Here is a 114,676-nt window from a genome sequence, read left to right on the forward strand (position 1 = left end):
ACAGGTTTGATTGTTTAGACAACGAAATCTACTAACCGATGGAACGCCGTGTGCGGTGAAAGTCGCATGCACGGTGTGAAGTGGGGGAAAAGCCTGAGATGATATCAGGGGCTTACCTATCACTATAAAACAGCGACTTTCTCGTTATGCTCTCGCAGGCGCAGGGCGACCGGCAGATTTTGGCGAAGCAGTTAGGGATCAGCCCCACCCAGTTATCCTTTGTCACCAACAGCAACAGCGGCGAAGGGCTCTTATTCTTCGGAAATGTGATTATCCCATTCTCTGACAGGTTCCCGCAGAATACCGAGATTTACCGTCTCCTGACCACCCGCCCCGAGGATTTGAAAGATGAAGGGGCGGGCGTATGACCGGGACACTTCGGGCCAAGTTGGCCCGAAGCCCATTCCAGCGGTACAGGAAATATCAAAGGATCAGGCCGTCAACTTTATCCATCAGTACCATTATTCAAAGGTCATGCCGCGGCTGAATCGGTTTTACTTAGGCTTTTTCATTAATGGGCGGTTAGCCGGTGTGGTGGTATTGGGATGGGGTACGCAGCCCTTGCAGACAATCCGCAAGCTGTTCCCCTGCCATGTACTGCGGACAACGGACTATATCGAAATCGGGAAGATGTGTTTCCTGCCGGACTTCAACGACACCCAATGCTTCGGAAGTATCGTTATTTCCCAGATGGTGAAATGGCTGAAAGCCAACACACGCTATCTGTATCTTTACACATTGGCGGACGGTATCATGGGAAAATGCGGCTATGTGTATCAGGCCAGCAACTTCCAGTATGTGGGGAGCTTCACAACAAGCGTTTATCGGGACAGTCTGACCGGGGAGAAAATCCACCCGCGAAGCGCCCGGCTCCTGCTGGAAGAAAACGCGGCCTTTGACGGCGTGGCAAAACGCTACTGGCTGACTTTTGGCTACTGCCAGTACAAGGGGATTGAGAAAATCAATGGCCGTATGTTCCGCTACCTGTACCCGCTTACCAAACGTGGGCGGAGGATTTTACAGAGCTACCCGGAGTATCAAGGTCTGGCCTATCCAAAGGATAAAGACCTGTTCTATTCCATGCGGAGCGCCCCCGGCACTTACATTCCAATTCAACAGCCCCGGTTTAACAAAGAGGTATGCCAGTTCAATGTCCAGAGATATTGACTGGTACATTTCATTTTTAGGGAAAGGAGGTTGATTTTATCGCAAAGTTTACAGACCGGACAACCAAAGGCAAGCCGGACACTTCGGGCCAAATTGGCCCGAAGCCCGCCAAGAAGAAACGAACCGCCCATGAACCGGAGAAACCGGGGCCTTCCTCCCGTCTCCACTTTGAGGACGAAGGAGAGACGGGAGCCAAGACAGACCCCCCGGAACCGGGAACTACCTCGGGCCAAGTTGGCCCGAAGTTCTCAAAGAGAGAGAAATTCAGGCAGGACAAAGACCGGGCGCGGCCCTCGGAGCGTTTACGCCGTGAAGGGGAACCGCCGCCCGGAGAAGCTGAAACAGATAGCAGCCCTAAAACAAAGGAGGCCCAAAAGACAGATAAAGCAAAAGCCCGGGCCGAGAAGGCCGGGGATAAACTCGGAGAAGCCCGCGCCAAGCTGGACGCACAGAAACCACAGAAGCCGCCCGGTATCCCCCGGAAACTGGCCCGGGACGCCAGAGCCGGGGCATGGATTTACGCCCATAACAAGATACATGAGGTGGAGCATGAAAATGTGGGCGTGGAAGGAGCCCATAAATCCGAGCTTGTGGCCGAGACAGGTATCCGCAGGGTGTCCCGGTTTGCCAAAAGGCGGTGGCGTACACGACACGCCCGGAGCGTGGTGAAATGGGAGAAAAAAGAAATCAGGGCAAATGCGGACTATGCGTTCCGGCAGATGGCCCAAGAGCACCCGGAGCTTTCCAGCAACCCGCTTTCCCGGTACGCACAGAAGTGGAAACTCAAACGGGAGTATGCCAAGCGGGCGCGGGAGGCGGCGAAGCAGGGCGCAAAGGCGGTGGAGAAAACCGCCGTTACCACGGAAAGACTGGCCCGGCGTGTGGCCCTCTTTGTGAAACGCCACCCGGTTGGCGTCCTGATTATGCTTGCCGTCCTTCTGGTGGTCATGCTGCTGATGGGCGCTTTATCCTCCCTCCCCGGCATGATTGGGGGCGGGGCCATGAACGCTGTTTTAGGTACTTCCTATGGTTCCGAGGACAGTGACCTGTTAGGGGCCGACGAGGACTACACGGCCTTAGAGCGGGCGATGGCGGACAGGATTGCCAATATCGAGAGCACCCACCCCAGCTATGACGAGTACCGCTATCAGGTGGACGAGCTGGGCCACAATCCCTATGAGCTGGCCTCCTACTTAACCGCAAAATTCCAATCCTACACCCGCGCCGAGGTGCAGGAGGAGCTTCAAGCCGTGTTTGACGCACAGTATAAGCTGACCCTGACCGAGACAGTGGAAATCCGTACCTATACAGACGATGACGGGGACGAGCACGAATATGAGTGGTACATTCTCACCGTCACCCTGAAAAACCGCACCCTGCCTATGGTTATCAACGAGCGGCTGACTGCCGACCAAAAGGAGCTCTATTCGGCTACCATGTGGACGAAGGGCAACAAGCCCTATCTGTGGGATAACATCTACACGGGCGGCGATACCGACCCTGGCCCCTCCTATGAGATACCGGGGGAGGCCCTGACCGACCCGGATTTTGCCGCTCTGATTGCCGAGGCGGAAAAGTACCTGGGCTACCCGTATGTGTGGGGCGGAAGCTCCCCGAGCACAAGTTTTGACTGCTCGGGCTTTGTATGCTGGGTATACACCCATTCCGGCGTTTACAACCTGCCCCGTACCACGGCAACCGGGATTTACAACCAATGCGCCATTGTGCCAAAGAGCGAAGCCCGGCCCGGGGATCTGATTTTCTTTACCCGTACCTATGACAGCGCCGGGCCTGTCTCCCACGTCGGCATTTATGTGGGCGACAATATGATGATCCACTGTGGCGACCCCATCAAATACGCCAGTATCAGCACGTCCTACTGGCAGGAACATTTTTACGCCTTCGGGCGGCTCAACTGAAAAAGGAGGTTTTGCATGAGCAGTAAAATTGACAAGGTATGCGCCGAGATTGAGAAGGTCAAGGCGAAAATCAGCGAACAGCAGTCCCGGCTCCGGGAGCTGGAACGCCAGAAAACCGAACTGGAAAACACGGAGATTGTGGAGCTGGTGCGTTCTCTCAACCTGACGCCCGCCGCGCTGGCCGACTTCCTGAAGGAGCAGAAAAAGGCCCCTGCCGCTTCGGGCCAAGTTGGCCCGAAGTCCGGCGAAAGAAAGGAGGAACCGGCTGATGATGAAAACTAAATCCCGTATGACGGCGGCGCTGGCCGCCGTTTTTCTCTGCCTCCCTGTCTTTACACTTCCGGCCTACGCACAGAGCACCGAGCCCACGGAGGAACCGCCCGCACAGGAGGAAACCACCACCGCAAAGCCCTTCACCCCGGAGGGAACCGGCACAGTGGTTGACAACGCCACCGACGAGGACGGAAAAGAGTTTTATACCATTCAGACACCGGACGAGCACATTTTCTTTCTGGTCATTGACAAACAGCGCACAAGCGAAAACGTCTATTTCCTTGACGCTGTGACGGAAAAGGATTTGCTCTCCCTCGCGCAAAGTGAGAAGGAGCCCGAGACGGTGGAGCCGGAACCGGAGCCCACACCTGCGCCGCAGGAGCCCGCCGACGAACCGGAACCCGCCCCGGCCCCAGAGCCCGAAAAGAAAGACAGTCCCATCGGAACAATCCTTCTGGTGCTGGCCGTGGCGGTCATCGGCGGCGGGGCCGGCTGGTACTTCAAGATTTACCGCCCGAAACATCAGGCTCCCGATCTGGACGAGGAAGAAATCGACTTTGAGGAAGAAGGGGACGAGCCGGACGGGGACAGCGACCTTCCGCCGTGGGACGAGGACGAGCTGGAGGAAGGAGACGAACCGGGGAAGGAGGACGTGGAATGAATTTTACCGACAGCCCCTATGAGCGAATGATGAAGCAGGTTCCCCGGCCCTCCCGGCACGACCCGGAGCCCTGCCCCGCCTGCCGGGAACGCGGCGGCGATTGCAGGAAGAAGCGGCGCACCCTGATTGTGGAGCTCCGCAGGACTTCGGGCCAAGTTGGCCCGAAGCGGTGATGTGCCGGGAGCTGACCCGTGACGAGAGGAAAACAATCCGGCGGCTGGTCACGGGCATGTGTGCCAACTATGACAGCGAATACGGCTGTCTCCCGCTGGACTGCCCCTGCTATATGCTCGGCAAGTGGTGGACGGGGAGCTTGTGCCGTTACTTCCGGGCGGCGGTGCTGCCTCTGGCTCCGGTGCTGGAAGCCTCTCTTACGGGGGAGGCGGCGGGGCCGGAAATAAGGCGCTGTGCCGTATGCGGGAGGGCCTTTATCCCCGAGGGGCGGCAAGCCTACTGTTCTGAAGCCTGCAAGGCCGAGGGCAACCGCCGCCGGAGCCGGGAGCGTATGCGGAAAAAACGGGAGAAAAACAGGGAGCGGTGTTACGATTAGGCCCTGTAAAACCCCTGTGTTTCCGGGCTTTCCGCGCCCGGTTTGAGCGGTCTTAATATCAATCTACGTCTTACCCCTGTTTTGTGGGGTAAATCGTAACAAATAGGACTTCGGGCCAAGTTGGCCCGAGGCTGGAAGGAGGAATTATTTGGACGGGTATAAATACTACTCTACACAGCGGCCAGTGGATATATGGACGTTCCCTGAACCGCCCGACAACAAGCCCGTGGAAATTAAAAACTATGACTGTGATTTCCGTATTCCCATACCGGGGGAAGCCTTCCGGGCGTGGGGTGAACTGATTTACGCAAAGCCGTTGACAGATAAGCAGATGGAGGACTACGAACTGAAACCCTCCCGGCAAAATCCAGACCTGAAAAAACGCATGGAGGAACAGACACAGGCCCTCGGAAAATGGGAGGACAGCCGCCATTTCTCCGAGCGCAAACGGCTGACTTGGTTCCACCCGGATTTTGGTTCCTATGTGTTGAAAGACTTTGTGACCCCGGAACAGCTCGCGGAGCGGTTTGAAATTATGCAGGAATTACAGGCGGAGCGCAGAGAAAAACTTTCGATTGCCGCCCAGCTCCGCAAGGGCTCGAAGCAGGCAAAGGATCATCAGGAACCGCCCGTAAAGAAAAGTGGCCCCGCCCATGAGGAAAGATAGGAGGTATTTCATGCAGGAAAAGGATAACCCTTTGAAGTCGGCGGAGCTCTCCGCTGAACAGAATTACAACATGATTGACGGTGTGCTGAACAACACGCCGCCCGCCCCGGTTCCCCCGGAACTGGAAAAGCCGCTGGATAAGGTAAAGGAGCCGCCCCACCACAAGCGGAGCCGGGAGCGGGAGGAACGGTAATGCCCCGCCGCAGGCGGAATATCCCGCTTTATGTGATGGTATCCCCGGAGGAACTGGAACAGCTCCACGCCCGCATGGACGAGGTAGGCGTCCGCAACATGAGCGCCTTTGTCCGCAAGATGGCCTTAAACGGCTATATCCTCCATGTAGACCTTTCGCCCGTCCGGGAACTGGTTTCCCTGCAACGGCGTTGCTCCAACAATCTGAATCAGGTGGCAATCCACGCCAATACCTACGGCGTGTACCCGGACGAGATTGCCGGGCTTCAACAGGACTACGCCGAGCTATGGGGGCGTATGAATGACATACTGAAACAGCTATCCGCCATTGTGGATCTGTGAGCATGGGGAGCGGGGGCCGGGCCTTCGCTCCCCTGCTTTTTCTCTGTCCAGGAGCTTCGGGCCAAGTTGGCCCGAAGTATGCCGGGACAAGATTTGCAAAGTCCCGACAACATTGTTGTCCGGCCCCTGAAATGGTAAAATTATAGTAGGATAAAACAAGAAAGGGGCTGTATATATGAGACTGATATTTAAGAGTTTTGCTTTGCCGTTCCTGCTGGTTCTGTCGCTTCTGGTGGCGGTGCTGATGTTCCTGTTTGATGTGGCCGGGTGGCTTTTGTCTCTGACCTCCGGGGTGCTGGCCCTGATTGCCGTGGGCCTGTTCGTGCTTCAACATCAGCCTGTCGGCGGCGTAGCGTTTCTCGTCCTGGCTTTCCTGCTCTCGCCCTATGGGCTCCCGGCTATCGCGGAATTTATTATCAGCGCATTAGACGGGCTGAACTATTCCCTCCGGCGTTTCATTACAGGCTGACAGGCGGCGGGACTTCGGGCCAAGTTGGCCCGAAGCAGGAACGGCAAAACGGCGGCTCTGCGAGGCCGCCGTTCTTCATGGAATGGAGGTGAGATATGGCAACTACCCGCCATTTTACCCGGCATATCAATGTCGGGGAGACGATAGCGGAGGCAATCAAGGACTGTATTGACTACGGAAAAAATCCCGATAAGACCCGGGGCGGCAAACTTATCTCCGCTTATGAGTGCGACCCAGCCACAGTAGACGCAGAATTTTTGCTTTCCAAGAGCAAGTATAAGGCCATCACGGGCCGGGTGCAGAAGTGGGACGAGGACATTTTATGTTATCAGATACGGCAATCCTTCCTCCCCGGAGAAGTGACCCCGGAAGAAGCAAACCGTATCGGCTACGAGCTCGGCATGAGCTGGACAAAAGGCAACCACGCTTTTATTGTCACAACACATATTGATAAGGCACACGTCCACAACCATATTTACTACAATTCAACGTCTCTTGACTGTACCCGGAAGTTTCGGAATTTCTGGAATAGTTCTTTTGCAATCCGGCGGGTAAGTGACCGGATCTGTCTGGAACACGGGCTTTCGATTGTGAAAAATCCGAAGCCCCGGAGTAAGGGCAAGTTTAAGAATTACGGGGAATGGCTTGGGGATAACAAACCGCCCACCTTTCAGGAGCGGCTGCGGGCGCAGATCGACGCGGCCCTCTTGCAGAAGCCCGCCGATTTTTCCGCGTTTCTTTCACTGATGAAGGCAGCGGGCTACGAGGTCAAACACGGGCGCGGCGGTGCTCTCTCGTTTCGCTGTCCCGGACAGGAACGGTTTACCCGTTGCCGGGCCTCCACACTCGGGGAGGGTTACGGGCCGGAGGAGATACGGGCCGTTATCGAGGGCCGAGCCCCCTTGCCCTCCAGCCGGGCGGCGGAGCCTGTGAAACCGGGCCGCAGGCTCAACCTGATTATTGATATTCAGAACCGGCTTCAAGGAAAAGGCCCTGCCTATAAGCGGTGGGCAAAAGTATTCAACCTAAAGCAGATGGCGGCGGCTCTGGCTTACTTGCAGGACAACGGCCTGACGGAGTATGAGCAGTTGGAGAAAAAGGCCGGGGAGGCCACGGAGCGTTTTCACGTTCTGGCCGGAAAAATCAAAACAGTGGAGGCCGCGCTTGCCGCCAATGCGGAGCTCAAAGGAGCCACGGTAAACTATGCAAAGACCCGCCCAGTGTTTGAGGCGTACAAGGCTTCACGGTACAGTAAAAAATTCCTTGCGGAGCATGAGGCAGATATTGAGATTTACCGGGCGGCCCGGGCTCAAATGAGCGCCATTTTAGAGGGGGCGAAGCTCCCGAAGATAGAGAAACAGAAGGAGGAAGGCCGCAGGCTGGCGGCTGAAAAAAAGGAGCTGTACGCCGAGTACCGGGAGGCCCGGAAAGATATGCGGGAAGTCACAACGGCAAAAGCAAACATTGATTATCTGCTCGGCCTGACTGGGCAGGAGAAAAACAAGGAACAGGAGCGATAGCGAATGAGACGCAACCAATCGAGCGGAGCGCCGGAGCTTCGGGCCAACTTGGCCCGAGGTTCCGCAGGGTTTGGGGCTGGCCCCAACAAGCGGGATTTTTCAGGTTTCGGCGGGAGCCGGAACGTGGAAAATTCGCAAGTGTATAGACACTTGCATCGCTTGCCATTTAGCGTTTCCCAGGGAAACAGCGTCTGCCACAAAGACGTTGACAAGTGGACTACAAAGTGTTATTATGAAAACGGACTACAAGATGTTATTAAAGGAGGGCTAGAGAAAAAATGATTGGACAGGTATCGGATTCTGAATTAGAATTGATGAAAATTATCTGGAACGAGGGCGGCAAGGCCCTGTATGCCCGGATAATGGACGCGTTGGAGGAAACGGGCAACCACTGGCAGAAAAACACGGTGATTACTTTGCTATCCCGTCTGGTAGAAAAGGGGCTACTGAAAACCAATAAGATAGGCCGACGCAACGAATACATGGCTATCGTTACCGAAGCGGACTATCAAGCGGCACAAACAAAAACCTTACTCGATAAACTCTATGAAGGTGACGCAAAAGGGCTTGTATCTACGTTGATACAAAGGGAAATGCTCACCAGCATGGACTACGAAGATTTGAAAAAGTTTTGGGAAGGTGGCGGTGGGATAGATGAACGAGATACTTAAAATTGTTTTGTCGCTCTCCTTTTCCGGGTCGCTGTTAATTCTTGTCCTTCTTCTCTGCAAGCCTCTATTCAGGAACCGGATAAGCAAGCGTTGGCAGTATTATATCTGGCTGGTGATAATAGCTCGTTTGCTCTTGCCATTTGCACCGGAAACAAGCCCCGTCGGAACCCTGTTTCATCAGGTAGACCGTATAATTGTGCAGGCAGACACAGCGCCTACTCCCAGACAAAATATAGCGCCCATCTTGCGAGATAATACAGTGATTAAGAATGAAACTGCTCCGAAAAGTGGGGAAACGGACGTCGCACCGATACCACAAAGATTTTTTTCAGTCGTAATACAAAATCTCTGGCTTGCTTGGCTGGTAATGGCGTTAATTCTGATAATACGGAAAATTACAATCTATCAAGATTTTGTGAAATATATCAGGGCTGGACACGCGGAAGTTTCCGACACGGCGATTTTAGACCGATTGGCTCTGATTGGAGAGAAAGCAGGAATAAAAAGGCCAGTAGAGCTATACACAAACAGCCTCATTTCCTCGCCGTTGTTGCTTGGCTTTTTCCGGCCCTGTATCGTGCTACCCTCCACAGATCTAACGCTCATTGATTTAGATTATACCCTCCTGCACGAACTGACGCATTACAAACGCTGTGATATGTTTTATAAATGGCTGGTACAGTTTGCTATCTGTCTGCACTGGTTCAACCCGCTTGTTTATGTGATGGGGCGGGAAGTGGGCCGGACATGTGAACTTGCCTGTGATGAAACCGTTATCAAGGCGCTCGACCCGCAAGGACGCCGGGCCTATGGCGATACCCTGTTAAATGCGATTGAGGCCGGAGGGAGCTATAAAGATGCACTTGCTTCTGTTACATTAAACGAAAATAGAGAGTTATTAAAAGAAAGGTTAGGAGCTATTATGAAATATAAAAAAAAGTCTAAAGCTACAATAGTTATTACATCTTTGCTAACAATTTTATTGACTATTGGGGCGATTTCTATGGGAGCTTATGCGGCTTCGGAAATATCGTTTGCTGACAATGAATTTAATCATTTTGATAATCCCATTAATACAGAATCCATACCACCTGATAGCATATTACAAGATTTCCAAAGCGAAAGCTATTACCGTGATTTTTATGCACTGATGACCGATGAAAATTATGAAATTAGTGGAACAATATATCAAAATATAAATCCACGGAGTTTAGTTCGTTTTGAAAAGTTATCTGATACCAAACTTACAGTAAGTGGAAACATGAGTCTGGTAGAAGGAGAAATAAAACTGGTTTATAAGGATGAAGCTGGAACATTGGTTACGATTGCGGAGGGAAAAGCAGAAACCGAAGAACCTGTTTCAATTTTTTATGAAATTGAAACATCTGAAAAAGGAGAAATTTACTTTGAAGCAACCTCTGCCATTTGTAAATTTGACTTAAAATTTTCCAATGCAGACGGAACTTCATATTTTCTTACAGAAGTAAATCCCATTGGGCTTACCTATTAATTACGAGAAGAACATAGCATGAAATTTTACAATAAATATCTGTCAACTGAAAATAAACGTAGTATTACTTCGGGCCAAATTGGCTCGAAGTAATAGAATAGACGAAATCCTCACCGCTTCAACGGCGAAAGAAAAAAACCGTCGTTGCGGGGGGTATTTCGTGTTGTCTCTTTAAGGGAGCGGCGGTTTTGAAATGACAATTTCAAGCCGCCGTTTCCTATTGAAAAAATAGTTTAACGGGGGGCGTGATAAAGTCGCGCTCTTTAAGACACGGCGGTACAAGGAGGGGCCGCCGTGTTTATCTATCATCGACATAATATTACAAATATCGGTTTGCTAAAAAAAGCTGCGTTACATGGTGGGATAGCTACGCTCTCTATGTAGTCGAAACCTGTCAATTCTGCGCCTGCCTGGTCGTTTTCCAGTCGGGCGCTTTTCTTTTGCCGCAAACTGGCTTCGGGCCAAATTGGCCCGAGGTTCCAAACAAAGGGGAACTGCCCCGCTGTCGCTCCCCTCCTTCTCCATTTCGGTTCACTCGTCCACCAAAACCGAAATGGAGGTATCACTATGAAGAAAATCAACTTGCGGGATCTGTACCCGTTTTATCATAACGACCTGTTTGTGGAAGTCTCTGACGAAGTGGCGGCGGCTCTGGCCGAGGCCGAGCGCATGGAGCGGAACTATATCCGTCGTGTGTACTGGAACAAGGCGTATTTTTCGCTGGACGCCGGAGACGGTATCGAGCACGAAGCTCTTTTTGTTGCCCTTTCTCCCTGTGAGCTTTACGAGCGCAAGGTTACGGCGCAGGAGCTCCGCGCTGCCCTGAACGCTCTCCCTGATACGCAGGGCCGGAGGGTCTACGCCCATTACATACTCGGAATGAGCAAAAGTGAAATTGCAAGAGCCGAGAGAGTCCATGAGAAAACAGTTCGGACTTCGATTGAGCGCGGGCTCCGCAACATGGAAATTTTTTTGAAAAATCGTATCTAAACCGGCCCGATTTTGCCCGTTTATTCTCATGGCTAATGAGAGGGATAACTACCTCGGGCCAAGTTGGCCCGAGGCTTGAAGCTCCCCCGTGTAGCTTGACAATTTCATAAAAAGATACCCGGATACGAAGGGTGCGTATGCTGAGTGACAGGCCCGCCATGACATCTATTGCCAGAGAATAGAGAGAGCGACAAGGCCCATGCCGCAGGCGGGCCGTGGCTGGTTCCGCCGGATAAAGCAGACAAGCCCCGATACTTGCGTTTAGTCATAGTCCGAGCGTTGAAGCGGCCAAAAGGCCGTGAGCCGTCGCAGGCATTGAGAACGCCTTGCCATAAGAATGGGGAGAGGTGAAATTCCTATGGGGTGGACAAGCCGTCGCCCGTCCGGGTTATCTGTTGAAGCAAACGATCAGGAGCGCCGGGCCGGATATTCTGTCTGATAACAGCCCAAAACTTCCCGGCCCTGCGCTCCACCTATTTTTTGATAGGGAGAATCGAAATGGAAAAAGATTTGACTTTAGATATGATGTTGACCGAACGGTGGAGCAACAACGCCTGTCGTGGTTACGTCATTTGGGCGATGGAAAACTGTGACTTCAAGCCCGAGGATATTAAACGGGTGGTTCGTGAGCTTCACTGGGTTTTCGATATGAAATCCATTGAAGAAGCGGACGAGCACTATTGCCAGAGCCCCTACTAAACTTTTCTTCTCTGCTCTGGCCTCGGGCCAAGTTGGCCCGAGGTCTTATGAGCAGATGGCAAAGGGCGGCGCGTGAGAGCGGGCCGCCTTTTGTCATTTCCTCATAGGACAATCAGGGAATGACATACACATGGAAGAAAGGGGGCGAATATCCATGCAACAACAAATTCATTTAACGGAGCTCGCGGGCGTAGATATAACGGCAGTCAACAAAGAGGACTTAGTTGACGTGTCCGGGCTGGCCTTCGATAACGCGATTCCGAGAGAACAGCGGGCGGCGCAGGTGCTCCAAAAAGTAAAAAATCCGTACTGCTTTCGAGTGGGCGATATGGGCGTAAAACTGGAATTTCTGGATAGCGCCCCGCCCCTTCAAGATTGCTTCACTGACTTCCTACAACGTAAAAAGAGCGGCCTGTAACCAGTGTGCAGGCCGCTTGTGTCGGCCTCTGGACGAGATTTACGAGGGCCCGACAACATTGTTCACCGCGCCTATAAGGAGTATAATATAGGTGTAACGTGATAGGGGAAGGAGGTTCACATGGCACGCAAGAGCCGTACTATCACAGAAGCGATAAAACAAAAATTCAGGGTATGGAGAATTGCAATCTATATCCGGTTATCGAAAGAGGACGCCCGGAGTTTTGACGAGAGCGAAAGCGTTTCAAACCAGCGGGCTATTATTGAAGAACATATCGCCAGCTTTAACGATGGAGACGAATATATCATTGTTGACGAGTATGTAGATGACGGAATTTCAGGCACAACAGATGATGAACGGGAAGATTTTCAAAGAATGTTGTCCGATATTAAAAAGGGCCTCATTAACTGTGTGATTGTCAAAGACCTTGCCCGTTCTTTCCGAAATTACAGCGATCAGGGCTATTATTTAGATGATTGGTTCCCGAGATTTAACGTCCGTTTTATCTCCCTCTATCATCAGCCATTAGACAGCTACAAAGAGCCGCAGAATATGCGAAGTATCGCGGTTCCCATTCAGGGCGTTTTGAATGAAAACCATTGTGCGGAGACTTCCGATAAGGTACGGGAAGTATTTGATATGAAGCGGCGCAACGGAGAACATATTGGTTCTTTTGCCGCTTATGGCTACATAAAAGACCCCAACGATAAAAACGCCTTAGTGGTTGATGAAGAAGCCGCCGAGGTAGTCCGGGAGATTTTCACAAAGTTTCTGGACGGAATGAGTAAAAACGCGATTGTTCATTATCTCAATGAGCACGGCGTACTTTCCCCCGCCGCCTATAAGCGGGAGCGGTTAGGGCTCAAATACCAAAATCCGAGCATTGACCCGGCAAAGCGGCCCTTGTGGGGCGCTGTGACAATCACAGGAATTTTGAAAAACCGTATGTATTGCGGGGATATGGTACAGGGCCGTTATCGTGTGAAAAGCTATAAGATACACGTTCAGGAGGTCGTACCCGAGGACGAATGGTATATAGTGGAGAATACCCATGAAGCCATTATTGACCGTGACACCTTCGACAAGGTATAACGGCTATTGCTCCGGGACACCCGGACGGCCCCACAGAAAAAGCAGATTTATCTGTTCAGCGGTTTTCTTCGGTGTGCTGATTGTGGTAAAGCTATGACCCGAAGCAAGGTAGGCGGGACGGTTTACTATTATTGCCGTACCTACAAAGACCAATCTAAAAGTGCCTGCACGAAACACACGATTAGACATAACCGCTTAGAGGTGGCCGTTCTCTATGCAATTCAGCAACAGGTCTATTTGGCGGTTGATTATACAAAGACCATAGAACGGATAAACCGGGCTCCACTCGTCAAGAGCCAGTCAAAGAAGTTGGCAGACGCTATTGAACAGAAAGAACGGGAACTCGCCAAAATTGCCCGATACAAACAGGCAATCTATCAGGATTGGAAGGACGGGGAGATTACCCATTCCGACTACCGCCACATGAAAGAGGACTACGAGGAACAGGCCGAGGCACTAAACGAAGTCATTGAAAAGCTCCGGGCCGAACAGGCAGAGCTTGAAAATGGTATTGATACCGAAAACCCGTTTTTGAAAGCGTTCAGGCAATACGGCAACATTGAAAAGCTGACAAGAGATGTTCTGATTGAATTGGTTGACCATATTAAGGTATACGAGGGCGGGAACATCAGCATAGTATTTAGGTTCGCTGACGAGCTCCGCAGAATACAAGAATTTATCGAGGTCAACAATCCGAGTGAAGCGGTTTAGAAGAACCGCATTTTAATAGGTGGTACACTTTCCTAATAAAAGTGGCCCGGTGGAGATTCTGGGACCTCATTTGCGCTTCCGGACAAACTTTTCCACGAATCTGGGATGGGATGGGATCATGGTTGCATTGGTAGCCAAGAATAATCCAGTAGCAGCAGCTGTAGTTGCAGTGGTATGGGGAATGATCAAAGCCGGGTCACTGTCCATGGAAAGAATGACCAGTGTAAACCGGATTCTGGTAACTCTGGTACAGGCACTGTTTGTATTGTTTATTACTCTGGATTTCAAATCAATTATGAAGAAAAGACACAATAAGGGAAAGGGGAGAAATAAATGCTGGAATTATTTTTAGGACCTCTTGTTATGGCATCGACTCTTCGCCTTATGACACCCGTGCTGTTTGTAGCTATGGGGGGAGCGTTCGGGCATAAGGCCAATGTATTGAACATTGGCTTGGAGAGCTTTATGGCTTTCAGCGCGTTCTTTGCCATGTATGGCAGCTATCTGTTTGAAAATCCCTGGATGGGCCTGGTGTTCGGGGTGACTTCATCGGCGCTGGCCTCCTGTATTTTTGCGGTTTTTGTGCTTTATTTTAAATCCAATTCTGTGGTAGTTGGAATCTCTCTGAATCTTGCCGGCTGGGGCGCGACTACATTTTTGCTGGACGCGCTGCTGGATACCAGGGGAGTATTTATTGATCCAAGGATCAAAAGCTTTGGGTCCATAAAGATTCCCGTGGTGGAACATATTCCTTATATAGGGGAAGTGGTGAGCGGACAGAATATCCTGATCTGGTTAAGCATTGCCCTGGTGATAGCCGCTTATGTGGCGATATATAAAACTTCCTTCGGACTGCGGCTGAGAGGCGTGGGAATCAAGGCGGTAGCGGCTCAGACGGTAGGAGTCGATTCGGTGAGGTACCAGTGGATCGCTATTTTGTTGGGCGGCATTTTCAGTGGTTTTGGCGGAGCATTTCTGACGATTGGCGGGTCGTCGATGTTTACCGAGAATATTTCGGCAGGAAAAGGCTTTCTTGCCTTGGCGGCCATTATGGTAGGAGATGGAAATCCGGTAAAGACGGCCCTGGCCTGCCTGGTATTTGGCTATACCCAGGCACTGTCCGTTACCCTTCAGAGTATCGGGCTGCCGTCTCAGATCGTGATTTCGATTCCGTATCTGATTACGATCCTGATTCTGTTTGTAAGCGCAGTGGTTTTGGAGAAAAAGAGGAAGTGGAAGAGTATATATTCTTAAAGCAGTATATGGAACGATATGAGAAAAGAGCTGATCGGTCATAAAGTCAGAGGATCGAACAGCTCTTTTTATGTTTGTGTCCTCTTAATACAAATCGGGGTATTAGGAGAAAAACAGCTCGTGCAGGCGTATATGTTCAGTTATGCCAAAGAGACCTAGTTAATTGGCTTAGGGTGGTGGGTGGTATGGTTTTATAGATGCGGTTGTAGCAACGATGCTCACTGCGTCCGCAGAGTGTATCTTGGGGTATGTTTCCAGAAACTGCTCCAGATTGCACTGCCGGTTCCCATCTTTGGAACGATCCATTTGAATCTCCCAGTTGGGTATGCATAGATATTTTCCACCGCGTGTTCGTTGATGATGACATGAAGGCAGCTTTCATGGCCAGTCGCTTCATAGTCAGACGAATCGAATGGAAGCAGGGGGCATACCGTCCCAAATCATGCGGCCGTCGCCGTCTAGGTATATCTGATCCATAGAACCATAAATAGTTATAATTTCATATCTAAATATAAACTGATTATAGTTATATACGAAACGCACCGAATATAGTTATACTTATTGTATAAATAACAGGAGGTGACGCCTATGTTCAGCATAGACAAAACACTGCTCAATCCCAATATGCCGGTTACAATTCGGTTTACTTCGATTCTTTATGAATGGCTTCGTCACAAGGCAGAGAAAGAGGGAATATCCTTTAACCAAATGGTCTTGCTGTGTTGCAAATATGCAATGGATGAAGGGGATCAGGATACGGAACCAAAGAAAACAGGAGATTAGGCAAATGAATATAGATAATCTGGAGATTGGAATCTGTGATGATTCTCCGGAAGATTTGCAACGGATTCAGTCGGAATTGTGCAAGGCAGTAAAGAACCTGGGAGAGAGGGATTTCTCCCTATATTTGTACCCGGACGGGAAGTCTATGTATAAGGATAGCCGAAACCGGAGATTCAGCCTCGTATTTTTGGACTGGGAGATGCCAGAGATAGATGGCTTTGATCTGGCGGGGCAGCTCTATATTGATAATCCGGATTTGAAAATTGTATTTGTATCCAACTATGAAAATATAGTATTTGACGCCTATGAGTATACGCCTCTGTGGTTTGTAAGGAAAAGCTCCCTGGAACGGGATATGATGAAGGCATTGCAGAAATATTTGAATATGACGGCAAAAAGACAGATTCGTTACAGAATGAAGGATGGCTTTGGCCTGCGTGATGTGCGCCTGAATTCAATCATGTATGTGGAGTGCAGCGGACATAGCCTCACGGTTCGGATGAGGAATCAGACTTCCTTTCAGCTGTATGGGACACTAAAATCCCTTGAGGAAGAATGGAGGCATAATGGCTTTGTCAGGATACATAAAAATTATCTGGTCAATGCAAAATGCATTAAGGAAGTTGGAGCCAGGACAGTTAGGCTTTTAGACGGTACAGAGCTGGACTTGGGGAAAAACAGAAGAAAGAAGATAACAGAATCAGTAAATCAGCAGAAAGAAAGGATGCCTTAAGATTACGGAGTATATTATACATGCATTGTCAGCCGTAATTGCGCTGGAGTATATAAATCACACGTTTCGCAGAAAATATAAAGGTTTTAGTTTTTTCTGTGTCTGCCGGGCTTTTAATGTATGTTCTTTCGGTAACATTATGACATGGAAGTAAAACTGGACACGATTTATGGTCTGTTGGAAAAAGAAGGATATGAGGACGCGAAAATGTACGTTAGGAAATTAGGAGCGGAGTGTGACGGCTGCATGGAGCTGCCAAGAGATACTGGAAATAAGGGACTGAATGCAGCTCTTATGAAAGGGGCACAAAGGTGCAGGAAAAAGAACATAAGGTTTCATTATGTGGTTCTGGGACGTCCGGTGGAGATAGATTGTATGGATATGGGGAATTTGGTTGACAATCTTCTGAAAAATGGAATTGAAGCTTGTAAAAGCATGAATGGGAAAGGCCAGGTGGAGATCGTCATAAGGAAAGAGAACGGTATAGTAGAAATCGAGGTGGAAAGTACCATAAAGGAATCTGTTCTCAAAACAAATTCGAAAATGAAAAGCACAAAAAAGGGAAAAGGAAGGTACGGCTTCGGAATGGAACGTATTCGGAAGATTATAGAGCTGTACCATGGGGAATATGCCTGCTGGGAAGCGTTGGAGGATCATACCCTATGGCTTGTGCAGAGCATCTATTTGAACATTCAGAAAAGCCTGGAGGAATCGATTTCCTGAAAGAAATCGTCTGCTTATGGCGAAAGTTGCTTATAGTCAATAAAGACATAAAGCGTACTGAGGATAAAACAGCGGAAACGAAAGAAAATATGACAGGATTGACAGAATGATGGAATCAGGATAGACTTGATGTAATATATTGACAGTACCAGAATGAGAAAAGAGGAATCCTGATGAAAGTAGCTGACATGCATTGCGACACCATATCAGAACTGTACAAAAACCATTTGGAGGGAGGCGGCGCATCCATTCTGGAAAATGATTTGATGCTTGACCTTAAAAAGATGAGGGCCGGAGATTATGGTATTCAGAACTTTGCCCTGTATACCAATCTGGAGCGGGCGGGTGGACGGCCCTTCGAATACTGCATGGAGCTTTTAGACACATTTTATACAGAGATGGAAGCCCATCAGGATGAAATTGGGATTGTAGTCTCCTATGAGGATATAGAGAAAAACTGGAAGGAGGGAAAGATGTCGGCCCTTCTTACTATAGAGGAAGGGGGAGTGTGTCAGGGAAAGCTGGCTTTTCTTAGGAATTTTTACAGACTGGGGGTGCGTATGATGACGCTTACCTGGAATTTCCAAAATGAGCTGGCATTTCCAAACAGAAGGGAGGTTCTGCCAGGAGGTAAGCTTCAAACCGTGGCTGACACGAAGCATGGCCTTACGGAAACTGGAGTCTGCTTTGTGGAGGAGATGGAGCGTCTGGGTATGATAATAGATATCTCTCATCTGAGCGACGCAGGAGTCTGGGATGTGATCCGTTTCACAAGAAAGCCCTTTGTAGCCAGCCATTCCAATGCCAGAGCTCTGGCTCCCCATCCCAGGAATTTGACAGATGGGATGATTCGATGTCTGTCGGAGCGTGGCGGTGTTATGGGAATTAACTATTATGCTCATTTCCTCAGCTATTTTGGGGAGGGAGAGACGGCTGTCAGCAAGGTTTCCTGCATGGTGGAGCACATGAAGCATATCCGCCGGGTAGGAGGTATTCAGTGTATAGGCCTAGGATCGGATTTTGATGGTATTGACGGTGAGCTGGAAATGAAGGATGCCTCCAGGCTTGGTATGCTGGCCGACGCTATGTCTGCTTCTGGCTTTACTGCCTCGGAGATAGAAGCGGTGTTTTATAAAAATGTTCTGAGAGTGTACAGGGAAGTGCTATAGGCAGATATAGATTAAAGGAAACCTCTGATGGGCTAGCTTATTTCTGAATATTACAGATATTTTACATATCCATAGGGCAAATTTTACTTGTATTTGGTATACTGTTTACAAGATTAGGCAAAGGAGCCGGAAAGGGCAGGAAATTACAGGAATGGAACGGATTTATATTATAGAAGATGACGAGAATATCAGAAATCTGTTGAAGATTGCGTTGGAGGGGTTTGGTTATGAAGTCGAAGGATTTGAGACTGCTGAGGAGGGACTTGTCAGGATGAAGGAGGAGGCTCCTGACCTGGCAATTTTCGATTGGATGCTGCCAGGAATGGATGGGATCACGGCCATCCGCCAGATTCGCCAGACAGAAGGGGCGAAGAATCTGCCTATTATGCTTCTGACGGCAAAGGAGAAGGAGCTGGATAAGGTGGTGGGGCTGGATTGCGGGGCAGACGACTATATGGTGAAGCCCTTTGGCGTTTTGGAGCTGTCCGCCCGGATTAGAAGCCTGCTGCGTCGGGCAAAGAGAGAAGAGAATCGGGCTATTTTGTCCTACCAGGACATTTCTGTAAATAAAAAAACAAGAGAAGTTACCAGCAGCGGGAGAAATACAGAGCTTACGTTAAAAGAGTTTGAACTGCTGGTTTATCTTCTGGAGAATCAGTCTCGTGTGGTTACAAGAGATGAGCTTCTAAATCAGATATGGGGGTATGAGTATGACGGAGAGACCCGGACGCTGGATATGCATATCCGTACCCTGCGTCAGAAGCTGGGAGAGGAAGGCGGCTCCTGCATAAAAACTGTGAGAGGCGTAGGATACCGGATGATAAAGGCAGAAGGCTGAGCGTATAATATGCAAATATACGCTTCAGGCCTGAAAAGAAGCGGCAGTAGGAGGAAATGAATATGCGTAAGGCCATAATGGAAAAATTTATTCTGGTACTGCTGGCGGCGCTGTGTTTTAACAGCGTCATTTTTTATCTTGCCAGCAGCACAATGATTCTTAGAACATCCAGAAGGGACATGACCTATACCATAAAGGCTCTGGACAGTATTCTGGAATATGATAAGGACATTCTGTCTCAGATGAATAAGCTGGAGGCATTTACAGCTCAGGATTCCAGCCGGGTGACGCTGATGCAGACAGACGGGACGGTAATTGCGGATTCGGACGCGCCCGTGGAGAAACTGGACAATCATCTGGACAGGGAGGAGATGAGGACTGCCTTGGAGCGAGGGGAGGGATATGCCAGGAGGTATTCCAAGACTCTCCGCAAAACGATGCTCTATGTCGCCTGCCGATCCGAAAAGGCAGATATGGTACTCAGGCTGGCTGTGCCTTATTCTGGAATCAGCCAATATCTGCCCATGCTGCTTCCGTCGGCGCTGATAAGCTTTCTGGTTGCCATGGCCTGCTCCATCGTGGCTTCCCGCCGCTTTGTTTCCTCAGTGACCCGGCCTCTGCGCCATATTTCCAGGCAGATGCTGGCTGCAAAGGAGGATTATACCCAGCTTTGCTTTGAGCAATACCAGTATCCAGAGATCAACGTGATTGCAGAGACGATTATGAATATGTCACGGGAGGTGAAGGAATATCTGGGACAAATAGAGAAGGAGAAGCACATACGCCAGGAATTTTTCAGCAATGCGTCTCATGAACTGAAAACGCCTATTACCTCTATACAGGGTTATGCAGAGCTTTTGGAGGGCGGTATGATTCAGGACGAAGATATGCAGCGGGATTTTGCCAGACGGATTAAGAAGGAAGCAGCCGGTATGACGGGGCTTATTAACGATATTCTGATGATATCCAGGCTGGAGGCTAAGGAAGCCGAGGTGACTATGTCCGATGTGCGTATCAGCGTGCTTTTGGAGGAAATTGCAGCCAGATTAAAGCCTCAGGCTGCCTCAGGTCAGGTGTTTCTTCATATCGACTGCCAGCCGCTGTGCCTGAAAGCTAATGTGCAGCAGATGGATGAGCTTCTCACAAACCTTTTGAGCAATGCCATCAAATATAACCGCCCCGGCGGACAGGTGTGGGTATGTATAAGGGAGCAGGATGGGAATATGGTGATCCGTGTGAAGGATAATGGAATGGGAATCCCTTCCGACAGCCTGGATCGCATTTTCGAACGGTTTTACCGGGTGGATAAGGGCCGCAGCCGCAAGCAGGGCGGCACTGGACTGGGGCTTTCCATTGTAAAGCATATTGTGAATTTCTATCATGGGAATATTACCGTGACTTCAAAGCTGGACAGGGGTACTGAGTTTGTAGTATCCATTCCCATGACAGAGGCATAAAATGGATATTTGGGGATTGTATTAAAAAAATGCCCTTTGCTGCTTTAAAACCACAAAATTTTAAAGCAATAAAATTGACGGAAATATTTTTTGGTGGTATGATAGAAAGCATCCAGAGGAAGGATAGATTTTTATAAAAGAGGAGAGATTATTATGAAAAAGACAGCTAAGGTTATAGCGTTTATGACGGCTGCGGCTATGGTACTGTCTACGGCTGCCTGCGCTTCCGGAACCGGAAAGCCTGCAAGTCAGGCAGCAGATACCACTGCCCTGGAGACAGGTACAACCACAGCGGAGGTTGCTTCCCAGAAGGCAGAGGGAGGGGATGCTCAGGCTGCCGCCGGCGGTTATACATATAAGATTGGTGTGTTGCAGCTGGTACAGCATACGGCTTTGGATGCCGCGAACGAGGGCTTTATTGCCGCCCTTAATGACGCTGGCATCAAGTATGAGGTGGATCAGCAGAATGCTTCCGGCGATCAATCTACCTGTGTAACCGTTGCTTCCAAGTTCGCCAATGATAAGAAGGATTTGATTCTTGCGATTGCAACTCCCGCAGCTCAGGCTGTGGCAGGCGCTGTTTCCGACACTCCCATACTGGTTACTGCTGTTACAGATCCTGCTGAGTCCGGACTGGTGGATACCAATGAGAAGCCAGGCGGCAATGTAACCGGTACTTCTGATTTGACTCCTGTAAAGGAGCAGATTGCTCTGTTACAGAAAATTCTGCCTGATGCAAAGAATATTGGCATTTTGTATTGTTCCGCTGAGTCCAATTCTGAGATTCAGGCTTCTGCAGCAAGGGAGGCTATTGAAGCGGCAGGTATGTCCAGCAAGGATTTTACTGTGTCTAGTTCCAATGAAATTCAGACGGTTGTTCAGGCAATGGCAGGCAAGGTAGATGCTATCTATGCTCCTACGGACAATACCATTGCAGCCGGTATGTCCACGGTTTCTATGGTTGCCAATAAAAATAATCTGCCTGTAATCTGCGGTGAGGCTGGCATGGTAGAGAACGGCGGTCTTGCCACCTATGGTATTGATTATTATCAGCTGGGCTATATGACCGGACAGCAGGCAGTGAAGATTCTCACAGAGGGAGCTTCACCGGCCGATATGCCTATACAGTATCTTCCGGCTGAGAAGTGTAAGCTTACAGTGAATGATGAGACGGCTGCTGCACTGGGAATTGACGTGTCAGGTCTTAAGTAAGCAGAAGGATGGAAGGATATGAAAGAGGTGCTGTCCCGGTGGGGAAGACAGGAAAGCTTCCTGCCGGGGCAGCGCCCCCTTTGACGTTTTAAGGCTGTTTAAGCGGCTGGGCTTGGGGGGTGGAATGCACCAAGGAAAGCTCTTTTCTTCCGGCAGGGACTCTGCTGCTGTGAGGCGCAAGGGTAATATGCCAAAACGGGGCGGATTTATTGTATAAATGGTTTGCTCAAGCTGCGCTGAAAAGAAGCCAGCAGGAAGGCGGTTTGAGCAAGGCATTTACGGGAAGGACAAGCTAAAATCAATGGTTTACGGAGGTTAAATATGGATATTATAAGTTCTCTGCATGGGATGGGGCCTGCCCTTTTGGATGCAACAGGCCAGGGTGTTCTTTGGGGGATAATGGTGCTGGGCGTATATATTACATACAAGCTGCTGGACATTGCAGACTTGACGGTGGACGGAAGCTTTGCCCTGGGAGGCTGCGTCTGTGCCGTTCTTATTTCGAAGGAGGTCAGTCCTGCCGGCGCCCTGCTTCTGGCTGCCCTGGCAGGTATGGCGGCTGGCTTTGTGACGGGCATCCTTCATACTGTATTTGAGATTCCTTCCATTCTGGCGGGAATACTGACCCAAATCTCGCTCTGGTCCATCAATCTTTGGATTATGGGAGACAAGAGCAATGTCTCTCTCTTAAAGGTGAATACGGTTATGAAGCAGCTGTCTTACATGACGGGGCTGACGGAATCCCAAGCCTCTCAGCTTGTAGGCGTTTTTACGGCGTTGGCGGCGGTAGCGCTTCTTTACTGGTTTTTTGGAACGGAAATCGGCTGTGCCCTCAGAGCTACGGGCAATAATGAGGATATGATCCGCGCTCTGGGAGTGAATACCGGCTTGACCAAGCTGCTGGCTTTGGGGCTAAGCAATGCTCTCGTAGGTCTTTCCGGCGCTCTGGTATGCCAGAGCCAGAATTATGCGGATATCCAGATGGGTACGGGAGCGATTGTAATCGGCCTGGCGGCTATTGTGATCGGAGAGGTGCTCTTTGGATGGATGCGAAACTTTGCGTGCAAGCTGGTTGCGGCAGTCGTTGGTTCGGTTATCTATTTTGCCATTCGCGCGGTGGTAATACAGCTGGGTATGAAGCCGAATTATATGAAGCTTCTCTCTGCGGTAATTGTGGCCCTGGCTTTGTGCATACCTGTGGCAGTAAATAAATTAACGGCTTATAAATCATATTCAGAAAGAGGGGAAGAGCAGTGCTGATTCTGAGCAATGTAAAAAAGACCTTTAACAAAGGCACTATCAATGAAAAAAAAGCCTTAAACGGCATCAGTCTGACCTTGAATGAGGGAGATTTCGTTACCATTATCGGCGGAAACGGGGCAGGAAAGTCCACAATGCTGAATATGATTGCGGGGGTTTACCCCATTGATTCGGGCAGGATTGAGATTGACGGGGTCAATATTTCCAGACAGCCGGAGTACAGGCGGGCCAAGTACATCGGGCGTGTGTTTCAGGATCCCATGAAGGGAACGGCAGCAGGGATGGAGATTCAGGAAAATATGGCGCTGGCCTTTAGAAGGGGACGTTTAAGAGGTTTAGGCTGGGGAATCACAGCAAAGGAGAAGGATTATTACCGGGATTTGCTGACCCGGCTGGGGCTGGGGCTGCAGACCCGCATGACCAGCAAGGTAGGGCTTCTCTCCGGCGGACAGAGACAGGCTCTTACCCTTCTTATGGCAACCATCCAGAAGCCCAGGCTGCTGCTTCTGGACGAGCATACGGCAGCCCTGGATCCCCAGACGGCCAGGAAGGTGTTGGACTTAACCAATGAGATGGTGACGGAGCAGAAGCTGACAGCTCTTATGGTTACTCATAATATGAAGGATGCCATTCAAATTGGAAATCGTCTGATTATGATGAATAACGGCCGGATTATCTATGACGTATCGGGAGAGGAAAAGAGAAAGCTTACAGTAGAGGCGCTTTTGAGAAAGTTTGCGCAGGCCAGCGGAGAAGAGCTGGCTAATGACCGTATGATGCTGTCAAAATAGGCTTAACGTAAATTTAATAATTTTTTTACATTTTGTAATATGGTTTTATGGTATACTTTACGCTGTATAGCTATTTGTGTGCAATAATGAGTTGGAGACGATACATAGTATGTTTGATGGTAATAAGCACTATCTGTCTAGGCTTAACAAAGCTAGAAGAAAACGCAATCAGAGATTTGATCCCCGGTATGCGATTTTGCTTTTAGGCGCTTTTTTGCTGGTTGGTATTGTTATAGTAGGCGCTCAGGCATTGAAAAAGCCAGTGTCAGGAAAGGCTGCGGCTTCTCCGGCAGAGGCCCGATCCAACGGGACGGGAGCCGCTTCATTCAAAGGACAGCCAAAGACCCTTTCGCCAGAGGAGGAGGCGGCCCGCAAAGAAGCACAGGAGAAGCAGGCGGTTATAGATTCGTACAGCAATCTGGGGATTGTACAGGTCTCAGGATACTTAAATATCCGCGAAACTCCCAGCATAGATGGAAAGATTACCGGCAAGCTGTCAGGGGACGGAGCCTGTGAGATTCTGAGCACGGAAGGTGATTGGTCTCATATCACCTCAGGCGGTGTGGAGGGATATATCAGCAACCAGTATCTATTGACAGGGGCTGAGGCGAAGCTGAAGGCAGGGGAGCTGGTAAAGAAAAGGGCCATTGTTACTGCAGATAATCTGAATATTCGCCAGGAGCCGGCTTTGGACCCGGGAAATGTTATCGGACAGGCCCTTCTGGGAGAGCGCTATGTGGTGGTAAGTCAGAAGGAGGGCTGGATTCAGATAGAGGAAGGCTGGATTTCCGCTGATTATGCCAATGTGGACTGGGCGCTTAATGAAGGACGTAAGCTGGATAAGAAGGCTATGGCGATCAACCAGTATAACAACCTGGTTATATCTAAGGTAAATAACTATCTGAATGTGCGTGAGGAGCCCAAGCCTGACGGTAAGATTATCGGCAAAATGACAAGTAAGGCAGGAGGTGAGATTCTGGAAACCCTGGACGGCTGGTATAAGATTAAATCAGGTCCGATTATCGGATACATTACATCAGATCCTCAGTATACGGCTACCGGACAGGAGGCCAGGGATATTGCCATGGAGACGGCCTCTCTTCGGGCGGTGATCAACACGGATGTGCTGAATGTACGGACAGAGCCCAGTACGGACGCCAAGGTATGGACCCAGATTGTCAAGGACGAGCGATACCCGGTTCTGGCCCAGCTGGACGGCTGGGTGGAGATTGAGCTGGACAGCATTGATGAAGAGGATGGAAGCACGGCGGATAAGGCTTACATTTCCACCCGTGATAATAACGTGGATGTACGCTATGCTCTTAACGAAGCCATCAAGTTCTCTCCTGCTGAGATCGCGGCCAGCAATGCGGCGTCCCGCCGTTCCAAGATTGTAAACTATGCTCTTCAGTTCGTAGGAAACCCATATGTGTGGGGCGGAACCAGCCTTACAAAAGGAGCGGACTGTTCTGGATTTACGATGAAGGTTATGCAGAACTTCGGCGTATCCCTGCCTCATTATTCAGGCGCTCAGGCCAAGATGGGAAAGGCCGTGAAGTCCTCGGAAATGAGACCTGGCGATCTGATTTTCTACGCAAACAGCAGTGGTACGGTGAATCACGTTGCTTTGTATATCGGCAATGGACAGATTGTACATGCAGCCAGCCGCAAGAGTGGTATCAAGATCTCCGCCTGGAATTACAGGTCGCCTGTGGCTATCAGAAATGTATTAGGCGATTAGATTGAAATTTAAAACCGGTCAGCAGAATTTGCTGGCCGGTTTTTTTAGCGGTAAAAACATGGCCCTAATCCAGCAGGGGCAAGTCCTGCTCTGGGTATTACGGCTCAGTGTAACAAAGGGTATCTGAAGGATTGAAATCACATATAAAGCACTTGTTGCGTATATCGTTTGCAGCCGTTTGTAAGCCCTTGGTTATATTACAAGATGACGGATAAATTGGGTTTTATTTAATATAAAATGTGCATTAGTGAGATAATAGAAAAAGCGATTCTGATTTTTATTCTATATTTTTGAAATTAAAGTTATATTTCATACTATAAAATAGTATAATTATACTAATACCTGTGTTGTGTGGAATCGGGACATGCAGTACATGTAAATTACATTCGTTTTTCGCTGGCTGATACGATTTTTATGGATCAATACCATCAGAGATTGGAGGTGTATAAAAGGCCGGATTGGTTTATACTGCGGCGGATTTGCGATCAGTATCCTGATTCTCGCAATCAACGGGAAGGAAGCAATAAAAAAATCAGAATCGTTTAGGAGAGGATAGAATGTATGAGAAGTATTTGAACAAAAAAAGGTTAATACTGCTTTTGACAGGGGTAATTACAGCTTCAGCCTTTTCTGGCACAGGCAGTATGGCGCAGGTATCGGACGAGGGTGTTTCCTGGCTTTCCGATATGGAGTTAAGCCAGGGAGAAGGCGCACCTCCGCAGGCAGATACGGTTTTACCGGATGATAATCAGTATAAGTACCAGAAGGATGAGCTTGCGGCTTTTTGCCATTTCGGACCCAATACCTTTAATGAGGTGGAGTGGGGAGAGGCCTATGGAGATAAGTCTCCAAATGAAATCTTTCGCTTAAAAGACAGCTTTGATGCAAAAACCTTAGTTCAGACGCTTAAGGAGGCTGGCTTTAAAAAATTGATTGTAACAGCGAAGCACCATGACGGATTTTGTATCTGGGCAAGTGACAGCACAACCTATGATGTTGCGGCTACGGACTATAAAAACGGAAATGGAGATGTGCTAGCGGAAATATCAGCAGCATGTACAGAGGCAAATATGGATATGGGGCTTTACCTTTCGCCCTGGGATATTCATGACAGCAGCTACGGATATAAAGACCAGAACGGCAACGTCCTGGTAAAAACCGTTGAGAGGAATGGAACGAAAGAAAACGTCCCCATTGACGGGCTGAACTGGGAGCAGGTTCGGGAGCGGGACGCAAAGGATTATAATGAATTTTACAACACGCAGCTTACAGAGATTCTTTCCAATGATAAGTATGGTAATAACGGAAAGTTCGTAGAGGTCTGGATGGACGGAGCGAAAGGCTCTGGCAGTAATTACCAGGAATACGATTTCAAGAAATGGTTTGAGACGATTCAGAAGTATGAGGGTAAGGGTGTTGGGGGCCGCACAGCCAACTGCATGCTTTTTGGAGCGGATAGCTACACCACTGTACGCTGGATAGGCAATGAAAAGGGATATGCAGCGAAGAATACCTGGGCGAAATCCACTGCGGATCCCAATGGCAGCGGAAAGAATAACGCTGGAACAATCAATAGTTATAATCAAGATGGATTTACAGTCGGATCTGAAACGGGCAATCAGTGGACCGTTCCGGAAGCGGATGCACGCATCACCTCTGGCTGGTTTTGGGGAAATAATAAAAAAACACCGAAAACCGTTAAGGAGTTAGGAGATATGTATTTTAACTCCGTAGGCAATAATGCCACTCTGCTGCTGAATATCCCGCCAAACGACAAGGGGAAGGTGGAACCTGCAATTTTAGAGCGTGTCACAGAATTTGGGGAGAATGTTAAGAATACATTTAAGACCAATTTGGCAAAGGATGAGGCAGCCAGCATAAAGGCATCCTCTGTAAGAGGGAACGTCAGGCAGTTCAAGCCTGGCAACGTCATTGACGGCAGGGATGACACCTATTGGACTACCCCAGATGGAACAAGGGAGGGAAGCCTTTTGATCGATCTTGGAGCGGAAAAGACATTTGATGTGGTATCTGTCGAAGAAGCGATCCAGTTTGGGCAGAGAATTAATAGCTATAGGGTAGAATACCGAAAGGGGACAAGAGGACCCTGGATGCTTATGGATAGCGGACAAACCATCGGAGCAAAGCGGCTGTGCAGAAGCGATGTCCTTAAGGCCCGGCAGATTAAGATTACAGTAAGCACACCAGAGGGAAAGGTGCCTGTGCTGAGCGAGGTTGGAGTATATAAAGCCACCAGAGAATTTGAGAAAGAGACGGTTGTAACCGCAGGAATGGATTTTATTGATATTACAGACGAATTGGAAACGGATAAAGCTGACGCAATAGGCTTTCAGGTTCAGTCGGGCACATGGACGCAGGAGTATGGGTCTAATTTTGCCGGTGGCACAAGCAAATGGGCCAACCCTTCGGCAAAGCTGACGCTCAAATTCCACGGCTCTAAGGTATATCTTTTAGGCACGCTGGACCCAGGGCATGGAAAGGCAGAAATCCAGATAGACGGCAAAGCCCCGGTCACTGTGAATACGAGGTCTGAAAAACGGAAAACCGGGCAGAGATGGTTTGAGTCAGGAGATTTAGAGGATGGAAATCATACCTTGACTTTGACTGTAAAAGATGGGCCAATCGGCATTGATGGAGCGATGGTGATCAACAATGGAGGAAAAGGAATGATTGGCCTGGAGCAAAGCTCCTATACTATGAATGAAGATGAGACCAGGGATGTAAAAATCATACGTGTAGGCGGTACAACCGGTAAAGTTACGGCAAAACTGGAGCCAAATCCGGGGAATGCTGTTCAGGGATCGTATAATACCGAGCTGATTACAAAGGTGGTTTTAGAGGATGGTGAATCGGAAGCCACAGCACAGGTGCAGACAAAGAGAAATACAGATAAAACCGGGAATGAATGGTTTACAGTTGAGCTTACAGAGCCAAGCGAGGATTTAATACTTGGACTGAACCAAACAGCAAAAATTACCATCAAGGATATGGAGAGCGGAGGAGGAGAATAAGCAGCTAGCGACATTCTCTGAGATACATAAATGTATAATTTGCTTCCCTTGGAACAGACTAACCTTAAAATAAATGAAACGGATTCCATTGTATTTATTATGAGAACCGGGAAAGGGAGGTCTGGATATGGGACAGGGAAAGAATGGAAAGAAGAATAAGTGGCAGACGGATCAGTTGGAAAATCAGGATGACGAGGCAAAGAAGGTAGAGAAGGAAATCCAGGAAAAGGAGGATTCCCAGATGGAGGAATACGGCCAGATGACCCTGGAGGAAAACCAGAAGCAGAGAAAGATTCACCTGATTACCATTATCGGCGAGGTGGAGGGACATGAAAATGCCTCAGGAAGCAGCAAGACCACCAAGTATGACCATGTGTTGCCGAAGCTGGCCCAGATTGAAGATGATGACAGTGTGGATGGACTTTTGGTGCTTCTGAATACTTCGGGAGGAGATGTGGACGCAGGTCTGGCGATTGCAGAGATGATCGCGTCCTTAAGCCTTCCTACGGTATCCCTTGTGCTGGGAGGCAGCCACTCTATCGGTGTGCCTCTGGCTGTGTCTGCCAATTATTCCTTTATAGTGCCTTCTGGAACGATGATGATTCATCCGGTGCGGATGACCGGCATGGTGATTGGAACGGCACAGACCTATGAGTATTTTGAGATGATTCAGGATCGGATTCTTACCTTTGTGGCCTCCCATGCGGATATTGCTTATGATCAGCTAAAAGCCCTGATGCACAACACCAAGATGCTGACCAGAGATTTGGGCACCGTGCTGGTGGGAGAGCAGGCTGTGGAGGCCGGGCTCATTAATCAGGTGGGAGGCATCAAAGAGGCTTTGGGTAAGCTGTATCAAATGATTGATGAGAGAAAGAGAGGAAACGGCCGCTGATAATATGAGCCTGCGCCCTTGAACGGAACAGAGGGAAGATTTTTAGAGCGTTAACATTGCAATTCCTTTCAATTTTTTGTATACTTATTATGATTAGGCGCTGAAGTCGCGAGGGAAGGAGGCGTCTGAAGAGAAAGATTTGAAAGAGAATGACAGGGGGCTATACAGGTGGCTGAAACGAATAAAAGACAGCAAAGCGGAAACAGAAAACCGGGCAGGCCAAAGAGCAGCGCCTTAAAGAAGGGAAGCTCTGCCTCCAAAGGGCGCGGTTTTTCTGGGAAAAAAGGGTATGAAGAACAGAATACAGAGTTTATGAGAGCAGAAGTGGTTATCATCTGCTCTTTTGCTGTTGCTATTTTACTGTTTCTGAGCAACTTTAAATTGTGCGGTATTGTGGGGGACGTCCTTCGGGAACTGCAGCTGGGAATATTTGGAGTGGCAGGGTATGGGGTTCCCATACTGCTTTTTCTGGGAACCTGCTTTCACCTGTCTAATCAGGGAAATGCACATGCGGCAATGAAGCTGGCGGCTGTGGCGCTGGCTTTAATTACTGTTTGTGCTTTAATGCAGCTGCTCTTTGGAACCACTCCGGAAGGGGCTCATTGGATCGAGTATTATAAGCAGTCCAGCACAGGAGGAAGCGGCGGCGGCTGGCTGGGCGGCGTTGTGGCTTCCCTTCTGACGTTGGGCATTGGCAGGGCCGGAGCTTTTGTGCTGCTGGTGGTAGTGTTTATAATCTCTATGGTAATGATTACCGAGCGTTCCTTTGTGAGCGCTGTAAAGCGGGGCGGAGATAGGGCTTACCAGTATGCGAGGGAGGATATGGATCGCAGGAAAGAGCTTCATGCCCAGAAGGCAGAGGAGCGGGCCCGTCTGAGAGAGGAGCAGAGGGTGAGAGGGGTGAATCTGGATGCCACTCGACTGTCACCTGTGGATGAGAACCATTCAGATGTTTATGAGGATGAGGAATTTGACCGGGAATTTGGCGATGATTTGGAGGAGATGGCTCCGGTCAATGAATTCAGGGGTAAATTCGATCCGCCTTTGGATGCCGGCGAAGAGAACGGGCTTCCATATGCAGCTGTTTCTTATGAGGAGGAGTTAGGCTCTCTGGCCCGAACCATTGAGAGGCATAGCCGCAGGAGCGTGTCCGGTTATGGAGAGAAGCCGCCGGTCATTGGCGTGGGAAATGAGGATGGGAAGGAGGCTTCTGAGGAGGAGACAAATCTCATGTACGCCCCAAGGGATGTGCGTACCCTGGAGGAGATGGAGATGACAGAGCCTGCTGCTTCACAGGAGGAATACGAAGAAATTCCCTGGGACAGGGAGGGCGAAGAGATACGGTCGCCTTATGAGGCGGCAGCTTCTGATACCTGTCAGAAGGATAGCTTTTCTGCTGTCGCAGGAGTATCCCAGAGAGTTAGAGATACGCAGGATACCTTAGAGAAGGAAGCAAGGGCTGACAGTGTTTTTGTGCCTGAGGAGTCAAAGCGGGTAGTTACTGCCTCCGGCAAGGTGATAGAGACGGAGACGGAGCTCCTTGAAAAGAAGCTTGAGAAGCGGCGGGAGGAAGCGGTTCAGTCAGATCCCAACTTGGCGGTGGCAGATGAGATTCAGAAAAAGGAGGAGGCTGTCAAAAAAGAATACATATTTCCACCCACCAGTCTTCTTAAGAAGGGAGCCAGAAATGCGGGAGCCTTCTCCGGTGATGAATATAAGGCGACAGCTATTAAGCTTCAGCAGACCCTTCACAACTTTGGGGTAGGCGTTACTGTGACCAATATCAGTTGCGGGCCTGCCGTAACGCGCTACGAGCTTTTGCCGGAGCAGGGGGTTAAGGTCAGCCGGATTGTAGGTTTGACAGATGATATCAAGCTGAGCCTTGCAGCTACGGACATACGAATTGAGGCGCCTATCCCTGGCAAGTCGGCTGTGGGTATCGAGGTGCCCAATAAGGAAAATAATATGGTTTACCTAAGGGAGCTTTTGGAGTCGGATGCTTTTCATAGCCATAAGTCCCGGCTGGCTTTTGCAGTAGGCAAGGATATCGGCGGCCAGGTGGTTGTGGCTGATATTGGGAAAATGCCTCACCTGCTGATTGCAGGGGCTACCGGCTCCGGTAAGTCAGTTTGCATTAACACGCTGATTATGAGTATTATTTTCAAGTCTAGGCCTGAGGATGTGAAGATGATCATGGTAGATCCTAAGGTGGTGGAGCTGAGCGTGTATAACGGCATCCCCCATCTCTTAATTCCGGTTGTGACGGACCCCAAGAAGGCTTCCGGTGCGCTTAACTGGGCCGTAGCTGAGATGGAGGATCGCTATAAAAAGTTTGCCCACTGTAATGTGAGGGATTTGAAGGGCTATAATGAGAGGGTGGAGAAGCTTCCTGATACAGAGGATGAGAATAAGCCTAAGAAGCTGCCTCAAATCGTAATCATCATTGATGAGCTGGCCGATCTTATGATGATTGCTCCGGGAGAGGTGGAGGATTCCATCTGCCGTCTGGCCCAGCTGGCTCGTGCGGCCGGAATCCATCTGGTAATTGCCACCCAGAGGCCGTCGGTCAACGTTATTACAGGTCTGATCAAAGCCAATGTACCTTCTAGAATTGCTTTTGCCGTGTCGTCGGGGGTGGATTCACGCACGATTATTGATATGAACGGCGCGGAGAAGCTTTTGGGCAAGGGGGATATGCTCTTTTATCCGGCAGGCGTTCCAAAGCCCCAGCGGGTTCAGGGCGCGTTTGTATCTGACGAAGAGGTGAGCCGGGTAGTAGACTTCCTTACAGAGCAGGGTATGGTGGCTGAGTACAGCCCTGAGGTGGAAAACCGGGTTTCCTCTCCTGTGTTTGAAACAGGGGGAGGAGCTTCCAACAGAGATGAGTATTTTGCACAGGCCGGCCAGTTTATTATTGATAAGGATAAGGCTTCCATCGGTATGCTCCAGCGAATGTTCAAGATTGGGTTTAACCGTGCGGCTCGGATTATGGATCAGCTGGCGGAGGCTGGTGTGGTAGGGGAAGAAGAGGGAACAAAGCCTAGGAAGGTTCTCATGAGTCCAGAGGAGTTTGAGGAAATGCTGGAGCAGGGGAATTAGCTGCTGTTGATGTTTATTAGAAAATAATTTCAAATATTGAGAGGAGGAGAAGGGTATGAAATCAGATATTGAGATTGCCCAGGAAGCAGTAATGAAGCCGATTCAGGAGGTGGCTGCCGCTTACAATATCGCAGAGGAGGATTTGGAGCTTTACGGAAGATATAAGGCTAAGCTGGCAGACAGCCTTTGGGAGAAGGTGAAGGATAAGCCGGATGGCAAGCTGGTGCTGGTAACGGCCATTAATCCTACTCCTGCAGGGGAGGGAAAGACTACGATAACGGTAGGCTTAGGTCAGGCTTTGGGGAAAATGGGAAGGAATGCCATCATTGCGCTGCGGGAGCCTTCCCTGGGTCCCTGTTTTGGAATCAAGGGAGGAGCGGCAGGGGGAGGCTATGCACAGGCAGTACCTATGGAGGACTTAAACCTGCATTTTACAGGTGATTTTCATGCCATCACATCTGCCAACAATCTACTGGCAGCCTTGTTGGATAATCATATTCAGCAGGGAAATGAGCTGGGAATTGATCCGAGACAGGTGATGTGGAAGCGCTGTGAGGATATGAATGACAGAGCGCTGCGCAATGTGGTGATTGGTCTGGGAGCCAAGGCGGACGGCATGGTCAGAGAAGATCACTTCGTAATTACAGTGGCCTCCGAGATTATGGCCATTCTCTGTCTGGCAGAGAATATGGAGGATTTGAAGGCAAGGCTGGGACAGATTATCGTAGCCTATAGCTTTACAGGCCAGCCTGTGACTGCTGAGGATCTCCATGCAACTGGCGCTATGGCTGCCCTTTTAAAGGATGCGCTAAAGCCCAATCTGATTCAGACACTGGAGCATACGGGTGTGCTGGTTCACGGAGGCCCCTTTGCGAATATAGCCCATGGCTGCAACAGCGTGCGGGCTACCAAGACGGCTTTGAAGCTGTCGGATATTGTGGTAACAGAGGCCGGTTTTGGGGCGGATCTGGGGGCGGAAAAGTTCCTGGATATTAAGTGCCGCAAGGCGGGCTTGAAGCCGGATGCCGTAGTTCTTGTGGCTACCGTGCGGGCTCTTAAGTATAATGGCGGCGTTCCAAGGGATCAGCTGTCCCAGGAGAACCTGGACGGGCTTAAGAGAGGAATTGTGAATTTGGAAAAGCATATTGAGAATATCCAAAAGTATGGTGTGCCTGTGATTGTAACCCTTAATTCCTTCATAACCGATACCCAGGCAGAATATGCTTATATTAAGAAATTCTGCAAGGAATTATGCTGCGAATTTGCCCTTTCTGAGGTTTGGGCCAAGGGAGGGGAGGGAGGAATTGCTCTGGCTGAAAAGGTGCTTCATACTTTAGAGCACAAGCCGGGCGATTTCCATGTGCTGTATCCAGATGAGATGTGCCTGAAGGAGAAGATTTATACCATTGCGTCAGAGATTTATGGCGCAGTGGATGTATCCTACGCACCAGCTGCTTTAAGGGCACTTAAGAATATTGAGGATATGGGATTTGGAAATCTGCCCGTCTGTATGGCTAAAACGCAGTATTCCCTGTCTGATGACCAGACCAGGCTGGGCCGTCCCACAGGCTTTACTATCCATGTAAGGGACGCTTATGTATCAGCAGGGGCAGGGTTTGTAGTGGCTCTTACCGGTTCTATCATGACAATGCCAGGTCTGCCCAAGAAGCCGGCGGCTGAAAACATTGATGTGGATAAGGATGGAAGGATCACAGGACTTTTTTAAAGGAACGGATATGCAGTATCATTGGGGCGGGCTCTGCCTTTCGCGGGGCCAGCCTTTCGCCGGGCCTTTAGTGTGTTGGCAGAGGGGCAGAGTAGGAAATCTGCTCCTCTGCCAGGACATTGGAATCCCATGCCAATGGCCGTCTGCAACAGTATGGATTGAGAGGAAAAGGATTATGGTATTAAAGAATTGGCTGCAGGAGCTGGAGTTTGAACTGGTGCAGGGCAGTCTGGAGGCAGAGGTAAATGAGATTGTCTATGACTCCAGAAAAGCACAGCCAGGAGCTGTATTTGTGTGCATGGGGGGAACCAGAGTGGATTCCCACAAATTTGTGCCGGAGGTGCTAAAGGCTGGAGTCAGGGTGCTTCTTACAGAGCGCAGCGTTGAGGAGGAATTAAAGGCTTCCGGCCTGCCCAAAGAGGAGCTTTTACAGGTGACAGTGCTTCGAACCCCTGACGGGCGCCGGGGGCTGGCCCTTCTTTCAGCGGCCAGATTTGGCTATCCGGCAAAGCGCATGGTGACGATTGGCGTAACAGGCACCAAGGGGAAGACGACTACGACCCATATGATTAAGACGGTTCTGGAGGCGGCAGGAAAAAAGGTAGGTGTCATTGGAACCACAGGTATGATCCTTGGTGACAGGGTGACTCCTACTGTGAACACCACGCCGGAATCCTACCAGCTTCATAAAGCGTTTCTGGAAATGGCTAAGGCAGGCTGTGAGTATATGATTATGGAGGTATCCTCCCAGGGACTTAAGATGCACAGGGTGGATGGGATTGAGTTTGATTATGGCATCTTTACAAACATTTCTCCGGATCACATTGGCCCGGATGAGCATGCGGATTTTGCGGAATATTTATACTATAAGTCACAGCTGTTAAACCACTGTAAAGTGGGGCTGGTGAATCGCAATGACAGTCATTTTCAGGAGATTGTAAAGACAGCCTCCTGTAAGCTTTATACCTACCGTGTGGCAGATAATGGGGGGCAGGAGCAAGCGGCAGGAGCGGGCCGGAAGGAGCAGGCAGCAGAAAGCGCGGCAGATCGGTTAGTGGCGGACTTTGAGGCTTCTAACATTTGCTGTGTGTCTCAGCCTGACTTTGTGGGAACAACCTTTAAGGTTACAGGCGCATATGAGATGGAGGTGCGTCTTGGTATTCCCGGACGGTTCAATGTAGATAATGCTTTGGCGGCTGTAAGCCTTTGCAGCTTTCTAACGCTTCCAAAGCATCTGGTAAGCCATGGGCTGGAGCATATCCGCGTCAATGGACGCATGGAAATTGTCCATACTTCAAAACGCTGCACTGTACTGGTGGATTATGCCCACAATGCGGTGAGTATGGAAAGTCTTTTGGCTACGCTGAGGGAGTATCATCCAAAACGGTTAGTGGTGGTGTTCGGATGTGGAGGCAACCGCTCCAGAGACAGGAGGTATTCTATGGGCGAAATAGGGGGACGTATGGCAGATCTGTCGATTATTACGGCGGATAATTCCAGGTACGAGAGAACAGAGGATATTATGGCTGATATCCGGGGCAGCATTGAAAAAACAGGCGGCGCATTTCTGGAGATACCGGACAGGCGGGAGGCGATTGCCTACAGCATTATACATGCAGAGCAGGGAGATATGATTGCAGTGATCGGAAAAGGACATGAGGATTACCAGGAGATTAACGGAATGCGCTATCATTTCCTGGACCGTGAGGTCATTAAAGCGGTGATAGAGGAACTGGAGGATAAGGAATGAGCTTGACAGATATGACAGCGGGAGAGCTGGCAAGGGCAGCAGGCGGCAGGCTTTTACAGGGGAAGGCAGAGTCGAAGATAAGACATATCAGTCTGGATTCCAGAAAAATGAAGGGAGATGATTTATTCGTACCTATTATTGGTGAAACGGTGGACGCCCACAGGTTTATCTGTCAGGCTTTGGAGCATGGGGCGGCGGCTGTATTTACCAGTGAGCACCACACGCCTGAAGACGTAAAGACCTGTATAATAAGGCAGATGGGAGCAGATAGTTCTTCGGGCTGGAAAGGGAAAGAGGCCGCCTGGATTGAGGTGGAGGATACCAGAAAGGCTCTTCAGGATGTGGGGTTTTTTTGCAGAAAGAAGCGCTCCCTTCCTTTGGTGGGGGTTACAGGAAGCGTTGGCAAGACGACCACTAGGGAGATGATCGCGGCGGCTTTAAGTACAGGCTTTCATGTGTATAAGACCCCGGGCAATTCCAACAGCCAGGTAGGAGTTCCCATTACCATAGCGGAGATTCCGCGGGACGCCCAGATTGGCGTCATTGAGCTGGGGATGAGCCAGCCGGGAGAGATGACCCGGATTGCCCGGATTGCTCAGGTCGATTATGCTGTTATAACCAATATTGGCGTTACGCATATGGAGAACCTGGGCTCCAGGGAGAACATTCTGAAGGAAAAGCTTCACATACAGGACGGGATGAATCCCGATGGAATGTTGATCCTGAATGGAGATGATGAGAGACTGCGCAGTGTGATTCCGGAGGGAGGCAGGAAGGCTCTTTTCTATGGTATGGGAGAGAACTGCCAGTGCCGGGGGCAGGATCTCCATCTGGAACATGGATACCCTGTGTTTACGGCGGTTTTTAAGGAGGAGAGGGCGCAGGTTCGGCTTAAGGTAATGGGGGTACATATGGTTTCCAACGCTCTGGCCGCCCTTGCGGTAGCCGCTGTTAACGGAATTTCTCTAAAACAGGCGGCTGCCGGTTTAGAAAAATTTGAGGGCTTTAAGGGCCGGCAGCAGACCTTTAAATTGGGCGGCGTCACAGTGATTGACGACAGCTATAATGCCAGTCCTGCATCTATGAAGGCCGGGCTTAGGGTGCTCTGGGGTGCATCAGACGCTAACCGTAGAATTGCGGTGCTTGCGGACATGAAGGAGCTGGGAACCGGCGCTTTTGGCTTTCACAGAGAAATAGGAGCCTACATAGCGGCTCACCCGGTAGATGAGGTGCTGCTGTTGGGAGATCTGGCGGCGGAGATAGGCCGTGGGCTTTTGGGGGCCGGTTCAGAAGTGCCTGTTACCCTCTGCAAAGATTTGGAGGAGGTAAAGGGCTGGCTGAATAAGCAGCTTAAGGAGGGGGACTGGGTTTTCTTTAAGGGTTCTAACAGTATGGGGCTGTCTGAGGCGGTGAGCTATGTTAAAAATCAGAGAAGCCAGCAAACAATCTGATACTATCTAAGAAAAAGAACGCATATTTTCTGACGCTGCAATAAAAATTCATATCCTGATCTTATTTGGGGAAGAATCTTTTCTTAGATACCCTTCTTTCGGGAAAGTGGGGAAAGCAGTTTGAATGAGATAAGGAGAAATGTGTGATGCAGAAGAAGGATGATAAGAGGATACGATGGAATACACTGGCCTTAATGGCATTTTCTACAGTATGGGGCTTTGGGAATGTGATCAATGGTTTTTCGGAATACGGAGGGCTTAAGGCGATTGTATCCTGGGCTTTGATTTTTGCCATTTATTTTATTCCCTATGCCCTGATGGTAGGGGAACTGGGCTCTACCTTTAAGAATGCCGGAGGAGGCGTCAGCTCCTGGATTAACGAAACCATCGGTCCCCGGATGGCCTACTATGCAGGCTGGACCTACTGGGTCGTTCATATGCCATATATTTCCCAGAAGCCCAACTCCACCGTGATCGCGGCAAGCTGGGCTTTGTTCCAGGACAAGCGGGCCAGCGATATGAATACCACGGTGATGCAGCTGATTTGCCTGGTGATTTTTCTTTTTGCTATGTATCTGTCCAGCAAGGGAATAGCTGTGCTGAAGCGCCTTTCCACTTTGGCAGGCTCCGCTATGTTCATTATGTCTATGCTGTTTATTGTAATGATGATAGCAGCTCCGGCTCTGACGGAGGGCAGCTTTCAGAGGATCGAGTGGACGAAGGAGACCTTTATCCCTACCTTTGATTCGGGCTTTTTTATGGGCCTGTCCATATTGGTGTTTGCAGTGGGAGGATGTGAGAAAATTTCTCCTTATGTGAATAAAATGAAGAATCCGGCAAAGGAGTTTTCAAAGGGAATGGTGGCGCTGGCCTTTATGGTGGCTGTCACTGCCATTCTTGGAACCATAGCTCTGGGAATGATGTTTGACTCCAATCAGATTCCTGGAGATCTGATGACTAATGGAGCTTACTATGCCTTTCAGAAGCTGGGAGCCTATTATCATCTGGGTAATTTTTTTGTGGTGGTTTATGCTCTGACCAACCTGATTGGACAGTTTTCCGTTATGGCGCTTTCGGTGGACGCGCCTCTGCGTATGCTTTTAGACAGCGCTGATTCCAGATTCATACCGAGGAAAATGTTTGAGAAAAATGAGAATGGAATCTATACCAATGGTCACAAGTTGGTGCTTTTAATTGTTTCTATTCTGATCATTGTTCCAGCCTTTGGAATAAAAAATGTGGATGTGCTGGTGCGGTGGCTGGTGAAGGTAAATTCCGTTTGCATGCCTCTGCGGTATTTGTGGGTGTTTGCGGCCTATATAGCCCTTAAAAAGGCCGGCAAGGTCTTTCAGGCAGAATACCGTTTCGTAAAGGGACGGAGGGCTGGCATGGCCTTTGGAATATGGTGCTTTGGATTTACTGCATTTGCCTGCGTCACAGGTATTTATTCAAACGATCCATTCCAGCTGGCGCTGAATATTGTGACTCCCTTTGTGCTGGTAGGGCTTGGGGTTATTATGCCTTGTCTGGCTGCACGTGAGAGAAAAAAGGGCTGAAAGCGCCTGCGTCTCCCCTTTGCAGGCGTGCAGCCTGTAAAGGGGAGCTGGGCGAAATGGTTAGATGGAGGAGATAACGATGGAAATCAATAAGGATAAATGCCGGAAAACGGCAGAGGAGCTAATTTCGTTTTTAGAGTCCAGTCCCACCAGCTTTCATGCGGTGGAAATGATAGCAGGAGAGCTTAAGGAGGCTGGTTTTGCAGCCTTGTCAGAAGGGGAGAAGTGGCTGCTTAAGGAAGGAGGAAGCTATTATGTAACAAGAAATCAGTCGTCCATCATTGCATTTAAGCTTCCGGAAGGAGCTTTTACTGGCTTTCAGATAATGGCTAGTCACAGCGATTCCCCCTCTTTTAAGATAAAAGAGAATCCGGAAATGGAGTCTGAGGGACATTATATAAAGCTGAATGTGGAGAAATACGGCGGTATGCTGTGCGCTCCTTGGCTCGACAGGCCCTTGTCTGTAGCAGGACGGCTGGTTATCAAAGAGGGAAACCGTCTGGTTTCAAAGCTGGTGAATGTGGATCGGGATCTGCTTCTGATTCCCAATCTGGCGATTCATTTTAACCGGGAAGTAAATGATGGTTACAAATACAATGCTCAGATCGACATGCTGCCTGTGTATGGAGGCGCAGATGCCAGAGATACCTTTATGATGACGGTGGCGGAGGCGGCCGGAGTGGAGGAGGGAGCCGTCCTTGGACATGATCTGTTCCTTTACAGCAGAATGCCGGGAACGATCTGGGGAGCCGGGGAGGAATTTATCTCCTGCGGACGTCTGGATGATCTGCAGTGCGCGTTTGCTTCCCTGAAAGGATTTTTAAAGGGAGGGAGCCATTCCACTGTATCCGTATATGCGGTTTTGGACAATGAAGAGGTGGGGAGCGGCACCAAGCAAGGGGCGGATTCCACCTTTTTAGAGGATACGTTAAAGCGGATTAACCATAGCCTGGGACGGAGCCAGGAGGAATATCTGATGGCCATTGCCTCCAGCTTTATGGTATCGGCTGACAATGCCCATGCTGTTCATCCAAACCTTTCAGGAAAGTCAGATCCCACGAACCGTCCATACATGAACGAAGGAATTGTAATAAAGTATAATGCCAACCAGAAATATACCACAGATGCAGTGTCTGCCGCTATGTTCAAAGAATTATGTCACAGGGCAGGCGTGCCTTACCAGACCTTTGCCAACCGGTCGGATATGCTGGGCGGGTCTACGCTGGGGAATATCTCCAATTCCCATGTTTCACTTAATACAGTGGATATAGGCCTTCCCCAGCTATCCATGCATTCACCTTATGAAACGGCAGGAATTCGTGACACCTGTTATCTGATAAGGGCGGCGGAGGCGTTTTTTTCAACCTGCATGAGGGCGGACGGGACTGGGGAATATGTGATAAAATAGGATGGCACACAAGTGCCTAGTGACTTTCAGCTTTTTATGTGGTATACTATGGTTACTTGGAGAGGGATAAACGTCCCACGAAACAATATGAGAAAGGGGAAGAGGAGCATTTGGCTCTTGCTTAAAACCTTTAACTGTGATATGACAGTTTGGCTAATTTCAACCACATGACTGAAAGGCTCCAGCCAGCAGGGATGGAGCCTTTTAAATGGGTAAGGAGAGGTACATTAATATATGTTTTCCAGAAAACAACTGATAAAGCTGCTGGCGCCTTTGATTGCAGAACAGATTATGACGGTGCTGGTAGGGATGGTGGATGTGATGATGGTGGCGGCGGTAGGGGAAGCTGCCGTGTCGGGCGTGTCCCTGGTAGATTCAATTAGTGTTCTGATCCTACAGATTATGGGAGCCCTGGCAACCGGGGGAGCTGTAATTTCCGCTCAGTATCTGGGCAAATCAGAGCCCAGAAATGCCAGAAAAGCAGCAGGTCAGCTGGTGACGGTAACCTTGCTCCTTTCACTGGTGATAGCCCTGGCCGCCCTTGTAGGAAACCGATGGCTTTTAAGCTTCGTTTTTGGAAGCGTGGAGACAGCTGTAATGGATAACGCGGAAACCTATTTCTGGATTACGGCGCTTTCCTACCCCTTTATTGGCTTGTATAATGCCTGCGCCGCTTTGTTCCGCTCTATGGGCAATTCCAAGGTATCTATGATGACCTCCTTTGTTATGAATGCGGTCAACATTGCGGGAAATGCTATCTGTGTATATGGCCTGAAAATGGGAGTAGCCGGGGTGGCCTGGCCTACCTTTGTCAGCCGCGTGCTGGCAGCCGGCATAATGTTTGTTCTTATCCAGAACCGGCAGAACTCTATCCGCTTAAGCAGCTTTAAGGTTCTGATGCCAGATGGAGCAATGATAAAGAACATTTTGGCCATTGGGATTCCCAATGGCCTGGAAAATGGTATGTTTCAGTTTGGGAAAATTTTTCTCCAAAGTCTGATATCCTCACTGGGCACCGCTGCGATTGCCAGCTATGCAGTGGCCGGAAATCTGGTTACTATCCTGTATCTTCCTGGAACGGCTCTTGGATTGGGGCTTATCACGATTGTGGGCCAATGCGTGGGGGCAGGCAGGATAAAGGAGGCTAAGGATTACGCAAAAGGCCTCACAGCTTTAAATTACGGGATTTTGACTGTTCTCAGCACTGCTATGGCAGCGTTTTCAGCTCAACTGGTAGGCTTCTATCAGCTCTCAGGAGCCGCCGGCCAGCTGGCCAGAGAGCTGATTATAACCCATTGCGCCGCCATGCTCGTGTGGCCTTTGGCTTTTACCGTCCCCCACGCCCTCAGGGCATCCCTGGATGCCAAGTTCACTATGGCTGTGTCTATTTTTTCCATGTGGATCTTTCGTATCGGTTTCGCCTATTTATTTGTGTATGCCTTTAAGCTGGGCGTTCTGGGAGTCTGGTACGGAATGTTTATTGACTGGATATTCAGGGCAGGGGTTTTCCTGTGGAGATTCAGAGGGTTTGAAAAGCGGGCTGCCGCTGTGAACTAGATGGCAGAGGAAGATGATCAGGATGGAATTTTACAGAGCAGGAAAAGAAGATACAGGACAGCTGAGAAGGCTGGCATATGAATCGGAAGCCTATTGGGGCTATGACGCTGCGTTTATGGAGGCTTTTGAGAAACAGTACAATATAACAGAAGATTTTGTGATGACTAACCCTGCGTATGCAGCGGCAGACAGCCAGGGACTGCTTGGCTTCTGGGGGCTTGCTCAAAGAGACAGCAAGTGGTGTCTGGAATATTTTTACGTAAATGCGAACCGGATAAAAACCGGCCTGGGTAAGAGCCTATGGAACCATCTGACCGGCTGGTGCAAAGAGAATCAGATAGGAGAGCTGGAATTTGTTACCAGCCCCCAGGCAGTGGGATTTTATGAGAAGATGGGGGCGGTGGCTGTGGGAGAGAAAAAATCTCCGATTGACGGGCGTCCCATTCCGAATTTAAGATGTTCTATGGCTCCAAAGTATGCCAATATCATCATTGACATCTCCCATGAGAATGTGGACAGAACCTTTCAGTACCGGATTCCAGATGGCTTAAGGGGGAAGCTTCAGGCAGGGCAGCAGGTAATGATTCCCTTTGGCTTTGGCAGCCGTCAGAGAAAAGGCTATGTGGTGGAGCTGACGGATCAGGTGGAATATAATGAATGTAAATTAAAAGAGATAGCCGGAGTTGTGCAGGGAAGCGTTACTGCGCAGTCTCAGCTGATTTCGCTCGCATGGTGGATGAAGGAGCGGTATGGCTCCACTATGAATCAGGCTTTGAAAACAGTACTGCCTGTAAAGCAGAAGATAAAGGAGGCTCCTAAGCGGCAAATCTGCTGCCTCCTGAATCCGGACAAATTACAGCAGGCAGTCAGGGAGGCGGAGAAGAAGCATTACAAAGCAAGGCTGCGGCTGCTTGCCGCTTTGCAGGCTTCTCCCATTATTCCCTATGATGAAGCTATGACCCGATTAAGCCTTACCAGAGCAGCTCTAAGGCCTTTGGAGGAAGCAGGAGCAATTAAAATAAAGGTAGTGGAAAAGTATCGCAATCCCCTTCTGAAAATGCAGAGGCTGTCCAGACAGGATGGCAGCGGTGTATCCGCCTGGGCTCCTGGGCCTGCTTTAAATGAGGCTCAAAGCCATATTGTCCGGTCAATCCTGTCAGACTACGGCCGCAATATATGCAGGACCTATCTGATCCATGGAGTTACAGGAAGCGGTAAAACAGAGGTTTATATGGAGCTGATTTCCTATGTTCTTTCAGTTCGCAGGCAGGTAATCCTTCTGATACCGGAAATATCCCTTACATGGCAGACTGTAATGCGCTTTTATGATCGCTTTGGAGACCGGGTTTCCATTATGAATTCCCGGATGTCCCTAGGAGAGAGATACGATCAGTATGAAAGAGCCAGAACCGGAGATATTGACATTATGATAGGCCCCCGCTCCGCTTTGTTTGCTCCGTTTGCGGATCTGGGGCTGATTATCATAGATGAGGAGCATGAAAATGCTTATAAGAGCGAGCTGTCCCCACGATATGACGCCCGTGAGGTTGCAGCCAGGCGCGCGGCTGTAAGTCATGCCTCCTTGATACTTGGCTCCGCCACCCCCTCCCTGGAATCCTACACAAAGGCTCTTAAGGGAGAGTACGGCCTTTTTACTATGAAAGACCGGGCTAAGGAGGATGCCCGCCTTCCTCAGGTTGAAATTGTTGATTTAAGGGAAGAATTAAAAGCAGGGAACCGTTCCATTTTCAGCCGCCGCCTCCAGGAGCGCATAAGGGAGCGGCTTCAGCGAAAGGAGCAGGTGATGCTCTTTATTAACCGCCGTGGCTTTGCCAATTTTGTATCCTGCCGTTCCTGCGGGGAGGCCTTAAAGTGCCCTCACTGCGATGTGACCCTGACCCTTCACAGGAATGGACGCATGATGTGCCATTACTGCGGCTACACTATAAGGCAGCCAGGCAGCTGCCCCGCCTGCGGTTCTTCCTATATAGCTCCCTTTGGGACGGGAACTCAGAAGATTGAGGCAATGGCGGCAGAGCTGTTCCCAGAAGCCAGACTCCTGCGCATGGATCTGGACACTACTTCAAAAAAGGGCGCCCACCAGGAAATCCTTTCCGCCTTTGCCAGAGGAGAAGCAGATATTCTGATTGGAACTCAGATGATTGTAAAAGGCCATGATTTTCCAAATGTTACGCTGGTAGGGGCGCTGGCTGCGGATTTGTCTCTCTACGCCTCGGATTACCGCAGCGGGGAGCAGACCTTTGAGCTGTTGACCCAGGCGGCGGGAAGGGCTGGAAGGGGGGCGCTGGCAGGAAGCGTCGTGATTCAGACCTATCAGCCGGATCATTACAGCATTGTTACAGCAGCCAGCCAGGACTATGAAGCCTTCTACAGGCAGGAGATGGCTTACCGGAGGCTTTTAGGTTATCCTCCGGCAGCCGCTCTTTTGACGATTCAGATAGCCTGCCCCAGGGAAGCATTTCTGGAGGAAACAGCCCAAAGGCTCCAGAGGCTTATGGCTCAGTGGCAGAAAGAGAGGGAAAGGGAGGGAGCCTTCGATTGCAAAGATCTTCAGCTTATAGGTCCGGTTAATGCCTCCATATACAAAGTTAATGATATTTATAGAAAAATTTTATATATAAAGCATGAAAACTGTGATATACTGATACAGATTAGAAAAGCAGCAGAGGCTTGTCTAAAGGGAGCAGAGGGACGGGAAGGATTGTCTGTACAGTATGATTTAACATGATAAAAGGAGAAAAGAGAAGATGGCGGTTCGGAAGATACGTTTAATGGGTGATGAGGTGTTAAGTAAGAAATGCAAGCCTGTCAGGGAAATGACGCCCCGCACGGCAGAACTGATAAAGGATATGTTTGAAACGATGTATGAGGCCAATGGCTGCGGCCTGGCCGCCTCTCAGGTGGGAGTTTTAAAGCAGATCGTGGTTATTGATGTGGACGACGGCAATCAGTATGTACTGATTAATCCGGAGATTATCGCCAGCGAGGGTTCCCAGACTGGCTATGAGGGGTGCCTCAGCCTGCCGGGTAAGAGCGGTATTGTTACACGCCCTAATTACGTTAAGGTAAGGGCCTTGAACGAAAAAATGGAGCCTTTTGAGTTAGAGGGAGAGGAGCTGTTGGCTAGGGCTATCTGCCATGAATGTGCTCATCTGGAGGGGCAGATGTATGTAGAGCTGGTAGAGGGGGGGCTGGTAGATGCGGGCTCTGAGGAAGAAGATGGAAGAAATCACAGAATAGGAGCGTTGGCATGCGAATAGTTTTCATGGGAACGCCGGACTTTTCTGTTCCGGCATTGGAAGCTCTGGTGAAGGCCGGGCATGAGATAGCGGCGGTTGTAACTCAGCCGGATAAGCCCAAGGGGAGAGGCAAGGAAGTGCAGATGACGCCTGTAAAGCTGCAGGCTCTGGAATACAATATTCCTGTATACCAGCCGGTAAAGGTTCGGGAGGAAGGCTTTGTGCAGCTTTTAAAGGAACTGGCTCCTGAGGTAGTGGTAGTGGTAGCCTTCGGACAGATCCTTCCAAAGGCAGTGCTGGAAATTCCGAAGCTTGGCTGCATTAATATCCATGCGTCTTTGCTTCCAAGGTACCGGGGAGCGGCTCCCATTCAGTGGTGTGTGATTGATGGAGAGAAGGAAACCGGCATCACGACCATGATGATGGACGAGGGACTGGATACAGGGGATATGCTGGAACAGGTGGTTATCCCCATTGAAGAAAAGGAGACAGGAGGCAGTCTGCACCACAAGCTGAGTATAGCAGGAGGGAATTTGATTCTTTCGACGTTGAAAAAGCTGGAGGAAGGAGCCCTGGTTCCTACGCCTCAGAATGAGGAAGGAGCCTGCTATGCGAAAATGCTTACAAAGTCCATGGGGGATATTGACTGGAGCCAAAGCGCAGCGTCCATTGAGCGTCTCATACGGGGCTTAAATCCCTGGCCCAGCGCCTATACCAGGTGGAATGGAAAAACCATCAAGATTTGGGAGGCAGATGTAGTGAAGGATGAGGAAGGAGGAAGCGCCGCGCAGGAGGCCCTAGCCGGTCAGATTGTCTGCTCTGACAGGCAATCTCTGATGGTCAAGACAGGGGAAGGGCTCCTTTCGATTCAGGAGCTTCAGATGGAGGGTAAAAGGCGCATGGATATTGAGGCGTTTCTGAGAGGCTGTCCTGTTTTTCAGGGCGGTATGCTGACCAGAGCGGATCAATAACTTGTAGTTATAAAGAAAGAGAGTGATTGAATGTTCTATCCAATGTTTTATTTTGATCCAACCTATGTGCTGATTCTAATCGGCATCGTTGTTTCCCTTATGGCTTCAGCCAAGCTGAATTCAACCTACCAGCGGTATTCGGCTGTAAGAAGCGTCTGCGGCCTGACAGGAGCGGAGGCGGCCAAGCGCCTTTTAAATACCCAGGGAATTTATGATGTAACCATTCGCAGGGTGGCGGGAAACCTTACGGATCACTATGATCCCAGGACAAAAACGGTGAATTTGTCAGATGCGGTTTATGGCTCTACCTCCCTTGCGGCCATTGGTGTGGCGGCTCATGAGTGCGGCCATGCCATGCAGGATGCAGGAGACTATGCTCCTTTGCGGATGCGCGCGGCTTTGGTGCCTGTAGCAAATATTGGAGCCCAGCTATCCTGGCCTTTAATTATTATCGGCATCCTCTTAGGGGGAAGCCCTCTTATCAGTATCGGAATTATTTTATTCTCTCTAGCTGTGCTGTTTCAGATTGTAACCCTGCCGGTGGAGTACAACGCTTCCCATCGTGCGGTAACGCTTCTGGATTCTACGGGTATCCTGGCAGGCCAGGAAGTAGGGCAGACCCGGAAGGTTCTAAACGCTGCCGCCCTCACCTATGTGGCAGCGGCGGCAGCCTCCATTTTGCAGCTTCTTCGTCTTGTGCTTCTGTTTGGTAATCGAAGAAACGATTAATCCGGGGACGGGAAAACGATGGCAAAGACAAATGACAGAGGATTTGAAAACAGAGAGATTATACTGGATGTGTTGACGGAGGTGCTGGAAAACGGCAGCTTCGTCCATCTGGTTTTAAATCAGGCATTGCAAAAATACCAATATCTGGATAAGCCAAACCGGGCCTTTATCACAAGGGTTACGGAAGGAACTCTGGAATATCTCATACAAATAGACTATATCATAAATTTATATTCCAAAACCAGGATATCTGAAATGAAGCCCCTTATACGGAGTCTTTTGCGGATGAGCGTATATCAGTTGATTTATATGGATCGCGTACCGGATTCCGCGGTCTGCAATGAAGCTGTAAAGCTGGCTGCAAAGCGGCGCTTTCAGGGGCTTAAGGGCTTTGTGAACGGCGTTTTAAGGACTATTTCACGAGAAAAGGCTTCCCTGGTATTTGACACGCCCTCTCTTGCCTATAGTATTCCGCAATGGCTGTATGAAATGTGGGAGAAGCGATACGGCAGCGAGAAAGCGAGAATCATAGCAGCCTCCTTTTTAAAAGACAGTCCCACCTGGGTGCGGTGTAATATGAGCCGGGCAGACAGAGGAGAGATTATAGCTTCTCTGGAACGTCAGGGAGTAAGTGTGGAGGAGTGCCCAGGGCTTCCTATTATGCTGTCAATCAGGGGATACGATTATATAGAAGGGCTGGAGGCTTTTTTAAAGGGATTAATTCAGGTACAGGATGTAACCTCGGCTCTGGTAGGAGAGGCCGTTTCTGTGAAGGAAGGGGACTATATCATCGACGTATGCGCGGCTCCGGGAGGCAAGAGCCTTCATCTGGCGGAGAAGCTGAGGGGAACTGGTATGGTTGAGGCACGAGATTTAACGTATCAGAAGGCTGCACGGATAGAGGAAAACAGACTTCGCTGCGGATATCAAAATATGAAAACTGTGGTTTGGGACGCCCTTTGCCTGGATCAGGACGCTTGTGGAAAGGCGGATGTTGTAATTGCGGATCTGCCCTGCTCTGGTCTTGGAATCATTGGAAAAAAGCCGGATATTAAATATAATATGACCTGGGAGAAACTAAAGGAGCTGGCGGCCTTGCAGCGGGATATGCTTTCCCTGGTCTGGCAGTATGTGAAGCCGGGCGGAATGCTGATATACAGTACGTGCACCATTGATGCTATGGAGAATGAGGAAAACGCATTGTGGCTGAGGGAGCGCTTTCCTCTGGAGCCGGTAGATTTGAGCCAGCGCCTGGGAAGGATTGTGCAGGCGGATTCTTTAAAGGAAGGGTATGTGCAGTTTCTGCCGGGCGTCCATTCCTTTGATGGTTTTTTCATCAGTGCCTTCAGGAGAGTGGGGTAATGGCCGGTTAAGACCTGGAAGGTATCATTAAGAGTGCTGCGGAACATGGTACAGGGCAGCGGGCGAATTGAGAATCAGGAGTTTATATGTTGGATTTAAAGGATTGTCATGGCAGGAAAGATATAAAGTCTATGTCATATGAGGAAGTGACAGAGGAGATGGCAGCCCTGGGAGAGAAATCGTTCAGGGCGAAACAGCTTTATGATTGGATTCATGTAAAGCTGGCGGAGCGCTTTGATGATATGTCCAGCCTGTCAAAGGAGCTGAGACAGAAATTAAAGGAGAACTATAGTCTGACCTGTTTGAAGCTGGCAGAGGAGCGGGTGTCCCGGACAGACGGAACACGGAAATATCTCTTTGGCCTGGAGGATGGGAATATAATAGAAAGTGTGTGGATGCAGTACCATCATGGAAATTCCGTTTGTATTTCCTCTCAGGTAGGCTGCCGTATGGGCTGCCGTTTCTGCGCTTCCACCCTGGACGGACTGGAGAGGAATCTGCGGCCTTCTGAGATGCTGGATCAGATATACCGGATTCAGGCCATGACCGGTGAGCGTATTTCCAATGTGGTGGTTATGGGGGCCGGGGAGCCTATGGATAACTATGATAATGTGGTACGCTTTCTGCGGCTCATCTCCCATAAGGGAGGGCTGAATATCAGCCAGAGAAATCTGACAGTGTCCACCTGCGGCATTGTGCCGGGGATCCGAAGATTTGCGGAGGAAGGGCTTCAGGCAACCCTGGCTCTGTCGCTTCACGCTCCCAATGATGAGGTGAGAAGGACTCTGATGCCGGTAGCCAACAGCTACAGGCTGAAAGAAGTTCTTGAGGCCTGCCGTTATTATTTTGAAAAAACAGGACGGAGATTGACCTTTGAGTACAGCCTGGTTCAGGGAGTCAATGATAATCTGGAGGAGGCAAGGGCTTTGGCAGAGCTTATCAAGGATCAGCACGGTCATGTAAATCTGATACCTGTAAATCCTGTAAAGGAGCGTCCTTACATTCAGTCAAGCCAGAAGACCATCTCCCGTTTCAAAAATCTTCTTGAAAAAAACGGAATAAATGTTACTATTAGAAGGGAAATGGGCCGGGACATAGGCGGAGCCTGCGGCCAGCTTAGAAAGAGCTATATGGAAGGAGAGGGGGAAACATGGAAGCGTATGCATTGACCGATACGGGAAGAGTCAGATCCATGAATCAGGATTATATCTATTCCTCACCGGAGATGGTGGGCTCCCTGCCTAATCTGTTTATGGTGGCAGACGGAATGGGCGGACATAAGGCCGGAGACTTCGCTTCACGCTTTGCGGTGGAGAATTTGGTTATACATATTACCAAAATGCGCCAAAAGCCAGTGATAACCCAGCTTAAGTCAGGAATTCAGGCTGTGAATCAGGCATTATATCAGGAATCTCTGTCCCAGGATGCGTTAAAGGGTATGGGCTGTACGCTGGTGGCAGCCGTTGTGGAGAGCAGAAGCCTTTATGTGGCAAATGTAGGAGACAGCCGCCTCTATCTGATACACGGAGATTCCATCCGTCAGGTGACCCGGGATCATTCCTATGTAGAGGAAATGGTAGCTATGGGTCAGATGGCCAGGAACACCGACGGCTATAACAGCCATAAGCATATTATTACCAGAGCAATGGGCGCTGGTATGAAGGTAGAGCCGGATTTTTTTGAAGTGGAGCTTGAGAAGGGGGATTATATACTTCTTTGCTCCGACGGCCTCAGCAATATGCTGGATAATGAAACGATTCGTCAGGTAATTACTGGCAAGGGAACACTGAAAGAGAAAGCTTCCCGTCTTATCAGGGAAGCCAACTGCCAGGGGGGAATTGACAACATTGCCGTTGTCCTTATCGATCCGCTGGGAAAGGAGGCTGACCTATGCTAAAACCGGGAACGTATCTTCAAGGACGTTATGAAATATTAGAGAAAATCGGCTCCGGCGGTATGTCTGTGGTCTACAAGGCGCAGTGTCATACCCTGAACCGTCCGGTAGCTGTCAAGGTGTTAAAGGAGGAATTTGCCTTTGACGAAAGCTTTGTCAGCAAATTCAAGATGGAGGCCCAGGCAGCCGCCCGCTTGTCTCACCCCAACATTGTAAACGTATACGACGTTGTAGATGAGGATTCGCTGCATTATATCGTTATGGAGCTGATCGAGGGAATTACCCTTAAGAATTATATTGACAAAAAAGGCCGTCTGGAGAGCAAAGAGGCCATTGGAGTTGCCCTTCAGGTGGCAAAGGGGATAGCTGCGGCCCATGAGGAGCATATTATTCACAGGGATATAAAGCCCCAGAATATGATTATATCCAAAGACGGCAAGGTGAAGGTAGCTGACTTTGGAATTGCAAGAGCCGTATCCACTCAGACTATGAACGCCACAGCAGTTGGCTCTGTCCATTATATTTCGCCGGAGCAGGCCAGAGGAGGCTACTGTGATGAGAGAAGCGATATTTATTCCTTTGGCATTACCCTGTATGAGATGGTTACAGGCCAGGTTCCTTTTAAGGGGGATAATACCATTACAGTAGCGCTGGCTCATCTGGAGGAGCCGATTACAAAGCCCAGTGAGCATGCTCCTGAGATTCTGCCTGCATTGGAGCAGATAATTTTAAAATGCACTCAGAAAAGGCCGGATCGCCGTTATGCCAGCATGATGGAGGTCATTGCAGATCTGCAAAAAACCCTTATCAACCCCGCTTATAATATCTACGTCGGGGAAGGTCAGGTGGAAGAGGATGAGCTTTCTAAGACCCGTTCTATCTCCAGAGAGGAATTAACCAATTTTCAGGAGAGCAGAAAAACGCTGCGGGAAGGCCATGGGGAAAAGCAGAAGGAGGATTTCAACAGAACTGTAAAGAGGGCTTTGAAGCAGTCCCGGAGGAAGGGAGCTGCCAGATCCGAAGACAAGGCCGGGGATTCTGACGTAAGCGCTCAGTTTGATCGGATTGTAATGCTCATAGGTATAGTAGCGGCTGTTTTGCTGGTGGCAGTGGCGCTGTTTGTGTTTTCACGGTTGACAGGGCTGTTCAGGCAGGGAAGCGCAGCGGATAAAAAGACCACCGCGGCAGTTAGTACAGAGCTTACGGCTGCCAGCGTGGATCTCTCTCAGCTCTCCGAGAATCAGACCTATATGCCAAATGTTCTGGGGCTTCCCCAGGATATGGCTGAGGCAAAGCTTAAAGAAAGCACGCTGGTGATGCGCGTGGCAGCTACGGATTATTCAGAAAAATATGAGGCCGGACAGGTAATGTCACAGACCATTACAGAGGGAACCGTTGTGAACAAATGGAGCACTGTGAATGTGACAGTAAGCAAGGGCAGCGATAAGGTGGATTTGAGGGCGCTGAATATATTGAGTATGACGGCAGAGAAGGCCCAGGCGATTCTGGAGGAGAAGGGCCTCACTGTAGAGAAAAAGACAGAAAACAGCGACAATGTGGTAAAGGGCAATGTGATCCGCTACAGTCCTGAGATGGTCAAGGTAGGGGAAAGCGTAGAGCTGACTGTAAGCCTGGGAGCCCGCACAGCCTCCGGGATCGTTCCTAACCTTCTAGGCCAGACTCAAACTGCGGCAGATGCGCTTTTGGCGGAAGCCGGGCTTGTAACAGGCACTGTGGTTTTTGAACCCAGCGATACGGTGGCGGAAGGGCTGATTACCAATCAGTCAGAGCTGCCGGGAACCGTTCTTGCACCCGGAGCTGCGGTAAACTATGTGATCAGCGGGAGCGCTGGGGAAACCACAAAAGAGGATGGCAAATATTACATTGGCTCTATTGACGCCACCTGTTCTCTGAACAATTACATTGGCCCGGCAGTCCAGACCAGCAGGGTTCGCGTGCTGATCCGGTTAAAGCAGACAATTAACGGAGCGGATATTTACACTACCCTGGTATCAGCAAGACTGGTAGTCGGCGGTCAAACCATCCCTGTGGTAATTCCGCGCATTAAGGGAGCTTATGGTGTGGACAGCGGCACCGTGGAGGTAGTGGACGCAGATACCTTAACGGTAATCAGCTCCTATCCCGTAACATTTTTTCCAGCAGGATAAGAGGGGTATATGACAGGTAAGATTACGAAAGGCATAGCAGGCTTTTATTATGTAAATGACGGCAAAAACCGGATTTATGAATGTAAAGCCAGGGGGATTTTCCGCAGCCGGAAGATCAAGCCTCTGGTAGGAGACAATGTGGAGTTTTCTGTTCTGGACGAGGAGGCAGGCGAGGGCAATATTGACACCATTCTTCCAAGAACCAATGCCCTTATCCGGCCGGCGGTAGCCAATGTGGATCAGGCCATCATCCTGTTTGCAGTGACCCGCCCGGCTCCAAACCTAAATCTTCTGGATCGCTTCCTGGTCATGATGGAGCGGCAGGATATTCCTGTGATTATCTGCTTTAATAAAGCGGATTTGGGAAACAATGAGCTGATGGAGCGATACCGTTCCATTTATGAGACAGCCGGGTATAGGGTTCAGTTTATTAGTACCTACAGTGATACAGGGCTTTCGGAGCTTAAGGAGATCCTGGCTGGAAAGACCACGGTGCTGGCCGGTCCCTCCGGTGTGGGAAAGTCCTCTTTGACCAACTGCATCCAGCCTCAGGCTGCCATGGAGACGGGCGAGATCAGTCAGAGGATTGGGCGGGGAAAGCATACCACCCGCCATTCAGAGCTGTTTTTGGTAGGAGATGATACCTACATGATGGATACGCCAGGCTTTAGTTCTATGTATATCGAGGATTTGGAGGCGCAGGAGCTAAAGAATTATTTTCCGGAATTTGAGCAGTTGAAGGGAAACTGTAAGTTTTTGGGGTGCGTTCATGTGGGGGAGCGGGCCTGCGGGGTGAAGGAAGCGCTCGCTCAAGGCAGACTGAATCGAAGCCGGTATGACAATTATCTGCTTTTGTATGAAGAACTGAAGAATAAAAGGAGGTACTAAGGATGGATTATATTGTAGCGCCGTCAATATTGTCGGCAGATTTTACAAGGCTTGGGGAGCAGATCCGGGAAGTGGCAGCTGCGGGAGCAAGGTATATTCATATTGATGTGATGGACGGGACGTTCGTACCCAATATTTCCTTTGGGATGCCTGTTATTCAAAGCATACGTCACTGTACCGGCGCGGTGTTTGATGTCCATATGATGGTGCAGGAGCCAGGCCGCCATATTGAGGCTATGAAGAAAGCAGGGGCCGATGTGCTTACTGTTCATGTGGAGGCCTGTACCCATCTGGATCGGGTGGTAAACCAGATTAAGGAGGCAGGCTTAAAAGCAGGCGTGGCTCTCAATCCGGCTACCCCGATTCAGGCGCTGGACTGTATTTTGGATCAGCTGGATATGGTTCTGATTATGACAGTAAATCCAGGCTTTGGAGGCCAGAAGTTTATTCCTTACACTCTGGATAAGGTTCGTGCATTGCGGTCTGTTATGGAGAGCAGAGGGATTCAGGCGGACATTCAGGTGGACGGCGGCGTAAGTGGGGCCAATGTACCAGCGCTTATGGATGCTGGAGCTAATATTTTTGTGGGAGGCTCCTCGATCTACGGACATGAACCAGCAGCCAGAGTCAAAGAATTTATTCAAATTTTTGAGGAATATAGAAAATGAGGCGTTGTCTGATCATTACCGGCGGAAAACTTGATATGTCTTTCGCCGGACTATTTTTAGAGCATGAGAGGTTTGAGCGGGTAATTGCAGTAGACGCAGGCCTGGAGGCAGTAAAGGTGCTGGGGCTGGAGCCGGATATGATCGTAGGAGATTTTGACACGGTGAGGCCGGAGACTCTGGCTTATTACCGCAGGAGGGAGCATATTGTGTGGGACGCCCATCAGCCAGAGAAGAATGAGACGGATACGGAGCTGGCCCTTCTCAAGGCTCAGGCTTCTGGCTGCGGTGAGATCGTGATTCTGGGAGCCACGGGCGGGAGGATGGATCATACGCTTGGAAACCTCCATCTTTTATTTCCCTGCCTTCAGAAGGGTATAGAGGCGTATATTCTGGATTCCAGAAACAAACTATATCTGATCGACGGGGAGCGCAGCTTTCATAAAAGCAAGCTTTGGGGAAACTATATTTCCTTCCTCCCCCTTACTGAGAAGGTAACGGGAATCACACTTACGGGCTTTAAGTACCCTCTTTTTGAAAAGGACATTGAAATTGGAACCAGCCTCTGCATCAGCAATGAGCTGGCAGAGGAGGAGGGAAGGCTAACCCTCAGGGATGGAGTTTTGATTGTTGTGGAGTCCCATGACTAGGGTATATTGAAATAAGACTATTGGCTTTAGACAATGGATAGTTCACAGACGAAGGATTATGAACCATTCTGCCGGCGGTATCCATGAACTTACATGGTTCGGCGCAGACGCGCCGATTCTTGACAATCCGCCGGGATGTTTAAAAAGGAAACTGCTATCTGGGGAAGGCCTTCTCCAAATTGCTTACAGGAGGCATATATGGCTGAATACCGTCAGAAAAAAATTGCGATGATTAACGACCTCTCAGGCTATGGCCGCTGTTCTCTGACAGTGGCGATTCCTATTTTATCTGCTATGAAAATTCAGTGCTGTCCCATACCTACCTCTATTTTATCCAACCACACGGGATTTCCTGTGTATTTTTTTGATGATTACTCGGAGAAAATACCGGCTTATATAAAAAAATGGAAGGAGCTTAAGCTCTCCTTTGACGGGATTGTCAGCGGATTCCTGGGTTCTGAGGCCCAGATAGAGATGGTAAAGGAAATCATACGGGACTTTGGCAGTAAGGATACTGCCATTATCATAGACCCGATTATGGGAGACCACGGAGAAACCTATGCCACGTTCACTTCAGCTCTCTGTACTCGCATGAGGGAACTGGTGGCTATGGGTAACGTAGTGACTCCCAATCTGACAGAGGCCTGCATCCTGACGGACAGGCCCTTTTGCAGCCAGGGATGGACCAGAGAGAAATTAAAGGCTCTGGCAAGGAATATACAGGACATGGGGCCCAGAGCTGTTGTGATTACAGGCGTGAATCAGGGGGGATATGTAGTCAATGTAGTGGCTGATGGAGCAAAGGAGATCACATTTTTAAAGACCATCCGTATCGGTCGTGAACGGCCGGGGACCGGAGATGTATTTTCATCTGTCATAGCCTCCTGCATAGTGGCAGGCTGGGAGCTGAATGAGGCAGTACGCCTGGCAGCCTCCTTTGTCAAGAAATGCATTAGACGTTCTGAGGAACTGGATATTCCGCTTCAGAATGGAGTATGCTTTGAGGAGCTTTTAGGTGTGCTGGTTCATGCGGCAGATAAAAAAAGCTTTAGGACTTAAGGCGGTAAAACGGTTAAAGAGCCACGGGATGAAACGGGGAAAATACGGACAAAACCCGAAAAAAGGGCTTTTATTTCCAAGTAAAATGTTATATACTCTTTAACAGTACAGAAGCGCCTGCCTGTATGCAGCAGGAATACCATAAAGGAAACCCAGGAGGAGTACCATGTTAGATTTAAGGTTTGTAAGAGAGAATCCAGAGCTTGTGAAACAGAACATTAAGAATAAATTTCAGGATACAAAGCTGCCTTTGGTGGATGAAGTGATTGAACTGGATGCGAGGTCACGGGCGACCCAAAAGGAAGCGGACGATCTCCGAGCCAGCCGCAACAAGCTGTCGAAGGAAATCGGCATGCTCATGGGTCAGGGAAAGAAGGAGGAGGCTGAGGCGGTGAAGGCTCAGGTAAGTGCAGGAGCTGCCCGTCTTGCCGCGCTGGAGGAAAGGGAAGCGCAGCTTTCTGAAAAGATTTTAAAGATCATGATGACCATCCCGAATATCATTGATCCAACCGTACCTATCGGTAGGGACGACAGTGAAAATGTGGAGGTACAGCGCTACGGCGATCCGGTTGTGCCTGAGTTTGAAATTCCTTACCACACGGAGATTATGGAGCGGTTTAACGGCATTGACCTGGACGCTGCCAGAAGAGTGGCAGGCAACGGCTTTTATTATCTTATGGGAGACATTGCAAGACTTCACTCTTCCGTCATTTCTTACGCAAGGGATTTTATGATTGACAGAGGCTTTACCTATTGTGTACCCCCCTTTATGATCCGCAGCAACGTAGTAACCGGCGTTATGAGCTTTGCTGAGATGGATGCTATGATGTACAAGATTGAGGGGGAGGATCTGTATCTGATAGGTACAAGCGAGCACTCTATGATTGGAAAATTTATTGACACCATCACTCCAGAGGCACAGCTCCCCCAAACTCTCACCAGCTATTCCCCATGCTTTCGCAAGGAGAAGGGGGCCCACGGAATTGAGGAGAGAGGTGTATACCGTATCCATCAGTTTGAAAAGCAGGAGATGATTGTAGTCTGCAAGCCGGAGGAAAGCCCTATGTGGTACGACAGGCTTTGGCAGAACACGGTGGATCTGTTCCGCACTCTGGATATTCCGGTTCGCACTCTGGAGTGCTGCTCCGGCGATCTGGCTGATCTGAAGGTGAAATCTGTGGACGTGGAGGCCTGGTCTCCAAGACAGCAGAAGTATTTTGAGGTGGGAAGCTGCTCCAATTTGGGAGATGCCCAGGCCCGCCGTCTGCGCATCCGAGTGCAGGGTGAGGAGGGAAGTAAATATCTGGCCCACACCCTGAATAACACCGTAGCTGCACCGCCCCGTATGCTCATCGCCTTTTTGGAAAATAATCTCCAGGCAGATGGAAGCGTAAGGATTCCTGCGGCTCTTCGGCCTTATATGGGCGGGAAGGAAGTCATGGTTCCTGTGAAATAAGCATTTGGATAAGATTTGTAAAGGACTTGCTTGTCACTTGCGATGCAGGCCCGCTACTAGAAAGAACATGCAGAGGAGGGAATTATGATTACATTTAATCATTTTAATTTTAATGTCTTAAATTTGGAAAGGAGTCTGGCTTTCTACAAGGAAGCTTTAGGGCTGGAGCCGGTGAGGGAGAAGGAGGCTTCGGACGGTTCCTTTAAGCTGGTGTATCTGGGAGACGGAGCAACCGGCTTTACGTTGGAGCTTACCTGGCTGAGAGACAGAACCGAGCCATACAATCTGGGAGAGTGTGAGTATCATCTGGCCTTTCACGCCGGCGATTATGACGCAGCCCACAAACGCCATGAAGAAATGGGCTGTATATGCTATGAAAATCCAGGTATGGGTATTTACTTCATCAAAGATCCCGACGGCTACTGGCTGGAGATAATCCCAGCCAGAAAATAAGGTTCAGACAATAAGGCAATAGGAGGGCGAGAATGCAAAATCTGACATTGGTTTTAGTAGGCTTTTTTTCAATTTTGGTTTTTATAAGTTTAATCTTACTGGTTATTTATATTCTTGCGTACTGGTTTATCTTCTCCAAAGCAGGGGAGCCGGGATGGAAGGCTTTGATTCCCTTTTACTCCACATACACAGTATTTAAGCTGACCTGGAATACGAAGATGTTTGCTCTTTATATGGGGCTTTTTGTTATAACGAATATTTTGGTATGGATAGGGGGAGCTGCTGTTGTTGTCAGCTATTTGTTTTCTTTGGGAACCATGGTTGTATCTATTCTAAGCTGCGTAAGTTTGGGACTGTCATTTGGCAAAGGCCCTGGATTTATTATAGGCCTGGTGTTCCTGAATCCCATTTTCCTGCTGATTCTGGCCTTTGACCGTTCACGTTATCTTGGGCCGGAGGGCAAGGGGACTGCTGTTGGTGGCGGCATTGATTCCATGGAATAAAGAATAAGCCTGCGAGCATGTGTTCCGCAAGGGAAAGCTCTCAGGCTTTTTTCATTCAGTATTATATATATTCGCTGTACCGTTCCTCACAATATTGACACCGGTAGGTCTCCGTCTTTTCGTCTGCCAGATAAAAGATATGGGGCAGCTCCTGCTCGATGGAGGTAATGCAGCGGGGATTTTTGCACTGAATCACATTCGTTAGCTTCTTGGGAAGCCTCAGCCGCTTTTTCTCCGCAATATTGCTGCCACGTATAATATTTACTGTGATATTGTGGTCTATGTATCCCAGCATTTCCAAATCTACAATATCCAGTCCGCCTTCAATTTTAATAATATCCTTGCGTCCCATTTTGCTGCTTCGTGCGTTTTTAATAATCGCTACCTGACAGTCCAGTTTATCCAGACCTAAATGGTAGTAGATATCCAGGCTTTTGCCTGCCTCGATATGATCAAGGACGATGCCCTCCTGCAATCCGCTGATGTTTAACATGGCCTCTCCACCTCCAGTAATGTCATGATTAAGGCCATACGAACATAAACTCCGTACTGGGCCTGTTTAAAGTAAGCTGCTCTTGGATCTTCATCCACCTCAACGGAAATCTCATTGACTCTCGGAAGGGGATGAAGAACAAACATATCCGGCCTGGCCAGCTTCATTTTTTTCTTGTCCAGAATATAGCAGTTTTTTAGGCGGATGTAATCTTCCTCGTTGAAAAAGCGTTCCTTTTGAACACGGGTCATGTACAGGATGTCCAGCTGACCGATCGCTTCATCCAAGTTTCCAACCTCTTCAAAGTTAATGGAATTTGCCTTTAATACATCTTCACGAATGTTATCAGGAATCCGAAGCTCCGGAGGGGATATAAGGATAAATTTTATATTGGGGTAGCGTACCATGGCGTTGATAAGAGAATGTACGGTGCGTCCGAATTTCAAGTCGCCGCAGAGTCCCACGGTCAGGCTGTTAAGACGTCCCTTTAAGGAACGGATAGTCATAAGATCCGTTAAGGTCTGAGTAGGATGCTGATGTCCTCCATCGCCTGCGTTGATAATTGGAATTTCAGCCTTTTGAGCGGCGACAAATGCAGCTCCTTCTTTAGGATGGCGCATAGCGCAGATATCGGAATAGCAGGAGATCATGCGGATGGTGTCCGCAACACTTTCGCCCTTTGCGGCGGAGCTTGCATTGGCAGATGAAAAGCCTAATACACTGCCGCCCAGGTTCAGCATGGCAGCTTCAAAGCTCAAACGAGTTCTGGTGCTTGGTTCATAAAACAGAGTAGCCAGTTTCTTGCCGTCGCATACGTGAGCATATTTTGGGATATGCCCCTCGATATCTCTGGCAAGGGCCAGAAGGTCATCAATTTCCTCCACAGAGAAGTCTAAGGGATTCAGTAAATGTCTCATGGGATACTCCTTTGCCTTTATGTTTGTTATTTTGGGAAATAATTCACACCCTACCAGTGCGATAGCCGGACCCGCCAGATATGGCACTGATTTGTGCCTCGTCATATTTTTACACAGAAAGCTTTATAAGTCAAGCTGTTTTTTGACTTTTGGTAAATTCCTACTGTGTAATAAATTATTAAGGAACATTAAAGAAAAAAGGGTGAACAAAAAAGCCATGGTATGGTATACTAAATCAGTACAAGTATACATCTTATATCATTCACGAAAAGGAGTACGCTTTGGAGACGGAAAATTTACAGAAAAGTCAGGGTGCAGAAGGGGCTTCGATTGCTCAGGAAAAGACACCTGAGACACCTGAGAATAGGCCCGTGGCTATCAGAGTGAAGAATCTGTATAAGATATACAGGGTAGGAGAAAGCAAGGTTCGTGCTCTTAATGGCGTGGATTTTGAATTATATAAAGGCGAGTTTGTGGCTATCGTAGGTACATCTGGATCTGGAAAGTCCACCTTGCTGAACATGCTGGCCGGTCTGGAAAAGCCTACAAAGGGCGAGATTGAGATAGGAAAGGTACATATAGAGAAGCTGACAGAGCGTCAGCTGGTCACTTTTCGCCGTGAGAAGGTGGGCTTCATCTTTCAGGCATATAATCTCTTAAATACAATGAACGCAGTTGAAAATGTGGCCCTGCCGCTGGCTTTCAGGGGAATTTCCAAAAGGGAGCGTTTAAAGAGGGCCAAACGTTTTATGAAGCTGGTGGGCGTAGGAGATCAGGCCAATCATATGCCAAACCAGATGTCTGGCGGACAGCAGCAGAGAGTGGGCATCGCCAGGGCGCTGGTGGTGAATCCTCAGATTATATTTGCGGATGAGCCTACGGGAAACCTGGATTCAAAAACAACCATGGAGGTGCTGCGCCTGATGCAAAAGATTGTAAGGGAGCAGAACCAGACCCTGGTCATGGTTACTCATGATAACAATCTGGCCTCCTATGCGGATCGGAGAATCCGCATTGTGGATGGAAAGATAGTGGGAATTGAGGTTGGAGCTAGGCCGGACGGAGAGCTGACTGATCGGTCGGAAGCCTGTCATCAGGAAGGGAACCAGGGAGGGGAGCAGGACGCTGCCAGGCTGCCGGAGCAGTCAGACAAGGAGGATATCACTGTTAAGGAGACCAGAGGAGCACAATGAAAATGAACATTCAAGCATTCACAAAACTGCATAAGAAGCTGGCAGCAGCTGGAGCGGCACTTCTGCTGTCTGTTACAGCTCTGTCCGCCACTGTATTGGCTTCAGATTTCAACATAGGCTACAGTACCAACGCCAGCAATAATGACTATGTATTTACTACTAAGGCTCCCAGGGGCAGGATTGGCAGTTCCATGTCCATTTCCTTCCGTATCCGCGCCACTGGAGAGGATATGAAGAATTTAAAGGTCAGCCTTATGGAAACCTCGGATTTCCAGATGATAGAGCAGCGCGGCAATGGGGATTATACAGTGGATTACTATCCCTTTGAGATTACGGAAACCACCTTTAAGGGCAAATCCATAGGCGATATTAAAGCGGGAAATACCAAGAGCGTTTCCTTATCTGCCAATGTCCGCAGGGATGCCAAACAGGGATATTACAGTATACCTCTCTATCTGGAGTGGGATGGAGGAAGTGATACCGACTACATTAATATCTGGATTTCCACTGATACTTCCTCAAGCACAGAGGATGAGGAGGACAAAAAGGAGGGAAATTATTTCGTCATTGGAGAGAACCAGTCTACTCCAAGAGGTGTGTATCCGAACGTGCTGAATTATACGGTGAATTTCCGCAACCGCCGTTCTACCACAGCCCAGGATGTAACGATTCATATGGAGCTGTCAGAGGATAATGCAAAGTTTCCCTTTGAAATTAATGACGGGAACTATGACAGAACCTTTGCGCGGGTGCAGCCTGACGAGACCGTATCTGCTTCCTACAGCATGGCTATACGAAAGGACTCCTATACCGGTTATTATCCTATTAAGTATACTATCACCTTCCGGTTAAGCTCAGAGGGAGATCTGCACACAGAGGAGGGAACCTTTTTCGTACATATCGTATCCAAAGATAAGGAAGACGATCTAAGAGATTTTGATGCCAACGACAGAACCAAGGCCAGGCTCATTGTGGACAGCTACCATACCATTCCAGAGACAATCTATGCAGGAGATGAGTTTGAGCTGGTGCTGAATATGAAGAACGCCTCTACCTCCGTGCCAGCAAGCAATATTTTGTTTAATCTGGAATCAGAAAAGGTTTCGGACAGCGCTGTCTTTACCACAGAGACAGGCTCCTCATCTCTGGTGGTCAATTCCCTGGCTGCAGGGCAGAGTACCGAGGTCAGGGCCAGATTTGTGGCCAGGGCAGGTGTGGATCAGCGCTCCTACGCTATTACCATCAAGGAGAAATATGACAGCCCTGAGTTTAAGAACGCGGAGGAGAGCATCGTGGTGGACATTCCAGTAAAGCAGTACGCAAGGCTCAGTACCAGTACCATTGATGTGATGCCTGACAGCATGGCGGTGGGCTCCGAATCCAACGTTATGTTTGGAATCAATAATACGGGAAAGGTGATTCTATACAATGTAACTGTAACCTTTGAAGGCGATTCCATAAAAACCACAGATGCATATGTGGGCAATATCAAGCCGGGAGAAACGGGCAATGTGGATACGATGCTTACCGGAATCAGCCCTACCACGAACGACGGAACCATAAAGATACGTATTCAATATGAAGATGAAAACGGAGTAGCTGCAGAGCCAGTGGAAAAAGAACTGACGCTGACGGTTACAGAGGACATGGGCGAGGAATTAGATATGGGTCTGGATCTTGGTCTGGAGGCAGGCGCGGCGGATATGGAAGGCGAGCTCTCCTACTGGGATAAATACAAAGCGCTGATTGCAGCAGGGGCTGTAGCTGTGGTTGCGGCAGGCGTCATAATCGCCCTGCGCGTCAGGAAAAAGCGCAAAGCAGCCAAGGAAGAGGATGTAGATGATGAGATTTCCTGATCTTCTGATCATGAGCATTAACAACTTACGGCGCAGGAAGCTCAGGACTGTACTTACGGTATTGGGCGTTATCATAGGAACGGCTTCCATTGTGGTTATGGTTTCTTTAGGAATCGGCCTGGATCAGATGTTTATGGAACAGCTTTCCTCTTGGGGCAGCCTGACTACCATTGAGGTAAGTCCCAGCGGAGGAAGCGGGGCTGTCTTTGCTGGAAGCAATTCCGGCTCTAAAGCTCCGGAGCCTGTATACATTACAGACGAGATGATTGAAAAGTTTGAGCGGCTTGATTATGTAACGGGAGTCTCTCCCATCCTGGAGATCAACGTCATGATACGTCAGGGTGTTTACGAGGCACAGTATATAAATATACGTGGGGTAGGACAGAACTATCTAAAGCAGCTGTCCCTGGGTGAAGGGCGCATCCCTGAGCCTGGAGAGTTGGGCCTTGTGTTCGGAAATACGGTGCTGCAGGATTTCCATAATTCCAAAACAGGTCGTGGATACTGGGATACTGGAGAGCTTCCGCAGGTGGATCTCCTTGGAAAACCCCTTTTTGTTATTTTTGATATGGAGGCCTACTATCAAAGCAAGAACAACGGCAGCGCAGGCGGAGAAACGGGGGAAGGGCAGACCGCTGTGAAGCCTCCAAAGAAATATATGCTTAACGGACTGGGAGTTCTGGAAGGAGGGCCTGAGGATTGGGGACCTAATTCCTATAGTGTTTTAACGGATGTGGATGGGCTAAAGGCCCAGCTAAGAAGGGTCTTTAAAAAAGGGACGGTGATTCCGGGACAGCCTACGAACAAAAAGGGAAAGCCTTTGAATTACATCACCTATAACCGTGCTCAGATTTATGTGGACGAGATTGACAATGTTAAAGCAGTTCAGAACATGGTGGCTGATATGGGCTTTCAGGTCAGCAGTCAGATGGAATGGATGGAGAGTACCAAGCAGCAGTCAAGTATGATACAGGCTGTTCTGGGAGGAATCGGAGCTGTGTCCTTGCTTGTGGCGGCTATCGGCATTGCCAATACTATGATGATGTCCATTTATGAACGCACCAAGGAAATAGGAGTTATGAAGGTTCTGGGCTGTGACATGGGGAATATACGAAATATGTTCCTGATCGAGTCAGGTGTTATCGGCTTTATGGGCGGCGTCATAGGAATCGGCTTCAGCTATGCCATTTCTTGTGTGATTAACCGGTTTGTAAATATGGAGGCCATGAACGGACTGACCGGAGAGCTGTCCAGGATTCCTCCCTGGCTGTCTCTGGCAGCGGTAGCTTTTGCCATTTTTGTAGGTATGGCCGCAGGTTTTATGCCTGCTATGAGGGCAATGAAGCTGAGTCCTCTGGCAGCTATACGGAATGAATAATAAATTAATAAGCAAATCTTCTAAGAATGTGTTGCAATATTAGCAAAAAAGATATATAGTAATGGTAAGGCGTGTGACTGGCGGATCAGTGGGAAAACCACAGGGAGCACGCATAGGACAAAAAAGAGAGCCGGCCGCCTGGGCATGTGTTGATTCTCCCATAGGCAATTAGCCAAAGTCAAAGGTTTCTGACTTTGGCAGCTGTCTGAGGGAGCATTGGCATTGTGTACCTGGCAGCGGGCTTTTTTGCAAATATTAAAACCCTTTCACATACGAAAACGGAGGAGATGCTATGAAACAGATTTCATTGGAACAGGAACTGAAACAGAATGCTTATCCAGGACGGGGGATTGTCATCGGACGATCAGAGGATGGAACCAGGGCGGTGGCTGCATATTTTATTATGGGGAGAAGCGGCAACAGCCGCAATCGGATATTTGTAGAGGATGGTGAGGGAATCCGCACCCAGGCATTTGATCCTGCGAGGCTGGAAGATCCAAGCCTGATTATTTATAAGCCTGTGCGTGTTCTGGGAAATAAGACGATTATAACCAATGGAGACCAGACAGATACCATTTATGATGGGATGGATCACCAGATGACCTTTGAGCAGTCCCTTCGTTCCAGAACCTTTGAGCCGGATGCACCTAATTACACGCCCCGCATCTCTGGTATTATGCACATTGAAAAGGGCGGCTACAGCTATGCCATGTCCATTATAAAGAGCAATAACGGAAATACTGATTCCTGTCTGCGTTTTACCTATGCTTATGAAAATCCTGCATCAGGGGAAGGTCATTTTATTCATACCTATCTGCATGACGGAAATCCCCTGCCAAGCTTTGAGGGGGAGCCTAAGGCGATAGATATTACCGGTACAATTAATGAATTTACCAATATGGTTTGGGAGAGTCTGAATGAGGAAAATAAGGTAGCTCTGTTTGTACGTTTTATCGACATAGCTTCTGGCGCCGTTGAGACAAGAATCAGAAACAAAAATCAATAAAGGGAGAGAGGTATTGCTATGAGGGAACTGGAACTAAAGTATGGGTGCAATCCAAATCAAAAGCCATCCAGAATTTTCATGGAGGGGGGGAAGGAGCTTCCATTAACCGTTCTTTGCGGACGTCCCGGCTATATTAATTTTATGGATGCTCTTAACGGATGGCAGCTTGTAAAGGAGTTGAAGCAGGCTGCCGGACTTACGGCCGCTGCCTCCTTTAAGCATGTTTCTCCGGCTGGAGCAGCCCTTGGACTGCCTCTGGACGAAACCCTCAAGAAAATCTACTGGGTGGAGGATATGGGAGAGCTTTCTCCCCTAGCCTGTGCTTATGCAAGGGCAAGGGGAGCAGACCGGATGTCTTCCTTTGGCGATTTTATCGCCCTTTCCGATGAATGTGATGTGGCTACCGCTAACCTGATCAAGAGGGAGGTCTCCGACGGCGTTATTGCACCGGGATACGAAGCCGAAGCTTTGGCGATTCTTAAGTCCAAGAAAAACGGAAATTATAGCGTTATTCAGATTGATCCGGATTATGAGCCTGCTGCTATTGAGCGAAAGCAGATTTTTGGCATTACATTTGAACAGGGACATAATAATCTGGAGATTAACAGGGAGCTTCTTAGGCATATTGTTACGGAAAACCGAAAGCTGCCGGATAGCGCAGAGCTTGATCTGATTCTTTCACTTATTACTTTAAAATACACCCAGTCCAACTCCGTTTGCTATGCAAAAGGCGGACAAGCCATTGGCATCGGCGCAGGACAGCAGTCCAGGGTACATTGTACCCGGCTGGCAGGAAGTAAAGCGGATAACTGGTATCTGCGCCAGTCCCCCCAGGTGCTTAGCCTTCCCTTTGCGGACGGGATCAAGCGGGCTGATAGGGATAATGCCATTGATGTTTATATTGGGGATGATTATATGGACGTGCTGTCTGAGGGCCGGTGGGAAAAGATATTTAAGGTAAAGCCGCCTGTTTTTACCAAGGAGGAGAAGAGGGCGTGGCTGGATACGATGACGGATGTGGCCCTGGGGTCCGACGCTTTCTTCCCATTCGGGGATAATATCGATCGGGCACACAAAAGCGGTGTTAGGTATGTGGCACAGCCGGGAGGCTCGCTGCGGGATGACCAGGTAATCGAAGCCTGCAATCAGTACGGCATGGTGATGGCGTTTACGGGTGTCAGATTATTTCACCATTAATCCGTAAGAAGAAGGGAGCAGAGCGGGCTGCGCCTTAGCCGGGCAGCTTCAAAATTGAATATCACCTGTCAGAGACAGATCAAGCAGTAAGTCTGAAAGGATTTGCTGCTTGTTTGTTTTATTTGGAAATCCCCATAGCTGTACATGCAACCTATCAATCCGTTAAAAGAGGGGCTTATTGAGACAAATGTTAAAAAATTTGTCGAATTATGTAATGAAAATTTAAAATTTGTCGATATATTAATAAAATAATAAATTTTTTATAAAAAGGAGAGGATGTAAGGGTTCTGAGGGAAACGGGTGTGCAAAAGGTGGAAAGGAGTAAAACAGGATGAAGAAAAAATCGTTAACTAAGCTTTTGGCTGTATATTTCGGAGGAATTTTGCTTTCAGTAATTATATTGTCAGTAGTTACGGCTAGGGCATTTTTGCAAATTAGCTCTGTCAACCAAGAAGTACGTAAAGAAAATGCCTATATAAGCAAGTTGTATGAGGCCAAGATCGCCCACTATCAGTGGAGCAAGAATTTGAATAATGCGATTCACTACGGGAAAGAATTTACAGGAGCTATGGATCCCACAGCCTGTGGACTGGGTCAGTTAATATACAGCAATGAAGCTCAGGATGATATGATTTTAAAATCCCTTTCCTCTGACGTGGAGAACCTGCACAGGGAAATTCATACATCGGCAGAGACGATACTAAATCTGCTTAAAACAGATAAACAGAAGGCTATCTCTGTTTACACAGATGAGACAGAGCCCAGGATAGAGAAGCTGGTTTCCAGGCTGGATCAGGCCATTGAGGAGGAAAATGCCAGCGGCCATCAGGTGGAAGAGAGATTTTACCAGGTTATTATCAGAGTTTCAGTCGTATGCGCAGCTGTTTTAGCGATCACTCTGACGGCATGTATCAAACTGTATCGCTTCCTGCGCAGAGAGGTCATACTCAACATCCAGAGCCTGGTGGTTCAGATAGAAAAGATCGCGGAGGGTAAGCTGCATCTGGATTTATCCACAGAGTGCAGAACCCAGGAGCTGGCTTCCATCAGAGACAACCTTGAAATTTCCTTGAAGGAGATTTTGCAGTATGTTGAGGCCATTGAAATGGGAATGGGAGAGTTTGCCAAGGGAAATTTTACCTGCGAATGTCCTGTTTCCTTCAAGGGAGATTTTGAGCTTATACAAACTTCTATCGAGTCGTTCCAGGAAAGGATGAACCAGACTCTTTCAAGTCTGGAAATGGCGGCAGAGCAGGTAGAAGCCGGGGCGAATCAGGTATCGGACAGCGCTCAGGCCCTCGCTCATGGAGCAGCGGAACAGGCAAGCAGCGTACAGGAGCTGTCAGCTACCATCACTGATATCTCTGATAAGCTGTCTCAAACTGCCGAATATTCCCAGAATGCAAATAACATTGGAAAAAAGACGGGAGATGCCGTTCGTCATAGTCAGGATGAGATGCGACAGATGCTAAAGTCCATAAAGGAGATGAGCGAAGCCAGCAAGAAAATACAGCAGATCATTAAGACAATCGAGGATATCGCTTTTGAGACTAATATTCTTTCGTTGAATGCGGCGGTAGAGGCGGCCAGAGCCGGATCTGCCGGTCAAGGGTTTGCGGTAGTAGCCGAGGAGGTGAGGAATCTGGCTCAGCAGTCTGCTGAGGCAGCAAAGGACACAGCCAATTTAATTGGAAATTCATTAAAGTATGTGGAAAGCAGTGAAAAGCTGGCTTCAAGCACAGGAGAGTCCTTTGAGAATGTGGCAAAGCATGTAGAGAAGATTTTGGATATGCTGGACCGGATTGCGGAGGCGTCCAAGGAGCAGTCTGTATCGGTAGGCCAGATTTCCCAGGGGCTCGATCAGATTTCCGCAGTAGTTCAGACTAATTCTGCCACATCTGAGGAAAGTGCTGCTGCCAGTGAGGAGCTAAACGGTCAGGCAGGAATGATGAATTCCCTGGTGGGACAATTCCGGCTTAAAAAGTAGAAGTATTATTTCCTGATTTATCGTAGTTCCAATCAGTGGTTGTAGTCGGGAGTTTTGTTGGTGTGTTCATATACCATTTTGATATTTGGGCAGCCTTGCCTATATTATCTGCAATCATTGGATTGCTTACTTTAAGAATAAAGTGTGGGGAAGCAGAAAGCTGATGTATCACAGGGAGTGATATAACATGGAAAATGAAGTTTGTAATAAAATAGTACCAGCTTCTAAAAAGTTGTAAAAGCACTTGGCAAGCAGCCATCGCATAGAATAAGATTAAGAATATGCAGGGTGGCTATCGTTGAGGACTTTTCTTAAACCGTTATCAGCAGCCGAAGAGAAGGAGTGCCTGGAACGTCTGAAGAAGGGGGATCAGGCAGCTAGGGATAAGCTGATAGAACACAATATGCGTCTGGTCGCCCACGTGGTTAAAAAGTACCAGGGTTCTGATTACGACACGGAAGATCTGCTTTCCGTAGGCGCCATTGGCCTCATCAAGGCAGTAAATACATTCAACGCAGACAAAGGTTCCAGGCTCGCCACCTATGCAGCCAGATGTGTAGAAAATGAGATATTAATGCTCCTGCGTGCTAGCAAAAAGTATTCCAGAGAGGTATCTCTTTTTGAACCCATTGGAGTAGACAAGGACGGGGAAACGGTAAGTCTGTTGGATGTAATCGAGATGGATAACAAGGAAACTCTGGATCAGATGATATTAAGCCAGGATGTAAAGGAGCTTTACGAAGCTTTTGAAACTTGCCTGACAGAGACGGAAAAAATGGTGCTTGGCATGCGCTACGGGCTTTATAAGGGCAAGGAATATACCCAGCGTGAGATTGCCGGACAATTGGGGATCTCACGTTCTTATGTAAGTCGAATTGAGAAAAAGGCCATTGAGAAAATGCGGGCAGAATTTGCAAAGCACGGTTGAGACGCAAAGGGTTTAAAGAAAATCAATAAAAAGTGTCAAAAGTTCAAAAGATTGTGCATTGTATTATGAAAGATTTACCATTATACTATTGATAGCAGGCGGATTCAGGGATGACCTGTTCCGCCTTGTTGCAGATAATCATATGTTCTTGAAGGAGGAGCGGCAATGGCGATTTTAGTGACTGGAGGTGCCGGCTATATCGGCAGCCATACATGTGTGGAACTGCTGAATGCGGGTTATGACGTGGTAGTGGTGGACAATCTTTATAATTCCAGCGAAAAAGCGTTGGATCGGGTTGAGAAAATTACCGGTAAAGAGGTGAAATTCTATAAGGTGGATCTTCTGGATCAGGCGGCTCTTAGAGATGTATTTGACAGGGAGGATATAGAGTCAGTGATTCATTTTGCCGGTTTGAAGGCTGTAGGAGAGTCGGTACATAAGCCTCTGGAGTACTATCATAACAATATTACAGGAACCTTGATTCTCTGTGACGAGATGAGAAAACATGGAGTGAAGGACATTGTGTTCAGCTCCTCCGCAACGGTTTATGGAGACCCTGCGGAGATTCCTATTACAGAGAATTGCCCAAAGGGTGAGATTACCAATCCCTATGGGCGGACCAAAGGCATGCTGGAGCAGATACTTACAGATTTACATACCGCAGACCCAGAGTGGAATGTGGTACTTCTCCGGTATTTTAATCCCATTGGGGCTCATGAGAGCGGTTTGATTGGAGAAGATCCCAAGGGAATCCCCAACAATCTGGTGCCGTACATTGCGCAGGTAGCCGTGGGCAAGCTGGAGCGCCTTAATGTATTCGGAGATGATTATGATACCCCGGACGGAACTGGCGTCCGAGATTATATCCATGTGGTGGATTTGGCAAAGGGTCACGTAAAGGCAGTGAAGAAGCTGGCTGATAAGGACGGAGTCAGCATTTACAACCTGGGCACAGGCGTGGGGTACAGTGTGCTGGATGTTCTTCATGCATATGAGAAAGCCTGCGGCAAGACTTTAAAGTATGAGATTAAGCCTAGGAGAGACGGGGACGTGGCTATCTGCTATTCCGATTCTGCTAAGGCTGGCAGAGAGCTTGGCTGGAGGGCTGAGAAGGGAATTGAGGAGATGTGTGCGGATTCCTGGAGATGGCAGTCGATGAATCCTGAGGGGTATCGGGATTAAAGCGGGAGTAATTGTTCAAGTGCGGCTGAAAACAGTCAAACAATCCAGCCGAAAATAGAACAAAGTAAAACACAAGCAGAAGTATCAGGACTTAACAATCCGGGTACTTCTGCTTTTCATTTTCCGGTTTTTCACTCCCGGTCCCATCTGCCGTTTGCCCTCTGTTTTCTCTGCTTTTCAAAAGAGAAGAGAGCAAATAAGAAAGAAAAGCTGAAAAGGAAAACACCCGGAAGCAACGTATTTGCAAGGAAAATTCAAATCCAACACCAATACAAACAATTAAGATTTACATAGGGACCAGAGGAAAGGACGAGAGAGAAGAAGCCCGGCTTGGCGCAATATGGGAAGAAGCAGAGAAAATACTGGAAGAAAAGCGGAGTTAGCGTGTGCGAAAACACCGCGGCAAAAGGAGGCCGGGAGCACAACTTCATGCTCCTGGCCTACTTTCGCCGCAGAATACCATCAGCAGCTAAGATCGTATAACAAAACAGTCTGCATATTCTCCGCCTGCGGCTGACTCCGGCGGCAGATGAAGGATCAGTGCGCCAAATTCGGTGGTATAGTCCACCGGTTCTCCAGTCCGCATGAGTGTTACCGAGGCAATCTGTTTTTGGGGCTCCGGAAGGTGAAGGAAGAGCTTCGAAGGCAGGGATGCAGTCTCTTCGTAGAGGTAGAATGCATAAACGGTATCTTTCTTTGCCGTATACTTTACCCTGTTTTCATAATAGGGTGCCGTGATTTCTGTCTCATAGATGCCTTCTTTGTGGACGGCCAGCCATTTGCCCATATCTCTTAAAGAGGACAGGGCGGGCGCCGGCAGAAGTCCGTCCGGCTGAGGGGCCACATTGAGCGCCAGATTTCCGCCTTTTGATACGACATCCAGCAGCAGGTGTACCAGCTGACGGCCGGACTTAAAGCAGTCTGTGTAATGGAAGGAAAATTTTTCACCGACCGTTGTGCACGTCTCCCACGGTACGAAGAGCGGCGCATCCGGGATTTCCTTTTCTGGTGTGATGATATTTTCATATTCGCCGCCTACGGTGCGGTCGCAGACAATCAGATGGGGCTGTGTGGTGCCGCGTATCTCTTTGACAATCTCATTCAGACGGATATCCTGGCCTTCGTTCCCGGCGTTGACCCAGCCGCCATCCAGCCACAGCACGTCTACTTTTCCATAGTTGGAGGTCAGCTCGCGAAGCTGGGCGTGGGTATAATTTACAAATTCCTCCCACAGCTCCGGATGGTCTGTAACGGAATAGTTGATATTTCTGGTGGGCGCGGTGCCGAATGCCTTATGCCAGTAGGCATCGCTGTGCCAGTCCGGCTTGGAGAAGTAGACGGAGATGGCCAGTCCCTGCTTTTTAAATTCCCGGTACAGAGCCCCGGTAATATCGGAATCCGGGTGAGAGGAGAAGGGGCAGGAGGGATCTGTTATTTTATAATCGGTGGTCTTCGTATCGAACATGCAGAAGCCGTCGTGGTGCTTGGTGGTGAATAAAAGATATTTAAAGCCGCATTCTTTTGCAAATTCTGCCATGCGGTCCGGGCGGAATTTCACCGGGTTAAAGGTTTTATTGCAGTCGATATACTCCTGCTTGAAGGTCTCTATATCGGTCCAGTCTACATCCTTCTGAGACCAGCTGCCGTCTCCGTCGGAGAGGGGCCACGACTCATAGGTCCCCATCTGGCAGCCAGGCGCCCAGTGCATCATCAGGCCCAGCTTTAATCCCATGAACCATTCGAGATGCTCTTTTACGGCGGGCTCTTTTGGCGCTATATAGGTCTCTGCCGCCGAATAGCCGTGAATTCCATTTTTTACAATCCCATTCTTAACGATCGTTTTCTTTTCCATATCAAAATTCTCCTTTTATTATTTTATTATAATTTAGCAGCGGAAGCTTCCCTGTACTTAAATTCTACTCGTGCCGTCAGCCGGTTGTTTTCATCAACGTAGTACTTAAGCCCACTTTCCAGCCCGAAATGGAGGTGTATCCGGTCGTTCACATTGCGGATTCCAAAGCCGTTGGTCACCTTTAAGTTGTTTGTTTTATAAGTCAGATACTCATTGAGCAGATCGGGGTCACAGCCCTGGCCGTTGTCTGATACCTCCAGAATGAAACGGTCCGCCTCATGTGTTACAAAGACCGTGATCTCGATCGCCGTTCCCGCCGGCTGGCCGCCGTAGCGGATGGAATTCTCCACCAGGGGCTGAAGCGTGAATTTTGGAATCAGAGTATCGGATGAGGCGTCTTCTGAGGGGACGGAAAGCCTGATATCTCCCTGATGCTGGAGCCTGTAGATCGCAATATATTCTCCTATATTGGAAAGCTCTTTCTTTAAGGGGATGAGCTGGTCGGCCTCCATGATGCTGTAGCGCATGAGATTGGCAATGGAGGCGAGGATCTCCGCCAGATCATCCTGATCGCGGGTCAGAGCAATCCAGTTGACCGCATCCATTGCATTGAAGATAAAATGGGGATCGATCTGAGCCTGCAGTGCCCTTAATTCCGCGTTTTTCTGCTTGATTTCCTGCGCCTGGACATCATGAATCAAACGGTTGTTGTTGATAATCAGCTTCGTGAAGCTTTCCTCCAGACTGATGATTTCCCGATCCTCCGATACGTGAAGGCTCTTTAAGTCAAAGGTTCTCGTATCGATGATGGAACCGATCACCTCAGAAAGGAGGATAATCGGCCGTGTGATGCGGTCCGAAGCCGTGAAGACAATAGCCATGGCACATAGTGTAATCAGCAGAGAGATCACGGAAAAGCGTACCATGACGGGGCGTACTGTACGATTGATATCGGAGTAGGGCGTAAGCGACAGAAGGGTGATATCCTGATCGGAATCGTCAAAGTTTACCAGGTAAGGCTCCCCGCCGATTACGTGGTGAGAACCGGTTCCGGCCTGGTATAAGGCGGTATTCCCGCTGACCGCTGCAAGTGCCTCTGCGTAGAAGCTGTGATCCGGGCCTCTGGGACTGGAGTAGAGAAGCTGCCCCTTTTTGTTCAAGAGGGCGTAGCCGCTGTTGGGGGTGGGGGGAATCCCGCCGAAAACAGAATCGATATAGGGCATTTTAATGCTGATGACCATGACGGCCTGCCCATCCTTATAGTATGGTCCCGTATATCTGGTATTCTGGATTTTCTTGGCAAGGCATAGCTCTCCGGAACTTTCATTATTAAATACGCAGGTGTAATTGGAGGCTTCCAGAGTATTTTTATACCACAGATCGTCCTTCACCAGGGTGTTGGTAAAGATGTTGCTGACTGTACTGTAGGGATTCGTGCTCAGGGTCCTGGCCTCAAACATCGATGAGATGGGAAGCCGGTCATTGAGGAACAGGGTATAACGGTAGCTGTTGACATCATGAGACATCGTAAGCAGCGAGTAGTGAGAGAACTGGGACTGCAGGGCGGCGCGGACCTGCAGATGTTCCATGGGCTCGGTGGACGTGCTGCTGAGCTGGCTGCCAATGGCGCGGTCACTGATAAAATGGATGGTGATCTGTCTCAGATTATCCATAAAATTAGAGGCCAGATGGCAGTTTGCTATGATCTGTGCTTCCTGCCGTTCCACCACTGCGGCCGTTACCGTATTGTGAAAATAAAAGTACATAAATATGTAGAAGGTTAAGAGAAAGAAGAGGATGATAGCCAGAAACAGACCAGATATTTTTTTTCGGATTGCCATGGGCTCCCTCCTTTTTTATGTTTTCAGATTCCGGTATTCACTGGGGGTTAAACCCGTCTTTTTCTTGAACAGCTTGGCGAAATATTTGGCGTCCTCGTAGCCTGACATCGCGGATATCTCCCCGATGGAGTAACGGCGGTCGGCCAGCAGACGGCGGGCATAGTCCATACGCATTGCGGTCACATAGGAAATTAAGTTGGAACCGGTGGCCTGCTTGAATTGGGAGCTTAAGTAGGACAGCGATACGTGCATACTGTCCGCCAGGACGGAGATGTTGAACTCCGGGTCAGAGTAATGTTTGCCGATATACTCCTTCGCATAGGTGATAAAGGACTCGCTGTATGCCTGCTTTTTCTGATTCATCCCGGTCAGAACGTCGTAATAGCTGCTCATGATGAAGTTGATCTTTTCCTGGACGCCCGGAGAGTCCCAGAACTGTTCCATAGCGTGCTCCCTTGAGACGGTAATGACCGTCCGGCTTACATCGATCTGGGAAAAATAGGCGTATAAGAAATTGATCAGCTGGATTCCCAGAGGATTGGCGAAGCTGCTGTGCATGGTGCTTACAAAATAGGAAGAGAGGAAAAACTGATCCATCGCCTCCATATCCTGATTGTGGAGTATCGTTAATATTTTCTCTTCCAGACCGGAATTATAGGCGTTTAAGAACTGCTGCTTTCTCTTCTGATTTTCCTCGCAAAACTTAATCAGGAGGTTTTCGATCTGATTGACCTTTTCTCTTGTGATTGGCTTTAAGATGTAGTCTGCAACGTCGTACTTGAGCGCCTGTCTTGCATATTCAAACTCCTCGTAGCCGCTTAAGAGGATCATGCGGGTGGCCGGAGACTGTGCGTGAATCAGCTCCGCCAGCTTCAGTCCGTCCATCCGCGGCATCTTGATATCGGAAATAATGACATCCGGAGGAGTGGCTGCCATATATTCCATCGCCTCCTCCCCGTTGGCAGCAGTTCCGGCAAGTTCACCGTGAAATGCTTCCCAGTGCAGCATGGAGTTTAATCCTCTGATTACAAAAATATCGTCGTCAACAAGAAGAACCTTCATAATTGTTTTCCTCATTTTTTACTTTTATCTATGATTATAAAGCATGAAGGTCAGCCGCGCAATCGGTTCGGAGCGTTCCAAAATAAAAGTACACCTGAGATAAAAAAAGTCTACTTGTGGAATGAAATCCGATAAAGGTATAATTATGCCAGAAAACATCAAAGCAAAAAGCGATGTGAAGAAACAGGGGGGTAAAGATGAAAACAAGGCAAAAAAGTGAATGGTTCTATTTTAAGAAAAATCTGCCGCTCACGCTCATGGCCCTGCCGGGGATTATCCTGATGATTTTATTCAAGTATCTGCCATTGTCCGGCATTGTCCTGGCTTTTAAGAAATACAACATTAGAAAAGGGATATTTGGAAGCGAATGGAACGGGCTGGAAAACTTTAAGTTTCTGTTTAAGACCAGCGACGCATGGATCATCACCCGCAATACTATATGCTACAATCTGATTTTTATTGTGCTGGATCTGGTGGTAGCGGTTACCGTGGCTATCATGCTCAATGAACTGTTAAATAAGAAAAGGGCAAAGCTCTTCCAGACAATCTTCATGGCGCCTTACTTTCTGTCATGGGTTGTCGTTTCCTTTATTGCGTTTGCATTTTTAAGTGTGGATAACGGATTAGTGAACCACATTCTCCGCTTCTTCGGAAAAGATGAGGTCCAGTGGTATACACAGAAACAGTTCTGGCCGTTTATCCTGGTATTCTGCCAGCTCTGGAAGACCGTGGGCTACTCAACCGTCATGTACTTAGGCTCTCTGGTGGGGATTTCCAATGATTATTACGAAGCAGCCATCATGGATGGGGCGACCAAGTGGCAGCAGATTAAGTATGTTACGCTTCCCTGCATGCGTTCCATGATGATTGTACTGACCATACTGGCGATTGGCAAGATGTTCTACTCTGATTTTGGGCTATTCTATCAGCTGCCCAGGGATTCCGGCCCCCTTTACCCGATCACCAACGTCATCGATACGTATGTTTACCGGGCGTTAAAGGTCAGCGGCAACATCGGAATGGCTTCGGCTGCCAACTTATATCAGTCTGTAGTCGGTTTTATTCTGGTGCTGGGCTCCAATTTCATTGTGCGAAAGATCGACAAGGACAGCGCGCTGTTCTGACAGCCGCTCTTCGAAAAACGCGTGAAGACCGCATGAGAGCGGTTGATTTAGTCAGGAAAGGGGAATTGCCATGAAAAAGAAATATAAAGACGAGGAAGCAGGAGCGTATTCCTGCGTCAATCATATCAGTAAGAAGACGAACGGGATCATGAATGTAATTCTGATCTTGATGGCGCTTGCCTGCGTGTTGCCGGTTCTGTTGGTCATTATCGTGTCTTTCAGCAGTGAGCAGAGCATTTTTGAAAATGGCTATACATTTTTTCCCAGCGAATGGAGTCTGGAGGCCTACCGGCTTTTCTTCAAAATGGGGGATCAGGTGGTTCGTTCCTACGGAATTACTCTGTTTGTCACGATCGTGGGAACGGTGTTTAGCCTGGCGGTGACGACGCTTCTGTCCTATGTGCTTTCCCGGTCAGATTACCGGTATGGAAAGCCGTTGACCTTATTGCTTCTTTTTACTATGCTGTTTAACGGCGGTCTGGTTCCCAGCTATATGGTCAACACACAGATTTTAGGGCTTCGGGATTCTGTCTGGGCGCTGATTTTACCCATGTCGCTCAATGTGTTTTATGTGGTGGTGCTGCGGACCTTTTTTAAGAGTATACCCATGGAGATTGTGGAGGCAGCTACCATCGACGGTTCAGGGGAATTCAATACCTTTTTGAAGATCGTTCTTCCGCTGTCTAAACCGGGAATCGCCACCATTGGCCTGTTTACCATGATCGCTTACTGGAACGACTGGTTTCTGGGCATGCTTTACATTTACGAGACGAAGAATTACCCGATCCAGACGTTATTATGGAGTATGCAAAACAGCTTGGAGTCATTGAAACAGAGCTCGGCTAACGCGCTGGAGTACGCGGAGATGGCAAACAACGCTCCGACCAACAGCGGCCGAATGGCCTTAACCGTACTGGTAGTACTGCCTATTCTTTGCGCCTATCCCTTCTTCCAAAAATATTTTGTGAAGGGACTTACAATCGGCGGGGTCAAAGGGTAAGATGTTATAAATTATGTAGAAATTATGTAGAAGGAGGAAGTAAGAAATGAGAAAAAGAAAGGTGTGGGCATGCGCGGTGCTGAGCGCGGCAATGGCAGCCAGCCTGATGACAGGCTGCGGCTCTTCAAAGACGACGGAGGGCGGTACGGCAGCCTCTGCGGATACGAAGGCAGCAGGAGAGACAACGTCTGAAAAGGGAGCAGAGACAGATGCTTCGAAGACGGCGGAGGAGCCTGTTACTTTAAAATGGTATATGTCCTTGAATCCGGTGGATGCGGATACCGATAAGGTTATTGCCGCATTGAATGAGTATACGAAGGAAAAGATCGGTGTGACGATCGATTATACGGTCATCGCCAATCCCGATTACCAGGAAAAGATGCCGACCCTGATCAACTCCGGCGAGTATTTTGATATCTGCTTTACCGCAGAATGGACGACCAACTACCTGCAGTTTGTGGCCAAGGATGCATTTATGGATATTACGGATGCAGTGAAGCAGTACGCTCCTGAGACGTATGAGTTCATTCCTGAGTCCTTATGGAAGGCTGTTTCCGTAAACGGAAAGATCTATGGCGTTCCGTCCTATAAGGAGATGGGCTGGCAGAGCGGTTTCTTTGTAAACTCTACCATGGCAGAAAAGTATGGCATCGATTTAACCGCGGTAAAGACACTGGAGGACTATACGGAAGTGTTAAAGATCGTCAAGGAAAAGGCTGACGCGGCAGGAGAGGACATCATCGGACTTTCCGGCCTTGGAAGCTCCGGCGGCTCCTTCAATATGCTGTATCCCTACGAGAGTCTGTCCGGTTCCAGAGTGCTTCCGGGTGCGGCTGCAGTGCCGGAATACGAGTGCTTTAAGGATCAGACGGGGGTGTTTAATCAGTATGCAACACAGGAATACATGGATTACTGCAAACTGGTGAGAAGCTGGTATGAGGCGGGGTACATGTCCAAGGACCCGGTAAACTATGATACCGACATTGCCAACCGTGACAATGATTTTAAGAACGGCAAGCTGTTCTCCTATATCATCTCATACGCTCCGGGAGCGGCTGAGGCTGAGGCGGCTAAGACAGGGCACGGCGTGACCTTCGTTCCGCTTATGGACCCGCTCTTTGAGACAAAGAACGCGCGCGGAGGAATTCTGGCTATTTCATCTGCTTCTGAACATCCGGATAAGGCCCTGGAGTTCATCAACCTGTTAAATACCGACGAATACGTAGGAACCCTGATCCGTCACGGCATTGAAGGCCAGCACTACAGCGCGGTGGGCGACAACCAGGTAGACCGCACAATGGGCGGAACCCTGAAAATCGAGGACAACGGCTATGTTAATTACACCTATGGATGGCAGTTCGGCACACCGTTCAATCAGAAGTGGGATATCTCTTACCCGGATAATATTGAACAGTTATTCGAGGAATACAATGCGAAGGCCATAACGGCTCCTCACAATGGCTTTTCACTGGATAACAGCCCGGTGGAAACTGAGATAGCGGCTATCTCCAACGTGGTAGATGAGAATGCCAAAGCGCTGGAGTCCGGTATGGTAGACCCTGAAGTCTATATACCAAAGTTTTTAGATGCACTGAACAAGAACGGAGTCGAGGATTTACTGGCAGAAATTAATAAACAGCTTACAGAAAAAGGATATCAGTAAAAATAGAGTAAGGGGGACAGGGACAATTAGATGGGTATCCGTAAAACAGTAATCCAAAAATCTATGATTACGGCATAAATATCGTCAAAGAGTTTAAGCGCCGCTGCTTCGGTTTCGGGAGATACGTCACGATTTAAAAGTCCGCATAATTTGTTATAGAAATGAAAAAAGACATCGGGCTGCACCGCTTTTGGTGTATAGCCCAATGCCCTTTGCATAATATATTCGCTGACAGATAAACCGCATTTTGCGGCAAGCTGCTTTATCTTCTCCTTGTCCTTTGGCTTTGCCCGAACTTTAATACGGGCAAATTTTTCTTTGGGATTTCTGTTCATATACATACCTTCTTTTTGTGATTTTGGGTGCAAAAAAGCCGATGAGATAATTCCTATCGGCTTATTGCGAATATTCGGTTGTTATTTTGTTTTAACATTCCTGCTCTTTGGAACGCTCACGCTTGCGAAGCTTTTGATAAGAAAAGTCTAAAATCCGCTCCTTACGTTCACGAAGCATTGTTTTATAAAATTCCTTCTGCAAATCTGAAATAAAGGGCGTTTCATCTACGATTTTATAAATCTTTTTCATATCAATCTTTGGCAGTATTCGCTTGAGTGCCTTGTTGCAGTCCTTGTTCCCCAAAGAAGAAACAAACTTAAAATATTGGATTTTCTGCCCATTGATTTTTATGCCCGAAAGCGGTCTTTCAAAGATACGGATTTCACGCTCGGCGGGATCATCCAAAGTCTTTCGCATAATTTCTGCGTCTGCTTGGGGGAACAAGCAACTGCCGCAATCGTAAATAGGCGCAAGTGAGATTTCATCGGTAATGGTGTTATACAGGAAGCCCCAGTTGCCGTTGTGCCTGTCCCAGTTTCCGATTAGGGCATCGACGATAAACATATCCCAAAACCATTCGGTCAGCATTTGGGGATCGACAGCCGTCTGTTCTTCTAAGGTTTTTACAATATCGCTCAACTCCGTACCGTAACCGTTGTGAGCGGAATCAATAATCGTATTCTTCAAAGATGCGAAGTCCTGAAGCACAAGACTGCCTGCGGTGAAGTCTTTGCAGGCTACAACAATTTTTTGCTTTCCTTTTTTTGTATAGGTTCCAAGCATTGTCTTTTGAACCGGAATACCGATGCTTTCAAAAATGTGGCATCCAAGATATTCCGATACACAACCGTTCGCATAACTCATTTCTTTGTTGACGGCGGGAACGGCGGGGAATTTCAGCATATACAATTCATCGTTGTATAATACGGAAATTTTACTACCGTTTGCGCCTGCATAGGTTTTGTTGCGAACGGGGAGATTGGTAAAATCAATCATCGGTTAGTCACCTCGTTTCATTCTTAAATAAGTTTCACGCAAATACCAAGCCTGTTCCGTAGATATTTCCTGCCCAACCTCGGCAGAGTTAATATCCGCATTTAATTCGCTCCAGTACATATCCCAATGATAATCTTTTTTGCCGCTGTCTACAATTTTCCAAGAAGCAATCATATTTGCCAAAGAAGATTGCAGATAGGACGGCAGACCACATTCGAGATATTTTTTGCTTTTGGGTAATCCCGTTTCTTTATCATACCCTGTATCTATTGTATCCAAAGACATAATATATTCCATTGTGCAATCAAGCGCTATTGCAAGCTGCTGTACCGTGCGGGCAGAGCATTTTTGCAAAGAGCTTTTACCGGAACAAATATCTATAATGGTTGTTTTCGGAACACCGCTGATTTGTGACAGATGGTATTTGGTTATATTTCGGCTGTCAATATATTCTTGTAGATTCATTTGCACCGCCCTTTCTTTTATTATATTGTATCGGTATACCGACCGTTTGTCAATGGGATTATACGGATATGATTTTAACATTTCTGTGACGACGGGGTATTAGGGGTGTCCCCTAAAGGTGAACATTAGGCGGAAACGCTTACTGTTTGTCTGGAACTTGCCGTACAAGTTCGGGTCATGGTGAGAATGGCAAAAACAGCAAATACTATAGCGACCAGTCCAAGGCAGATGCCGACAGGGCCAAAAATGAGGCAGACAGGGCAGCTCAGTACGCGAGCATCATCCCTCCAACATTCCACATTGATTTTGACACCATGGAATTGATACAGGACAGCCAGGGAGGGGTATTACGTTCGCGTTAGACGAAAACAAGGTGCTGTCATTTGAATACATGGCATAGAAAGGAAAGAAATAACATGGCAAGTTTGGGAACTGCCGGTATAGCCGGCAAAGGTAAATACAGCGCGGACGTTGCCTATGCCAAAGGCAATTTTGTGTATCACAATGGGTCGTCCTGGCTTGCGCTGAAGGATAATTTGACTGGCGTTACACCGGAGGAAGGAGAGAATTGGAAGTACCTGGCCAGGGGATATGCCGCAGAACTATTATCTATGATCACGGCCCTGGATACCAGCGGGGTACTGGGGGAGACTGGGGCCAGCGTATCCGCACAGTCTTTGATTGATTATCTTACCGATTCGGTAATGAATAATCTAGTCAAGAAAATGGATATATCCAATGTTCAGTTGAATGACCAGTCAAAAGTCCCATCGTCTGCGTTGGCTTATGCAATGCAGCGTGAAGTTGATAAACTAAATACCCAATCTGACAATTTAATGATGAAAATTACATCCGGCAGCATGACAGAGACAATCGGCTCATTGCCGGCAGGAAAATACTCAGGATATTATAGCTCCGGGGCAACAGCCCACTCCCTCCAATTATGGCACCTTTGAAGCTGTGGTAATGAATTCTTCGACAGCTACAATTACAGCTGTTGATACAAGCTCCGGAGAAAATTACACCAAAATAAAGACAAGTAATACCTGGAAAAACTGGGAAAAAGATATTACAAACTCTAATTTAAATGGAACAGGCAGCTCAACTGTTAGTCATCGGACTAATGCAGGGGGAGGGTGGTCATCCGCGAAACCAAGCATTGTCCTGGAAGGGACGAAGGGGGCAGATGAAGTGATAATCCTCTCTACTATGACGGTTAAGGATGGTAAATGGCATATAGCGGCATCCCAAAAAGATAACTTATTACGTTTTAGATACATAAGCGACTCAGGAAATCTTGTTTCTCAATTTTCCCTCGGCCCAGATAAAAAGAGCGCTGTATGGAGTTAACCATACAGGTTCAGTAAGTTTAACACAAGTACACTGATACATAATGTCATCCTAGATTGAAGCAGAAAGAGAGGTAAAACAAATCCAGCGTGACGCTTAGATTCCAAACAAATGAGACGCTTGAAAACCTGACTGCCGTTTTTTCTGACCCGGCTAATACAGAACAGATTCGAATTGTTAACGGAGATGATAGCGTCCTGGCCGTGTATGACGGTTACATAGAGCTTGATTCTGGCCGTAGTAAACGCGCTCTTTGTGGTATTGTCAATCCTGGGGATCGTAACAGACCCGACCACAAGGGGCGTAGGGGACAGCGCCCAGGCTCTGACGTATAAAGAGCCAAAGGAGTAAGGAACAAAAGACTATATATCAAAAAGAAAGAGAGGACAAGCGTATGTCAAACACATTAAACCATGGAGACAACAGGACAGCGGAGCAGCGGGCCAATGACGCAGCCCAGGAGGTAACGCCGAAGGGGCCGCAGGATAAGACCTATGTGACCGCTGGCCCGGCAACCGGCAAGGAAGATGAGAGAGCGGAAGGAACCGAGAACATCCGTTAGCTGAGGCTCTGCAACGGCAGCACAAAAACACAGGCCCTGGGAGGTTTCCGGGGCCTGTTTATAATTGCAGCATGATTAAAGCTATGTTATAATGCAAATGTTACCGCCCCTATACCGGTAAGGAAAGGGGGTGTTCCAAGTGGAAAGTCTTATTTCGTTTATTGTCGCTGTCGCGGCTGGTGTGGCCTGCCACTACATCATCAAATGGTTGGACGGCGATGAATAATCGGTAACCAGCCTGCGGGTTTAAGCCTTCCCGTTTTAAATTAGGAATAGAAAAGCTCCGGAGCCGTGAACTCTGGAGCTTTTCATGTTCCTTTGGAAAATCTTATTTCGTTTGCCTACTGGCATTATAGCATATGCAGATAGGAATTGCAATATTCTTGTAACTGATTTTTGCCCGGAAGTTTCCGGGCTTTTTTGATAGGAGGTACCTATGAGTGCAGTGGATAAGCTGTTAACAGTGGCGCTCCAGGAGGAAGGATACCTGGAGAAGCGGACAGAGGATGAGCTTGACAGTAAGGCAGCCAACGCCGGAAGCAATAACTTTACCAAGTACGCCAGGGATCTGTACCCATCCCTTCAAGAGAATCCGTGGTGCGATATGTTTGTGGACTGGTGCTTTGTCCAGGCCTTCGGGAAGGTGGCGGCCCGGCAGCTTTTAGGCGGCTTCTCGGCCTATACGCCTGATTCCGCCCAGTATTATAAGAAACGGGGACAATACCACAAGGACAGCCCCAAGCCGGGAGATCAGATATTTTTCCGCAACAGCTCCCGTATTTGTCACACCGGGATTGTGGCGGAGGTTACACCGTCTGCGGTGCGCACCATTGAGGGCAACACCAGTTCCGGCAGCGAGGTAATCGCCAATGGAGGGGCGGTGTGCCAGAAGGAGTACAGCTTAAACAACAGCCGGATTGACGGCTACGGCCGCCCGGACTGGTCGCTGGTGGAGGCGCCTTCCTATGAGGTGGGCTGGCGCCATGATAGCAACGGGTGGTGGTATGTATACAGTGAAATGGGATACTGCAAGTCCTGCTGGCGGGTCATAAATGGACATAAGTATTATTTTAACAGTGATGGGTACGCGCTGGCCGGATGGCAGAGAATCCAGGATAATCTGTATGAAAGAAAGAGGAAGTCCATTGTCGCACTTATCAGGATTATGAGGAAGCAAGCAGGGCAATCTTCGAGTACATAGAATCATGGTATAACCGAAAAAGAATTCACAGTGCCATTCATTATATGACTCCACAGCAAAAGGAGGTTGAAGAATTAAAAAAAGTGGCATAGACCTTCAACTTTTTTGTCCAAAGTATTGACATAGGTGCATATCTGCCGTTTGCCCTTAGTTTTCTCTCTGTTTTCAAAACGAAGAAAAAGAAAATCAGAAAGAAAAGCTGAAAAGGAAAACACCCGGAAGCAACGTATTTACAAGGAAAATTCAACCTCAAAACCAATGTAAACAAAATTCAAGCTGTTTTTGTTCTTGCCCTTTATTGTGACAGTGTCAAATGATGCAGCTGATCAAAAGCCGGAAAAAGAGCAGAGAACAAGGCAGAAAGAATCAAGTCTGAAAGTTTAAAAGAGAAGAAAAGAGTGAAGTGGTAAAAGGCTGTTTTTAGTGGGACAAAAGGTGAGTTTTTAATTGCACCTTGACAGTAATTGTCACAATCCCAGCGAAAACCGACTGAAAATCCAGTCGAAAAAAGCCAAAAGATAAGCTGAAAATTTAAATAAAAAGAGACAATGGGATTGACACCTGTTGTCTTTTTTCTCATTCAAAATAACCATGCTGAGGCTTGCTCTTTCGCAGCCAGAGCAACCATGTGAAATTCCAATATTACCTTTGAAATAAATGTTCCTGGTGAGTCTGATGAATGTAAAAGCTGAAGGAGAAGAAACAAAGGAGAAATAACAGGGGTTTTTAGGCAGGTTCGCTATATGAAATTAGGAGAGTCACCTAAACGCAAACAAATGTTCGAAAATACTTGATTTTATAGGAAAAGTGTGCTAGACTATAAAACAAACATATGTTCTCGGTGGTGATAAGATGCTGATACAGGAAAATTTATGCATACAGGAAAAGCTTAAGATATTGACGGATGCGGCTAAGTATGATGTGGCATGTACCTCCAGCGGAGTGAAAAGGAGGGGGAAAGCCGGAAGCATTGGCAATACCTTGGAGGCTGGAATCTGTCATAGCTTTGGGGCAGATGGAAGGTGTATTTCTCTTTTGAAGATATTATTTACAAATCAGTGTATTTATGATTGTAAGTACTGTGTGAACCGAAGTTCGAATGATGTTGTGCGTACATCCTTTACGCCCGATGAGGTTTGCAGGCTGACCATAGAGTTTTACAGGAGAAACTTTATTGAGGGATTATTTTTAAGCTCTGGAATTTTGAATCATGCAAATCGTACCATGGAGCTTTTATATGAGACAGTATATAAGCTGCGTAAGCAATGGAATTTTAACGGATATATCCATGTGAAGGCGATTCCTGGAGCAGATGAAGAGTTGGTGGAGCAGATGGGGTTTTTGGCAGACAGAATGAGCATCAATCTGGAGCTTCCCACGGCAGAGGGGCTTAAGAGCTTAGCTCCTGGAAAAACCAGAGATAAAATACTAAAGCCTATGCGCCAGATTCAGCAGGGAATTTCTGTATCAAGCCATCTTCTGGGATACGACAGAGAGCTTAAGAAGTCCTATGCTGTGCAGCGAGCAGGATTTGCAGGAGGAGCGGCGCTGATTAAGCCGGAGCTGGCAAATGGAGCAGGACTGCTTTTAAATGGAAATGGAGCAGGGAGCCGGTGTATTCCCGCTTCTGCATATAAGAAGAATCCCTTTGTTCCGGCAGGGCAGAGTACTCAGATCATTGTGGGAGCCACTCCGGAAACTGATTATCAAATGCTGTCTGTTAGTCAGGCTCTTTATAGGAATTATGGGTTAAAACGGGTGTTTTATTCGGCCTATATACCTGTCAATGAGGACAGTAAGCTACCGGCTCCGGGCGGGCGGCCACCACTATTGAGGGAGCACCGGCTCTATCAGGCGGACTGGCTTCTGCGTTTTTATGGATTTCAGGCAGAGGAGCTTTTATCAGAAGCCCAGCCTAATTTTAATGTATTTCTGGATCCAAAGTGCGACTGGGCCCTGCGACATCTGGAGTATTTCCCTGTAGAGGTAAGCCGGGCTTCCTATGACCAGCTTTTGAGGGTGCCTGGGATGGGGGTAAAGTCTGCCATGAGGATTGTTGCAGCCAGAAGAAAGGGGAAGCTGTCCTTTGAGGATTTGAAACGAATGGGAGTGGTGATGAAGCGGGCGCAGTACTTTATTACCTGCTCTGGACATATGTCAGAGGGATTTAAGCTGGATCGGGACTACATTACCAACAGCCTGCTAGGGGACGAGAGGCGGGCGGCCTGGGATATTGAGCACAAAGACAGCTTCCGTCAGCTTTCTCTGTTTGACGATATGCATATGGAGATGCCAGTGACCAGAGAGGATCAATATGGAGCGGTAGTAGGAAGCTTATAATCGGTGAGGGATCTTGTATGACAGTTTATGTATGTGGACCTGATTTTGAAAATATATTGTGCGGAATCTATGCGGCCTTTATGGAAGGCAAGGGTTATGAAAATGTTCGGCTGGAGCTTAGGGGAGGGGATCAGGACCTGAAATTGTTTGCGGAGTATGTGGAAGTGGAGACGGTTCAGGAGAGGGTGGAAAGGGTTATCCGCTCCATTGGAACTAGGCTGTCTCATAGGATTTATGAGCAGCTCTATATTGCCTCTTTAAGCCAGGAGGCGGACAGGCCAGATCGGATGTACCGCTTCCTGGTGGAGGCCTTCCGATACGGGCCAGGTGTTGTGGATATGATGCAGCTTCCCCCTGTTTATGAGATATTCAGGATGAACAGGAATGTTTATAATGAGAATCACCGCCTGGTACAGTTCACCAGGTTTTCCCAGACCTTCCGCGGAGTGCTGGTGAGCAAGATCGACCCTAAAAACGATGTGCTCCCTCTGCTGGCTCCCTATTTTGCGGATCGTCTTCCAGAAGAGAACTGGATGATCATTGATAAGAGCCGTTTGAAGGCTGCGGTTCATCCCATGGGTAAGTCCTGGTTTCTTTCAGATGTTCCTCAGGAGGGGAAGGAGTCTGAGGGAAAAAGCTGGATTGGCTCATGTCTGAGAGAACAGACAGATGAGGAGATCTATCAAAATCTGTGGCGTACATTTTTTGACGCGGTTGCTGTTCAGGAGAGGAAGAACGATAAGTGTCAGAGAAACCATTTGCCGCTGAGGTTCAGGCCCAGTATGACGGAGTTTGACAGATAGACCTTCGTCATAGAAATCCCCTTGCCTTTTTTTAATTCTTTTAGTATAGTAATACTATCTTTAAGTTATATGCAGGGTTTCTCCCTGCTCTGACTTAATTAGCTTTCAGGCACGGTATCGTGCTGTTTTCCAAACACATATGAATTGAAGTAAAGTCTAAGAGGAAAGGGGAAACGTATGTTTACACAAATTAACAGCGGCGGTATCCGGGCTGTGGAGGGCTTTGTTGTCTCTGTGGAGGCAGATGCCTCAGAAGGACTGCCTGGCTTTTCGATATCGGGACAACTAGCCCTGGCAGTAAGAGAAGCCCAGGATCGGGTCAGGACTGCCCTCAGAAATTCAGGATTCCGGCTTCCTGCCAAAAAAATTACTGTAAACTTGTCGCCTGCCGGGGTGAGAAAGGGAGGCACGGCATATGATCTGCCTATCGCTGTGGCCATATTAGGAGCTTATGGTCTGGTGAATACGGAATGTTTAAAGAGCAGCATGGTAATAGGTGAGCTGGGGCTGGATGGCAGCGTGAAGCATGTAAGCGGCGTGCTGGCTCTTGTGACAGCTGCCAGAGAACAGGGGCTTGTAAGATGCTTTCTTCCCCAGATGAATGTCAGGGAGGGGAGGGTGATTGAAGGTGTGGAGATTGTTGGGGTGGAGTCTTTGGGACATATGGCCAGGCTTTTAGAGCATCCTTCTGATATAGCTGGAATCAGCAGTATGGATGAGGAGGTATGGAAGGAGGAGCAGGGAGGCAGCCTGGATTTTAGGGAGATAAGCGGTCAAAGGGTGCTTCGCAGGGCTGCTGAGGTTGCGGCAGCAGGTTTGCATGGTATTTTGCTGAACGGGAGCGCTGGAACGGGGAAAACTATGGTTGCATCGAGAATACCTACAATTCTTCCGGCATTGACAAGAGAGGAAGATATTGAAATTTCCAAAACCTACAGCATTTGCGGGCTGCTTCCGCCAGATAGGCCTTTGCTGTCAAAACGGCCTTTTCGAAGCCCTCATCATACGATTACACCTCAGGGGCTTTCAGGAGGCGGGATTCCAGCCCGGCCCGGCGAGCTTTCCCTGGCTTCGGGGGGCGTATTGTTTCTGGATGAGCTGCCTCATTTCAGCCGCGCGGCTATTGAGATCCTGCGGCAGCCTTTGGAGGAACGACAGGTGGTGGTGACCAGGGTGTCAGGCAGCTTTGTATTTCCTGCAGATTTTATGCTGGTTGCGGCTATGAATCCCTGTCCATGTGGTTTTTATCCAGACAGAAGCCGCTGTAACTGTTCAGAAGCGGAAATTCAACGGTATCTAAGCCGGATATCACGGCCGATACTGGAACGGTTTGATATTTGCGTGGAGGCGGTTCCTGTTACCTTTGAGGAGCTAAAGGGAAGAAGCCTGGAGAATGAAGATTCCGCCTCCATAAGACAGAGGGTGGAGGCAGCCAGGAAGATACAGGCACATCGGTTTCAGGGGACGGGAATCCGCTTTAACAGCCGTATGGGAACAAAGGAGATTATAAAATTCTGTGTCCTAAAGCCCCAGGAGGAGGCTTTTGTAAAAAAAGTCTATGAAACAAGAGGCTTGAGCGCCAGAAGGTACCATAAAACGCTGAAGGTGGCAAGAACCATTGCGGATCTGGCAGGTAGCGCAAGGATCGAGAAGGAACATCTTGCGGAGGCTTTTGGATACAGCCATTTGGAGGAGAAGCTATGGGGAAGAGGATGACGGAGTCAGAAGGTGAGCGCATTGCATATGAAGCTGCAAAAAGAAGCAGGGAGAAAGCGTTTCTTTACTGGCTGTGCCGCTTTCCCGGATTCGGGGCGGTAACGGTACGGCGCATAGGAGAGGCGCTTGGCTGCTTCGAGGCTGCCTATTATATAGAAGGATTGAAGCTTAAGGAATTAGGAGTTGTAAAACGGGAGGAGGTATGCCGTAAATTCAACTTATGGAAAGGACAGTTTCAGGTCATGGAGGAGGACTACTATAGCCTCGTGGAAAGGGGAATCCGTTTTATTACCCCTTTGGATCAGGAATATCCTGGAAAACTGAGGAATATTTATGATTATCCTATGGGTTTATTTGTAAAAGGAGAGCTTCCTCATAGCAGCAAGCCCTCAGTCTCCATTATAGGCGCTAGGAACTGTACCAGCTATGGAAAGCTGGAGGCAGAGTATATGGGACGGAAGCTGGCTGAAAACGGAATACAGGTTATCAGCGGTCTGGCATTGGGTATTGATAGCGCAGGTCATGAAGGGGCGTTGAGAGGGGAGGGAAAGACCTTCGCAATTCTGGGCTGTGGTGTGAATATTTGTTATCCCAGAAGCAATTATACCCTCTATGAGCGGATTATGGCCCAGGGAGGCATCCTCTCGGAATATTACCCTGACCAGGAGCCATATGCATCTAATTTCCCTGTACGAAACCGGATTATCAGCGGCCTGTCCGATGTGATTCTGGTGATTGAGGCACGAAAAAAGAGCGGCTCCCTGATTACGGCGGAACTGGGACTGGAGCAAGGCCGGGAAATTTTTGCGCTTCCTGGCCGTATTACAGACCCTCTGAGTGAAGGATGTAACCATCTGATACAAAATGGTGCAGGCATTCTTACCTCTCCGGATGATATACTGGATTATATGGGCATTTTCTACAAAAATAAAAGCATGCTTCATGAAAAAAATCAGAAGGGACTTGCCAAGACTGAAAAAATAGTGTATAGTTGCCTAGATTCCGAACCCAGACATCTGGAGCAGGTTGCGGCAGCCACAGGCCTTTCTGTCAGCTGCTGCATGAGCGCTCTTCTGGAACTGGAGCTGGGAGGATTTGCCGTACGGACCGCAGGTCAGTATTATATCCGCGGGTCACTGAAAGACAAAAATGAAATCAGAGATTAAGAATATATAAATGAGGGAATAGGAGTTTTATAATGGCAAATTATCTGGTAATTGTGGAGTCGCCGGCGAAGGTAAAGACCATCAAAAAGTTTCTGGGGAGCAATTATGAAGTGGATGCTTCTGGAGGCCATGTGAGAGATCTTCCCAAAAGTCAGCTGGGAATTGACGTGGAACACGATTATGAGCCCAAGTACATTACCATACGGGGAAAGGGGGATGTACTTGCTAAGCTTCGTAAGGAAGTGAAGAAGGCAGACAAGATTTACCTGGCAACGGACCCGGATCGTGAGGGGGAGGCTATCTCCTGGCATTTGATGAAAGCCCTTAGGCTGGATGAATTGAAGGATAAAAATGTTTACCGTATCAGCTTTAACGAAATCACGAAAAATGCGGTAAAAACTTCTTTGAAGAGTCCAAGGGCCCTTAATATGAGCCTGGTAGATGCACAGCAGACCAGAAGAATGTTGGATCGTATGGTAGGGTATACCATCAGCCCTTTGCTTTGGGCAAAGGTAAAGAGGGGGTTAAGCGCAGGCCGTGTCCAATCTGTGACATTGCGTATGATTTGCGACAGGGAAGATGAGATCAATTCGTTTATTCCTGAGGAATATTGGAATCTGGAAGCCAACCTTTTGCTGAAGGGGAACAGAAAGCCTCTGACAGCAAAGTACTATGGCCCTAAGGATTCAAACGGAAAGGTGATTATTCGCAGTAAGGAGGAACTGGATCAGATACTGGAAGCATTGGAAGGCTGTAGCTATGTCATTGAGGAGGTAAAGAAGGGGGAGCGTGTGAAGAAGGCTCCCATTCCATTTACGACCAGTACATTGCAGCAGGAGGCATCCAAAGTTTTAAACTTCTCTACGCAGAAAACCATGCGTCTGGCCCAGCAGCTTTATGAGGGTGTGGAGATTAACGGCCGTGGAACATTGGGTTTGATTACTTATCTGCGTACAGATTCCACACGTATAGCAGATGAAGCGGATGCCTCGGCAAGAGCCTTTGTGAAGGCTTCTTATGGTGAGAAGTATGAGGCCAGAGGAGAGCAAAGGAGCAAGAATAGCGGTAAAATACAGGACGCTCATGAGGCTATCCGTCCCACTGACATAACGCTTACCCCAACCATTGTAAAGGAATCCTTGCAGAGAGATTTATTCCGTCTGTATCAGCTTATATGGAAGCGATTTGCAGCCAGCCGTATGGCTCCGGCAATATATGAGGCCACTTCTGTTAAAATTATGGCAGGAAGCCATATCTTCACTACCTCAGCTTCCAGGCTTATGTTCGACGGATTTATGTCTGTATATGTGGAATCAGATGACGGAGAGGAGAAGAACCAGACTCTGGGAAGCCTGGAAAAGGGAGCGGTTCTTAAACTGGATAAGCTGGAGCCAAGCCAACATTTTACTCAGCCTCCTGCCCACTATACGGAGGCCTCCCTTGTTAAGGCAATGGAGGATCAGGGGATCGGACGTCCAAGCACCTATGCGCCTACTATTACCACGATTATTGCAAGAAGATATGTAGTGAAGGAAGGCAAAAACCTGTATGTGACTGAGCTGGGAGAAGTGGTAAACCGCATTATGAAACATTCTTTTCCAAGTATTGTGGATTTGAACTTTACAGCAAATATGGAATCTCTTTTGGACAAGGTGGCTGACGGAACTGTCCCCTGGAAGACAGTAGTAAGCAATTTCTATCCAGATCTGAATGAGGCAGTTAAGATAGCAGAGTCAGAGCTGGAGTCCGTAAAAATAGCAGATGAGGTGTCTGAAGAAGTTTGCGACCTCTGCGGCCGTCCAATGGTAATCAAATACGGTCCTCATGGTAAATTCCTGGCATGCCCCGGCTTTCCAGACTGTAAAAATACAAAACCATATTTGGAGAAGATTGGAGTTCCCTGTCCAAAGTGTGGCAAAGAAGTAGTCCGCAAGAAAACCAAGAAGGGCCGTCTGTACTTTGGATGTGAGGCTAACCCGGAATGCGATTTTATGTCCTGGCAGAAGCCATCTACTCAAAAATGTCCCAGATGCGGAGCCTATATGGTGGAAAAAGGAAGTAAGCTCCTCTGCTCTGATGAGACCTGCGGGTATCGTACAGACAAAACAGAGAAGTAGAAATACTTGTAAGGATAAAATAGAAAATTAAAAAATCTATAAATGATTGAAAACTTCAAAAAACTATTGTTATTATTTAGGAATTGTGCTAAAATTTACTTATTAGTAGCATGTTTTCAGGTGTAATACAAAGTGGATAAGGAGGTTTTCGCAGATGAGCGTACAATTGTTGGACAAAACAAGGAAAATCAATAATCTGTTGCATAACAACAATTCTCATAAGGTCGTTTTTAATGACATCTGTAGAGTGCTGAGTGAGATACTGTTGTCCAACATTTTGGTAATCAGCAAGAAGGGGAAAGTTCTGGGAGTCAGCTGCTGTCCTGGTGTGGATGAGATTGAAGAGCTAATTGAAGACCAGGTAGGCGGTTATGTGGATCATATGCTGAATGAGCGCCTTTTAAGCGTTTTGTCCACCAAGGAAAATGTGAATCTTGCCACTCTGGGATTTGCAGAGGAGAACGTTAAGAAATACCAGGCAATCATCACTCCCATTGATATTGCAGGAGAAAGGCTGGGAACCTTATTTATTTATAAATCGGATTCTAGCTATGATATTGATGATATTATTTTAAGTGAATATGGAACGACTGTAGTAGGTCTGGAGATGATGCGTTCCGTGAATGAGGAAAATGCAGAGGAGACACGGAAGGTACAGATCGTAAAGTCTGCTATCAGCACTCTGTCCTTTTCAGAATTGGAAGCTATCATTCATATTTTTGAGGAGCTGGAAGGCAGTGAGGGAATACTGGTGGCCAGCAAGATTGCGGACAGAGTGGGAATTACCCGTTCCGTTATTGTAAACGCACTCAGAAAGTTTGAAAGCGCGGGGGTTATCGAATCCAGGTCCTCTGGAATGAAGGGAACCTATATTAAAGTATTGAATGATGTGGTGTTTGATGAGCTTAAGGCTATCAAAGCATCTAATTCCAATTTAAAATAAAAAGATTTATTTTAATGATAGGCGGTTTGCAAAAAATACTTGCAAGCCGCCTCCTTTTATGCTATATTCGAAAGGATGAAAAAAAACACGTTTGTGGATTCTGCGGAACGGTGCCTGGAAAGGATTTCATACAGGTCTTCCGGGAAATATCAGAAGCAGACGGAAGAGCCTAAACTCCCATGCTCAGTGGAGCAGGCAAAAAACCAAATGGAGGTAAGAAAGATGAGCGTAATTTCAATGAAGCAGTTACTGGAGGCTGGTGTGCATTTTGGTCACCAGACAAGAAGATGGAACCCTAAGATGGCTCCATACATTTACACAGAGAGAAATGGCATCTATATCATCGATCTTCAGAAGTCTGTAGGGAAAGTAGACGAGGCCTACAAGGCAGTATCAGATATTGCGGCCGACGGCGGCGTTATTCTGTTTGTAGGAACCAAAAAGCAGGCGCAGGAGGCCATTAAGACTGAGGCAGAGCGTTGCGGGATGTATTATGTAAATGAGAGATGGCTGGGCGGTATGCTGACCAATTTTAAGACCATCCAGAGCCGGATTGTAAGGCTGAAGGAAATTGAAGCGATGTCACAGGATGGTACCTTTGATGTTCTTCCTAAGAAGGAAGTGATAGAGTTGAAGAAGGAATGGGATAAGCTGGAGAAAAACCTGGGAGGAATCAAGGATATGAAGAGACTTCCGGACGCTATTTTTATCGTAGATCCAAAGAAGGAGCATATCTGTGTTCAAGAAGCTCACACATTGGGCATTCCGTTAATCGGTATTGTGGATACCAACTGTGATCCGGAGGAACTGGATTATGTAATTCCGGGAAATGATGACGCTATCAGAGCTGTTAAACTGATTGTTTCCAAAATGGCTGACGCTGTTATTGAGGCAAAGCAGGGCGAAATCTTAGAAGGCGCTATGGAACTGGAGATTCCGGTAGAGGCATTTGAGGCAGCAGAGGCTTAATTCAAACTTTTAAATTGGAGGAAGATAACATGGCAGCAGTAACCGCAGGAATGGTAAAAGAGTTAAGAGAGACAACCGGGGCAGGAATGATGGACTGCAAAAAAGCCCTTGCAGCTACCGACGGTGATATGGAGAAGGCAATCGAGTTCCTGAGAGAGAAGGGACTTGCCGGAGCCGCTAAAAAGGCTGGCCGTATTGCAGCTGAGGGTATCGTAGCTACCGCGTTAACTGAGAATGGCAAGAAAGCAGTAGTAGTTGAGGTGAACGCTGAGACTGATTTTGTTGCTAAAAATGAAAAGTTCCAGACCTATGTTGCGGAGGTTGCGGCACAGGCTTTGAATACTACTGCTGATAGCTTAGAGACATTTATGGAGGAGAAGTGGGAGAAGGACCCAAGCCTCACCGTAAAGGAGGCTCTTGCTTCTCAGATTTCCATTATCGGAGAGAATATGAACATCCGTCGTTATGAGCAGGTGGAAGAGACTAACGGTTTCGTTGCTTCTTATATTCACGCAGGTGGAAAGATTGGCGTTTTAGTTGATGTTGAGACAGATGTTGTTAATGACGATCTCAAAGAGATGGCGAAGAATGTAGCGATGCAGGCGGCGGCTTTAAAGCCAATGTTTACCAGCAGAGACGAAGTGAGCGCTGAATATATTGCTAAGGAAACCGAAATTCTCACAGCGGCAGCTAAGAATGAGAAGCCGGATGCTAACGATAAGATTATCGAGGGTATGGTAAAAGGCCGTATTAACAAAGAATTGAAGGAGACCTGTCTCTTAGATCAGGTTTACGTAAAGGCAGAGGATGGAAAGCAGAGCGTAGCCCAGTATGTAGCATCAGTTGCTAAGGCAAACGGAGCTAATGTGACCATTAAAAAGTTTGTTCGGTTTGAGACTGGCGAGGGGCTTGAGAAAAAGAATGAGGATTTTGCGGCTGAGGTTGCAAAGCAGATGGGAAACTAATTTATTGTCAACGTCCGAATTAAAATCGACCAAATGTCCGTAAAGTTGGACATAAAAAGGTTATATAAGGATAGTTTATCATAAAAAGAGGTTCCAAGATACGATTTCAAAGTATCTTGGGGCCTTTTTTGCTTTATAGGAAATTACGATTTTTGGGGACAGCAAAAAAACACATGTTCTCAGAACGTATGTTAGATAACGGTGCCTTTGAACATGGTTGTGTGACGACACGGTCAGAAGATATAGAAACATTCCACTCCAGCCTCGTCAGCAAACAGGTCGTCTTCATTTAGGAAATAATCCATATCCAGAAGTGCATCCTCGCTCATGCGGCGAATGTCCCCGGGTGTCATTCCTTCTGGTGGGTTATCCATATATTTTTTGGCGTAGTTTCTTTGTGTTTGGAGTCATGTGATCATCCTCCTTTAAGAAAGAGTATATCACACGGAAGTCTAATGGGAAAGTCATGCAGAAGACCTTCTTCCAGGAGAACGGGACATGGCTTTCTCGTGCATTTCTTCCAGAGAAACACGCTTATGGTTAAAATAGAGTTCTAAAAACAGCAGGGTGGTTGCGCATTCGCATTTTAAAGTGTCATAGCCGAAAGCGGAAAGAATGGCAGTACGCCATTGATTAAAGCTGCGATAAAAGTGGTGTTTTTCGCGGGAGATAGCCCGGTGGAGTTTTTTATCAATATCCCGGTGTCTGGCATAGATCCCGCCATAGCGGATCATTTTGAAAGGTTGTTCCGGGATGTGCTGGATGAGGCGGGAAATGAATTTCATGACCGGAAGCGTTTCTTCCACGTATTTATCATCCTCATGACGGTTGTAGTGAAACGTAACAAGATTACCATCGCAGCTGTCGATCCTTGGAGTGGCAATGACAGGACGTCCCAGATACCGGCCAATATAGTTCACTACGGTCTTGGGATCGCATCTATTCGGTCTGGCATAGACGTAGAAGCCTTCCTTGTGTTCGCGGTAACAGGCAGCTTTTGCCTTTTTTGAAGGAGAAGCCGATTTTGGCTTCCATTTCGTTAAGAAGTGCTGTACGGAAGGCATTACGGAGGTAGGTATAGTTGAAATGATTCATATTACGCCAAAAACCATTATCGCTGAATCCGCCTTCTGAAATGAGGCAGTGGATATGAGGGTTCCATTTCAAATCCCTGCCGAAGGTATGGAGGAGTATGATAAAACCGGGAGTGAAATTCAAGGATTTGTTCAGCTTGAAGAACATGGGGGAAACAACACTGGCCGCGGCATGGAAAAGGCAGTCAAGCATGGTACGATCCTGAAGAAAAAAGTCACGGAGGTTATCATCAATGGTAAAAACGCAATGTCTATGAGCAACGTTAACAAGCTTGAAGGACATAGAGGCAGTGCGCTGCATGGCATAGAGATTACCGCAGGTGGGAAAGAAACGGCCGTGACAGCGGAAAGGGACAAATTTCAACTTACCACAGTGAAGACAGCCATATATGGCACTACCAAAAGAAGTATCAACGCAGTTGATCATTTTATCCGCATTCTTAATGACAGAGTCACGTGGATGTAATGTATAAATCATTTCTTCCTAATGGTCTTTAAAAATATTTTGTAGTATGCTCATAAGACTATTATGAAGGAAAACGGCACAAAAAGAAATCCCTAATTCCCCTCATGAATGAGGGGTAGGGAGGAGGGGGGTGAAGCGCCGAAGGCACTTTGTTCTTGAGATTCAGTTAATCAATGGCGGAATCAACATTGCCGTTATACAGTTTTCGGTACTCAGTAGGAGAGTGGTGGACGGTTTTTCTGAATACGCGATTGAAATTGGAAATGCTTTGAAAACCGGACAGATAGGCAATTTCTGTTATTGGTATAGATTCTTCGCATAATAATTTTATGGCAAGTCGGATTCGTTCATTGGATAAGAAGTCGTTAAAGGATATGTGCATGTATTTTTTAAATAGTTTAGAAAAATAAAATTGGCTAAACCCAAAAATGTCCGCAATCTCCTTTTGTGTCAAATTCTTATTACAATTTTTGGAAATATAGGCACATGCATCTCTAATTTTAATGAAGTTGGGATTGTTGATATCGTAAGATAACTGTGTATTTTTAGCGTCTTTTAAAGCATGATTTCCTAAAACCAACAAAAGAGAATAAAGCTGTATTGTGCAGGCTGTTTCGGCAAAAGGATTCGAAGAAGAAAAAATGTGATAAGCCTCTCGGATTTTTGCGGTAAGCTGATGATTCAACTCAGGCATTTCTTTTGTTCCTATCTTGTGATAATTGCGAAGATAGGGATAATTTAGAGTAAGGTCATGATGATTGTATATGTAATGATCTTTAAATTGCATTACAAGAGAGGTATCTGCCGAGACACTGATGTTACTGTGCATTTCACCTGGCCAAACTAGAAGAAGATCTCCTTTGTCTAAGATGAATTGTTCATTAGCGATTGAGTAAAGATTGTTGTCTGTAGTTGCCAAAATAAATTCTACAAATTCATGCCAATGGTTGGGGAAAGTGGGAGGTGAGCTCAAATAGGAAAATTTGATGTTGTAGTCGCGCTCCATTATAACTTTTTCCTTTTTTTCTAATGCTTTCATTCCGTAATTCTCCTCAAAGTAACAATAGAAAACTTGTGCTAATTTATTGCTGAGTAAATATAAAATGTACGTCATTTGTATATTTTAATGTGTATTATGTTACCTGCTGTGCAAAAAAAGTCAATAGGTATATTAAATACTCAAACTCCCTACACCATTTTGTGTAATGAACCTTGAAAATTCAATACGTTAGTACATAAAAAGGCACAAACCCGACTTGCATAGTGTAATTGAATTGCCAAAAACAATCACACAGCAAGAAGATTCATGTCATGTCAAGTATACCACATAATCAGAATAAGGAAAACGAGGTTTTTGATTCTGCCGCAAAATTTATCAGCGAGATCCAAATAGGGAAGCTTCTCTTCAAATGTAATGCCGGCAAGGAAAAAGGAATTCCGGTTATGACCATCTTCCGGTATCTGCTATGCCTGCTTTTTTCTGGCCGCAGTGGTTACATGCAGCGGAAAACAAAAACTTTTGAAGAGGGATTCTCAAAAAATACTCTGTACCGCTTCCTGAACAGCGTGAAAACAAACTGGCAGCGTTTTACTGTGCTCTTGTCTTTGAGGATCATCAATGATTTCATGAAGCCGTTTACGGACGAAAACACGAAAGCGCAGCTGGAAGAATTCACATCCAGCTTTATCGGGCATCTTCCAAAATACATGCAGGATGCGCTTTCTGGTGTTCAGTCGGCTGCCTGAAAGCTATTTTGTGTTCTAAAGTATTGAGTTTTCAAGAAACAATCTCATTTTAGCTATGGGAAGTTTGAGTTTAATACACTAAAACTTAATGAAGGATAATGTTTTTTTGATGACAATGTCAACAAAAAAGTATGAGATTATAGCAATTTATTGGAAGCGTTTTGTAGAATATGCAGATATAATACAATTACTAAGCAAGCTTGTTTTGACAATAATACGAAAATACAAAAATACAATAGAGAGGAAAACAGCATGAAAAAGATGAAATTTTTAAGCGTAATGATGGCAGCGATGTTGACGGCAACAAGCCTGATTGGGTGTGGAAATGATGCAACGACTGCAGAAGTACAGCCGGTAACGGATACGGCTGCAACGGAAGAAGCGGTAAGTTTGGATAGTACAGGCAGTACAATAACCAAGACAGTAAAAATGGGAGCTAAGGATGTGAAAGTTGAAGTGACAGACATTGGAAAAGAAGGGACTTTCACTTTCTGGTCAGCATACACAGGCGATTCAGCTATATGGGAACAGAAAAGGGTGGATGCTTTTAATGAAGCGTATGCAGATCTTGGAATCCAGTGTGAACTCCAATTTGTACCGGACGGAGCAGGTATTAACAATGGAAAACTCCTTTCGGCAATTGCTGGCGGAACAGCACCTGATCTGATTGTAACAGATAACCCTACTTCTTGCTACCAGTATGTAGCAGAAGGTGCATTTATGAAACTGGATGGCTGCTTGGAAGAAATCGGATTGGATGTATCTTCTTTCTATGAGGGCTGCAAAGATATCATGTATTATGAAGATTCATGCTATTTAATTCCGCAGGATACAAACGTAATAATGCTTTATTATAATCCTGATATTGCAAAAGAATGCGGACTGGATTCAGCAAATCCGCCTAAAACAATTGAAGAATTAGATGCGTGGTCAGATGCGATGACTGTAAAGGCAGAAGACGGCACATACAGCAGATTAGGAATTGTTCCGTGGTTGGATTCCGGTAATGAAGCGTTTATCGTTCCTTATTTATTTGGAGCAGATCCTTATGACAAGGAAAGTGATAAAATTAACTTAACATCTGATGAAATGCTTGGTTATATGGAATGGATTCAGAATTATGCACGCAAATACGATCCGGAAAAGATTAATGCATTTACTTCAGGACTTGGACAGATGTTCTCTCCTGACCATCCTTTCATGACTGGTAAGGTTGGTATGACAATTACTGGAAACTGGTTTTCAGAAGCGTTAAGAGAATATGCACCGGATGTTCCTTATGAAGTTTGTGCAGTGCCGGTACCAGAAGGCGGACGAGTTAATAGTACTCCTTTTGGAACTAACGTATTTGCAATTCCGGCAGGTACAGATGCTGACAAAGCACAGCTTGCTGCATTGTTTATTAAATTTGCACAGCAAGGAAGTATTAACGAAGATAATTTCTCGGTATGGCGTTCCATTCCTGTTATTGACTCAGCATTTGATGATGTAAGTCTTACAAAGAATGGTGATAAAATGTATGCATTGGAGAGACAAATTGCTAATTCTCCAGAGAATGGCATCCCTGCACTTTGTTCTGTATCGGCAGAACTTTCGAATCAGTTTGTCGCATTGAGACAGAATTTAATATACAATCCTGATTTGGATGCGAAAGAACAGTTACAGACCCTGCAAGACAAGATGCAGGCTAGTATGGATGCAAAATAGTATTATTAAGTTTGATTCGGGTGGTATAAAAATCCACCTGAGTCATTTAAACAGGAGCATGCTTGTAATTCAGAAATAACGCCAATTGAATAAAAGAAACCTTGATGTAAGATTAAGGTGTTCCTCTTGGCGGATGAAGAAACATTTTGACCAACAGGAGGTTTTTTCATAATGAATTTAACAAAGAATGACAGATTAAATAAGTAAGTATAGAGAGGAGTAGTATGAAGAAAAAGATAAACAAGTATAATTTCGAATCGCTGTTGCGTAAATCTGTTTTATATTTTGTTTTACTATTTTTTGCGATGCTGTATCTTATCCCGTTTTTCTTTTTGCTTATGGGTTCTTTTAAGACAACAAGCGAATTGTTTCAGGTTCCGTTCAAATGGTTGCCTAAATCGTTTAATTTTAACAATTACGTCAACATGTTCAATCAGATACCGTTCCTAAGTTACTTGAAAAACACGCTGATAATTGTATTTTTCAGTGTTGTGGGAGCACTGGTTTCAAATTCGATAATTGCTTATGGATTTGCAAGATTACGATGGCCTGGAAGGGATAAGGCATTTATGGTTGTTCTGGCAACGATGATATTGCCTTATCAGGTAACCATGATTCCGTTGTACCTGATGTTTACAAAAATGAATTGGGTAGGTACTTTTCTCCCGTTAATCGTTCCCCAGTTCTTTGGCAATGCATTTTATATTTTCCTGCTTCGTCAGTTTTTAGTAGGTGTTCCAAAAGAAATTACGGAATCAGCAAGGATTGATGGGGCAAGTGAATTCCAGATTTTTCTAAAGGTCATCATACCGATATCTAAGCCGGTGCTTGCATCTGTTGCTATTATGGCATTTATTAGAGCTTGGAATGATTTTTTAGGACCATTGGTATTTTTAGGAAATGACAAATTATACACACTTTCCCTAGCAGCATCTATGCTCAAATCCAATTATGATCCAAATTGGGATTTGCTCCTTCCATTAGGTGTTGCAATGGTACTTCCGGTCTTAATTCTATTTTTTGTACTTCAGAAATATTTTATTCAGGGTATTACCATGAGTGGAATTAAAGGATAGGAGGGGCAGAGATGAAACATTTAATTGGTAAAGAATTTTATGAATATAAGCATTCTAAAACGAGAAGAGCAGAGGCGAAACAAGGACTTTTATTTATTATGCCATGGTTGATTGGTTTTTTTGGATTTACGCTTTATCCAATTGCGAGTTCTCTATACTATTCGTTTTGTGACTATAGTGTAATCAAAGAACCCGTATTTGTCGGAATGAAAAATTATTTAAATCTTTTGACAGATGATACCTTTTTGAAGGCATGTAAGAATACCGGGTACATGATTCTTCTGGGGGTACCACTTACCACATTATTTGCGATATCAATAGCGGTTATTCTGAACAGCAAAAGACTAAAATATACGGGTTGGCTGCGAGTCGTGTTTTTTATTCCAACGTTAGTGCCAACAGTAGTTGCATGTCTGTTATGGATCTGGGTAATGCAGCCTGAAACCGGGGTGGTAAATAATTTGCTTAGATATATTGGCATTGAAGGTCCGGGATGGCTTGCCAGTCCAACATGGGCAAAGCCGGCATTCATCATGATGATGATTTGGACGTGTGGTAATGCAATCATTATTTACTTGGCGGGATTACAGGATATTTCGGAATCTTTATATGAAGCGGCAGAGATTGATGGAGCGAGTTTTTTCAGGGAAACAATTTCTATTACGTTACCGCTGTTGAGGCCTACTATTTTATATAATATGGTAACGTTGGTCGTTGGTGTATTCCAATGGTTTGCAGAACCGTATATTATGACACAGGGTGGTCCTAATAACGCAACGATGTTCTATTCTTTGTATTTATATCAAAATGCATTTACTTATTTTAAAATGGGGTATGCTTCAGCACAGGCGTGGATTATGTTGCTTGCGGCGTTTGTTGTAATCCTGATATTGTTTAAATTTTTAAAATTTGGAGAATCCAATAATTATTGATAAAATAAAGTATTACATTTGGAAGAGGATATAAAGATGAAAATTGGAATCATGGGATGTGGAGTGATAAGCAATCAGTATATTAAAGATATACAGAGATTGTATAAGAACTTGGAAATATACATGGTTGCCGATATAAGGAAGGAAATAGCAGAGCAGACAGCCAGAGAGAATCAGATACCTTTTTGGGGAATGCCGGAACAAATGCTGGATAGTAGTGATGTGGAGCTTGTCGTGAATTTGACACCACCAACACTACATACGGAAATGAATAGAAAAATTCTGCTTGCAGGAAAACATGTGTATTGTGAAAAACCATTTGCCATATCATTGGAGGAAGCTTTGGAAATACAAAATCTTGCAAAGCAGCAGGGGCTGGCTATTGGCTGTGCACCAGATACTTTTTTGGGCAGTTCCATAAGTACTTGTAAGAAATTGATAGAGGACGGTTGGATTGGCAGTCCGCTGTATGTATGCGCTAATATGTTAAATTCAGGGGTAGAAACGTGGCATCCCAGACCTGAACCGTTTTATGAAAAGGGCGGCGGACCTTTGTATGATATGGGGCCATACTACTTTTCAGCATTAGTTACTCTGTTTGGTCCAGTAAAGAGTGTATTCGCATCAGCAAGAAAAGGATTTTTGGAGCGTACAATCTACACGGAAGAACGGTTCGGGCACAAGATTGCAGTGAATACGCCAACTCATTTTGCAGTAATTGTTGAGATGGAAAAAGGGATTCTCGCAAACATGAATTTCAGTTTTGATATTTTTAAGAGTACCATGCCGTTATTTGAAATATATGGAACCGATGGTACCATGGAGGTGCCAAACCCCAATATGGCTGGCGGGACACCTAAGATTTATCGGAGAGAGCAAATGTTGGCTGAGTGCTTTGGTGGGGCAGATCAGAGAGAAGGCAAATTCAGCAGTTTGCCTGAATTATATCAGAATATAGGAGTGTATGTCCGCGGAGCGGGCGTACAGGATATGGTATGTAAACTGCATCGCAATGAGAAAGAGGATGCACAACTTGCTGTCCATGTGATAGACATTATTACAAGTATATTAAAGTCAGCAGAAACAGATATGCCGCAGAACCTTGTGACATCTTGCAAAGAAAGGGGATAGATTATGAGATTGGGTATCTCTTCTTCTCTTTTACACCATTCACCGGAAGACTGGGCAGTGAAAATGCATGAGTTGGGATGCAGAGCGGTGGTTTTTCCGGTTGATTATACTGCAGATGAAAATTTAATAGCCGATTATGTATTGGCAGCCAAAAAGTATGATTTACTGATTGCCGAAGTGGGCATATGGAGAAATGTATTTGCACTGGATAAAAAGGAGCGATACGAGGCAAGAAAGCGAGCAGCGGGTCAGTTGCGCCTTGCAGACGAAATCGGAGCTTTGTGCTGTGTTAATTTGGCGGGAACTTTTGGCGGTCCTATTTGGGATGGCGGATACAAAGAGAATTACAGCCAGAGAGCATGGAACAGTATTGTGGAATATACTCAAAATCTGATTGATGAGGTAAAGCCTCAAAGAACAGAGTATAGCATAGAACCCATGCCGTGGATGTATCCAACTGGTCCGGATGAGTGTCTAAAATTAATGCAAGAAGTAGACAGAGAATGTTTTGGGATTCATCTTGATTTTATAAATATGATAAATACACCGGAGCGGTTCTTTTTTGCTGATGAATTTATGGATGAATGTTTTGATAAATTAGGATCTAAGGTGTGCAGTTGTCATTTGAAAGATATTAAACTTAGGGAAGAACTGACGTTTCAGCTAGTGGAAACTTATTGCGGAGACGGAAGCCTGAATATTGAAAAATATGTTACATTGACGGATCAATTTAATAAAGACATGCCGGTCATAATAGAACATTTGGAGACAGATGAAGATTATGTTTCGAGTCTTGAATATGTCAAAAGCAGATTGGATGCGGCTGGAATAAAATATTAAAACCTAAATCAAAAAATAGAGATATATTCTATTTCAATGAGGATTTGGGAAAGGAGAAGAATATGAACATTGTTGTTGTTGTTGGTGCAGGAAGAGGGCTCGGTGCTGTTTTATCGAAAATGCTTGTGCAGAAAGGGCATAAGGTAGCGGCAGGACTTCGGACTATGGAGGGGCAGGAGAATAGTGAAAATTTAGTATATTTCCCAATGGATGTAACAAGGGAACAAGAGATCAAAGATGCAGCAGAATCTGTTAAGAAGTGGATGGGAAACGTAGATGTCATAGTAAATGTTGCAGGTGTGTTATTGCCATCAGACCGCACGAATACATTGCTTACAGAAAAATTGGAAGATGTGAGGCAGCAAATAGAAGTAAATGCTTTGGGTATTATTACTGTTTTCAGAGAATTTCTTCCTATTATAAAAGAAGGAGGGCTGTTTTTGGCAGTTACATCAGAAGGAGGCAGTTTTGCTAATTCGGGCGCTCTATTTCCTGCATACGGCGTTTCAAAGACAACGGCGAATAAGATTGTTCAGATTTTGCGAACAACTGTAGAAGATAAAGTGGAAGTGGCTGCGGTGCATCCGGGAAGAATGAATACGGATATGGGGAGGACTACTGCACAGATTGAGCCGGAGGAGGCAGCAGAAGGATTTTGCGATTTGATAGAAGGAAAAATCAAAGTGAATTATAAAGAGCAGTGGTTTATTGATTATCTCGGAAAAACGATGCCTTTATAAATAAATTAGGTAATTGCGAAACAAGTTCGCAACCAAAAGTCAAGTGTTTACATCTGCTAAAAAAAACGTCTATTGAGTGATAATGTAGAGTTGTTTAATTTCCAGATTGGCAGAAGCGTGAGTTGGCATAGCCTCATACGCAGCCTTTTAAAGGTCATAGTTGTTATCAAAGTTCATCGCTTTTGCATAAGCTTTTAACTGTTTAATAATTCTGTTTGTATATTTGGAATCGAGTGAGGAGTTATTTGTTTTTAGTAACAAAAAAATGTCGTATTTATGTGGCTTATGGCGTTTCGCAAACGCCTATTATAAATAAATATGGAGAGGAGAAATAAAAATGGCACTTGGAACAAAGAAATTGGTTCATATCGCGTTTGCAGTAAATGATTTGGATAAAACGGTTGATGCTTGGACAGAACTTTTGGGCATTGAGAGACCAAGGGTATGGAATATTCCGGGACCGGAGGTCGCACCGGTACTGACACATGGAAAACCGGAACTGTATAAAAATTGCAGAATTAGTGTAATTCAGTTGGAGAATGTTGCGCTGGAACTTGTTGAGCCGGGGGAAGATCCCAGCCCATGGAAGACATTTATTGAAAAGCATGGGGAAGGAATGATGCACATGGCTTTTTTGGTGCCGGATGATAAGGTAGCATTTGATACGATCAATCGTGCGTGCGGCATATCAGATTATTATCATATTGGTTATTATCCGGAACAGAGTTATTGCTTTGTAGATACATTTGATTGCCTGAAAACAGAACTCAATATCAAGGTGGACAGAGATAACAGTGAAATTATAGAGCGGATTCAAAATCAAATTAATAGTAAGTACTAAAATTAATATAAAATAAAATCTTAGAAAAGAGGAAAGATAATATGGATATTAAAAAAATTGTAGGACAATCAAAATTTGCTCAGGTGGGCTTTGTTGTGAATGATATTGAAAAAACAAAAAAACAATTTGCAATATTGTTTGGATGTGAAGAACCGCCGACTTGTGACTGCGGTACTTTTGATATTACGCAGACAAAAATTTATGACAGACCGGCACCGGATGCGGCATGTGTTATGGCATTCTTTGATATGTCACCAGGTGTTCAGTTAGAGTTGATTCAGCCTAATGAAGCCCCTTCCGTTTGGCGTGATCATTTAAATAAATATGGTGAGGGAATTCACCATATTGCATTTCAGGTAGAGAATGCGGATGAGACTTCGAGAAGACTGCAGGAGGAACTGGGCGCTGAATTTGAACAGGAAGGCAATTATGGAGATGGAAGTGGTAAATATGTTTATCTGCAGTTAAAAGATAACTTAAAATGCAGATTAGAATTGCTGCAGAGTTTTAATTAATTATCTCCCCTTTCTTCAAGTATGTTCAAAGGAGAAGATGTTTATTTAGATTTATGTTTCATTAGATTTATATGAATGTCTTCTCTTTTGATGTATTTATCATTATAAGAAAGGTTTGAAAAAATGATACGGCTCCGTTCAGGAAGAGTAATGTAAGCAGTAATTGTTTATTATTGGAGGACAGAGATGAAAATTTCGGTTTGTACTGATGCGGTATATATGGGAAAGAGTTTGATGGAAGCTGTAGATGAAGTAAAAAAAGCAGGTATAGATGCTGTGGAATTTTGGACTTGGCAGGATAAGGATATGGATTCTTTGTTTCTGTATAAAGAAAAAAACGGAATGCAAATAGCGGCATTCTGCACAGAGCTTGTTAGCTTAGTAGATAAAACGGTAAGACAAGAATATATTGAAGGGCTAAAACGCACAATTGGAGCCGCAAAAAAAGTTGGGTGTAAATGCATCATTTCACAAACAGGTGCGGCATTGCCTATTGACAGAAGAGAGCAGTACAACAGTCTGGTAGATGGCCTGAAAGCATGTGTTCCATATCTGGAAGAAAGTGGGATTGTTCTGGCTGTAGAGCCATTGAATACAAGGGTAGATCATGAAGGGTATTATTTATCCCGTTCTGATGAAGCATTTGCAATCATGAAAGAAGTGAATAGTCCATATGTAAAGATACTGTTTGATATTTATCATCAACAAATTACAGAGGGAGATCTGATACGCCGCATCCAGGAATATATTCCATATATTGGACATTTTCACGCTGCGGGAAATCCTGGCAGACACGAACTGTACTACTCGGAAATTGATTATGGAAAGGTTTTTGAGGCTATTAAAGCAACTGGATATAAGGGGTATATCGGATTAGAATATTTCCCTTTGGATGTTCAAAGTAAAGGCATGGAATTTGCAAAGCGCATAATTTCATAAAAAGAATAATAACTGCCGTTGCAGGATGAAAAATAATGACCAATGTCTTATGATGCTGCTTGGAAGAAGACAGATTTGATTGCTGCATTCCGTTCAGGAGACGGCAGAATTCAATATATGGATTCAAATACGAAGGAGGAGAAAGTGTTATGAAGTTTGGATATTTTGATGATATTAACAAAGAATACGTAATTACATCCCCTAAAACTCCGCTCCCATGGATTAATTATCTTGGCTGTGAGAGCTTTTTTTCACTGATTTCCAACACAGGCGGTGGATATAGTTTTTATAAAGATGCAAAACTTCTGCGTCTAACCAGATATCGTTATAACAATGTTCCATGCGATAACAATGGGAGGTATTTTTATATCAAAGACAGTGGTACTGTTTGGAATCCAGGATGGCAGCCTATGCAGACGCCTCTTGATTCCTATGCATGTCGTCACGGTCTTGGTTATACCATTTTTGAGAGCAGCAAAAATGATCTGGCTGCAAGTGTAACTGCTTTTGTTCCGATTGGTGATAACTGTGAGATAAATAAAGTTACCTTAAAGAATAAAGGAAGCGAGAAAAAAGAGATTTCTTTATTTTCTTACATCGAATTTTGTCTATGGAATGCCGTAGATGATAGTACCAATTTTCAGCGTAACTTAAATACAGGTGAAGTAGAACTGGAACCATCCGTTATCTATCACAAAACAGAGTATCGAGAGCGTCGTAATCATTATGCAGTCTATAGTGTAAATGAACCCGTTGCCGGTTTCGATACAGATAGAGATTCTTTTCTGGGTGCTTACAGAAGTCCAGCGAATCCTGAGGTTATTGAAAGTGGTGCTTCCAAGAACACAGTTGCTAGTGGATGGTCTCCATGCGGTTCTTTCCATTTGAAGGCAAGTTTGCAGCCGGGGGAAGAAGTTTCTTATGTGTTTGTGCTCGGTTATGTTGAGAATCCTGTAGAAGAAAAATGGGAGTCTCTCGGTGTAATCAATAAAAGGCCTGCACATGCCATGCTGGAAAGATATAATACAGTGGCAAAAACGGATGCTGCTTTTGCCGCTTTGAAAGATTACTGGAATAATTTATTGAGCAAGTATACGCTAGAAACAGAAGATGACAAACTTTGTCGCATGGTTAATATTTGGAATCAATACCAGTGTATGGTTACTTTTAATATGTCTCGCTCTGCTTCTTATTATGAATCAGGAACAGGACGCGGAATGGGTTTTCGGGATTCTAGTCAGGATTTGTTAGGTTTTGTACATTTAATTCCGGAATTAGCCAGAGAGCGTATTCTTGATATTGCTTCTACACAGTTTGAGGATGGAAGTGCTTATCATCAGTATCAGCCTCTTACTAAAACAGGTAATATGGATATCGGGAGTGGCTTTAACGATGACCCGCTTTGGTTAATTGCAGGTACCTCTGCTTATATTCGTGAAACGGGTGATTACACCATCTTAGATGAAATGGTTCCTTTTGATAATAAAGAAGAACTGTCTGCACCTCTTATAGAGCATCTACGCCGTTCGTTTCATTTCTTTGACTATAATAAGGGACCTCACAAACTACCATTAATTGGACGTGCTGACTGGAATGATTGTCTGAATCTAAACTGCTTCTCTGAAACGCCCGGTGAATCATTTCAGACAACAGGACCAAATGAGGGGCCTGTTGCAGAATCCGTGTTCATAGCAGGTATGTATGTAAAATATGGCAATGAATATGCAGTTATGTGTGAAAAAATAGGCCTTGCAGAAGAGGCATCTGAGGTTCGTGATAAAGTTGCTGATATGTATCAGGCGGTTCTCTCGGCTGGATGGGACGGAGAATGGTTTGTGCGTGCGTACGATGCTAATAGTGATATCATTGGTTCTCATCAATGTAAAGAAGGGCAGATTTTCATTGAACCACAGGGAATGTGTGTTATGGCCGGCATTGGTGTGGAAGAAAAATTAGCTGAAAAAGCACTTGATTCGGTAAAAGAGAAACTGGATACCAAGTATGGCATTGTTCTGTTGCAGCCTGCATATCAGGAGTATCACGTAAATTTAGGAGAGATTAGTTCTTATCCACCTGGATATAAAGAAAATGCAGGTATCTTTTGCCACAACAATCCATGGATTTCCATTGCAGAAACTGTTATTGGACGAGGGAATCGTGCTTTTGAAGTATACAAAAAGACTTGTCCCGCTTATATAGAGGACATTAGTGAAATTCATCGTGCAGAACCATATGCTTACGCACAGATGATCGCCGGTAAAGATGCAAAAAATCACGGTGAAGCCAAGAACAGTTGGCTGACTGGCACAGCTGCATGGACCTTTACCAATATTTCACAGTACATTTTGGGTATACGACCTGATTTTGATGGTCTGATTGTAGACCCATGCCTCCCAGATACTATCAAAGATATGACCATCCGAAGAATCTTCCGTGGTGCTGAATATGTAATTAAAGTAGAAAACCATGGTGGTCATCAGAAAGGTATCCGAAAAATAGTTGTAGATGGAAAGGAAATAGAAGGTAATCTAATACCAATTGAAAAAGGAAAGAAGTTTTATAATGTCATAGCACTCATGTAATAAATATAAATTCTGCCGTAACTATTCAGGACACAATGTCATTTATAGCAATTTTCAAAATTAAAGCAGATATCCGCATGATTTAAACCAATGCAGACAATCAGAAGCTGATACCGTATTGAAAGCTGAGCAGATTGCAATCGGCAATTTATTGATAGTCCTGACCTTGAATCTGCGCAAAAGAGCCTTTACCTTTGACCAGAGTTTCTCAATTGGATTCAAATCAGGATCATACGGCGGAAGATAAAGATAACGAATTCCGGCTTTATCCAGCAGTTCTCTTACAGCTTTTGCATGGTGAGATATTATACATGACCAGAACAACAGATTCATTCAGATGTGGTAATAAGTTAACTTCAAGATATTCTTTGAATCGTATATGGTAAATAACCAGTCCTTCGGACAAAATAATGCCAGACCAAAGGCTGGCACAGTGACTTTACCTTGATTTAGTTGAGAGTATCCCAAAGATTGTGTAAGCCTCTAAACTGATGTAAGATAAGCGAGGTGACCCCAAACGTTGGACACACAGACCAACGATTGGAGGTGCAGTTTTATGGGAAAAGAACTTTTCACAGAAGAATTTAAAAGGATGGTTGTTCAATATGTGCTGGATGGACATACCCGCAGAGAAACATCAGAAACGTTTGGTGTCTCTTGTACGCCGATTGAAAAATGGGTAAATCTTTATAAACTTCACGGTGCAGAAGGACTTTTGCGCCGGAATCTGACAGGCAGACAAAAAGGCTTTGATAGCGAATTTCGCTTGAAAGTGTTACAATACAAGCATCAACATAATCTCTCCTGTACACAGACAGCAATGCACGTTTGTCTTGATGTTGTAACGGTGTGCCGCTGGGATAAAAAATTCCGGGAGAAAGGCATGCAGGGACTTATGATGAATCAAAAAGCAGCAACGCCTGCAAAGAGGCAAAAAGCGCAGGAGCAGGCGGAGTTAAAAAAAGAAAACAAGCGGCTTGAAGAAGAAAATCTGCGGCTTCGTATGGAGAACGATTACTTAAAAAATTTGTTGATAATCAGACAAAGGCAACGCAGGGATCACAATATGAGCTAACACTACATCAAGATAGCAACTGGAGGTTTGTAGGATAACATAGTAAAAGGCAGGTACACCATGGCGTGGTTATCTGCCTTAGCTGTTATCTATATTAAATTGTTTTTTTAGAATGTCCTTTAAAGCAAAATATTCTGACGGAAGCTTATTCATAGCAATCCACATTTGAATTGATGTATATTGCAAATCTTCAATACAGAAGCTATTGATATTTTGTTTATCTGCTAAAATATATTTTGGTAATAATGATATTCCACCGCCCATAGCAACGGTATTAAGAATTGCTTCTACAGTATCTAATTCAATTATCATTGGTGATTTCGATTGATGTAAGTTCCACCAATCCAAAAGGGCTTTTCTGTAGGGGCAAGACTTGATATTATTTATGATAATTGGATATGCAAAGATATCATTTATGGAATTGCAGGAGCATGGAGTTGCCAGCATTAAATTTTCTTGAAATTCCAAAACCTGCTTACCTTGTGTAATATTGTGGGTACTGTTAGTGATTATACAATCTAATAGTCCATTAGATAGACTCTGGTCTAATTCGTCTTGATTTAGTGTGGAAACTGACAATGACACATTTGGAAACTGTTTTTGATATTCAATGATACATTTGGGCAATAAATAACCAGCTATTGTCTGCGTTGTGCCAATTTTTAAAGTTTTAGGATTGTTCTGAAAAGATTGTAAGGTCTTATCGAGTAAAGAGATTATCTTTTCTGCTTGATATAGTAATTTTTCTCCATCTTTTGTGAGGGTTACGCCTTTGCTATGGCGAATGAATAGTGTCGTGTTTAATTCACCTTCCAGTTTTTTGATATGTGCAGTTATATTAGATTGAACATACCTCATATTTTCCGCAGTTTTCGATATTGATTTTGTATAAGCAACTTCCCTAAATATTCTAAGTTCCAGGCTTTCCATAATAGCACCTCCAGTATTATTTAAAATGATATCTATCATCATTTACAACTATTATACACATAACGAACTAAAATGTATAATTAAATTGAAATTTGAAGCAGGATAGATAGGAGGAAAAAATAATGATTGCTATGCAATATAAGATTTCACTACCAGATAACTACGACATGAACGTGATTAGACAGCGAGTAGCTGATAATGGACATAGAACGGATGGCTTTCAAGATTTAATATTTAAAGCATATCTCATATCTGAAAAAAGAGATTCTTCAAAGAGTTGTAATGAGTATTCTCCACTATATGTATGGCAGAATAATGATGGCATGAACAAATTCATTTTTGATGGTTACTATGATAATATTTTAAGTTCATTCGGTTGGCAAAAAATAAATATAGGTATTCCAATAACATGTTGTTTGGGAAAAGACTTTAATCTGTCAAAGATTGCTCTTGAAATCGAACATGAAATTACACCAATGGAACAAATGAAAGCTATAAATTTTTCATTGGAGAAAGATGACTGTACAAGTAAAGTGTTAATATACAATCCAGACAAATGGAAATATGTAGAATACTATTTCTATAAAGATAGGCCTATTAAAAAAACTATTGGAAAAATTTATTCAATTTTGCATTTGTCACAATAAAATATGTTTTGAAATATTGAATACATAAATATGCAAAAAAACAAATGCAACTGGCTATGGGGCTATATCTACTAAAAAGCTATGTGATAGGTTGGGATTAAATTTAAACATTACTTCTAAAAGGCATGAATACACAAGGCTGACAAACTATACAGTTACGATTAAACGATACCAACGGGATTGAAAATTTCGTGAAGAACTTTGAGAAGTCCTATTACACATGGAGAAACAGCAACGAAGCTATTATGTAGATACTATCAGAACGGATATACCGACCAGCTCTGCGGTTACAGATGTGATTGTGTGGAATATCGAGCAGTCGGGAACGGACACTTTTTCTGCTACCTACGAAGTAGATCAGCAGATAAAAGAGGGCGACCAAACAAACAATGACACTACCGCTTTTCTGGAAACTTTCTTTAAGCTGTATTCAACAGCCACAGGAAAGGAGCTTGCCTACTATGTATCGGGGAATGTGCTTGAGCCTATCGGCAGGAACCATGTATTTTCGGAACTGGTAAACCCCGTCTTTAAGGCTAACGGGGATAATGTGAAAGTTAAGGTGGCTGTGAAATTCCTTGATAATCAGACAAAGGAAACACAGGTATCACAGTATGAGCTTGTGCTACATAAGGATAGCAACTGGAAGATTGTAGGATAAATGATAATTAGGCTTGCATTTCTGTATTGATTTGCAATTCTAAATATATTATTTATACTTCTGGAAAATCCCGACTAATAAAGTATCTATCGCTTCAGCTAATTCAAATCTAACTTTGTCTGGGGCAGAAAAGGCGTTTCCTAATTGTAAAGTTGTATAACCGTGAATTATTCCAGTAAGCATATTTAATATTTCAAGTGTTTTGTCTTTATTAAGACTGCACGATTGGATAAGAGTAGTTAATAATGAAAGATAGTTGTTAAAAATGGTTGCTGTTTCCTCTGTTCCGTGCCACACAGCCCATTGAATTATTTCATAAACTCCAGGGTGTTCAATCATATAGTTTAGGTATTCGATAGAAACTAACTTAATTGCTTCTTTCCCTGTTTTTCCAACGGCAACTTTCATCATTCTTTCATTCATGTTACGCATACCATTATGAGCAACTTCTAAAAGAAGATTATCTAAACTTTCTATGTGATTATATAAAGATGGTGTACGAATATTTAATTTTTGAGCAACAGATTTTAACGAAACATTATTTAATCCTTTTTCATCTGCTAAGTCTGATGTTGCTTTTATTACTGCTCCCTTAGTGATTTTCATAGTCATGCACCTCATTCAAAATATCATACAAACACAATTCTAACTAATTGAATTAGTGTAGTCAATAACTCAATTAGAAAACTATGCTTGTTTATTGACTTTTCTACAAAAATATCTTAAAATACTAATTAGATTAGTTAAATAACTATTTGAAATAGTATTTTAAGGAGTGATTATATGTGTACGAGATTTGTTTACAATGGTATAGACAAAATTGATGGTTTTAATTTCGATATTGACCTTTCTGTATGGAATCATACTGTAATTACCGAAGAAAATAGATTTTATATTGGTATTAAAATGCCTGACGGTTTGTATCATTCATTTCATGGGGTAAATAAAAATGGTAATGTTGGAACACTTCTTTATGTTCATGGTAACGAAAACGCAAAGTATAGAGAGAGCGAGGACTGTATTACAATATCTGAATTAACAGAAAAATTCATTAAAGGAGAGTTTTCTTTTGATAAAGCCTTAGACATTGTTAAAGAGAAAAAAATTATTTATGCACCAGATGCCACTATGCAAGCTATGCTTTCTGATAAAAAAGGACGAGTTTTAATTATTGAACCCGGAATAGGGTATAGATATGAACAAGAGAAATTTTCACTTATTACAAATTATTCTATTCTAAAACCAGATATAACAAAACCATACATTGTTTCTGGCGACACAAGATACGAAGTAGCTAAAAAGTTATTAGCAGGATACGATAAAGATTTTTCAGTAAATGACGCATTTAAAGTATTAAAATCTGTTTCTCAAAAGGACTTGTGGGCAACTAGGGTTTCATTTGTATATTCTACAGAAAAAAATAAAGTTTATTATGTCTTGGATAATGATTTTAGAAATGTATTTGAATTTCAATTTTAATATTGATGAATTTATAAATCTGCAATTACGATAAGAAAGAAGTTGAATATGATAAGTTTAAGAAAACGGGATATTAAAAAAGCATTGAAAGCAGGTGCAAAAGCTGGCGGTATGCCGTTGGCTGATGTTCGGGCAAATATTGAAGCCCACATTAGAAGTAATATGCAAAGCGTCTGCTGGAAGTGAAACCGCAATAAAGGAAATTTTGAAATTCTATGACGCTTATATCTGTAAATTATGCTTGCGTACTTTTTACCACTCTGAAAGTGGTAAAATCACTATGCAGGTTGATGAAGAATTAAAAGGTCAAATTTATACAGAAA

Annotated in this window: 106 protein-coding genes, 5 pseudogenes and 1 riboswitch (1 of these 112 cut by a window edge); of the genes and pseudogenes, 95 read left to right on the forward strand and 16 right to left on the reverse strand. The window is 46.5% G+C overall.

Annotated features, from left to right (window positions below):
• Window positions 1-128 precede the first annotated feature (128 nt).
• From FYJ39_RS14015 to FYJ39_RS14115, 19 genes and pseudogenes are all read left to right on the forward strand, one after another.
• Window positions 129-368, forward strand: a pseudogene (locus FYJ39_RS14015) (hypothetical protein); the annotation flags it as partial.
• On the forward strand, window positions 349-1,167 hold the full coding sequence (locus FYJ39_RS14020; RefSeq protein WP_154473095.1) for a Mom family adenine methylcarbamoylation protein: 819 nt from the start codon (window positions 349-351) through the stop codon (window positions 1,165-1,167). The pseudogene FYJ39_RS14015 and the gene FYJ39_RS14020, both read left to right, overlap by 20 nt.
• Before the next feature lie 38 nt (window positions 1,168-1,205).
• Window positions 1,206-3,086, forward strand: coding sequence for a CD1108 family mobile element protein (locus FYJ39_RS14025; RefSeq protein WP_328597556.1), 1,881 nt, complete (start codon window positions 1,206-1,208; stop codon window positions 3,084-3,086).
• A gap of 15 nt (window positions 3,087-3,101) precedes the next feature.
• Entirely contained in the window at window positions 3,102-3,368 is a 267-nt protein-coding gene (locus FYJ39_RS14030; RefSeq protein ID WP_154473097.1) for a DUF4315 family protein, read from the forward strand.
• Window positions 3,355-4,020 carry a DUF4366 domain-containing protein gene (locus tag FYJ39_RS14035; protein ID WP_407923846.1) on the forward strand — a complete coding sequence of 222 codons (666 nt, stop codon included), beginning with the start codon at window positions 3,355-3,357 and terminating at the stop codon, window positions 4,018-4,020. Before FYJ39_RS14030 ends, FYJ39_RS14035 begins: the two co-directional genes overlap by 14 nt.
• 100 nt (window positions 4,021-4,120) lie before the next feature.
• Window positions 4,121-4,570 (forward strand): cysteine-rich VLP protein, encoded by a 450-nt coding sequence (locus tag FYJ39_RS14045; RefSeq protein WP_456236689.1) that lies wholly within the window; start codon window positions 4,121-4,123, stop codon window positions 4,568-4,570.
• Window positions 4,571-4,718: 148 nt separating this feature from the next.
• Complete coding sequence (locus FYJ39_RS14050; RefSeq protein ID WP_154473100.1) at window positions 4,719-5,237, forward strand: defense against restriction DarA-related protein; 519 nt, start codon at window positions 4,719-4,721, stop codon at window positions 5,235-5,237.
• Window positions 5,238-5,247: 10 nt separating this feature from the next.
• Window positions 5,248-5,430, forward strand: a complete 183-nt coding sequence (locus FYJ39_RS14055) for a DUF4316 domain-containing protein (RefSeq protein WP_044902020.1) — start codon at window positions 5,248-5,250, stop codon at window positions 5,428-5,430.
• Window positions 5,430-5,771: a plasmid mobilization protein gene (locus FYJ39_RS14060; RefSeq protein WP_154473101.1), complete on the forward strand. Its 342-nt coding sequence runs from the start codon at window positions 5,430-5,432 to the stop codon at window positions 5,769-5,771. The genes FYJ39_RS14055 and FYJ39_RS14060 overlap by 1 nt, the downstream gene beginning before the upstream one ends.
• 175 nt (window positions 5,772-5,946) lie before the next feature.
• Window positions 5,947-6,240: a CD1845 family protein gene (locus tag FYJ39_RS14065; RefSeq protein WP_154473102.1), complete on the forward strand. Its 294-nt coding sequence runs from the start codon at window positions 5,947-5,949 to the stop codon at window positions 6,238-6,240.
• Window positions 6,241-6,335: 95 nt separating this feature from the next.
• Window positions 6,336-7,760 carry a relaxase/mobilization nuclease domain-containing protein gene (locus FYJ39_RS14070; protein ID WP_154473103.1) on the forward strand — a complete coding sequence of 475 codons (1,425 nt, stop codon included), beginning with the start codon at window positions 6,336-6,338 and terminating at the stop codon, window positions 7,758-7,760.
• A 278-nt stretch (window positions 7,761-8,038) separates the two neighbouring features.
• Window positions 8,039-8,431, forward strand: a complete 393-nt coding sequence (locus FYJ39_RS14080; RefSeq protein WP_154473104.1) for a BlaI/MecI/CopY family transcriptional regulator — start codon at window positions 8,039-8,041, stop codon at window positions 8,429-8,431.
• A complete protein-coding gene (locus FYJ39_RS14085) occupies window positions 8,415-9,941 on the forward strand; it encodes a M56 family metallopeptidase (protein WP_154473105.1) in 1,527 nt (508 codons plus the stop codon). Before FYJ39_RS14080 ends, FYJ39_RS14085 begins: the two co-directional genes overlap by 17 nt.
• A gap of 567 nt (window positions 9,942-10,508) precedes the next feature.
• Window positions 10,509-10,931: a sigma factor-like helix-turn-helix DNA-binding protein gene (locus tag FYJ39_RS14090; protein WP_154473106.1), complete on the forward strand. Its 423-nt coding sequence runs from the start codon at window positions 10,509-10,511 to the stop codon at window positions 10,929-10,931.
• A 498-nt stretch (window positions 10,932-11,429) separates the two neighbouring features.
• Window positions 11,430-11,630: a hypothetical protein gene (locus tag FYJ39_RS14095; protein ID WP_054348079.1), complete on the forward strand. Its 201-nt coding sequence runs from the start codon at window positions 11,430-11,432 to the stop codon at window positions 11,628-11,630.
• Window positions 11,631-11,784: 154 nt separating this feature from the next.
• Window positions 11,785-12,048: a DUF6870 family protein gene (locus FYJ39_RS14100; protein ID WP_154473107.1), complete on the forward strand. Its 264-nt coding sequence runs from the start codon at window positions 11,785-11,787 to the stop codon at window positions 12,046-12,048.
• A gap of 120 nt (window positions 12,049-12,168) precedes the next feature.
• A pseudogene (locus FYJ39_RS14105) lies at window positions 12,169-13,851 on the forward strand (recombinase family protein).
• Window positions 13,852-13,969: 118 nt separating this feature from the next.
• A complete protein-coding gene (locus tag FYJ39_RS14110; protein WP_195840441.1) occupies window positions 13,970-14,203 on the forward strand; it encodes a hypothetical protein in 234 nt (77 codons plus the stop codon).
• On the forward strand, window positions 14,185-15,105 hold the full coding sequence (locus FYJ39_RS14115) for an ABC transporter permease (protein ID WP_154473108.1): 921 nt from the start codon (window positions 14,185-14,187) through the stop codon (window positions 15,103-15,105). The genes FYJ39_RS14110 and FYJ39_RS14115 overlap by 19 nt, the downstream gene beginning before the upstream one ends.
• Window positions 15,106-15,273: 168 nt before the next feature.
• On the opposite strand, the gene FYJ39_RS14120 is transcribed toward FYJ39_RS14115, so the two are convergent.
• A complete protein-coding gene (locus FYJ39_RS14120; protein WP_154473109.1) occupies window positions 15,274-15,411 on the reverse strand; it encodes a hypothetical protein in 138 nt (45 codons plus the stop codon).
• Between the two features lie 282 nt (window positions 15,412-15,693).
• On the opposite strand from FYJ39_RS14120, the gene FYJ39_RS20545 reads away from it, so the two are divergent.
• The 34 genes from FYJ39_RS20545 to FYJ39_RS14285 all read left to right on the forward strand — a co-directional run bounded on the left by FYJ39_RS20545 (window position 15,694) and on the right by FYJ39_RS14285 (window position 58,344).
• Window positions 15,694-15,888 (forward strand): hypothetical protein, encoded by a 195-nt coding sequence (locus tag FYJ39_RS20545; protein ID WP_195840442.1) that lies wholly within the window; start codon window positions 15,694-15,696, stop codon window positions 15,886-15,888.
• Between the two features lie 4 nt (window positions 15,889-15,892).
• Window positions 15,893-16,621 (forward strand): LytR/AlgR family response regulator transcription factor, encoded by a 729-nt coding sequence (locus FYJ39_RS14125; protein ID WP_178258191.1) that lies wholly within the window; start codon window positions 15,893-15,895, stop codon window positions 16,619-16,621.
• Window positions 16,622-16,765: 144 nt separating this feature from the next.
• A complete protein-coding gene (locus FYJ39_RS14130) occupies window positions 16,766-17,344 on the forward strand; it encodes a GHKL domain-containing protein (RefSeq protein WP_154473111.1) in 579 nt (192 codons plus the stop codon).
• Window positions 17,345-17,517: 173 nt separating this feature from the next.
• The gene (locus FYJ39_RS14135; protein ID WP_154473112.1) at window positions 17,518-18,513 is read left to right on the forward strand and encodes a dipeptidase; all 996 of its coding nucleotides are present in this window, start codon (window positions 17,518-17,520) and stop codon (window positions 18,511-18,513) included.
• Between the two features lie 151 nt (window positions 18,514-18,664).
• A complete protein-coding gene (locus FYJ39_RS14140) occupies window positions 18,665-19,351 on the forward strand; it encodes a response regulator transcription factor (protein ID WP_154473113.1) in 687 nt (228 codons plus the stop codon).
• Window positions 19,352-19,413: 62 nt separating this feature from the next.
• A complete protein-coding gene (locus FYJ39_RS14145; protein WP_154473114.1) occupies window positions 19,414-20,808 on the forward strand; it encodes a sensor histidine kinase in 1,395 nt (464 codons plus the stop codon).
• Between the two features lie 153 nt (window positions 20,809-20,961).
• Complete coding sequence (locus FYJ39_RS14150; protein ID WP_154473115.1) at window positions 20,962-22,020, forward strand: ABC transporter substrate-binding protein; 1,059 nt, start codon at window positions 20,962-20,964, stop codon at window positions 22,018-22,020.
• Between the two features lie 321 nt (window positions 22,021-22,341).
• A complete protein-coding gene (locus FYJ39_RS14155) occupies window positions 22,342-23,280 on the forward strand; it encodes an ABC transporter permease (RefSeq protein ID WP_195840443.1) in 939 nt (312 codons plus the stop codon).
• Window positions 23,274-24,071: an ABC transporter ATP-binding protein gene (locus FYJ39_RS14160; RefSeq protein WP_178258513.1), complete on the forward strand. Its 798-nt coding sequence runs from the start codon at window positions 23,274-23,276 to the stop codon at window positions 24,069-24,071. The genes FYJ39_RS14155 and FYJ39_RS14160 overlap by 7 nt, the downstream gene beginning before the upstream one ends.
• 109 nt (window positions 24,072-24,180) lie before the next feature.
• A complete protein-coding gene (locus FYJ39_RS14165; RefSeq protein ID WP_154473116.1) occupies window positions 24,181-25,812 on the forward strand; it encodes a C40 family peptidase in 1,632 nt (543 codons plus the stop codon).
• A 557-nt stretch (window positions 25,813-26,369) separates the two neighbouring features.
• Entirely contained in the window at window positions 26,370-28,844 is a 2,475-nt protein-coding gene (locus tag FYJ39_RS14170) for an alpha-L-fucosidase (protein WP_154473117.1), read from the forward strand.
• 127 nt (window positions 28,845-28,971) lie between these two features.
• Entirely contained in the window at window positions 28,972-29,739 is a 768-nt protein-coding gene (locus FYJ39_RS14175) for a ClpP family protease (protein ID WP_154473118.1), read from the forward strand.
• A 168-nt stretch (window positions 29,740-29,907) separates the two neighbouring features.
• Entirely contained in the window at window positions 29,908-32,838 is a 2,931-nt protein-coding gene (locus FYJ39_RS14180) for an FtsK/SpoIIIE family DNA translocase (RefSeq protein ID WP_328597555.1), read from the forward strand.
• A gap of 55 nt (window positions 32,839-32,893) precedes the next feature.
• Window positions 32,894-34,564, forward strand: coding sequence for a formate--tetrahydrofolate ligase (locus FYJ39_RS14185; RefSeq protein ID WP_154473119.1), 1,671 nt, complete (start codon window positions 32,894-32,896; stop codon window positions 34,562-34,564).
• Between the two features lie 175 nt (window positions 34,565-34,739).
• Window positions 34,740-36,314 carry a UDP-N-acetylmuramoyl-L-alanyl-D-glutamate--2,6-diaminopimelate ligase gene (locus tag FYJ39_RS14190; protein ID WP_154473120.1) on the forward strand — a complete coding sequence of 525 codons (1,575 nt, stop codon included), beginning with the start codon at window positions 34,740-34,742 and terminating at the stop codon, window positions 36,312-36,314.
• A complete protein-coding gene (locus FYJ39_RS14195; RefSeq protein ID WP_407923847.1) occupies window positions 36,311-37,765 on the forward strand; it encodes a UDP-N-acetylmuramoyl-tripeptide--D-alanyl-D-alanine ligase in 1,455 nt (484 codons plus the stop codon). The genes FYJ39_RS14190 and FYJ39_RS14195 overlap by 4 nt, the downstream gene beginning before the upstream one ends.
• 146 nt (window positions 37,766-37,911) lie before the next feature.
• Window positions 37,912-39,321 (forward strand): amino acid permease, encoded by a 1,410-nt coding sequence (locus tag FYJ39_RS14200; RefSeq protein WP_154473121.1) that lies wholly within the window; start codon window positions 37,912-37,914, stop codon window positions 39,319-39,321.
• A 79-nt stretch (window positions 39,322-39,400) separates the two neighbouring features.
• Window positions 39,401-40,729 carry a M18 family aminopeptidase gene (locus FYJ39_RS14205; protein WP_154473122.1) on the forward strand — a complete coding sequence of 443 codons (1,329 nt, stop codon included), beginning with the start codon at window positions 39,401-39,403 and terminating at the stop codon, window positions 40,727-40,729.
• A 234-nt stretch (window positions 40,730-40,963) separates the two neighbouring features.
• Window positions 40,964-42,286 carry an MATE family efflux transporter gene (locus FYJ39_RS14210; protein ID WP_154473123.1) on the forward strand — a complete coding sequence of 441 codons (1,323 nt, stop codon included), beginning with the start codon at window positions 40,964-40,966 and terminating at the stop codon, window positions 42,284-42,286.
• A 22-nt stretch (window positions 42,287-42,308) separates the two neighbouring features.
• Window positions 42,309-45,035 carry a replication restart helicase PriA gene (priA, locus tag FYJ39_RS14215; protein ID WP_195840444.1) on the forward strand — a complete coding sequence of 909 codons (2,727 nt, stop codon included), beginning with the start codon at window positions 42,309-42,311 and terminating at the stop codon, window positions 45,033-45,035.
• 19 nt (window positions 45,036-45,054) lie between these two features.
• Entirely contained in the window at window positions 45,055-45,567 is a 513-nt protein-coding gene (gene def, locus FYJ39_RS14220) for a peptide deformylase (RefSeq protein ID WP_154473125.1), read from the forward strand.
• A complete protein-coding gene (fmt, locus tag FYJ39_RS14225; RefSeq protein WP_154473126.1) occupies window positions 45,558-46,517 on the forward strand; it encodes a methionyl-tRNA formyltransferase in 960 nt (319 codons plus the stop codon). The genes def and fmt overlap by 10 nt, the downstream gene beginning before the upstream one ends.
• A gap of 30 nt (window positions 46,518-46,547) precedes the next feature.
• A complete protein-coding gene (locus FYJ39_RS14230; protein WP_154473127.1) occupies window positions 46,548-47,246 on the forward strand; it encodes a zinc metallopeptidase in 699 nt (232 codons plus the stop codon).
• Between the two features lie 18 nt (window positions 47,247-47,264).
• Complete coding sequence (rsmB, locus tag FYJ39_RS14235; RefSeq protein WP_154473128.1) at window positions 47,265-48,608, forward strand: 16S rRNA (cytosine(967)-C(5))-methyltransferase RsmB; 1,344 nt, start codon at window positions 47,265-47,267, stop codon at window positions 48,606-48,608.
• A gap of 86 nt (window positions 48,609-48,694) precedes the next feature.
• On the forward strand, window positions 48,695-49,777 hold the full coding sequence (gene rlmN / locus FYJ39_RS14240; protein ID WP_154473129.1) for a 23S rRNA (adenine(2503)-C(2))-methyltransferase RlmN: 1,083 nt from the start codon (window positions 48,695-48,697) through the stop codon (window positions 49,775-49,777).
• Window positions 49,759-50,505 (forward strand): Stp1/IreP family PP2C-type Ser/Thr phosphatase, encoded by a 747-nt coding sequence (locus FYJ39_RS14245; RefSeq protein WP_154473130.1) that lies wholly within the window; start codon window positions 49,759-49,761, stop codon window positions 50,503-50,505. Before rlmN ends, FYJ39_RS14245 begins: the two co-directional genes overlap by 19 nt.
• Entirely contained in the window at window positions 50,499-52,670 is a 2,172-nt protein-coding gene (gene pknB, locus FYJ39_RS14250; protein WP_154473131.1) for a Stk1 family PASTA domain-containing Ser/Thr kinase, read from the forward strand. Before FYJ39_RS14245 ends, pknB begins: the two co-directional genes overlap by 7 nt.
• A gap of 9 nt (window positions 52,671-52,679) precedes the next feature.
• Window positions 52,680-53,558 carry a ribosome small subunit-dependent GTPase A gene (rsgA, locus tag FYJ39_RS14255; RefSeq protein WP_154473132.1) on the forward strand — a complete coding sequence of 293 codons (879 nt, stop codon included), beginning with the start codon at window positions 52,680-52,682 and terminating at the stop codon, window positions 53,556-53,558.
• Window positions 53,559-53,560: 2 nt separating this feature from the next.
• Window positions 53,561-54,226, forward strand: coding sequence for a ribulose-phosphate 3-epimerase (gene rpe, locus FYJ39_RS14260; RefSeq protein WP_154473133.1), 666 nt, complete (start codon window positions 53,561-53,563; stop codon window positions 54,224-54,226).
• Complete coding sequence (locus tag FYJ39_RS14265) at window positions 54,223-54,873, forward strand: thiamine diphosphokinase (RefSeq protein WP_154473134.1); 651 nt, start codon at window positions 54,223-54,225, stop codon at window positions 54,871-54,873. Before rpe ends, FYJ39_RS14265 begins: the two co-directional genes overlap by 4 nt.
• A 198-nt stretch (window positions 54,874-55,071) precedes the next feature.
• Entirely contained in the window at window positions 55,072-55,932 is an 861-nt protein-coding gene (locus FYJ39_RS14270; protein ID WP_154473135.1) for a pyridoxamine kinase, read from the forward strand.
• A gap of 166 nt (window positions 55,933-56,098) precedes the next feature.
• Complete coding sequence (gene serS, locus FYJ39_RS14275) at window positions 56,099-57,388, forward strand: serine--tRNA ligase (protein WP_154473136.1); 1,290 nt, start codon at window positions 56,099-56,101, stop codon at window positions 57,386-57,388.
• Between the two features lie 84 nt (window positions 57,389-57,472).
• Entirely contained in the window at window positions 57,473-57,841 is a 369-nt protein-coding gene (locus FYJ39_RS14280; protein ID WP_154473137.1) for a VOC family protein, read from the forward strand.
• Between the two features lie 32 nt (window positions 57,842-57,873).
• Window positions 57,874-58,344: a DUF5684 domain-containing protein gene (locus FYJ39_RS14285; protein ID WP_154473138.1), complete on the forward strand. Its 471-nt coding sequence runs from the start codon at window positions 57,874-57,876 to the stop codon at window positions 58,342-58,344.
• Window positions 58,345-58,405: 61 nt separating this feature from the next.
• Here FYJ39_RS14285 and FYJ39_RS14290 read toward each other — a convergent pair whose 3' ends face one another.
• Both FYJ39_RS14290 and pyrB read right to left on the reverse strand, forming a co-directional pair.
• The gene (locus FYJ39_RS14290; RefSeq protein WP_154473139.1) at window positions 58,406-58,837 is read right to left on the reverse strand and encodes an aspartate carbamoyltransferase regulatory subunit; all 432 of its coding nucleotides are present in this window, start codon (window positions 58,835-58,837) and stop codon (window positions 58,406-58,408) included.
• Window positions 58,831-59,754 carry an aspartate carbamoyltransferase gene (gene pyrB, locus FYJ39_RS14295; RefSeq protein ID WP_154473140.1) on the reverse strand — a complete coding sequence of 308 codons (924 nt, stop codon included), beginning with the start codon at window positions 59,752-59,754 and terminating at the stop codon, window positions 58,831-58,833. Before pyrB ends, FYJ39_RS14290 begins: the two co-directional genes overlap by 7 nt.
• Before the next feature lie 329 nt (window positions 59,755-60,083).
• Between pyrB and FYJ39_RS14300 the strand changes: the two genes are divergently transcribed.
• From FYJ39_RS14300 to galE, 8 genes are all read left to right on the forward strand, one after another.
• Window positions 60,084-60,947, forward strand: a complete 864-nt coding sequence (locus tag FYJ39_RS14300) for an ABC transporter ATP-binding protein (protein WP_178257982.1) — start codon at window positions 60,084-60,086, stop codon at window positions 60,945-60,947.
• A gap of 2 nt (window positions 60,948-60,949) precedes the next feature.
• A complete protein-coding gene (locus tag FYJ39_RS14305) occupies window positions 60,950-62,803 on the forward strand; it encodes a COG1361 S-layer family protein (RefSeq protein ID WP_154473142.1) in 1,854 nt (617 codons plus the stop codon).
• Entirely contained in the window at window positions 62,787-64,181 is a 1,395-nt protein-coding gene (locus tag FYJ39_RS14310) for an ABC transporter permease (protein WP_353954578.1), read from the forward strand. Before FYJ39_RS14305 ends, FYJ39_RS14310 begins: the two co-directional genes overlap by 17 nt.
• Before the next feature lie 63 nt (window positions 64,182-64,244).
• Window positions 64,245-64,332: riboswitch (ZMP/ZTP riboswitch) on the forward strand.
• 141 nt (window positions 64,333-64,473) lie between these two features.
• Window positions 64,474-65,187 (forward strand): IMP cyclohydrolase, encoded by a 714-nt coding sequence (locus FYJ39_RS14315; RefSeq protein WP_154473143.1) that lies wholly within the window; start codon window positions 64,474-64,476, stop codon window positions 65,185-65,187.
• 18 nt (window positions 65,188-65,205) lie between these two features.
• Window positions 65,206-66,384, forward strand: coding sequence for a phosphoribosylaminoimidazolecarboxamide formyltransferase (locus FYJ39_RS14320; RefSeq protein WP_154473144.1), 1,179 nt, complete (start codon window positions 65,206-65,208; stop codon window positions 66,382-66,384).
• A 331-nt stretch (window positions 66,385-66,715) separates the two neighbouring features.
• Entirely contained in the window at window positions 66,716-68,371 is a 1,656-nt protein-coding gene (locus tag FYJ39_RS14325; protein ID WP_154473145.1) for a methyl-accepting chemotaxis protein, read from the forward strand.
• Between the two features lie 298 nt (window positions 68,372-68,669).
• Window positions 68,670-69,299, forward strand: a complete 630-nt coding sequence (sigK, locus tag FYJ39_RS14330; protein ID WP_154473146.1) for an RNA polymerase sporulation sigma factor SigK — start codon at window positions 68,670-68,672, stop codon at window positions 69,297-69,299.
• Window positions 69,300-69,464: 165 nt separating this feature from the next.
• The gene (gene galE, locus FYJ39_RS14335; RefSeq protein ID WP_154473147.1) at window positions 69,465-70,481 is read left to right on the forward strand and encodes a UDP-glucose 4-epimerase GalE; all 1,017 of its coding nucleotides are present in this window, start codon (window positions 69,465-69,467) and stop codon (window positions 70,479-70,481) included.
• Between the two features lie 469 nt (window positions 70,482-70,950).
• Here galE and FYJ39_RS14340 read toward each other — a convergent pair whose 3' ends face one another.
• Genes FYJ39_RS14340 through FYJ39_RS14350 form a run of 3 tightly spaced genes read right to left on the reverse strand, consistent with a single transcriptional unit; the run spans window position 70,951 to window position 75,236 of the window.
• Window positions 70,951-72,333, reverse strand: a complete 1,383-nt coding sequence (locus FYJ39_RS14340) for an alpha-L-fucosidase (RefSeq protein WP_154473148.1) — start codon at window positions 72,331-72,333, stop codon at window positions 70,951-70,953.
• Between the two features lie 26 nt (window positions 72,334-72,359).
• Window positions 72,360-74,174, reverse strand: coding sequence for a sensor histidine kinase (locus FYJ39_RS14345; RefSeq protein ID WP_154473149.1), 1,815 nt, complete (start codon window positions 74,172-74,174; stop codon window positions 72,360-72,362).
• 15 nt (window positions 74,175-74,189) lie between these two features.
• Window positions 74,190-75,236 carry a response regulator transcription factor gene (locus FYJ39_RS14350; protein WP_154473150.1) on the reverse strand — a complete coding sequence of 349 codons (1,047 nt, stop codon included), beginning with the start codon at window positions 75,234-75,236 and terminating at the stop codon, window positions 74,190-74,192.
• Window positions 75,237-75,433: 197 nt separating this feature from the next.
• Between FYJ39_RS14350 and FYJ39_RS14355 the strand changes: the two genes are divergently transcribed.
• From FYJ39_RS14355 to FYJ39_RS14365, 3 genes are all read left to right on the forward strand, one after another.
• Window positions 75,434-76,360 carry an ABC transporter permease gene (locus FYJ39_RS14355; protein WP_154473151.1) on the forward strand — a complete coding sequence of 309 codons (927 nt, stop codon included), beginning with the start codon at window positions 75,434-75,436 and terminating at the stop codon, window positions 76,358-76,360.
• A gap of 70 nt (window positions 76,361-76,430) precedes the next feature.
• Entirely contained in the window at window positions 76,431-77,360 is a 930-nt protein-coding gene (locus tag FYJ39_RS14360) for a carbohydrate ABC transporter permease (protein WP_154473152.1), read from the forward strand.
• Between the two features lie 46 nt (window positions 77,361-77,406).
• Complete coding sequence (locus FYJ39_RS14365; RefSeq protein ID WP_154473153.1) at window positions 77,407-79,023, forward strand: extracellular solute-binding protein; 1,617 nt, start codon at window positions 77,407-77,409, stop codon at window positions 79,021-79,023.
• 26 nt (window positions 79,024-79,049) lie between these two features.
• Here FYJ39_RS14365 and FYJ39_RS14370 read toward each other — a convergent pair whose 3' ends face one another.
• From FYJ39_RS14370 to FYJ39_RS14380, 3 genes are all read right to left on the reverse strand, one after another.
• A complete protein-coding gene (locus tag FYJ39_RS14370; protein WP_235919847.1) occupies window positions 79,050-79,358 on the reverse strand; it encodes a plasmid mobilization protein in 309 nt (102 codons plus the stop codon).
• 91 nt (window positions 79,359-79,449) lie between these two features.
• Window positions 79,450-80,355, reverse strand: a complete 906-nt coding sequence (locus tag FYJ39_RS14375; protein ID WP_154473155.1) for a HipA domain-containing protein — start codon at window positions 80,353-80,355, stop codon at window positions 79,450-79,452.
• A gap of 3 nt (window positions 80,356-80,358) precedes the next feature.
• Complete coding sequence (locus tag FYJ39_RS14380) at window positions 80,359-80,820, reverse strand: helix-turn-helix domain-containing protein (RefSeq protein ID WP_154473156.1); 462 nt, start codon at window positions 80,818-80,820, stop codon at window positions 80,359-80,361.
• Between the two features lie 416 nt (window positions 80,821-81,236).
• On the opposite strand from FYJ39_RS14380, the gene FYJ39_RS14385 reads away from it, so the two are divergent.
• The 6 genes and pseudogenes from FYJ39_RS14385 to FYJ39_RS14410 all read left to right on the forward strand — a co-directional run.
• Window positions 81,237-81,776, forward strand: coding sequence for a hypothetical protein (locus FYJ39_RS14385; protein WP_154473157.1), 540 nt, complete (start codon window positions 81,237-81,239; stop codon window positions 81,774-81,776).
• 10 nt (window positions 81,777-81,786) lie between these two features.
• Entirely contained in the window at window positions 81,787-82,170 is a 384-nt protein-coding gene (locus FYJ39_RS14390; protein WP_154473158.1) for a hypothetical protein, read from the forward strand.
• 225 nt (window positions 82,171-82,395) lie between these two features.
• Entirely contained in the window at window positions 82,396-82,521 is a 126-nt protein-coding gene (locus FYJ39_RS14395) for a phage holin (RefSeq protein WP_154473159.1), read from the forward strand.
• A 43-nt stretch (window positions 82,522-82,564) separates the two neighbouring features.
• Window positions 82,565-82,732, forward strand: coding sequence for a hypothetical protein (locus FYJ39_RS14400; RefSeq protein ID WP_154473160.1), 168 nt, complete (start codon window positions 82,565-82,567; stop codon window positions 82,730-82,732).
• A gap of 436 nt (window positions 82,733-83,168) precedes the next feature.
• Window positions 83,169-83,933, forward strand: a complete 765-nt coding sequence (locus FYJ39_RS14405) for a CHAP domain-containing protein (RefSeq protein ID WP_235919848.1) — start codon at window positions 83,169-83,171, stop codon at window positions 83,931-83,933.
• A pseudogene (locus tag FYJ39_RS14410) lies at window positions 83,861-84,025 on the forward strand (IS3 family transposase); the annotation flags it as partial. The gene FYJ39_RS14405 and the pseudogene FYJ39_RS14410, both read left to right, overlap by 73 nt.
• 203 nt (window positions 84,026-84,228) lie before the next feature.
• Here FYJ39_RS14410 and FYJ39_RS14415 read toward each other — a convergent pair.
• Entirely contained in the window at window positions 84,229-84,513 is a 285-nt protein-coding gene (locus FYJ39_RS14415) for a hypothetical protein (protein WP_154473161.1), read from the reverse strand.
• A gap of 272 nt (window positions 84,514-84,785) precedes the next feature.
• On the opposite strand from FYJ39_RS14415, the gene FYJ39_RS14420 reads away from it, so the two are divergent.
• From FYJ39_RS14420 to tsf, 8 genes are all read left to right on the forward strand, one after another.
• Complete coding sequence (locus FYJ39_RS14420; RefSeq protein ID WP_154473162.1) at window positions 84,786-86,273, forward strand: putative DNA modification/repair radical SAM protein; 1,488 nt, start codon at window positions 84,786-84,788, stop codon at window positions 86,271-86,273.
• A gap of 17 nt (window positions 86,274-86,290) precedes the next feature.
• Window positions 86,291-87,076 (forward strand): TIGR03915 family putative DNA repair protein, encoded by a 786-nt coding sequence (locus tag FYJ39_RS14425; RefSeq protein WP_154473163.1) that lies wholly within the window; start codon window positions 86,291-86,293, stop codon window positions 87,074-87,076.
• Between the two features lie 177 nt (window positions 87,077-87,253).
• The gene (locus tag FYJ39_RS14430; protein WP_154473164.1) at window positions 87,254-88,792 is read left to right on the forward strand and encodes a YifB family Mg chelatase-like AAA ATPase; all 1,539 of its coding nucleotides are present in this window, start codon (window positions 87,254-87,256) and stop codon (window positions 88,790-88,792) included.
• Window positions 88,777-89,958 carry a DNA-processing protein DprA gene (gene dprA, locus FYJ39_RS14435; RefSeq protein ID WP_154473165.1) on the forward strand — a complete coding sequence of 394 codons (1,182 nt, stop codon included), beginning with the start codon at window positions 88,777-88,779 and terminating at the stop codon, window positions 89,956-89,958. Before FYJ39_RS14430 ends, dprA begins: the two co-directional genes overlap by 16 nt.
• A gap of 32 nt (window positions 89,959-89,990) precedes the next feature.
• A complete protein-coding gene (gene topA / locus FYJ39_RS14440; protein ID WP_154473166.1) occupies window positions 89,991-92,075 on the forward strand; it encodes a type I DNA topoisomerase in 2,085 nt (694 codons plus the stop codon).
• 154 nt (window positions 92,076-92,229) lie between these two features.
• A complete protein-coding gene (codY, locus tag FYJ39_RS14445; RefSeq protein WP_154473167.1) occupies window positions 92,230-93,018 on the forward strand; it encodes a GTP-sensing pleiotropic transcriptional regulator CodY in 789 nt (262 codons plus the stop codon).
• Window positions 93,019-93,240: 222 nt separating this feature from the next.
• Window positions 93,241-93,987, forward strand: a complete 747-nt coding sequence (gene rpsB, locus FYJ39_RS14450; protein WP_154473168.1) for a 30S ribosomal protein S2 — start codon at window positions 93,241-93,243, stop codon at window positions 93,985-93,987.
• A gap of 29 nt (window positions 93,988-94,016) precedes the next feature.
• Window positions 94,017-94,952: a translation elongation factor Ts gene (gene tsf / locus FYJ39_RS14455; protein WP_154473169.1), complete on the forward strand. Its 936-nt coding sequence runs from the start codon at window positions 94,017-94,019 to the stop codon at window positions 94,950-94,952.
• A 464-nt stretch (window positions 94,953-95,416) separates the two neighbouring features.
• Here tsf and FYJ39_RS21695 read toward each other — a convergent pair.
• A pseudogene (locus FYJ39_RS21695) lies at window positions 95,417-96,524 on the reverse strand (IS91 family transposase).
• A gap of 154 nt (window positions 96,525-96,678) precedes the next feature.
• The gene (locus tag FYJ39_RS14465; RefSeq protein ID WP_195840445.1) at window positions 96,679-97,551 is read right to left on the reverse strand and encodes an AraC family transcriptional regulator; all 873 of its coding nucleotides are present in this window, start codon (window positions 97,549-97,551) and stop codon (window positions 96,679-96,681) included.
• Between the two features lie 272 nt (window positions 97,552-97,823).
• Here FYJ39_RS14465 and FYJ39_RS14470 point away from each other — a divergent pair, with 272 nt between their 5' ends.
• From FYJ39_RS14470 to FYJ39_RS14500, 7 genes are all read left to right on the forward strand, one after another.
• Window positions 97,824-98,258, forward strand: coding sequence for a transposase (locus tag FYJ39_RS14470; protein ID WP_154473171.1), 435 nt, complete (start codon window positions 97,824-97,826; stop codon window positions 98,256-98,258).
• Between the two features lie 252 nt (window positions 98,259-98,510).
• Complete coding sequence (locus FYJ39_RS14475; protein ID WP_154473172.1) at window positions 98,511-99,965, forward strand: extracellular solute-binding protein; 1,455 nt, start codon at window positions 98,511-98,513, stop codon at window positions 99,963-99,965.
• A 224-nt stretch (window positions 99,966-100,189) separates the two neighbouring features.
• Window positions 100,190-101,041 (forward strand): carbohydrate ABC transporter permease, encoded by an 852-nt coding sequence (locus tag FYJ39_RS14480; protein WP_154473173.1) that lies wholly within the window; start codon window positions 100,190-100,192, stop codon window positions 101,039-101,041.
• 11 nt (window positions 101,042-101,052) lie between these two features.
• A complete protein-coding gene (locus FYJ39_RS14485; protein WP_154473174.1) occupies window positions 101,053-101,973 on the forward strand; it encodes a carbohydrate ABC transporter permease in 921 nt (306 codons plus the stop codon).
• A gap of 36 nt (window positions 101,974-102,009) precedes the next feature.
• Window positions 102,010-103,104 (forward strand): Gfo/Idh/MocA family protein, encoded by a 1,095-nt coding sequence (locus FYJ39_RS14490; protein ID WP_154473175.1) that lies wholly within the window; start codon window positions 102,010-102,012, stop codon window positions 103,102-103,104.
• A 3-nt stretch (window positions 103,105-103,107) separates the two neighbouring features.
• Window positions 103,108-103,944, forward strand: a complete 837-nt coding sequence (locus FYJ39_RS14495) for a sugar phosphate isomerase/epimerase family protein (protein WP_154473176.1) — start codon at window positions 103,108-103,110, stop codon at window positions 103,942-103,944.
• A 62-nt stretch (window positions 103,945-104,006) separates the two neighbouring features.
• Entirely contained in the window at window positions 104,007-104,684 is a 678-nt protein-coding gene (locus tag FYJ39_RS14500; protein ID WP_154473177.1) for an SDR family NAD(P)-dependent oxidoreductase, read from the forward strand.
• An 81-nt stretch (window positions 104,685-104,765) separates the two neighbouring features.
• On the opposite strand, the pseudogene FYJ39_RS20955 reads toward FYJ39_RS14500, so the two are convergent.
• Window positions 104,766-104,909: pseudogene (locus tag FYJ39_RS20955) on the reverse strand (ISNCY family transposase); the annotation flags it as partial.
• 112 nt (window positions 104,910-105,021) lie between these two features.
• Between FYJ39_RS20955 and FYJ39_RS14510 the strand changes: the two are divergent.
• The 4 genes from FYJ39_RS14510 (at window position 105,022) to FYJ39_RS14525 (ending at window position 109,561) form a co-directional block, all read left to right on the forward strand.
• Window positions 105,022-105,525: a VOC family protein gene (locus tag FYJ39_RS14510; protein WP_154473178.1), complete on the forward strand. Its 504-nt coding sequence runs from the start codon at window positions 105,022-105,024 to the stop codon at window positions 105,523-105,525.
• Window positions 105,526-105,566: 41 nt separating this feature from the next.
• Complete coding sequence (locus FYJ39_RS14515) at window positions 105,567-106,040, forward strand: VOC family protein (RefSeq protein ID WP_154473179.1); 474 nt, start codon at window positions 105,567-105,569, stop codon at window positions 106,038-106,040.
• Between the two features lie 186 nt (window positions 106,041-106,226).
• Window positions 106,227-106,979, forward strand: coding sequence for a hydroxypyruvate isomerase family protein (locus FYJ39_RS14520; RefSeq protein ID WP_154473180.1), 753 nt, complete (start codon window positions 106,227-106,229; stop codon window positions 106,977-106,979).
• 149 nt (window positions 106,980-107,128) lie between these two features.
• A complete protein-coding gene (locus tag FYJ39_RS14525; protein ID WP_154473181.1) occupies window positions 107,129-109,561 on the forward strand; it encodes a GH36-type glycosyl hydrolase domain-containing protein in 2,433 nt (810 codons plus the stop codon).
• A 60-nt stretch (window positions 109,562-109,621) separates the two neighbouring features.
• Here the strand turns inward: FYJ39_RS14525 and FYJ39_RS21235 are convergent, their stop codons facing one another.
• On the reverse strand, window positions 109,622-109,894 hold the full coding sequence (locus tag FYJ39_RS21235) for a transposase (RefSeq protein WP_154473182.1): 273 nt from the start codon (window positions 109,892-109,894) through the stop codon (window positions 109,622-109,624).
• Between the two features lie 223 nt (window positions 109,895-110,117).
• Here FYJ39_RS21235 and FYJ39_RS21700 point away from each other — a divergent pair, with 223 nt between their 5' ends.
• The gene (locus FYJ39_RS21700; RefSeq protein ID WP_154473183.1) at window positions 110,118-110,636 is read left to right on the forward strand and encodes a helix-turn-helix domain-containing protein; all 519 of its coding nucleotides are present in this window, start codon (window positions 110,118-110,120) and stop codon (window positions 110,634-110,636) included.
• Window positions 110,637-110,714: 78 nt separating this feature from the next.
• Here the strand turns inward: FYJ39_RS21700 and FYJ39_RS14540 are convergent, their stop codons facing one another.
• Window positions 110,715-111,566, reverse strand: coding sequence for a LysR family transcriptional regulator (locus FYJ39_RS14540; RefSeq protein ID WP_195840446.1), 852 nt, complete (start codon window positions 111,564-111,566; stop codon window positions 110,715-110,717).
• A gap of 122 nt (window positions 111,567-111,688) precedes the next feature.
• Here FYJ39_RS14540 and FYJ39_RS14545 point away from each other — a divergent pair, with 122 nt between their 5' ends.
• Both FYJ39_RS14545 and FYJ39_RS14550 read left to right on the forward strand, forming a co-directional pair.
• The gene (locus tag FYJ39_RS14545) at window positions 111,689-112,213 is read left to right on the forward strand and encodes a DUF4865 family protein (protein ID WP_154473185.1); all 525 of its coding nucleotides are present in this window, start codon (window positions 111,689-111,691) and stop codon (window positions 112,211-112,213) included.
• A gap of 220 nt (window positions 112,214-112,433) precedes the next feature.
• Window positions 112,434-112,874, forward strand: coding sequence for a conjugal transfer protein (locus FYJ39_RS14550; protein WP_456236690.1), 441 nt, complete (start codon window positions 112,434-112,436; stop codon window positions 112,872-112,874).
• Between the two features lie 48 nt (window positions 112,875-112,922).
• Here FYJ39_RS14550 and FYJ39_RS14555 read toward each other — a convergent pair whose 3' ends face one another.
• Window positions 112,923-113,480, reverse strand: coding sequence for a TetR/AcrR family transcriptional regulator (locus FYJ39_RS14555; RefSeq protein ID WP_154473186.1), 558 nt, complete (start codon window positions 113,478-113,480; stop codon window positions 112,923-112,925).
• Window positions 113,481-113,657: 177 nt separating this feature from the next.
• Here FYJ39_RS14555 and FYJ39_RS14560 point away from each other — a divergent pair, with 177 nt between their 5' ends.
• The 3 genes in view from FYJ39_RS14560 to FYJ39_RS14570 are tightly spaced (at most 48 nt apart) and all read left to right on the forward strand, a layout consistent with a single transcriptional unit that may run on beyond the window.
• Complete coding sequence (locus FYJ39_RS14560) at window positions 113,658-114,353, forward strand: C45 family peptidase (protein ID WP_154473187.1); 696 nt, start codon at window positions 113,658-113,660, stop codon at window positions 114,351-114,353.
• A gap of 48 nt (window positions 114,354-114,401) precedes the next feature.
• The gene (locus FYJ39_RS14565) at window positions 114,402-114,539 is read left to right on the forward strand and encodes a hypothetical protein (protein WP_154473188.1); all 138 of its coding nucleotides are present in this window, start codon (window positions 114,402-114,404) and stop codon (window positions 114,537-114,539) included.
• Window positions 114,478-114,676, forward strand: partial view of a helix-turn-helix domain-containing protein gene (locus tag FYJ39_RS14570; RefSeq protein WP_154473189.1) — the 5' portion only. Its footprint extends 41 nt past the window's final position; 199 of the gene's 240 nt are visible here — the first part of the coding sequence; it begins with the start codon at window positions 114,478-114,480; its stop codon lies beyond the right edge, outside the window. Before FYJ39_RS14565 ends, FYJ39_RS14570 begins: the two co-directional genes overlap by 62 nt.

The organism is Clostridium porci (assembly GCF_009696375.1).
Taxonomy (GTDB): Bacteria; Bacillota; Clostridia; order Lachnospirales; family Lachnospiraceae; genus Enterocloster; species Enterocloster porci.

What these genes read in the sequence shown, in the direction of transcription:
- FYJ39_RS14190 (WP_154473120.1), top strand. Translation starts at nt 34,740, where the DNA reads ATGGTATTAAAGAATTGGCTGCAGGAGCTGGAGTTTGAACTGGTGCAG.
- FYJ39_RS14205 (WP_154473122.1), top strand. Translation starts at nt 39,401, where the DNA reads ATGGAAATCAATAAGGATAAATGCCGGAAAACGGCAGAGGAGCTAATT.
- FYJ39_RS14365 (WP_154473153.1), top strand. Translation starts at nt 77,407, where the DNA reads ATGAGAAAAAGAAAGGTGTGGGCATGCGCGGTGCTGAGCGCGGCAATG.
- FYJ39_RS14375 (WP_154473155.1), bottom strand. Translation starts at nt 80,355, where the DNA reads ATGATTGATTTTACCAATCTCCCCGTTCGCAACAAAACCTATGCAGGC.
- rlmN (WP_154473129.1), top strand. Translation starts at nt 48,695, where the DNA reads ATGTTGGATTTAAAGGATTGTCATGGCAGGAAAGATATAAAGTCTATG.
- FYJ39_RS14370 (WP_235919847.1), bottom strand. Translation starts at nt 79,358, where the DNA reads ATGAACAGAAATCCCAAAGAAAAATTTGCCCGTATTAAAGTTCGGGCA.
- FYJ39_RS14350 (WP_154473150.1), bottom strand. Translation starts at nt 75,236, where the DNA reads ATGAAGGTTCTTCTTGTTGACGACGATATTTTTGTAATCAGAGGATTA.
- FYJ39_RS14555 (WP_154473186.1), bottom strand. Translation starts at nt 113,480, where the DNA reads ATGAAAATCACTAAGGGAGCAGTAATAAAAGCAACATCAGACTTAGCA.
- FYJ39_RS14175 (WP_154473118.1), top strand. Translation starts at nt 28,972, where the DNA reads ATGGGACAGGGAAAGAATGGAAAGAAGAATAAGTGGCAGACGGATCAG.
- FYJ39_RS14285 (WP_154473138.1), top strand. Translation starts at nt 57,874, where the DNA reads ATGCAAAATCTGACATTGGTTTTAGTAGGCTTTTTTTCAATTTTGGTT.
- FYJ39_RS14020 (WP_154473095.1), top strand. Translation starts at nt 349, where the DNA reads ATGAAGGGGCGGGCGTATGACCGGGACACTTCGGGCCAAGTTGGCCCG.
- FYJ39_RS14470 (WP_154473171.1), top strand. Translation starts at nt 97,824, where the DNA reads ATGTCAAGTATACCACATAATCAGAATAAGGAAAACGAGGTTTTTGAT.
- FYJ39_RS14380 (WP_154473156.1), bottom strand. Translation starts at nt 80,820, where the DNA reads ATGAATCTACAAGAATATATTGACAGCCGAAATATAACCAAATACCAT.
- FYJ39_RS14360 (WP_154473152.1), top strand. Translation starts at nt 76,431, where the DNA reads ATGAAAAAGAAATATAAAGACGAGGAAGCAGGAGCGTATTCCTGCGTC.
- FYJ39_RS14520 (WP_154473180.1), top strand. Translation starts at nt 106,227, where the DNA reads ATGAAAATTTCGGTTTGTACTGATGCGGTATATATGGGAAAGAGTTTG.
- FYJ39_RS14525 (WP_154473181.1), top strand. Translation starts at nt 107,129, where the DNA reads ATGAAGTTTGGATATTTTGATGATATTAACAAAGAATACGTAATTACA.
- FYJ39_RS14200 (WP_154473121.1), top strand. Translation starts at nt 37,912, where the DNA reads ATGCAGAAGAAGGATGATAAGAGGATACGATGGAATACACTGGCCTTA.
- topA (WP_154473166.1), top strand. Translation starts at nt 89,991, where the DNA reads ATGGCAAATTATCTGGTAATTGTGGAGTCGCCGGCGAAGGTAAAGACC.
- FYJ39_RS14430 (WP_154473164.1), top strand. Translation starts at nt 87,254, where the DNA reads ATGTTTACACAAATTAACAGCGGCGGTATCCGGGCTGTGGAGGGCTTT.
- tsf (WP_154473169.1), top strand. Translation starts at nt 94,017, where the DNA reads ATGGCAGCAGTAACCGCAGGAATGGTAAAAGAGTTAAGAGAGACAACC.
- FYJ39_RS14140 (WP_154473113.1), top strand. Translation starts at nt 18,665, where the DNA reads ATGGAACGGATTTATATTATAGAAGATGACGAGAATATCAGAAATCTG.
- galE (WP_154473147.1), top strand. Translation starts at nt 69,465, where the DNA reads ATGGCGATTTTAGTGACTGGAGGTGCCGGCTATATCGGCAGCCATACA.
- FYJ39_RS14090 (WP_154473106.1), top strand. Translation starts at nt 10,509, where the DNA reads ATGAAGAAAATCAACTTGCGGGATCTGTACCCGTTTTATCATAACGAC.
- FYJ39_RS14480 (WP_154473173.1), top strand. Translation starts at nt 100,190, where the DNA reads ATGAAGAAAAAGATAAACAAGTATAATTTCGAATCGCTGTTGCGTAAA.
- FYJ39_RS14230 (WP_154473127.1), top strand. Translation starts at nt 46,548, where the DNA reads ATGTTCTATCCAATGTTTTATTTTGATCCAACCTATGTGCTGATTCTA.
- rpsB (WP_154473168.1), top strand. Translation starts at nt 93,241, where the DNA reads ATGAGCGTAATTTCAATGAAGCAGTTACTGGAGGCTGGTGTGCATTTT.
- FYJ39_RS14390 (WP_154473158.1), top strand. Translation starts at nt 81,787, where the DNA reads ATGAATTCTTCGACAGCTACAATTACAGCTGTTGATACAAGCTCCGGA.
- FYJ39_RS14310 (WP_353954578.1), top strand. Translation starts at nt 62,787, where the DNA reads ATGATGAGATTTCCTGATCTTCTGATCATGAGCATTAACAACTTACGG.
- FYJ39_RS14120 (WP_154473109.1), bottom strand. Translation starts at nt 15,411, where the DNA reads ATGGATCGTTCCAAAGATGGGAACCGGCAGTGCAATCTGGAGCAGTTT.
- FYJ39_RS21235 (WP_154473182.1), bottom strand. Translation starts at nt 109,894, where the DNA reads ATGAATCTGTTGTTCTGGTCATGTATAATATCTCACCATGCAAAAGCT.
- FYJ39_RS14125 (WP_178258191.1), top strand. Translation starts at nt 15,893, where the DNA reads ATGAATATAGATAATCTGGAGATTGGAATCTGTGATGATTCTCCGGAA.
- FYJ39_RS21700 (WP_154473183.1), top strand. Translation starts at nt 110,118, where the DNA reads ATGGGAAAAGAACTTTTCACAGAAGAATTTAAAAGGATGGTTGTTCAA.
- FYJ39_RS14290 (WP_154473139.1), bottom strand. Translation starts at nt 58,837, where the DNA reads ATGTTAAACATCAGCGGATTGCAGGAGGGCATCGTCCTTGATCATATC.
- FYJ39_RS14060 (WP_154473101.1), top strand. Translation starts at nt 5,430, where the DNA reads ATGCCCCGCCGCAGGCGGAATATCCCGCTTTATGTGATGGTATCCCCG.
- FYJ39_RS14210 (WP_154473123.1), top strand. Translation starts at nt 40,964, where the DNA reads ATGTTTTCCAGAAAACAACTGATAAAGCTGCTGGCGCCTTTGATTGCA.
- FYJ39_RS14485 (WP_154473174.1), top strand. Translation starts at nt 101,053, where the DNA reads ATGAAACATTTAATTGGTAAAGAATTTTATGAATATAAGCATTCTAAA.
- FYJ39_RS14150 (WP_154473115.1), top strand. Translation starts at nt 20,962, where the DNA reads ATGAAAAAGACAGCTAAGGTTATAGCGTTTATGACGGCTGCGGCTATG.
- FYJ39_RS14340 (WP_154473148.1), bottom strand. Translation starts at nt 72,333, where the DNA reads ATGGAAAAGAAAACGATCGTTAAGAATGGGATTGTAAAAAATGGAATT.
- rsgA (WP_154473132.1), top strand. Translation starts at nt 52,680, where the DNA reads ATGACAGGTAAGATTACGAAAGGCATAGCAGGCTTTTATTATGTAAAT.
- FYJ39_RS14055 (WP_044902020.1), top strand. Translation starts at nt 5,248, where the DNA reads ATGCAGGAAAAGGATAACCCTTTGAAGTCGGCGGAGCTCTCCGCTGAA.
- pyrB (WP_154473140.1), bottom strand. Translation starts at nt 59,754, where the DNA reads ATGAGACATTTACTGAATCCCTTAGACTTCTCTGTGGAGGAAATTGAT.
- FYJ39_RS14030 (WP_154473097.1), top strand. Translation starts at nt 3,102, where the DNA reads ATGAGCAGTAAAATTGACAAGGTATGCGCCGAGATTGAGAAGGTCAAG.
- priA (WP_195840444.1), top strand. Translation starts at nt 42,309, where the DNA reads ATGGAATTTTACAGAGCAGGAAAAGAAGATACAGGACAGCTGAGAAGG.
- FYJ39_RS14325 (WP_154473145.1), top strand. Translation starts at nt 66,716, where the DNA reads ATGAAGAAAAAATCGTTAACTAAGCTTTTGGCTGTATATTTCGGAGGA.
- pknB (WP_154473131.1), top strand. Translation starts at nt 50,499, where the DNA reads ATGCTAAAACCGGGAACGTATCTTCAAGGACGTTATGAAATATTAGAG.
- FYJ39_RS14510 (WP_154473178.1), top strand. Translation starts at nt 105,022, where the DNA reads ATGGCACTTGGAACAAAGAAATTGGTTCATATCGCGTTTGCAGTAAAT.
- FYJ39_RS14465 (WP_195840445.1), bottom strand. Translation starts at nt 97,551, where the DNA reads ATGAAAGCATTAGAAAAAAAGGAAAAAGTTATAATGGAGCGCGACTAC.
- FYJ39_RS14280 (WP_154473137.1), top strand. Translation starts at nt 57,473, where the DNA reads ATGATTACATTTAATCATTTTAATTTTAATGTCTTAAATTTGGAAAGG.
- FYJ39_RS14540 (WP_195840446.1), bottom strand. Translation starts at nt 111,566, where the DNA reads ATGGAAAGCCTGGAACTTAGAATATTTAGGGAAGTTGCTTATACAAAA.
- FYJ39_RS14490 (WP_154473175.1), top strand. Translation starts at nt 102,010, where the DNA reads ATGAAAATTGGAATCATGGGATGTGGAGTGATAAGCAATCAGTATATT.
- FYJ39_RS14385 (WP_154473157.1), top strand. Translation starts at nt 81,237, where the DNA reads ATGGCAAGTTTGGGAACTGCCGGTATAGCCGGCAAAGGTAAATACAGC.
- FYJ39_RS14110 (WP_195840441.1), top strand. Translation starts at nt 13,970, where the DNA reads ATGGTTGCATTGGTAGCCAAGAATAATCCAGTAGCAGCAGCTGTAGTT.
- FYJ39_RS14065 (WP_154473102.1), top strand. Translation starts at nt 5,947, where the DNA reads ATGAGACTGATATTTAAGAGTTTTGCTTTGCCGTTCCTGCTGGTTCTG.
- FYJ39_RS14070 (WP_154473103.1), top strand. Translation starts at nt 6,336, where the DNA reads ATGGCAACTACCCGCCATTTTACCCGGCATATCAATGTCGGGGAGACG.
- FYJ39_RS14145 (WP_154473114.1), top strand. Translation starts at nt 19,414, where the DNA reads ATGCGTAAGGCCATAATGGAAAAATTTATTCTGGTACTGCTGGCGGCG.
- FYJ39_RS14550 (WP_456236690.1), top strand. Translation starts at nt 112,434, where the DNA reads ATGGAGAAACAGCAACGAAGCTATTATGTAGATACTATCAGAACGGAT.
- FYJ39_RS14495 (WP_154473176.1), top strand. Translation starts at nt 103,108, where the DNA reads ATGAGATTGGGTATCTCTTCTTCTCTTTTACACCATTCACCGGAAGAC.
- fmt (WP_154473126.1), top strand. Translation starts at nt 45,558, where the DNA reads ATGCGAATAGTTTTCATGGGAACGCCGGACTTTTCTGTTCCGGCATTG.
- FYJ39_RS14415 (WP_154473161.1), bottom strand. Translation starts at nt 84,513, where the DNA reads ATGAGAAAAAAGACAACAGGTGTCAATCCCATTGTCTCTTTTTATTTA.
- FYJ39_RS14560 (WP_154473187.1), top strand. Translation starts at nt 113,658, where the DNA reads ATGTGTACGAGATTTGTTTACAATGGTATAGACAAAATTGATGGTTTT.
- FYJ39_RS14170 (WP_154473117.1), top strand. Translation starts at nt 26,370, where the DNA reads ATGTATGAGAAGTATTTGAACAAAAAAAGGTTAATACTGCTTTTGACA.
- FYJ39_RS14315 (WP_154473143.1), top strand. Translation starts at nt 64,474, where the DNA reads ATGAAACAGATTTCATTGGAACAGGAACTGAAACAGAATGCTTATCCA.
- FYJ39_RS20545 (WP_195840442.1), top strand. Translation starts at nt 15,694, where the DNA reads ATGTTCAGCATAGACAAAACACTGCTCAATCCCAATATGCCGGTTACA.
- FYJ39_RS14265 (WP_154473134.1), top strand. Translation starts at nt 54,223, where the DNA reads ATGAGGCGTTGTCTGATCATTACCGGCGGAAAACTTGATATGTCTTTC.
- FYJ39_RS14500 (WP_154473177.1), top strand. Translation starts at nt 104,007, where the DNA reads ATGAACATTGTTGTTGTTGTTGGTGCAGGAAGAGGGCTCGGTGCTGTT.
- FYJ39_RS14565 (WP_154473188.1), top strand. Translation starts at nt 114,402, where the DNA reads ATGATAAGTTTAAGAAAACGGGATATTAAAAAAGCATTGAAAGCAGGT.
- FYJ39_RS14080 (WP_154473104.1), top strand. Translation starts at nt 8,039, where the DNA reads ATGATTGGACAGGTATCGGATTCTGAATTAGAATTGATGAAAATTATC.
- FYJ39_RS14515 (WP_154473179.1), top strand. Translation starts at nt 105,567, where the DNA reads ATGGATATTAAAAAAATTGTAGGACAATCAAAATTTGCTCAGGTGGGC.
- FYJ39_RS14130 (WP_154473111.1), top strand. Translation starts at nt 16,766, where the DNA reads ATGGAAGTAAAACTGGACACGATTTATGGTCTGTTGGAAAAAGAAGGA.
- FYJ39_RS14545 (WP_154473185.1), top strand. Translation starts at nt 111,689, where the DNA reads ATGATTGCTATGCAATATAAGATTTCACTACCAGATAACTACGACATG.
- FYJ39_RS14270 (WP_154473135.1), top strand. Translation starts at nt 55,072, where the DNA reads ATGGCTGAATACCGTCAGAAAAAAATTGCGATGATTAACGACCTCTCA.
- FYJ39_RS14475 (WP_154473172.1), top strand. Translation starts at nt 98,511, where the DNA reads ATGAAAAAGATGAAATTTTTAAGCGTAATGATGGCAGCGATGTTGACG.
- serS (WP_154473136.1), top strand. Translation starts at nt 56,099, where the DNA reads ATGTTAGATTTAAGGTTTGTAAGAGAGAATCCAGAGCTTGTGAAACAG.
- rpe (WP_154473133.1), top strand. Translation starts at nt 53,561, where the DNA reads ATGGATTATATTGTAGCGCCGTCAATATTGTCGGCAGATTTTACAAGG.
- FYJ39_RS14405 (WP_235919848.1), top strand. Translation starts at nt 83,169, where the DNA reads ATGAGTGCAGTGGATAAGCTGTTAACAGTGGCGCTCCAGGAGGAAGGA.
- FYJ39_RS14135 (WP_154473112.1), top strand. Translation starts at nt 17,518, where the DNA reads ATGAAAGTAGCTGACATGCATTGCGACACCATATCAGAACTGTACAAA.
- FYJ39_RS14155 (WP_195840443.1), top strand. Translation starts at nt 22,342, where the DNA reads ATGGATATTATAAGTTCTCTGCATGGGATGGGGCCTGCCCTTTTGGAT.
- FYJ39_RS14115 (WP_154473108.1), top strand. Translation starts at nt 14,185, where the DNA reads ATGCTGGAATTATTTTTAGGACCTCTTGTTATGGCATCGACTCTTCGC.
- rsmB (WP_154473128.1), top strand. Translation starts at nt 47,265, where the DNA reads ATGGCAAAGACAAATGACAGAGGATTTGAAAACAGAGAGATTATACTG.
- def (WP_154473125.1), top strand. Translation starts at nt 45,055, where the DNA reads ATGGCGGTTCGGAAGATACGTTTAATGGGTGATGAGGTGTTAAGTAAG.
- FYJ39_RS14245 (WP_154473130.1), top strand. Translation starts at nt 49,759, where the DNA reads ATGGAAGCGTATGCATTGACCGATACGGGAAGAGTCAGATCCATGAAT.
- codY (WP_154473167.1), top strand. Translation starts at nt 92,230, where the DNA reads ATGAGCGTACAATTGTTGGACAAAACAAGGAAAATCAATAATCTGTTG.
- FYJ39_RS14420 (WP_154473162.1), top strand. Translation starts at nt 84,786, where the DNA reads ATGCTGATACAGGAAAATTTATGCATACAGGAAAAGCTTAAGATATTG.
- FYJ39_RS14305 (WP_154473142.1), top strand. Translation starts at nt 60,950, where the DNA reads ATGAACATTCAAGCATTCACAAAACTGCATAAGAAGCTGGCAGCAGCT.
- FYJ39_RS14195 (WP_407923847.1), top strand. Translation starts at nt 36,311, where the DNA reads ATGAGCTTGACAGATATGACAGCGGGAGAGCTGGCAAGGGCAGCAGGC.
- FYJ39_RS14345 (WP_154473149.1), bottom strand. Translation starts at nt 74,174, where the DNA reads ATGGCAATCCGAAAAAAAATATCTGGTCTGTTTCTGGCTATCATCCTC.
- dprA (WP_154473165.1), top strand. Translation starts at nt 88,777, where the DNA reads ATGGGGAAGAGGATGACGGAGTCAGAAGGTGAGCGCATTGCATATGAA.
- FYJ39_RS14165 (WP_154473116.1), top strand. Translation starts at nt 24,181, where the DNA reads ATGTTTGATGGTAATAAGCACTATCTGTCTAGGCTTAACAAAGCTAGA.
- FYJ39_RS14100 (WP_154473107.1), top strand. Translation starts at nt 11,785, where the DNA reads ATGCAACAACAAATTCATTTAACGGAGCTCGCGGGCGTAGATATAACG.
- FYJ39_RS14185 (WP_154473119.1), top strand. Translation starts at nt 32,894, where the DNA reads ATGAAATCAGATATTGAGATTGCCCAGGAAGCAGTAATGAAGCCGATT.
- FYJ39_RS14425 (WP_154473163.1), top strand. Translation starts at nt 86,291, where the DNA reads ATGACAGTTTATGTATGTGGACCTGATTTTGAAAATATATTGTGCGGA.
- FYJ39_RS14355 (WP_154473151.1), top strand. Translation starts at nt 75,434, where the DNA reads ATGAAAACAAGGCAAAAAAGTGAATGGTTCTATTTTAAGAAAAATCTG.
- FYJ39_RS14095 (WP_054348079.1), top strand. Translation starts at nt 11,430, where the DNA reads ATGGAAAAAGATTTGACTTTAGATATGATGTTGACCGAACGGTGGAGC.
- FYJ39_RS14035 (WP_407923846.1), top strand. Translation starts at nt 3,355, where the DNA reads ATGATGAAAACTAAATCCCGTATGACGGCGGCGCTGGCCGCCGTTTTT.
- FYJ39_RS14400 (WP_154473160.1), top strand. Translation starts at nt 82,565, where the DNA reads ATGTCAAACACATTAAACCATGGAGACAACAGGACAGCGGAGCAGCGG.
- FYJ39_RS14320 (WP_154473144.1), top strand. Translation starts at nt 65,206, where the DNA reads ATGAGGGAACTGGAACTAAAGTATGGGTGCAATCCAAATCAAAAGCCA.
- FYJ39_RS14085 (WP_154473105.1), top strand. Translation starts at nt 8,415, where the DNA reads ATGAACGAGATACTTAAAATTGTTTTGTCGCTCTCCTTTTCCGGGTCG.